108 protein-coding genes, 2 tRNA genes, 2 rRNA genes, 1 other RNA gene, 2 pseudogenes and 1 other annotated feature (2 of these 116 running past the window's edge) are annotated in these 104,829 nt (G+C 31.4%); of the genes and pseudogenes, 21 read left to right on the top strand and 94 right to left on the bottom strand.

Going from position 1 to position 104,829, the window contains the following annotated elements:
- The 3 genes from CA_RS00840 to CA_RS00830 form a co-directional block, all read right to left on the bottom strand.
- Window positions 1-2,477: ribosomal RNA gene (locus CA_RS00840) — 23S ribosomal RNA — on the bottom strand; it reaches 429 nt to the left of the window's first position.
- 180 nt (window positions 2,478-2,657) lie between these two features.
- Window positions 2,658-4,163, bottom strand: a 16S ribosomal RNA gene (locus CA_RS00835).
- Together the 16S and 23S rRNA genes form the textbook arrangement of a ribosomal RNA operon.
- A 436-nt stretch (window positions 4,164-4,599) precedes the next feature.
- Window positions 4,600-5,538 (bottom strand): GNAT family N-acetyltransferase, encoded by a 939-nt coding sequence (locus CA_RS00830; protein WP_010963478.1) that lies wholly within the window; start codon window positions 5,536-5,538, stop codon window positions 4,600-4,602.
- Window positions 5,539-5,786: 248 nt separating this feature from the next.
- On the opposite strand from CA_RS00830, the gene CA_RS00825 reads away from it, so the two are divergent.
- Complete coding sequence (locus CA_RS00825) at window positions 5,787-6,947, top strand: class I SAM-dependent methyltransferase (protein WP_010963477.1); 1,161 nt, start codon at window positions 5,787-5,789, stop codon at window positions 6,945-6,947.
- A 20-nt stretch (window positions 6,948-6,967) separates the two neighbouring features.
- Window positions 6,968-7,633, top strand: coding sequence for a DUF4230 domain-containing protein (locus CA_RS00820; protein ID WP_010963476.1), 666 nt, complete (start codon window positions 6,968-6,970; stop codon window positions 7,631-7,633).
- A 452-nt stretch (window positions 7,634-8,085) separates the two neighbouring features.
- Here the strand turns inward: CA_RS00820 and CA_RS00810 are convergent, their stop codons facing one another.
- Both CA_RS00810 and CA_RS00805 read right to left on the bottom strand, forming a co-directional pair.
- On the bottom strand, window positions 8,086-8,253 hold the full coding sequence (locus tag CA_RS00810) for a hypothetical protein (protein WP_013913504.1): 168 nt from the start codon (window positions 8,251-8,253) through the stop codon (window positions 8,086-8,088).
- A gap of 151 nt (window positions 8,254-8,404) precedes the next feature.
- Window positions 8,405-9,091 (bottom strand): hydrolase, encoded by a 687-nt coding sequence (locus CA_RS00805; protein ID WP_010963474.1) that lies wholly within the window; start codon window positions 9,089-9,091, stop codon window positions 8,405-8,407.
- A gap of 489 nt (window positions 9,092-9,580) precedes the next feature.
- Between CA_RS00805 and CA_RS00800 the strand changes: the two genes are divergently transcribed.
- Window positions 9,581-10,537, top strand: coding sequence for an ABC transporter ATP-binding protein (locus CA_RS00800; protein ID WP_010963473.1), 957 nt, complete (start codon window positions 9,581-9,583; stop codon window positions 10,535-10,537).
- The gene (locus tag CA_RS00795) at window positions 10,518-11,705 is read left to right on the top strand and encodes an ABC transporter permease (RefSeq protein ID WP_010963472.1); all 1,188 of its coding nucleotides are present in this window, start codon (window positions 10,518-10,520) and stop codon (window positions 11,703-11,705) included. The genes CA_RS00800 and CA_RS00795 overlap by 20 nt, the downstream gene beginning before the upstream one ends.
- A gap of 33 nt (window positions 11,706-11,738) precedes the next feature.
- Here the strand turns inward: CA_RS00795 and CA_RS00790 are convergent, their stop codons facing one another.
- Together CA_RS00790 and sfsA are read right to left on the bottom strand one after the other, a co-directional pair.
- Window positions 11,739-12,263: an NAD(+) diphosphatase gene (locus CA_RS00790; protein ID WP_010963471.1), complete on the bottom strand. Its 525-nt coding sequence runs from the start codon at window positions 12,261-12,263 to the stop codon at window positions 11,739-11,741.
- A 56-nt stretch (window positions 12,264-12,319) separates the two neighbouring features.
- The gene (gene sfsA, locus CA_RS00785; RefSeq protein WP_010963470.1) at window positions 12,320-13,012 is read right to left on the bottom strand and encodes a DNA/RNA nuclease SfsA; all 693 of its coding nucleotides are present in this window, start codon (window positions 13,010-13,012) and stop codon (window positions 12,320-12,322) included.
- A gap of 408 nt (window positions 13,013-13,420) precedes the next feature.
- Between sfsA and CA_RS00780 the strand changes: the two genes are divergently transcribed.
- Complete coding sequence (locus CA_RS00780; RefSeq protein ID WP_010963469.1) at window positions 13,421-13,591, top strand: hypothetical protein; 171 nt, start codon at window positions 13,421-13,423, stop codon at window positions 13,589-13,591.
- Between the two features lie 81 nt (window positions 13,592-13,672).
- Here CA_RS00780 and CA_RS00770 read toward each other — a convergent pair whose 3' ends face one another.
- Genes CA_RS00770 through CA_RS00755 form a run of 4 tightly spaced genes read right to left on the bottom strand, consistent with a single transcriptional unit; the run spans window position 13,673 to window position 17,915 of the window.
- Window positions 13,673-14,512: an efflux RND transporter periplasmic adaptor subunit gene (locus CA_RS00770; RefSeq protein WP_010963467.1), complete on the bottom strand. Its 840-nt coding sequence runs from the start codon at window positions 14,510-14,512 to the stop codon at window positions 13,673-13,675.
- 28 nt (window positions 14,513-14,540) lie between these two features.
- On the bottom strand, window positions 14,541-15,758 hold the full coding sequence (locus tag CA_RS00765; protein ID WP_010963466.1) for an ABC transporter permease: 1,218 nt from the start codon (window positions 15,756-15,758) through the stop codon (window positions 14,541-14,543).
- Between the two features lie 23 nt (window positions 15,759-15,781).
- Window positions 15,782-16,996: an ABC transporter permease gene (locus CA_RS00760; RefSeq protein WP_010963465.1), complete on the bottom strand. Its 1,215-nt coding sequence runs from the start codon at window positions 16,994-16,996 to the stop codon at window positions 15,782-15,784.
- Window positions 16,977-17,915, bottom strand: coding sequence for an ABC transporter ATP-binding protein (locus CA_RS00755; RefSeq protein WP_010963464.1), 939 nt, complete (start codon window positions 17,913-17,915; stop codon window positions 16,977-16,979). The genes CA_RS00760 and CA_RS00755 overlap by 20 nt, the downstream gene beginning before the upstream one ends.
- Window positions 17,916-18,325: 410 nt before the next feature.
- Here CA_RS00755 and CA_RS00750 point away from each other — a divergent pair, with 410 nt between their 5' ends.
- From CA_RS00750 to ytaF, 8 genes are all read left to right on the top strand, one after another.
- A complete protein-coding gene (locus tag CA_RS00750) occupies window positions 18,326-18,973 on the top strand; it encodes a hypothetical protein (protein WP_013913503.1) in 648 nt (215 codons plus the stop codon).
- Between the two features lie 122 nt (window positions 18,974-19,095).
- Complete coding sequence (locus CA_RS00740) at window positions 19,096-19,590, top strand: hypothetical protein (protein WP_014518812.1); 495 nt, start codon at window positions 19,096-19,098, stop codon at window positions 19,588-19,590.
- Between the two features lie 363 nt (window positions 19,591-19,953).
- A complete protein-coding gene (locus CA_RS00735; protein WP_010963460.1) occupies window positions 19,954-20,205 on the top strand; it encodes a hypothetical protein in 252 nt (83 codons plus the stop codon).
- A gap of 82 nt (window positions 20,206-20,287) precedes the next feature.
- Entirely contained in the window at window positions 20,288-20,794 is a 507-nt protein-coding gene (locus CA_RS00730) for a hypothetical protein (RefSeq protein ID WP_010963459.1), read from the top strand.
- A gap of 297 nt (window positions 20,795-21,091) precedes the next feature.
- Window positions 21,092-21,490 carry a hypothetical protein gene (locus tag CA_RS00725; RefSeq protein ID WP_010963458.1) on the top strand — a complete coding sequence of 133 codons (399 nt, stop codon included), beginning with the start codon at window positions 21,092-21,094 and terminating at the stop codon, window positions 21,488-21,490.
- Window positions 21,491-21,641: 151 nt separating this feature from the next.
- A complete protein-coding gene (locus CA_RS00720; protein WP_158306554.1) occupies window positions 21,642-21,788 on the top strand; it encodes a hypothetical protein in 147 nt (48 codons plus the stop codon).
- A gap of 46 nt (window positions 21,789-21,834) precedes the next feature.
- Entirely contained in the window at window positions 21,835-21,957 is a 123-nt protein-coding gene (locus CA_RS20310; protein ID WP_275541675.1) for a hypothetical protein, read from the top strand.
- A gap of 121 nt (window positions 21,958-22,078) precedes the next feature.
- Window positions 22,079-22,681, top strand: coding sequence for a sporulation membrane protein YtaF (gene ytaF, locus CA_RS00715; protein WP_010963457.1), 603 nt, complete (start codon window positions 22,079-22,081; stop codon window positions 22,679-22,681).
- 49 nt (window positions 22,682-22,730) lie between these two features.
- Here ytaF and CA_RS00710 read toward each other — a convergent pair whose 3' ends face one another.
- From CA_RS00710 to CA_RS00680, 7 genes are all read right to left on the bottom strand, one after another.
- Window positions 22,731-22,985, bottom strand: coding sequence for a pro-sigmaK processing inhibitor BofA family protein (locus CA_RS00710; RefSeq protein WP_014518810.1), 255 nt, complete (start codon window positions 22,983-22,985; stop codon window positions 22,731-22,733).
- A gap of 25 nt (window positions 22,986-23,010) precedes the next feature.
- Window positions 23,011-23,271 (bottom strand): YaaL family protein, encoded by a 261-nt coding sequence (locus tag CA_RS00705; protein WP_010963455.1) that lies wholly within the window; start codon window positions 23,269-23,271, stop codon window positions 23,011-23,013.
- A 60-nt stretch (window positions 23,272-23,331) separates the two neighbouring features.
- Window positions 23,332-23,928, bottom strand: a complete 597-nt coding sequence (gene recR / locus CA_RS00700) for a recombination mediator RecR (RefSeq protein ID WP_010963454.1) — start codon at window positions 23,926-23,928, stop codon at window positions 23,332-23,334.
- Window positions 23,929-24,020: 92 nt separating this feature from the next.
- Window positions 24,021-24,359: a YbaB/EbfC family nucleoid-associated protein gene (locus tag CA_RS00695; RefSeq protein WP_010963453.1), complete on the bottom strand. Its 339-nt coding sequence runs from the start codon at window positions 24,357-24,359 to the stop codon at window positions 24,021-24,023.
- Window positions 24,360-24,457: 98 nt separating this feature from the next.
- Window positions 24,458-26,086: a DNA polymerase III subunit gamma/tau gene (gene dnaX / locus CA_RS00690; RefSeq protein WP_010963452.1), complete on the bottom strand. Its 1,629-nt coding sequence runs from the start codon at window positions 26,084-26,086 to the stop codon at window positions 24,458-24,460.
- A 122-nt stretch (window positions 26,087-26,208) separates the two neighbouring features.
- An RNA gene (gene ffs, locus CA_RS00685) (signal recognition particle sRNA large type) lies at window positions 26,209-26,474 on the bottom strand.
- Window positions 26,475-26,485: 11 nt separating this feature from the next.
- Window positions 26,486-26,575: transfer RNA gene (locus tag CA_RS00680), tRNA-Ser, on the bottom strand.
- A gap of 605 nt (window positions 26,576-27,180) precedes the next feature.
- Here CA_RS00680 and CA_RS00675 point away from each other — a divergent pair.
- Window positions 27,181-27,645: a hypothetical protein gene (locus tag CA_RS00675; RefSeq protein ID WP_010963451.1), complete on the top strand. Its 465-nt coding sequence runs from the start codon at window positions 27,181-27,183 to the stop codon at window positions 27,643-27,645.
- Between the two features lie 79 nt (window positions 27,646-27,724).
- On the opposite strand, the gene CA_RS00670 is transcribed toward CA_RS00675, so the two are convergent.
- The 31 genes from CA_RS00670 to CA_RS00520 form a co-directional block, all read right to left on the bottom strand.
- Window positions 27,725-27,816: transfer RNA gene (locus CA_RS00670), tRNA-Ser, on the bottom strand.
- A gap of 38 nt (window positions 27,817-27,854) precedes the next feature.
- Window positions 27,855-28,298: a nucleoside deaminase gene (locus CA_RS00665; protein WP_010963450.1), complete on the bottom strand. Its 444-nt coding sequence runs from the start codon at window positions 28,296-28,298 to the stop codon at window positions 27,855-27,857.
- Window positions 28,299-28,481: 183 nt separating this feature from the next.
- Complete coding sequence (locus tag CA_RS00660) at window positions 28,482-28,862, bottom strand: response regulator (protein WP_010963449.1); 381 nt, start codon at window positions 28,860-28,862, stop codon at window positions 28,482-28,484.
- Between the two features lie 157 nt (window positions 28,863-29,019).
- Window positions 29,020-29,832, bottom strand: coding sequence for a CheR family methyltransferase (locus CA_RS00655; RefSeq protein ID WP_010963448.1), 813 nt, complete (start codon window positions 29,830-29,832; stop codon window positions 29,020-29,022).
- Window positions 29,832-31,499 carry a methyl-accepting chemotaxis protein gene (locus tag CA_RS00650; protein ID WP_010963447.1) on the bottom strand — a complete coding sequence of 556 codons (1,668 nt, stop codon included), beginning with the start codon at window positions 31,497-31,499 and terminating at the stop codon, window positions 29,832-29,834. Before CA_RS00650 ends, CA_RS00655 begins: the two co-directional genes overlap by 1 nt.
- Complete coding sequence (locus tag CA_RS00645) at window positions 31,500-32,006, bottom strand: chemotaxis protein CheW (RefSeq protein ID WP_010963446.1); 507 nt, start codon at window positions 32,004-32,006, stop codon at window positions 31,500-31,502.
- Between the two features lie 53 nt (window positions 32,007-32,059).
- Window positions 32,060-34,009: a chemotaxis protein CheA gene (locus CA_RS00640; RefSeq protein ID WP_010963445.1), complete on the bottom strand. Its 1,950-nt coding sequence runs from the start codon at window positions 34,007-34,009 to the stop codon at window positions 32,060-32,062.
- A 22-nt stretch (window positions 34,010-34,031) separates the two neighbouring features.
- A complete protein-coding gene (locus tag CA_RS00635; protein WP_010963444.1) occupies window positions 34,032-34,397 on the bottom strand; it encodes a response regulator in 366 nt (121 codons plus the stop codon).
- Between the two features lie 229 nt (window positions 34,398-34,626).
- A complete protein-coding gene (cooS, locus tag CA_RS00630; RefSeq protein WP_010963443.1) occupies window positions 34,627-36,516 on the bottom strand; it encodes an anaerobic carbon-monoxide dehydrogenase catalytic subunit in 1,890 nt (629 codons plus the stop codon).
- Between the two features lie 84 nt (window positions 36,517-36,600).
- Window positions 36,601-37,014 (bottom strand): Rrf2 family transcriptional regulator, encoded by a 414-nt coding sequence (locus CA_RS00625; RefSeq protein ID WP_010963442.1) that lies wholly within the window; start codon window positions 37,012-37,014, stop codon window positions 36,601-36,603.
- A gap of 79 nt (window positions 37,015-37,093) precedes the next feature.
- Window positions 37,094-37,621: a metal-dependent hydrolase gene (locus CA_RS00620; RefSeq protein ID WP_010963441.1), complete on the bottom strand. Its 528-nt coding sequence runs from the start codon at window positions 37,619-37,621 to the stop codon at window positions 37,094-37,096.
- Between the two features lie 29 nt (window positions 37,622-37,650).
- Complete coding sequence (locus CA_RS00615) at window positions 37,651-38,412, bottom strand: DeoR/GlpR family DNA-binding transcription regulator (RefSeq protein WP_010963440.1); 762 nt, start codon at window positions 38,410-38,412, stop codon at window positions 37,651-37,653.
- Between the two features lie 126 nt (window positions 38,413-38,538).
- Complete coding sequence (locus CA_RS00610; RefSeq protein WP_010963439.1) at window positions 38,539-39,276, bottom strand: amino acid ABC transporter ATP-binding protein; 738 nt, start codon at window positions 39,274-39,276, stop codon at window positions 38,539-38,541.
- Window positions 39,273-40,742 (bottom strand): amino acid ABC transporter substrate-binding protein/permease, encoded by a 1,470-nt coding sequence (locus tag CA_RS20395; protein ID WP_014518808.1) that lies wholly within the window; start codon window positions 40,740-40,742, stop codon window positions 39,273-39,275. Before CA_RS20395 ends, CA_RS00610 begins: the two co-directional genes overlap by 4 nt.
- Before the next feature lie 391 nt (window positions 40,743-41,133).
- Window positions 41,134-42,702, bottom strand: coding sequence for a sulfate adenylyltransferase subunit 1 (locus tag CA_RS00600; protein ID WP_010963437.1), 1,569 nt, complete (start codon window positions 42,700-42,702; stop codon window positions 41,134-41,136).
- Between the two features lie 13 nt (window positions 42,703-42,715).
- Window positions 42,716-43,516, bottom strand: a complete 801-nt coding sequence (gene cysD, locus CA_RS00595) for a sulfate adenylyltransferase subunit CysD (RefSeq protein ID WP_010963436.1) — start codon at window positions 43,514-43,516, stop codon at window positions 42,716-42,718.
- A 12-nt stretch (window positions 43,517-43,528) separates the two neighbouring features.
- Window positions 43,529-44,326 (bottom strand): ABC transporter permease, encoded by a 798-nt coding sequence (locus tag CA_RS00590; protein WP_010963435.1) that lies wholly within the window; start codon window positions 44,324-44,326, stop codon window positions 43,529-43,531.
- Complete coding sequence (locus tag CA_RS00585; protein WP_010963434.1) at window positions 44,238-45,077, bottom strand: ABC transporter ATP-binding protein; 840 nt, start codon at window positions 45,075-45,077, stop codon at window positions 44,238-44,240. Before CA_RS00585 ends, CA_RS00590 begins: the two co-directional genes overlap by 89 nt.
- 36 nt (window positions 45,078-45,113) lie before the next feature.
- Window positions 45,114-46,220 carry an aliphatic sulfonate ABC transporter substrate-binding protein gene (locus CA_RS00580; protein WP_010963433.1) on the bottom strand — a complete coding sequence of 369 codons (1,107 nt, stop codon included), beginning with the start codon at window positions 46,218-46,220 and terminating at the stop codon, window positions 45,114-45,116.
- Window positions 46,162-46,476: a 4Fe-4S dicluster domain-containing protein gene (locus CA_RS00575; protein ID WP_010963432.1), complete on the bottom strand. Its 315-nt coding sequence runs from the start codon at window positions 46,474-46,476 to the stop codon at window positions 46,162-46,164. Before CA_RS00575 ends, CA_RS00580 begins: the two co-directional genes overlap by 59 nt.
- Window positions 46,466-48,145, bottom strand: coding sequence for an adenylyl-sulfate reductase subunit alpha (locus CA_RS00570; RefSeq protein ID WP_010963431.1), 1,680 nt, complete (start codon window positions 48,143-48,145; stop codon window positions 46,466-46,468). Before CA_RS00570 ends, CA_RS00575 begins: the two co-directional genes overlap by 11 nt.
- Before the next feature lie 10 nt (window positions 48,146-48,155).
- Window positions 48,156-48,758, bottom strand: a complete 603-nt coding sequence (gene cysC, locus CA_RS00565) for an adenylyl-sulfate kinase (RefSeq protein ID WP_010963430.1) — start codon at window positions 48,756-48,758, stop codon at window positions 48,156-48,158.
- 9 nt (window positions 48,759-48,767) lie between these two features.
- On the bottom strand, window positions 48,768-49,997 hold the full coding sequence (locus CA_RS00560; RefSeq protein ID WP_010963429.1) for an O-acetylhomoserine aminocarboxypropyltransferase/cysteine synthase family protein: 1,230 nt from the start codon (window positions 49,995-49,997) through the stop codon (window positions 48,768-48,770).
- Between the two features lie 359 nt (window positions 49,998-50,356).
- Entirely contained in the window at window positions 50,357-51,751 is a 1,395-nt protein-coding gene (locus CA_RS00555; protein ID WP_010963428.1) for a methyl-accepting chemotaxis protein, read from the bottom strand.
- A gap of 484 nt (window positions 51,752-52,235) precedes the next feature.
- Window positions 52,236-53,198 (bottom strand): porphobilinogen synthase, encoded by a 963-nt coding sequence (gene hemB / locus CA_RS00550; protein WP_010963427.1) that lies wholly within the window; start codon window positions 53,196-53,198, stop codon window positions 52,236-52,238.
- Between the two features lie 17 nt (window positions 53,199-53,215).
- The gene (gene hemL, locus CA_RS00545; protein WP_010963426.1) at window positions 53,216-54,484 is read right to left on the bottom strand and encodes a glutamate-1-semialdehyde 2,1-aminomutase; all 1,269 of its coding nucleotides are present in this window, start codon (window positions 54,482-54,484) and stop codon (window positions 53,216-53,218) included.
- Window positions 54,474-55,946 (bottom strand): uroporphyrinogen-III C-methyltransferase, encoded by a 1,473-nt coding sequence (gene cobA, locus CA_RS00540; RefSeq protein WP_010963425.1) that lies wholly within the window; start codon window positions 55,944-55,946, stop codon window positions 54,474-54,476. Before cobA ends, hemL begins: the two co-directional genes overlap by 11 nt.
- Window positions 55,946-56,821: a hydroxymethylbilane synthase gene (gene hemC / locus CA_RS00535; RefSeq protein ID WP_010963424.1), complete on the bottom strand. Its 876-nt coding sequence runs from the start codon at window positions 56,819-56,821 to the stop codon at window positions 55,946-55,948. Before hemC ends, cobA begins: the two co-directional genes overlap by 1 nt.
- An 8-nt stretch (window positions 56,822-56,829) precedes the next feature.
- Window positions 56,830-57,477: an NAD(P)-dependent oxidoreductase gene (locus CA_RS00530; RefSeq protein ID WP_010963423.1), complete on the bottom strand. Its 648-nt coding sequence runs from the start codon at window positions 57,475-57,477 to the stop codon at window positions 56,830-56,832.
- On the bottom strand, window positions 57,441-58,631 hold the full coding sequence (hemA, locus tag CA_RS00525; RefSeq protein WP_010963422.1) for a glutamyl-tRNA reductase: 1,191 nt from the start codon (window positions 58,629-58,631) through the stop codon (window positions 57,441-57,443). Before hemA ends, CA_RS00530 begins: the two co-directional genes overlap by 37 nt.
- 176 nt (window positions 58,632-58,807) lie before the next feature.
- Window positions 58,808-60,358 (bottom strand): nitrite/sulfite reductase, encoded by a 1,551-nt coding sequence (locus CA_RS00520; RefSeq protein WP_010963421.1) that lies wholly within the window; start codon window positions 60,356-60,358, stop codon window positions 58,808-58,810.
- Window positions 60,359-60,500: 142 nt separating this feature from the next.
- On the opposite strand from CA_RS00520, the gene CA_RS00515 reads away from it, so the two are divergent.
- Window positions 60,501-61,373 (top strand): LysR substrate-binding domain-containing protein, encoded by an 873-nt coding sequence (locus CA_RS00515; RefSeq protein WP_010963420.1) that lies wholly within the window; start codon window positions 60,501-60,503, stop codon window positions 61,371-61,373.
- Here CA_RS00515 and CA_RS00510 read toward each other — a convergent pair.
- The 6 genes from CA_RS00510 to CA_RS00485 all read right to left on the bottom strand — a co-directional run bounded on the left by CA_RS00510 (window position 61,368) and on the right by CA_RS00485 (window position 67,547).
- Window positions 61,368-61,826 carry a DUF441 domain-containing protein gene (locus CA_RS00510; RefSeq protein WP_010963419.1) on the bottom strand — a complete coding sequence of 153 codons (459 nt, stop codon included), beginning with the start codon at window positions 61,824-61,826 and terminating at the stop codon, window positions 61,368-61,370. The two genes, CA_RS00515 and CA_RS00510, sit on opposite strands and share 6 nt — an antisense overlap.
- Window positions 61,827-62,094: 268 nt before the next feature.
- Complete coding sequence (ilvC, locus tag CA_RS00505) at window positions 62,095-63,108, bottom strand: ketol-acid reductoisomerase (protein WP_010963418.1); 1,014 nt, start codon at window positions 63,106-63,108, stop codon at window positions 62,095-62,097.
- 195 nt (window positions 63,109-63,303) lie between these two features.
- Window positions 63,304-63,502, bottom strand: a binding site (T-box leader).
- Between the two features lie 278 nt (window positions 63,503-63,780).
- The gene (locus CA_RS00500; protein WP_010963417.1) at window positions 63,781-64,662 is read right to left on the bottom strand and encodes a polysaccharide deacetylase family protein; all 882 of its coding nucleotides are present in this window, start codon (window positions 64,660-64,662) and stop codon (window positions 63,781-63,783) included.
- Window positions 64,663-65,104: 442 nt separating this feature from the next.
- The gene (locus CA_RS00495; RefSeq protein WP_010963416.1) at window positions 65,105-66,061 is read right to left on the bottom strand and encodes a 2-hydroxyacid dehydrogenase; all 957 of its coding nucleotides are present in this window, start codon (window positions 66,059-66,061) and stop codon (window positions 65,105-65,107) included.
- A 33-nt stretch (window positions 66,062-66,094) separates the two neighbouring features.
- The gene (gene msrA / locus CA_RS00490) at window positions 66,095-66,583 is read right to left on the bottom strand and encodes a peptide-methionine (S)-S-oxide reductase MsrA (protein ID WP_010963415.1); all 489 of its coding nucleotides are present in this window, start codon (window positions 66,581-66,583) and stop codon (window positions 66,095-66,097) included.
- A gap of 85 nt (window positions 66,584-66,668) precedes the next feature.
- A complete protein-coding gene (locus CA_RS00485) occupies window positions 66,669-67,547 on the bottom strand; it encodes a cation diffusion facilitator family transporter (RefSeq protein ID WP_010963414.1) in 879 nt (292 codons plus the stop codon).
- Between the two features lie 101 nt (window positions 67,548-67,648).
- On the opposite strand from CA_RS00485, the gene CA_RS00480 reads away from it, so the two are divergent.
- Window positions 67,649-68,728: a lactonase family protein gene (locus CA_RS00480; protein ID WP_010963413.1), complete on the top strand. Its 1,080-nt coding sequence runs from the start codon at window positions 67,649-67,651 to the stop codon at window positions 68,726-68,728.
- Between the two features lie 5 nt (window positions 68,729-68,733).
- On the opposite strand, the gene CA_RS00475 is transcribed toward CA_RS00480, so the two are convergent.
- From CA_RS00475 to CA_RS00440, 8 genes are all read right to left on the bottom strand, one after another.
- A complete protein-coding gene (locus CA_RS00475) occupies window positions 68,734-68,913 on the bottom strand; it encodes a hypothetical protein (RefSeq protein ID WP_010963412.1) in 180 nt (59 codons plus the stop codon).
- A 63-nt stretch (window positions 68,914-68,976) separates the two neighbouring features.
- Complete coding sequence (locus CA_RS00470) at window positions 68,977-69,453, bottom strand: NUDIX hydrolase (RefSeq protein WP_010963411.1); 477 nt, start codon at window positions 69,451-69,453, stop codon at window positions 68,977-68,979.
- Window positions 69,454-69,732: 279 nt separating this feature from the next.
- Window positions 69,733-70,332: a type II toxin-antitoxin system PemK/MazF family toxin gene (locus CA_RS00465; protein WP_010963410.1), complete on the bottom strand. Its 600-nt coding sequence runs from the start codon at window positions 70,330-70,332 to the stop codon at window positions 69,733-69,735.
- 341 nt (window positions 70,333-70,673) lie between these two features.
- Complete coding sequence (locus CA_RS00460) at window positions 70,674-72,734, bottom strand: lanthionine synthetase LanC family protein (RefSeq protein WP_010963409.1); 2,061 nt, start codon at window positions 72,732-72,734, stop codon at window positions 70,674-70,676.
- 88 nt (window positions 72,735-72,822) lie between these two features.
- Complete coding sequence (locus tag CA_RS00455) at window positions 72,823-73,548, bottom strand: LytR/AlgR family response regulator transcription factor (protein ID WP_010963408.1); 726 nt, start codon at window positions 73,546-73,548, stop codon at window positions 72,823-72,825.
- Window positions 73,541-74,884: a sensor histidine kinase gene (locus CA_RS00450; protein ID WP_010963407.1), complete on the bottom strand. Its 1,344-nt coding sequence runs from the start codon at window positions 74,882-74,884 to the stop codon at window positions 73,541-73,543. The genes CA_RS00455 and CA_RS00450 overlap by 8 nt, the downstream gene beginning before the upstream one ends.
- Before the next feature lie 126 nt (window positions 74,885-75,010).
- A complete protein-coding gene (locus tag CA_RS00445) occupies window positions 75,011-75,175 on the bottom strand; it encodes a cyclic lactone autoinducer peptide (RefSeq protein ID WP_010963406.1) in 165 nt (54 codons plus the stop codon).
- Window positions 75,144-75,773 (bottom strand): accessory gene regulator ArgB-like protein, encoded by a 630-nt coding sequence (locus CA_RS00440; protein WP_010963405.1) that lies wholly within the window; start codon window positions 75,771-75,773, stop codon window positions 75,144-75,146. Before CA_RS00440 ends, CA_RS00445 begins: the two co-directional genes overlap by 32 nt.
- Before the next feature lie 230 nt (window positions 75,774-76,003).
- Between CA_RS00440 and CA_RS00435 the strand changes: the two genes are divergently transcribed.
- Window positions 76,004-76,735: a CPBP family intramembrane glutamic endopeptidase gene (locus CA_RS00435; RefSeq protein WP_010963404.1), complete on the top strand. Its 732-nt coding sequence runs from the start codon at window positions 76,004-76,006 to the stop codon at window positions 76,733-76,735.
- On the opposite strand, the gene CA_RS00430 is transcribed toward CA_RS00435, so the two are convergent.
- Entirely contained in the window at window positions 76,713-77,624 is a 912-nt protein-coding gene (locus tag CA_RS00430; RefSeq protein WP_010963403.1) for a DMT family transporter, read from the bottom strand. The genes CA_RS00435 and CA_RS00430 overlap by 23 nt on opposite strands.
- 133 nt (window positions 77,625-77,757) lie before the next feature.
- Here CA_RS00430 and CA_RS00425 point away from each other — a divergent pair, with 133 nt between their 5' ends.
- The gene (locus CA_RS00425; protein WP_010963402.1) at window positions 77,758-78,105 is read left to right on the top strand and encodes a four-helix bundle copper-binding protein; all 348 of its coding nucleotides are present in this window, start codon (window positions 77,758-77,760) and stop codon (window positions 78,103-78,105) included.
- Here the strand turns inward: CA_RS00425 and CA_RS00420 are convergent.
- From CA_RS00420 to CA_RS00410, 3 genes and pseudogenes are all read right to left on the bottom strand, one after another.
- Window positions 78,053-79,084: pseudogene (locus tag CA_RS00420) on the bottom strand (MFS transporter); the annotation flags it as partial. The gene CA_RS00425 and the pseudogene CA_RS00420 overlap by 53 nt on opposite strands.
- A gap of 12 nt (window positions 79,085-79,096) precedes the next feature.
- Window positions 79,097-79,270 carry a hypothetical protein gene (locus tag CA_RS00415; RefSeq protein ID WP_013913501.1) on the bottom strand — a complete coding sequence of 58 codons (174 nt, stop codon included), beginning with the start codon at window positions 79,268-79,270 and terminating at the stop codon, window positions 79,097-79,099.
- Between the two features lie 130 nt (window positions 79,271-79,400).
- Window positions 79,401-80,213: a pentapeptide repeat-containing protein gene (locus tag CA_RS00410; RefSeq protein WP_010963401.1), complete on the bottom strand. Its 813-nt coding sequence runs from the start codon at window positions 80,211-80,213 to the stop codon at window positions 79,401-79,403.
- Between the two features lie 267 nt (window positions 80,214-80,480).
- Here CA_RS00410 and CA_RS00405 point away from each other — a divergent pair, with 267 nt between their 5' ends.
- The gene (locus CA_RS00405; RefSeq protein ID WP_010963400.1) at window positions 80,481-80,714 is read left to right on the top strand and encodes a DUF2249 domain-containing protein; all 234 of its coding nucleotides are present in this window, start codon (window positions 80,481-80,483) and stop codon (window positions 80,712-80,714) included.
- Between the two features lie 47 nt (window positions 80,715-80,761).
- Here the strand turns inward: CA_RS00405 and ric are convergent, their stop codons facing one another.
- Window positions 80,762-81,481 carry an iron-sulfur cluster repair di-iron protein gene (ric, locus tag CA_RS00400; RefSeq protein WP_010963399.1) on the bottom strand — a complete coding sequence of 240 codons (720 nt, stop codon included), beginning with the start codon at window positions 81,479-81,481 and terminating at the stop codon, window positions 80,762-80,764.
- A 197-nt stretch (window positions 81,482-81,678) separates the two neighbouring features.
- Between ric and CA_RS00395 the strand changes: the two genes are divergently transcribed.
- Window positions 81,679-82,647, top strand: a complete 969-nt coding sequence (locus CA_RS00395; RefSeq protein ID WP_010963398.1) for a PdaC/SigV domain-containing protein — start codon at window positions 81,679-81,681, stop codon at window positions 82,645-82,647.
- A gap of 59 nt (window positions 82,648-82,706) precedes the next feature.
- Here CA_RS00395 and CA_RS00390 read toward each other — a convergent pair whose 3' ends face one another.
- The 16 genes and pseudogenes from CA_RS00390 to CA_RS20440 form a co-directional block, all read right to left on the bottom strand.
- A complete protein-coding gene (locus CA_RS00390) occupies window positions 82,707-83,096 on the bottom strand; it encodes a bacteriohemerythrin (RefSeq protein WP_010963397.1) in 390 nt (129 codons plus the stop codon).
- Window positions 83,097-83,289: 193 nt separating this feature from the next.
- Complete coding sequence (locus CA_RS00385; RefSeq protein ID WP_010963396.1) at window positions 83,290-84,489, bottom strand: ABC transporter permease; 1,200 nt, start codon at window positions 84,487-84,489, stop codon at window positions 83,290-83,292.
- A 15-nt stretch (window positions 84,490-84,504) separates the two neighbouring features.
- A complete protein-coding gene (locus tag CA_RS00380) occupies window positions 84,505-85,203 on the bottom strand; it encodes an FtsX-like permease family protein (RefSeq protein WP_010963395.1) in 699 nt (232 codons plus the stop codon).
- 3 nt (window positions 85,204-85,206) lie between these two features.
- A complete protein-coding gene (locus CA_RS00375) occupies window positions 85,207-85,980 on the bottom strand; it encodes an ABC transporter ATP-binding protein (RefSeq protein WP_010963394.1) in 774 nt (257 codons plus the stop codon).
- A gap of 122 nt (window positions 85,981-86,102) precedes the next feature.
- Window positions 86,103-86,483: a phage holin, LLH family gene (locus CA_RS00370; RefSeq protein ID WP_010963393.1), complete on the bottom strand. Its 381-nt coding sequence runs from the start codon at window positions 86,481-86,483 to the stop codon at window positions 86,103-86,105.
- 142 nt (window positions 86,484-86,625) lie between these two features.
- The gene (locus CA_RS00365; RefSeq protein WP_010963392.1) at window positions 86,626-86,892 is read right to left on the bottom strand and encodes a hypothetical protein; all 267 of its coding nucleotides are present in this window, start codon (window positions 86,890-86,892) and stop codon (window positions 86,626-86,628) included.
- Between the two features lie 14 nt (window positions 86,893-86,906).
- Window positions 86,907-91,844, bottom strand: a complete 4,938-nt coding sequence (locus tag CA_RS00360) for a phage tail spike protein (protein WP_010963391.1) — start codon at window positions 91,842-91,844, stop codon at window positions 86,907-86,909.
- Entirely contained in the window at window positions 91,845-92,540 is a 696-nt protein-coding gene (locus CA_RS00355) for a distal tail protein Dit (RefSeq protein ID WP_010963390.1), read from the bottom strand.
- A gap of 2 nt (window positions 92,541-92,542) precedes the next feature.
- On the bottom strand, window positions 92,543-95,026 hold the full coding sequence (locus CA_RS00350; RefSeq protein WP_010963389.1) for a phage tail protein: 2,484 nt from the start codon (window positions 95,024-95,026) through the stop codon (window positions 92,543-92,545).
- A 63-nt stretch (window positions 95,027-95,089) separates the two neighbouring features.
- Entirely contained in the window at window positions 95,090-95,698 is a 609-nt protein-coding gene (locus CA_RS00345; RefSeq protein WP_010963388.1) for a hypothetical protein, read from the bottom strand.
- Window positions 95,699-95,851: 153 nt separating this feature from the next.
- The gene (locus CA_RS00340) at window positions 95,852-96,124 is read right to left on the bottom strand and encodes a hypothetical protein (RefSeq protein WP_010963387.1); all 273 of its coding nucleotides are present in this window, start codon (window positions 96,122-96,124) and stop codon (window positions 95,852-95,854) included.
- A 20-nt stretch (window positions 96,125-96,144) separates the two neighbouring features.
- Entirely contained in the window at window positions 96,145-96,477 is a 333-nt protein-coding gene (locus CA_RS00335) for a hypothetical protein (protein ID WP_010963386.1), read from the bottom strand.
- 21 nt (window positions 96,478-96,498) lie between these two features.
- On the bottom strand, window positions 96,499-97,380 hold the full coding sequence (locus tag CA_RS00330; protein WP_010963385.1) for a SwmB domain-containing protein: 882 nt from the start codon (window positions 97,378-97,380) through the stop codon (window positions 96,499-96,501).
- Entirely contained in the window at window positions 97,377-97,811 is a 435-nt protein-coding gene (locus tag CA_RS00325) for a hypothetical protein (RefSeq protein ID WP_014518801.1), read from the bottom strand. Before CA_RS00325 ends, CA_RS00330 begins: the two co-directional genes overlap by 4 nt.
- Before the next feature lie 306 nt (window positions 97,812-98,117).
- Window positions 98,118-98,708 (bottom strand): DUF1062 domain-containing protein, encoded by a 591-nt coding sequence (locus tag CA_RS00320; protein ID WP_010963383.1) that lies wholly within the window; start codon window positions 98,706-98,708, stop codon window positions 98,118-98,120.
- A gap of 201 nt (window positions 98,709-98,909) precedes the next feature.
- A pseudogene (locus CA_RS20440) lies at window positions 98,910-99,032 on the bottom strand (hypothetical protein); the annotation flags it as partial.
- A gap of 429 nt (window positions 99,033-99,461) precedes the next feature.
- Here CA_RS20440 and CA_RS00310 point away from each other — a divergent pair.
- A complete protein-coding gene (locus CA_RS00310; RefSeq protein WP_241393146.1) occupies window positions 99,462-99,878 on the top strand; it encodes a hypothetical protein in 417 nt (138 codons plus the stop codon).
- A gap of 91 nt (window positions 99,879-99,969) precedes the next feature.
- Here the strand turns inward: CA_RS00310 and CA_RS00305 are convergent, their stop codons facing one another.
- The 10 genes from CA_RS00305 to CA_RS00265 all read right to left on the bottom strand — a co-directional run.
- Complete coding sequence (locus CA_RS00305; RefSeq protein WP_010963381.1) at window positions 99,970-100,431, bottom strand: hypothetical protein; 462 nt, start codon at window positions 100,429-100,431, stop codon at window positions 99,970-99,972.
- 207 nt (window positions 100,432-100,638) lie between these two features.
- Window positions 100,639-100,839: a hypothetical protein gene (locus CA_RS00300; RefSeq protein WP_010963380.1), complete on the bottom strand. Its 201-nt coding sequence runs from the start codon at window positions 100,837-100,839 to the stop codon at window positions 100,639-100,641.
- Window positions 100,836-101,159 carry a hypothetical protein gene (locus CA_RS00295; protein ID WP_010963379.1) on the bottom strand — a complete coding sequence of 108 codons (324 nt, stop codon included), beginning with the start codon at window positions 101,157-101,159 and terminating at the stop codon, window positions 100,836-100,838. The genes CA_RS00300 and CA_RS00295 overlap by 4 nt, the downstream gene beginning before the upstream one ends.
- Before the next feature lie 174 nt (window positions 101,160-101,333).
- Window positions 101,334-101,909 carry a hypothetical protein gene (locus tag CA_RS00290; RefSeq protein WP_010963378.1) on the bottom strand — a complete coding sequence of 192 codons (576 nt, stop codon included), beginning with the start codon at window positions 101,907-101,909 and terminating at the stop codon, window positions 101,334-101,336.
- Between the two features lie 25 nt (window positions 101,910-101,934).
- Complete coding sequence (locus tag CA_RS00285; protein ID WP_010963377.1) at window positions 101,935-102,471, bottom strand: hypothetical protein; 537 nt, start codon at window positions 102,469-102,471, stop codon at window positions 101,935-101,937.
- A 30-nt stretch (window positions 102,472-102,501) separates the two neighbouring features.
- A complete protein-coding gene (locus CA_RS00280) occupies window positions 102,502-102,813 on the bottom strand; it encodes a WXG100 family type VII secretion target (protein ID WP_010963376.1) in 312 nt (103 codons plus the stop codon).
- A 24-nt stretch (window positions 102,814-102,837) separates the two neighbouring features.
- On the bottom strand, window positions 102,838-103,164 hold the full coding sequence (locus CA_RS00275) for a hypothetical protein (RefSeq protein ID WP_010963375.1): 327 nt from the start codon (window positions 103,162-103,164) through the stop codon (window positions 102,838-102,840).
- A 25-nt stretch (window positions 103,165-103,189) separates the two neighbouring features.
- The gene (locus CA_RS00270) at window positions 103,190-104,524 is read right to left on the bottom strand and encodes a tetratricopeptide repeat protein (protein ID WP_010963374.1); all 1,335 of its coding nucleotides are present in this window, start codon (window positions 104,522-104,524) and stop codon (window positions 103,190-103,192) included.
- Complete coding sequence (locus CA_RS20305; protein WP_275541676.1) at window positions 104,511-104,639, bottom strand: hypothetical protein; 129 nt, start codon at window positions 104,637-104,639, stop codon at window positions 104,511-104,513. Before CA_RS20305 ends, CA_RS00270 begins: the two co-directional genes overlap by 14 nt.
- A gap of 118 nt (window positions 104,640-104,757) precedes the next feature.
- Window positions 104,758-104,829: the final stretch of a hypothetical protein gene (locus tag CA_RS00265; RefSeq protein WP_010963373.1), read on the bottom strand. It continues 204 nt past the right edge of the window; 72 of the gene's 276 nt are visible here — the last part of the coding sequence; its start codon lies off the right edge, out of view; the stop codon is at window positions 104,758-104,760.

Below are 104,829 nucleotides of genomic sequence, written 5' to 3'. Positions count from 1 at the left end.
TTGGGGGAGATCAGCCTGTTATCCCCGAGGTAGCTTTTATCCGTTGAGCGATGACCCTCCCACGAGGTGTCACCGGATCACTAAGCCCGACTTTCGTCTCTGCTCCACTTGTTTGTGTCGCAGTCAGGCTCCCTTCTGCCTTTGCACTCTACGCGCGGTTTCCAACCGCGCTGAGGGAACCTTTGGGCGCCTCCGTTACTTTTTAGGAGGCGACCGCCCCAGTCAAACTGCCCTCCTAGCTATGTCCCGTGACCAGTTTCATGGCCTCCGGTTAGAACCCCAGTACTGTCAGGGTGGTATCCCAAAGACGACTCCACAATCCCTGACGGAACTGCTTCCAAGTCTCCCACCTATTCTGTACAGACAATACCGAGATTCAATGCTAAGATACAGTAAAGCTCTACGGGGTCTTTCCGTCCAATCGCGGGTAGCAAGCATCTTCACTTGCACTACAATTTCGCCGGATTTGCTGTTGAGACAGTGCCCAAATCATTACGCCATTCGTGCGGGTCGGAACTTACCCGACAAGGAATTTCGCTACCTTAGGACCGTTATAGTTACGGCCGCCGTTTACTGGGGCTTAAGTTCATGCCTTCGCTTGCGCTAAGCATTCCCCTTAACCTTCCAGCACCGGGCAGGCGTCAGCTCCTATACTTCAGCTTTCGCTTTAGCAGAAACCTGTGTTTTTGATAAACAGTTGCTTGGGCCTATTCTCTGCGACCTACTCTCGTAGGCACCCCTTCTCCCGAAGTTACGGGGTCAATTTGCCGAGTTCCTTAACAGCAATTCTTCCGATGGTCTTAGGATTCTCTCCTCACCTACCTGTGTCGGTTTGCGGTACGGGCACAGAGCTCCTGGATAGAGACTTTTCTTGGCAGCATGAAATCAGATATTTCGGTAGTAAACTACCTCACCATTACACCCCAGACTTAACGAAAGACGGATTTTCCTATCTTTCATCCTCAGTGCTTAGACGTACTTCCAATAACGTACGCATATCCTATCCTCCTGCGTCATCCCATTTCTCATAACGTTACTCTGCGGTATCGGAATATCAACCGATTGTCCATCACCTACGCCTTTCGGCCTCGGTTTAGGTCCCGACTTACCCTGGGCGGACGAACCTTCCCCAGGAAACCTTAGGTTTTCGACCACTAAGATTCTCACTTAGTTCTCGCTACTTATGCCAGCATACTCTCTCCTGTACAGTCCACCGCTCCTTTCGGTACGACTTCAGCCCATACAGGATGCTCCTCTACCACTTGTACGAAGTACAAGTTCACAGCTTCGGTGTTAGATTTTAGCCCCGGACATTTTCGGCGCAGGATCTCTTGACTAGTGAGCTATTACGCACTCTTTTAATGTATGGCTGCTTCTGAGCCAACATCCTAGTTGTCTTAGAAATCCCACATCCTTTACCACTTAATCTATACTTTGGGACCTTAGCTGGTGATCTGGGCTGTTTCCCTTTTGACTACGGATCTTATCATTCGCAGTCTGACTACCATGATTCAAGTATCCAGCATTCGGAGTTTGATAAAGTTCGGTAACTGTTGTCAGCCCCTACCTCATTCAGTGCTCTACCTCCGGTACTCATTCATGGCGCTAGCCCTAAAGCTATTTCGAGGAGAACCAGCTATATCCGAGTTCGATTGGAATTTCTCCCCTATCCACAGCTCATCCCATGGTTTTTCAACACCATTGTGGTTCGGGCCTCCACGGAATTTTACTTCCGCTTCACCCTGGCCATGGATAGGTCACCCGGTTTCGGGTCTACAGCATGCAACTATACGCCCTATTCAGACTTGGTTTCCCTTCGGCTGCGCACCTTAAGTGCTTAACCTTGCTGCATACCGTAACTCGCTGGCTCGTTCTACAAAAAGCACATCATCACACATTAACGTGTTTTGATCGGTTGTGGACACACGGTTTCAGGTTCTATTTCACTCCCCTCCTGGGGTTCTTTTCACCTTTCCCTCACGGTACTTCTTCACTATCGGTCACTAGGTAGTATTTAGCCTTGGGAGGTGGTCCTCCCAGCTTCCCACAAGGTTTCACGTGTCTCGTGGTACTCTGGTACAAATCGGGCTTTTTTCTCTTTTTACCTACAGGACTATTACCTTCTATGGTTTAACTTTCCAGAAATCTTCGGTTAAGATATAAAGCCTTAATGATCTGACCGCAACCCCGGAAACAAGTTTCCGGTTTGGGCTCTTTCCGTTTCGCTCGCCGCTACTAAGGAAATCGATTTTTCTTTCTCTTCCTCCAGGTACTTAGATGTTTCAGTTCCCCGGGTTTACCTCTATATACCTATGAATTCAGTATACAGTTCATGGGGTTACCCATGAGAGTTTCCTCATTCGGAAATCTTCGGTTCACAGGCTATTTGCGCCTACCCGAAGCTTATCGCAGCTTATCACGTCCTTCATCGGCTCCTAGTGCCAAGGCATTCACCATGCGCCCTTTGTAGCTTGACCTTAAGTAAATATATTTAAATTCAAACAACAAAGAATTAACTTTGCCTTGCTTTAGAGTATTACTCTATATTGATTACTATGCAATTTTCAAAGTACAAATTTAGAGAGAATTAAACTCTCAAAATTAAACAGAGAACAAAGAACCTTCATGGAAATTACATTTCCATGTCGACTCCTTAGAAAGGAGGTGATCCAGCCGCAGGTTCTCCTACGGCTACCTTGTTACGACTTCACCCCAATTATCAACCCCACCTTCGACCGCTGGTTCCAAAAGGTTACCTCACGGGCTTCGGGTGTTGCCGACTCTCATGGTGTGACGGGCGGTGTGTACAAGACCCGGGAACGTATTCACCGCGACATTCTGATTCGCGATTACTAGCAACTCCGGCTTCATGTAGGCGAGTTTCAGCCTACAATCCGAACTGGGATGGGGTTTTGAGTTTTGCTCCACCTTGCGATATTGCATCTTTTTGTCCCCACCATTGTAGCACGTGTGTAGCCCTAGACATAAGGGGCATGATGATTTGACGTCATCCCCACCTTCCTCCCGGTTAACCCGGGCAGTCTCACTAGAGTGCTCAACTAAATGTTAGCAACTAATGATAAGGGTTGCGCTCGTTGCGGGACTTAACCCAACATCTCACGACACGAGCTGACGACAACCATGCACCACCTGTCATCCTGTCCCCGAAGGGACTTCATCCATTACGGACTAATTCAGGAGATGTCAAGTCTAGGTAAGGTTCTTCGCGTTGCTTCGAATTAAACCACATGCTCCGCTGCTTGTGCGGGTCCCCGTCAATTCCTTTGAGTTTTAATCTTGCGACCGTACTTCCCAGGCGGAATACTTATTGTGTTAACTGCGGCACAGAAGGAGTCGATACCTCCTACACCTAGTATTCATCGTTTACGGCGTGGACTACCAGGGTATCTAATCCTGTTTGCTCCCCACGCTTTCATGCCTCAGCGTCAGTTACAGTCCAGAAGGCCGCCTTCGCCACTGGTATTCTTCCTAATCTCTACGCATTTCACCGCTACACTAGGAATTCTGCCTTCCTCTCCTGCACTCCAGACATCCAGTTTGAAATGCAGCCCCCAAGTTAAGCCCGGGGATTTCACATCTCACTTAAATATCCGCCTACACATCCTTTACGCCCAGTAAATCCGGACAACGCTTGCCACCTACGTATTACCGCGGCTGCTGGCACGTAGTTAGCCGTGGCTTCCTCCTATGGTACCGTCATTATCGTCCCATAAGACAGAGTTTTACGATCCGAAGACCTTCATCACTCACGCGGCGTTGCTGCATCAGGGTTTCCCCCATTGTGCAATATTCCCCACTGCTGCCTCCCGTAGGAGTCTGGACCGTGTCTCAGTTCCAATGTGGCCGATCACCCTCTCAGGTCGGCTACGCATCGAAGCCTTGGTGAGCCGTTACCTCACCAACAAGCTAATGCGCCGCGGGTCCATCTCATAGCGAATAAATCCTTTGGCTCAAGAATCATGCGATTCTCGAGTATTATGCGGTATTAATCTTCCTTTCGAAAGGCTATTCCCCACTATGAGGTAGGTTACCCACGTGTTACTCACCCGTCCGCCGCTGGGAACCGAAGTTCCCCGCTCGACTTGCATGTGTTAAGCACGCCGCCAGCGTTCGTCCTGAGCCAGGATCAAACTCTCAATTTAAAAGTTTGATATAATACAGATGCTAGTCTGTATTCCTTTAGCTCATCGCTAAATTTATTTAAATAGAATAAATTCTATTCAAAAGAATTGCTGGTTCTTTAATTCTCTGTTTAATTTTCAAAGTTCAATTATCCGCTGCACTAGACAGCTTATACATAATATCATCATCATTTAACTTTGTCAACATCTTTTATTTAATATTTTAAAAATGTTTAATACTGTAAGAAACAAGTTCTCGGTGACGACATGTAATATAGTACTACTTTTTTTAAAACAGTTTCTTAGTCTTATATCTTATTATTACAAATTATCTTTGTTTAATTAGCCTTTCTTTACGTTTACTACATTTAAACTCTACTGATACTCAAGGCTAAGTTTATATTGAAATTCTCTAAATCATTAAATTTTTCTTCTTATAGTATACCTATATACCCCTTTAATTGTTATTGGTTTTATAAAAGGTTATATGATCTTGCCATCTTCCATTTATAAATAGATAGTTTTTATTTATTCCTAATTTTTCAAAACCACATCCAATTAAAACATTTTGTGATCTCAAATTATCTACTAGTGCAGATGCTTCTATTCTATGCAAATTCATAACATTAAAAGCGTATGCTTCTGCAACTCTAAGTGCATCCTTCATATACCCTTTTCCTTGATAGTCTTTATCAATAGAATATCCTATTATTGCACTTTTAAATACTCCATATATTGTACCGGATATTTGAATCTTACCTATTAACTTAGCGTCCTTATAAATTCCAAAATTAGTACCTTCACCATTTATAAATTGCTTATAATTCTCTATAAGCATCTGTTTTTGTGCTTCAAACGTATAAAAACTTTCTTCTCTCTCGGGTTCAAAAGGCTTTAGGTGCTCTTTATTTTTAATATAATATTGAAGCATATTCTCAGCATCCTCTGGCGTCAATACTTTTAGTGTTATACTTTTACCATATAGCTTAAAAACATTTATTCTATCACTATTATAGTTCTTATAATCCATTCCAAATAAAAACTCATCTTTAAGTACATTTTTTTCAATAATACTTTTATTAATAATTCCCTCAAAAGCAAATCCTAATTCAACAAACGGCTGTGTGCTTACTTCCTCGTCTACAATTATATTTACCTTATTGATATCATTACTTTTAAATAGGAACTCCATGAAAACAGATAAGATCTCTTTAATGTATGTATTTATACTTTTACCTTGCTTATATATCTTCATTCTAAACATACAGAATCTATTATCTTTGTTTAAATCCACTATAAATATTCTTCCTATTGTTATACCGTATTTATCAGTTATAAGGTATTCCCTCTCCACACCATTTACTTTTTCAATTTTTGTATATTTGCCTTTTAGCATATGACCTTCACCCAATTTTCACTAATATTTTTAAAATTTCTAACTCTATTATGCAACAAACGCACATTTTAAATTATATCATATACATACATAATATGATAAAATATAATTACATTTTTATTATAGGATTTCTAAATGAATAATTAACTTAATTTTGTAACATATTTGATATATGAAAACCAAAGTGAATCTTATATAAATAACATCAATTTAAATATTTAACCACATTTCAAGGACGGTGCTAAAATATGAATAAGAAGAATTTATCTAAATTAACTTTAATATTATCTGGAATAAAAAATAGATTTCTAGAGAATGAGGCTATTTTTAAAGAAATTACTATAACATACACTTCAGGACTTAAGCATTTTACAGGAAAGGCTGTTTACAGTAACGATAATAAACTCGCTTTTAATTTTAATGGTAAAACCGATTTATTCACTATAGATTCTTTAATTGAAGCCATAATTAATAATTGTGTGTCTTATGATTCTTTAGAACTTATTTATAGCGAACGTGGAACAAATGTACTTGTTACCGCTGATGATAAAAACGTTAATATAAAAAACATCAATATAATAGAAAAGTCTAGTGAGAAAGATAAAACTTCAACCTTATTAAATAGAAATTACCTTATAAAAATCGGCCCAGCAAATGATTTATTAAAAGCCATAGATATAATGACAAAGGACAATAAGGTGAAAAACGACAAAATAAGAAAGTACAATCAAATAGATCACTTTATTGAGTTAATAGACTCCACATTGGATTCAATATCTAGAAATAAACATATTACCATACTAGACTGTGGCTGCGGAAAATCGTACTTGACCTTTGCTCTTAATTACTATCTTACAGAAGTAAAAAAAGTAAAGTGTAGTTTTATAGGCATTGATATATCTGAAGCTGTAATCCAAAAATCAAAATCTATAGCCCAAACACTCGGGTATAGAAATATGGATTTTTACGCTATGGATATACATGACTATAAACCAGATAGAAAGATTAACATGGTTATTTCTCTTCACGCATGTGATACTGCTACAGATATGGCTTTAGCTCTTGGCATAAGGTTAGAAAGTGATGCTATTATTGCTGTACCTTGCTGTCACAAGGAGATGTTATCTCAATATAGTTATGAACCATTTAAAGATATATTAAAGCATGGTATTTTCAAAGCAAGATTTGCAGATGTGTTAACAGACGGAATGAGAAGTCTTATGTTAGAGGCAAAGGGGTATGATGTAACTCCAGTAGAATACATATCTCCTCTTGAAACACCTAAGAACTTACTTATTAGAGCCATAAAAAAGACTGATTCAAATGAAGAAGCAATGGACTCATATATGAAATTAATGGCTGATTTAAACGTATATCCAGCATTATATGATTTTCTTCAAACCTACTAATTAAGAAATGAGGTATTAAATTGAAAATAAAAGTACAAAAGAAAACTTTCTTTATAATAATGTTCTTATGTATACTAATTGGTTTCTTTGCTGCTTATAAGGTTTTTAATAAAATGTCTACATCCCAGTCTAAACCTTGGGTAGTTGCAGATGCAGACGACATTTCTAAAAAATTTATAAGTAAGGAAACCTTAATAAAAAAAATAGAACAAAAACAAAAGCTTATAACAACAGAGGCACAGATAAGTGAAAAAGTAACTATTGATAATAGCTGGGGAAATCTTGATATCTTTAAGAAGCTACAAAATATATCTTTTACTGGTACAGGCACTTATTCCATTGACTTATCTAATTTAAAAAATGAGAATATAAGTATAGACAACAAAAGTAGAATAATAACTCTTAATGTTTCAACCCCACAAATAGAATCTATAAATATTGATGATAGTAAAACACAATATCAAACCGATAACGGTCTTTTTAGATTTGGCGAAATAAAATTAACTACTGAAGAGCATGAAGCTATTATGCAAAATGTAAAAAAAGATATGAGCACTAAAATGCTAGAAGATACGTATTATAATAAAGCTCTTTCAAACTCAAAAAAATCTATAAAGAACATATTAAATTCTATACTAGACAATAGCGGTGTTAAATATTATCTGAACATAAAATTCAAAAAATAAAAAAATAAAGGCTGTTATTATCCCTAAAATAACAGCTTTTATTTTATATTAAACTCCCTAAATTAAACCCTAAAAAACTTGCTTTAACCTTGTCATCCATATATGTTATATTTCCGCCGACAAAGTTAAAGCGCCCTTCCAATGTAAGACCCCTTTTACATTGGAAACCTGTAAGAGCCTCTAAGAAATATGCTTTTGTTTTTACCACCCACATAATAAAAACCTTAACATATAACATTGAACTCCTACTAATTAAATAACTTTAGAATCCCCTAGCATTTAAAACAATTACTTTGTGCAATCATTCTTGATTACGTTTACATTATATCATCTTCATAATTTTTCATCAATCTTAATATCTAGCGATTTTTTGCTATTTTAGCCTATTATATCATTTTATTTTTTATTACCACGTTATGATAACGTTTTATTGCTATTTTTCTTGTTGTGCCCTATGTATTAATATAAATAATTGATTCAGTTTCTCTACAATACTTTGTAACTATACACTGTCCTAAGTTTCTTGGACACTTCTTACACATACAGTCATTAACTTCTCCATTACATGCTTTGTTCTTAAATTCATCACAATGTTTGCAATTATTTCCTTCAGCTATCATGCTCTTCACCTCTTATTTTTACGTAAATATAGTCAATTTCAATGGGTTTCTTCAAAAGTGAATTGATTCCTTCTATATATAATTACTAAAAAATAACCTAAGTTCATACTTTTGAAGCCCCATACCTTAGAATATATAAAGTTTTATACTTCTACTCAAATTTCTTTCTATAGCTGTTCATTGTATCTCCAAATATTTTTCCAGTTGTTGGTGGAGTATACGTTATAGCATTTGCTCCAGCCTCTATAGTCTCAATTATAGATGCTTCATTATTACCTCCTGTTGCTATTATGGGAATGCTAGGGAACTTTTCTCTTATACTTCTTACTATATGAGAGGTTCTTTTAGCACCTGATACATTTAATATTGTAGCTCCAGAATCAATCCTTGCTTGAACATCTTCATATTCAGAAACAACAGTAACAATTATAGGAATATCTATGGTCTCTCTAACTTCTCTAATAATGTCATTGGGTGTAGGACTATTAACTACAACGCCCATAGCCCCTTTAAATTCAGCATCTAAAGCTAAATTTACAACTCTCTTGCCCATTGTTAGGCCACCACCCACACCGCAAAATACAGGAACATCAGCTGCAAGCACAATAGCCGCAGTTATAACTGGTTGGGGAGTAAAGGGATAGACTGCAATTACAGCATCTGCATTAGTGTTTCTTATTACTGCAACGTCTGTTGAAAAAACAAAAGATTTAAGTCTTTTGCCAAAAACCCTTATACCTGTGGCGTTTCTAATAACCTCTGGCAGTTCAATCATATGGCTTCTAAGTGTTCCTTTTACTTCAGGTACAATTTTCTTATTCTTATCGTTATTAGTCATAGTTTTTTCTTTCCCCCTTCTTTATATAAATATTTAGATATATTGCCTACTTCATTGCTAAGCCGAAGCTTAATATATTTATTAAGTTATTTAATTATAGTTATTTTTCATATAATTTTCAATATCAAATTTCAAAATTATGGATATTTATATATATTAATTTTTTATTAAGTATATTTGAATAATTTTAATCGTTAGAATTATTAATGTAGCTGTATTTTCAAATAACTTTTTATAAAAAGCCTTATTTACAACATTTTACCCACATATGCATTTTTTTAAAGTACATTTTTACTAAATGTTAAAAGTTTTTTTTACTAATTTGCATCTTTTGTTACACATTGACATTTTATGCATTTCAAGTTACTATTTTAATAGTAATAGTTTAATTATTTATATAAACTTTATACTGTAAAAAAATCCTTTTCAATATTTAAAGGTAAATTAATTTATTAATAATAAGCAAATCAATATAAAGGAGGATAACTCATGTCAAACGTACTTGAGGTAACAGACTTATACAAGAAGCTGGGTAATAAAGAAATAATTAAAGGTATAAGTTTCTCTATAAAAGAAGGAGAAATCTTAGGCTTTTTAGGCCGTAATGGAGCAGGTAAAACTACTACAATTAAAATGCTCGTAGGGCTAATCACTCCAGATAAAGGTTCTGTAATGATTTCAGGCCACGATATAACTAAGGAAGCAGAAGAAGCTCTTTCTTGTGTAGGTGCTGTTGTGGAAAACCCAGAATTATACAGCTACCTTACAGGAAGACAAAATTTAGAACAGGTAGCTAGATTCTACAAAGATATAACTAAAGAAGATATCGAAAAAATAGGTAATACAGTTGGATTAAGTGGAAGACTTGATGAAAAGGTAAAAAAATACTCTTTAGGTATGAAACAGCGTTTAGGCCTTGCTGAAGCATTAATCAGCAAACCAAAGCTTTTAATACTAGACGAACCTACAAATGGTCTTGATCCTACCGGAATAATCGAGTTCAGAAACCTTTTGAAAAAACAAGCAAAAGAAAACAAAATGGCTATTTTTGTTTCATCACATATCCTTTCAGAAATAGAACAACTTTGTGACAGAGTTGCTTTTATAGATGGAGGAATAATAAAATCCTTTGAAACATTAAAAGGAACTAACAAAGATCACAAAACTGAATCTTTTGAAAATGTTGTTATAATGACAAAAGAAAAAGATAAATGTACCGAAGCATTAAAAGAAATTTCATTTATTATCGACTTTAAACTAGCAGATGAAAGTAATGGTATTTACACTTTCGAAGCAAAAGCAAAACTGGATTCTGTTCCTGATATCACTTCAAGCTTAGCAGAGAAGAAGATTAGAATTGAACAAATCTATAAGAGACAACAGAATCTTGAAGATAGATATATTGAACTTGTAAATGGAGGAAAAAATGATGTGGAATCTCATTAAAAACGAATTTATTAAGTTAAGGTATAAAAGAAAATACATTATATGCACAATTGTATTTGCACTAATATGTATTGGTTTTTGTGCTGTTTATGTGAAAATGCAGAAGGCAAGTACACCTGATGCTGCAATTCAATATTATAAAGATGCAAAATCATCATTACAATCAAAGGAAAAAAATATTAAGGATGCAACCTTAAAACAGCAATATGACCAACAAATATCTCAATTGGATGAGCAAATAAAACAGTATCAACAAAGCAAAAATCAAGGTAACTCAAATTGGAAAAAACAATTAAAAAACACTATAGATTCTCTTAAAGATGAGAAGAATCAGGCTGCTGATATTACCGAAAACACTGCAAAGGAATCATACAATAAGCAAATAGTATTTTATCAGTACCTTTTAAATCATAATATAAAGCCTCAAGACAACAATAGCTTATCAACATTTCAGCTTTTGCAATCATTATTAAAGCTTATAGGCTACATACTAATTCCTATTATTATAGCAATTTTCTCTGCTGATATTGTATCTGGAGAATATACACCTCCTACAATTAAAGTTCTTTTATCAAAACCAGCTAGCAGAGCAAAAATATTGGCTTCAAAGTTTATAGCTTCTGCTATATCATGTATTGCTATAATACTTTTAATAGAACTTATAACCTACTTAATAACCGGTATAGCTTACGGCTTCGATAATCCTAGCTACCCAGTACTTGTAGGAACTAAATATATGAATTCTGGAATTAAACTTACACAGGACAGCACAGGACTTATACCTATTTTAGGAAGTTCATACGTAATTCCTCTTTGGCAATTCTTAATAGAAATGTTCTTATTCCAGATACTATTTATTATAGGTTGCTGTTCTTTCTTCTTACTATTATCAGTTGTTTTAAGAAGCAGCGTTTTATCTATGACATTAAGTATAATGATAGTAATAGCTTTAAATATAATTTCTCAAATATCAGCTTTGCATGTTATTATGCCATTCTTGTTTACTAACTATGGTTCGCCTTACGATATACTTACAAATAGTATACCTTCAACTTCAGGGCTTACCTTCACAACAGCTATATTTGGAGTTATATACTTAATTATCTTTACTATACTATGTTACGGAATAGCTAATTATTCATTCAAGAAAAAAGATATGACTGTATAATAAAAATAGGGATATTACCTTAATGGTAATTCCCTATTTTTCTTTATGTAAATACTTCTCTTCGTTATATCCTATTCTCTTAAATACCTTCTTAACTACATCCTTGCCTACTTTGTCTTCATTCATTTCTTGAAGAACATCTCTCATATTTACCCAGTAAGCCTCATCTACCTCTTGCGATTTGGTTATTTCCCCGGATACATACCTAACCATAAAGGTAAGCATTATTAATTCTTTAGGTTTGAAATAGTAACTTCCCAGGTATTCGGGTTTCTCTACAATTATACCTACCTCCTCTTTAACCTCTCTAACTACAGTTTCCTCAACTGTTTCACCATTAGCTACATAACCAGAAACTAATATTTTTGAGTCTTTAAATGTGTACTCCTGTTTTAACAACAAAATTTCCTGTCCTTTTATAACTGCTACTAGCACGCATGGTTTAGGTACATCAAAGAACATAATTTTGTCTTTTTGGCAATAAGGCACATCTCCCTCATCATAGCTGTACTTTTTTTCAAGCTTTTTCCCACATATAGGGCAATACTCGTACTTCATAATAAATCCTCCATCAATGCTTTAATAAACCAATTATAATTTATTATTATGAAATTTTAAAGAACTATCTTAACACTCTTTGTAAGAGTTATACTTTTTTCATCAACAGAACACTCGTAAGCCATCACATCTACACCATTTATTGCTGCATATCTAAGTGCTTCTCCAAACATTTTGTCCATCTCATCATGTGGTCTGAACTCACTTATATTATCCATTTGCATAAGAAATAATACACCTGCCCCATATCCGCTTTTTTTGGCCTCAACAAGTTCTTTTAAATGCTTTGCTCCTCTTTCAGTTGGTGCATCTGGAAATCTAGCAACTCCTTTATCCTCAAGTGTTACTCCCTTAACCTCCAGGAAATAAACCTCTCCCTCATCATTTTCCAATCTAAAATCAAATCTGCTGTTTTTAAAGGTCTTTTCTTTCATTATAATATTATATTTAGCTAAGCTCTCCACTTTCTTATTGTAAAGCGCCTCATAAACAACTTTATTAGGAATTTGAGAATCTATATTTATAAATTTTTCTCCCTTATATGCTCCAATTAAATCATATTTAGTTTTTCTATTTGGATTATTTTCCTCTCGCAGTACCACAGTACAATTTGGAAGTAATATTTCCCTGCATCTTCCGGTATTGGGTACATGAACCATCATTTCTTCGCCTTCTAATTCTATATATGCTTGAAATCTATTTGGCCTTTTTACAAATTTGGCAAGTTTCGTCATATTATCTATCTTCAATTACATTTTCCTCCTTATAATAATCCACAGATTTTAATATTAAATTTATATTATAACCCACTATAAATTTATGTTATCCACATTTTTGCCTACTTATGAACATTTAGCTGTTGATAACTATATGTTTTTTCAACAGTACCTCCCAAACAACCTATTTTTATACGTTAATTGACATTAAACATGTGCATAAGTTATCCACAATATCAACACCACAATATATTGACATTTAAGTACTTTATTTATACAACATATGCACTCATTTGTAAACTGCTACTCATAATTATTGTTAATAACTTTAATTTATACACAAAGCACCCCTTACTATCATTTTCCAATAATTTTTTGTATAAATTAAAAGAACTTAGGTTAAATTAATTAAGAATGAATCCTACAAAGGAGGAGTTTATCTTGGACAATAACAAATACAGGCAAAGGGATAGAGACAAATCCAATGCAGAATTAAGAAAAATGTTCCCTAAATCAGGTGATGACATAGGAATAATCGATGGTGAAAAAATCGGTTCAAGGAGCAATGGTAAGAAATTTACAAAGCGCTCTAAATTGTCACATAACAACTAATCCTTATCTTATATGCGTTTTATACTACAAAAAAACAAACTGCTTTAAAATAAATTTAATTTTAAAACAGTTTGTTTTTATTTATTTTCTACTTATACTTAAATCAACTGATGATTCTGGCAACAATTTTCCATCATTATCATCAACAGAAATCTCAACCGGAATGTAAGAATCATCATCATCTGAATTCGAATTTGAACTTATAGAAGACGAAGCTCCATTAGTACTTGTAACTACGCTTTTACCTACATAAGTTACCTTTCCCTTATAACTTTTACCTGAATATGACTGTGTAGATATAGTTACATTTTGACCTTCCTTTATATCATTTATACTCTCTTGAGGTACTTTTGCCATAACCTGAAGATTCTTTAAATCTTCCAGAGTAACAATTTTCTCTTGTGAATTTAGTATATCTCCCTTTGAGTATCCAATGCTAGTAACTGCCGCATCATCCATATCACATATTATCGAGCTTCCATTAACATAAGTTTTATTTAATTTGCTTTTTATAGAAGTAATCTCATCATTATATCCATCAATCGTCTTCTGTTCCATATCCTTTTGATCTTGATCTGTCATTTTATCCTTTTTTATATTTTCAGCATCAATTTCATTCTGTATTTTATCTATATTTGAATTGTAATCACTCAAATCTAAATCTACTAATTTATCATTCTTTCTAACTTCTTGTCCTAATTTAACATCAACACCTGTTACTCCTATAGAAACTGTTTCCGGCAATCCAAGTGATATACTTTCTATATTTTTAGATTTTACGGTTCCAGTTACCTGTATTGCATTAGCATCCTTCTTACCATTTGCCTTACCATTAGTTGATGCACTACTCCCCCCACATCCTACTGATAATGATGTAGCACATACAAGAACGGCTGCAATAGCCAATTTACTCTTATTCATAACTAAAATTCCTCTCTTCCAATTTTATTTATACTAACATATCTTTTCTTGTAAACCTAATATGAGCAATTATATAACACACAGCTCCAGTAATCACATTAACTAATACTCCAAGTCCCACTGAAATATCAGGATTCCTTATTTGTGATGTCATATCTCCACTTAAGAGAAATCCCGGAGAACTATAAGTATTTATTAAATAAGGTGCTATTTTTCTAAATGGTACATCACCGGCACTACTACCATCTCCAGCCATTATCTTAAGCACTATAAAACTCATAATAACTGCAATAATTATTCCTGAGGTCATAGATACCGTATTGCTATTAACTAATACCGATATAAGAATACATATACTTGTAAATGCCAATATAAAAAGTATTTCAAGCCCAAACATCTCAAGCATGACCTTCCACTGAGGTTCTACATAAGTGCTTCCAATAATAGCCTTTACATCATGCCAATTCCCCGCAAGCACTTTATCTGCATTAAATTGATATTTAGTACCAAGACTTACAGGTGCATTAATGCTTCCAAAACCTATTACAATTCCAAGTATTATAAGCGATATTAATTCAGAAAAAACTATGGCTATTATACTCGCAATAGATGCCGCCATAAATTTAGAAAATAATATCTTCCCTCTAGAAAAAGGCTTGGTCAAGAGCATCTTCATAGTAGGTGGACTGCATTCTCCCGAAACAACATCAAGAACTATTACACATATTATAACAGGTAGAATTATAAGAGAAACGTATGATACCATTTTTATGAATACATCTAAAGCCTTTTCATTATAATCATCTGCTGCATCAGGCACACTATTTTTAAGTGCATATTTTTTAGATAGTATTTGTGCATTCACTTGCTCTATTTTGGTATCATCTGAAACTATATCTGGCAGCTTTTTCTTCTTTTCATCGTCACTTATCTGATATTTTATTCTATCCTTCCAATTAAGCTTATCCAAATCTTCTGCTCGATAAGCTTCTTGTATCTCATTTTTGTATTGAGCAATATTCTCCTTAACTCTTTTTTGTGTATCTGCATCTAAGTATGCCATTTCCTCTTTATATACAGATATATACTTTTCATTTTGTACTATAGTTTGAACTGGTGTCTTATGAGATTCTTTATACTGAACCAGTGAAAAAAATAATATTATAGCTATAAACACTATACTCACAACTAAAACTTTTCGTCTTTTAAATATTTTTTGGAGCTCATTTGTTATAAGTCTATACAAATTATCCCCTCCTCTCTTAAAATTTAAGCAAGCATATCTTTTTTAGAAAACACAAAGGTTGAAATTCCCATGCATACTACCGTATAAACAATAAACACCACTATGCCCATGCCCACAGTTATCCCAGGATTGTTTGCCCTTTTAGCCATATCACCCATTAAAAGTACATCCGTAGACGAATAGGTCATTATAAGAAATGGTGTTATAGCTGACAATGCCTTAGGTATAGCTCCTTCTAGTGTCATTAAACCTATTATTGACATAACAACTCCTAACCCTACATTTATTCCTATTGTTATAGCTGAGTTCTTTATTAGTACAGAAATTAAAAAACATATAGAAACGCAGCCTAATATAAATAGTAAATCCAATAATGCAAGATACAATAGATACTTACCCTCTGTTATAAGATAAGATGATCCAAGTATTGGTGAAACACCAACATTATGATTGGAAAGAATAACAGAAGAATCATATTGGTACATTCTACCTACAGCAATTGGTTGCGATAAATTTGGGAAACCATTCATAAACGATAAAATTAAATATGTTATTACTTGAGGGATTCCTATGATAAATATATTTCCAACTAATATTGCAATAAATTTAGAAAAAAGTATTTTTGCCCTAGACGCAGGTTTTGCTAAAAGCATTTTTATAGTAGCAGGAGAATATTCCGAACTTACTATATCTGACGTTGCCACTGCAATTATAATAAATACCACTAAAATCTGCATAAATGCCTTTGAACTAAGAAAAGAATCCATTGCAAGATCTCCAGTTTTATCATATGGATTTAAATTATTATCTCTGTAATATTCATCCTTCATGACACTTATACTTGCATCTTCAGTATCTTCATTCTTCCCTTTGCCTTTATCTTTTATATATTCATATTTTTTTTGTATCAGTTCTTTATTAAGCCTTAAATGCCAATCTAAGTCTTTGCTTGCATCTTCCTTTTTTTTATCCTTTATATCTTTCTCATCTTGCTTAATGTATTGTTTTATCTTTTTCTTCTGCTCGGCATTAATCCCTGGGCTATTTAATTGCTTTTTTTCAGTTTTTATTTCTAGTTTATCCATTGCTATTCTCTGTTTTGGTTCATAGTACTTCTTTTCACTTGAATATTGGACAATAGAATAAGCTAAGAATAAAGCAAAAAAGACTATAAAGGTTATCCAAAACTTTTTCTTTTTTATTATTTTATAAAGCTCATTACTTATTAGAGGCCACATCTTTCTCCTCCTCCCCTTCTACTATCTGCATAAATCTATCTTCAAGGGTCTTGTGCTCTTTATAAAATTCAATAACTTCAACGCTATTTTTCATAAGCTCTGCTATTACCTTCGGAGACGTACCGTATTGTATAGCTGCTGAAATCTTGTCCTCATTATTTTTAACCTCATATACAAATGGCAGCTTTGACAATGTTTCCATAGCTAAATTAATATTACTAGTTGCTATTCCAAAGTTCTCCTTAGTTCCCTTGCCTTCGCTTTCCTTTGTACTCTCAACAGACTTTATTTCTCCTCCATTTATAAATGCAACAGTATCACATACCTGCTGTATTTCTGCAAGTATATGTGAGGAAATAAAAACTGCAGACTTATTTTCCTCAGCCATAAGCCTTACTATTCTTCTAAAATCCATTATTCCAACAGGATCAAGTCCATTTGTAGGCTCATCTAGAATCAGAAGCTTAGGTCTTACTAAAAGTGCTTGACCTAACCCAAGTCTCTGTTTCATTCCAAGTGAGTATTTTTTTACCTTATCATTAATTCTATCTTTAAGACCTATTATCTCTGCTACCTCATCTATTCTTTCCTTGCTAACACTTCCATACATTTTTGCGTATTGAATAAGATTTTCTCTTCCAGTTAAAAAACCATACATATCAGGATTTTCAACTATACATCCCACATTACTAAGAGCTTTCTCTTTTTCTTTTTGAATATCATGTCCCATTATTTTTATACTACCAGAATTAGGCTTTATAAGTCCCACCAACATTCTTATAGTGGTAGTTTTACCAGCGCCATTAGGTCCAAGGAATCCAAAAATTTGCCCTTCTTCTACAGAGAAGCTAATTCCCTTTATTATTTCTCTCTTCCCAATGTGCTTCTTTACGTCTTTAACCTCAAGGACTACTCCCATGCTTTAACCTCCTTATTTCTTATACATGAAATATCACTTCATCAACCAAAATATATAATAAACCATAAAGATAAAGTAATATTTACTTATTTCTTAATTTTTCCTTAATTTCAATAAATAAAGCTATTGTTATATATATAATATAACAATAGCTTTATTATTACAATAGCATCTTAGTTAAAATTTTTTAATGAATAATTTTTACGGATATAAGTGATGTTTCAATGGCTATAAAAATTGTTGAACCAACAACTGATATTTCTTTCCCTCTACTTCTTAAAAAATTATTCTAATTACAAATATACAACCAACAATCCATATTATTACAAAATTATCTATATAAATTATCCAATAAGCTCCATAAAGCGAGAATTACCCTTGCAAATGCTGATAAAAATTTAGCAAGTGCAATGGGATTAACTTGTGCTAGTATATTATATAGAGGTAATGATGACGAGAATATAGATGAAACATTAAAAGAAACTGATAAAACTTTAAAGGAAGCTGACAATCTTTTAAAGGAACTAGATAACGAGGAAAAAATAGAAAAAAATGCTTGGTGGAATAAGCCTGCAAAGGAAGATATCTTTGATAAAATAGAGTACTGGGTTACCGGAAAAAAGCCTAGAGTTAGAACTCAAGGTGAAGAAGTAATTGATGCACAGTTAACAGAAATGGCTTTTAGTAACCAAAATGCTGTAGCTGAACTTCAAAATGAGCTTGAAACAGGAGCTAGAGGTCTCGCTAGCATGGATAGAATAAATGAAGTTATGGAAAATAGCGAAGAGAGGCCTGTAGTTGTTAATATAGGAAAGAGTAATTGTTCGAGTAAAGCTGTTAATAATAATCTTAAAGTAACATCCAATATAATTAATAAAAACGGATTAAATATTGATGAATTTAATAAATTGCGTTTAACTAATCCTAGTGAATTGTCACCAAAACAAATAGAAACAATGAAAGCCATTAGAGATGCAATACCTAAAATTGACAAGAATACATTTATTCAAAAAACTATTCCTAAAAGTGATATTGAAGGTTATTTGTCAAATTGGTAATTACGTAGCAAAGTATGGTAATGTGTCACACATCAAAAATTATAATGATGTTGTTGAATCATCAAGACTAGATTATGTTACTGCAGATAAAAATAGGCCCTATCCAAAAAGTGCTAATACATATGGATATATTAAATTTAAAACAAAGGCAACAGTGGATATTAAATAATAGAGTAACACCCGTTAAAGGTAGTGAATTACATAAAGTTATAAAAAGATTGGAGAACAATAGATTAATGATAAGAAATGGATATTATTGCATATATAATAATATTGAATATGAAATAAATAGTGATCTAGATGGCAACACTTTAATAATTACGGAAGACAAAACTAAGATAGATTCATCATTTATAGATGAATATAATAGTGGAGTATATAGCAAAAATGTTGATAAAAAACAAATTGAAGAACTTTATAAAATTCATACATTGGGCAAAATAGAAAACTTGGAAGTTAATGTAGAAAATGAATTAGAAGATTGTTATATAGTTGGTACAAGCAGCTTAGAGATTGCAAAAAAATTAGGATTAGAACGTTGTGATAAATACTATCATCAAGGTAAGGTATTAAAAAAAGATATAGTAATTACTGAAGAAAAAACAAAAATCAAATAATTATTCTTATATTAATTCATTGTGTAAAAATTATATAATACTTAAGTAAATTCTGGAACCAGAACCTAGGGGCACCGCTAGCATAAATAGAATAAATGAGGTTATTGAAAATATCGAAGATATATCTATGTGATACGGGTGCGTGCCTATATCCACTGGAACTTGTAATATGTCAGAATAACAAGTTTAAGGAATAAAATACCATGTATTTAATAAAGAACTTATTTTGTAAGATGATGTAAGTCAGTTTAATCCATACTATGATATAGTACAATCTTGGAATAGGCTAAGTAATGGAAGCTATGAGCAAAATGATATTCACTTATAAAATCATGAGTTGTTTAAATCAAAGGAGGTAGTAAAATGGCGTCATTTCTGTTACTAATTAAAGACTTTGAAGATGATGCTAGAGTAGTATATAAATTTGGTCCTAATGAGAAAGTGATGGGAAAGATAGAGCTTACTAAGAAAACAAAGATGTTTAACGAACTGGAATCTGTTCAAGATTCATTACAATCACCACAATTTTATTTTAATAGGGCAGCCCAACGATTAGCTAGATGTTTCATCAAAGAAGAGGGCAACTTTCCTAATAAAACAACATTTGAATCTTAGTAAAATGAATTAATTTAAATATAGAGTTCATATAGTGTTCTGTGATAATCGTGAGCGAAGTAGCTAAAATACAGTGGGAAAAATGAATATTTATGATGTTGTAAAAATATTAAAAGACGAAGACTACAATAAGGAATTAATTGTTACTAAAGATGAATTAAAAGAAAAAATGTCCTATCCAGAAGATGATTACTATAAAATAGAAAAAGGTAATGGTAAGTGGTTTTTTTACCACATAAATAATGAGAGAAGAAAAGAGATAAAACTGTTAGGTGAATATAATAATGAAGAGGAAGCATGTCTACATTTTTTGTTAAATAGATTAGAGTCGTATTATTTAGATAAATATATTTTATCAGCCAAAAGAGATGTATCAAACGAAGAAGATTTAGAATTAGCGTTAAATAAAATAGGAATTGACAAATCGTATATAAGTTATACTAGTAAAAAATATAATTCTATTTGTATTTTTCAAGATAGTCATGGGTGGCACACTGAGTATATAGACGGCTCCGGAAACGAATATTTAAAAACTATTGGTCAAACAAAATCAAGATGTATCCCAATTGCATTAAAAAAGGATACCTAAAAAAAACATTAAGTGTAGACCATATTTTGTACTTCCTGGGTAGTAAATGATATACAGCTTAATTAAAAGATACAAGTTTATTACCAATATAATCTTTATCACCTGTGTTTAATGTATGAAAGACTAAGAGAATTATCGATGGTGAAATAGTATAATCGATAATTAATAATAATGATTTTGTAAATATTACATTCTTAAAGTAAGGAGTAATTAGATATAGATATTAAAACGAAAACAATAAATGCAGTAAATAATAATGAATTTATTTATTTATTAGAAGGAACAGGATCATATAAAGTGGAGTTACACCAATGGGTTGGTGCACATGTTCCAACAGATGTCGGAAGCATTTTAGCAAAAGGAATATATGAAATATATAAAGAAAATCCGAGTGTTAAAATTGATAAATTATTAGAAGAAACGCTGTTAAAAATGATGGATGGAGGTATAGTTGATATATACTGTGCATTATCAACTATCTATTCTCAATTAATAGAGGAATCATTTGGCTCAGCACCATTTAGAATTAATAAAGCTAAAATACTTAGTAAGCTTAAAAATTCATTAATATCCAATAAGGCTGATTTAAAGAGTTATTTCGAATGGGAGGGTATGGGAAAACCAGAAGGTATGTGGTCTGAAGTATTAAGAATAAACATACTTTGTGAAAAGCATTGGAATTTATCAATAATATAGATAAGTAAAATACTTCTGATAAAATAAATTACTATAAAAACAGTATATGAAATAAATCTTACTAAAAATGATCTAATAAGATTTGATATATTAACAGAAGATCTTGAAGAAAATAATACCTACTAACATGATATATTGGAGGAAATAATTTATGAAAAAGGCTTTACAATTATTAGAGGAGATTTTTATTGATTCGAATACAAATGAAGAAGTAATAGGCGTTACTATTGTTATAGATGGCGATATAAAAAAAATACTTGACACAATTATGAAGAAAATGCCCAATTATTCAGGATGAATTAGTTAATTCTGAAACTGAAGAAAAAGTTATAGGCATAAGAATAATGATTAAAGGCAATTTTAAGAAAAAGCTTGATGCTCAAAAAGATCCTAATTCATCATATGCTAATGAAATAGGAAAAATAGTGACTACTGGTATTACAAAAATTATTAATGAGCTAAAATAACTATTAATTCATTGAAATATACTCCCCTCATTAAATAGACTTAAGCTTTATACCTCTTACAGGTAACACCTTATAAGCATATTGAGTATAATATTACGAAGCACTATCTTATGAGGTGGTTATGAATATTCTTGAAATAGTATTATTCGCAATTATAATCAACATTGATAACTTTATTGTTGGTGTTGCGTATGGAATACGAAAAGTAAAAATAACATTTTTAATTAACTTTGTAATAGCTTTTATGTCTTTTCTTTTAACATTGATTTCTATGGTTCTGGGGAAGTTTCTGTACTACTTTCTACCAAAATCCATTTCAAATATATTTGGAAGCTTAATTCTATCGATAATGGGTTTATACTATATAATAAGCTTTTTCGTAAAAAGAATTAAAATCAAGAAAGGAAACCCTGGTGATCAAAAGAGTATTTTAGATAATCCTGAAAAAGCTGATGTGGACAATTCAGGACAAATTGACATAAAAGAATCTATAACTTTGGGTCTTGCACTATCACTAAACAACATAGGTATTGGAGCAGGTGCAAGCATGTTAGGTATTAATATGTATGAAGCTGCAATATCCATATTCGTTTTTAGCATAATCTCTATTCCTCTCGGTTACACCGTTGGAAGCAAATATTTTTATAAATTATTTGGAGATTACGGCGAACTTATCTCTGGAATAGTAATTATTCTCCTGGCTATGTATCAGCTATTTCTTTAAAAAGACAAAGCCAAATAGGTACAATGTACCCATTTGGCTTTTTTATTCCTTACATAATGAACTTTAATATAACCAAGAATATAACTCCTGGAATTCCGAAAATCCCGGCTATAAGCGCAGTAACTATATTTATACCAATACTTATTCCTATGTATTTTCCAAAAATATTTAACGCAAATAGCATTATTGCTCCTATTACGCCATTTATAATTAACTTTACAAGCATCTTAATTGGCCATTCTAGAAGTTTAACTACAACAAATATTACAATTATGGCCACAAGAAAGTATCCTATATAATCCAAAATACCCCCACCCCTCATAAATTTACTAAGAGCTCATTTTTTTATTAAAATCATATCTATTGACCTTTACGTTTAATTTTCTAGCCTTTGTCAAAAGATACATATACTTAGCTCTCGCAGCAGCCTCTTTGTATATAGCATAATCTATTAAGTTAGGTTCATTACCTACATTTTGAAAATAATTCATGCAATTCTGCATTTCTCTCCTTGCCTGCTCTATTTCAAGAATGAGACTTTGTACATCAACTTGGAAGCCGCTGCCTTTATCTGACATATTCTTTTTCATATAAAAAACCTCCCAATTTATGTCTCATTAAATTATAGCCATAAATTGGGAATTATATTCCTATATTTCTCTTCTTCCTTCAAGCGCTTTAGCTAGAGTCACCTCATCTGCATACTCAAGGTCTCCTCCAACCGGAATACCATGAGCTATTCTAGTAACTTTAACTCCAAGCGGTTTTAAGATTTTTGATATATACATAGCTGTAGCCTCTCCATCTACATTAGGATTGGTTGCAACAATAACTTCCTTAACTTTTCCATTCATCCTACTAACAAGTTCTCTAAGTTTTATAGAATCTGGACCTTTTCCAAGCATTGGAGATATTACTCCATGAAGAACATGGTAAACACCATTGAATTCTCTTACCTTTTCCATAGATATTATATCCTTTGGCTCTTCAACAACACAAACAAGACTCTTATCTCTGTTAGGATTAGAACAAATTGCACACGGATCAGTATCTGTATAATTACCACAAACAGAACAGTATTTTATAGTTCCTCTTGCCTTTTTTAGTGCATCTGCAAAACCTTCAACCTCTTCCTTTGGTAGATTTAAAACATGCATTGTAAGCCTTTGTGCTGTTTTATATCCGACACCTGGCAGTTTTGCAAATTCTTCTATTAATTTCTCAATTGCCACAGGATAGAATTCCATGTGTATTCACCTCGTCTATTATAAAATCATATAAGGGCTTTATGAATAAAAAAGCCCAAATACACTTCATATCTTGATATATAATTTTAATTTTATAAGCCAGGTATATTTAATCCACCTGTTAACTTCTTCATTTCTCCTGATGTCTCTTCCTCAGCCTTTTTAAGAGCTTCATTACATGCACTTAAAATTAAATCTTGAAGCATTTCAACATCATCTGGATCTACAACTTCTGGTTTTATCTTTATTTCAGTTATTTCTTTTTTGCCTGAAACAGTTGCGCTTACCGCACCGCCTCCAACTGTTGCTGTAAATTCTTTGTTTTCAATTTCTTTTTGCATATCTTCCATTTGCTTTTGGAATTTTTGAGCTTGCTTTATAAGGTTATTCATATTTCCTCCGCCCATTCCTGGGAATCCACCTTTTGCCATAATAAAAACCTCCTATATGAATCAAATTATTTTTCTTTTTATAGAGTTTTAATTTCTAACGTTTCAACTCCGTACATAATATTTTATCATTTCCTAAATCATTCATCAATAATATGAAGCTCTTCTTCACCAAAAGTTTTCTTTAGTATATCCTCTGTGCTACCTTGATTAGTTGTACCATCACCCTTTTCAAGAGAATATATAACTCTAACTCTTCCATGAAGCATATCTTGTAGAACCTCTTCGACTTTTTTATTATTTTGTGGTTTTTCAAGGTGCTGCTTACTGAAATTATACTCTTTTGTGAATCTTACCTCAATAACTCCGTCTTTACAGGAGAACGGAACTCCATTACTTAAATGAACTCCCATGACCATATTTCTTCTTGATTTAAACATTTCTATTACATCTCGCCATATCTTTCTAACATCATCAAGACTTATATTTAAATCACTTGAAAATTCCTCTTCAGGTTTCGCCTCGTCATGTTCCTCTGCTTTATTTACAGTAAGCCTTGGAACCTTCTGACTACTTGAAGGCTTTTGTTTCGCTTCTACCTTTTGAACCGATATCTTTCCTTCTCTAATAATTGTTTCTAGCTTATTTATCCTTGCCAGTAATATTTCACTTGAAGTATCGTATTCTATTTTGCACATTTTAATTATAGCCATTTCCATGTAAATTCTTGAATTCATGCTTTTCCTAGCTTTTTCTTCGGCCTCCTGAAGTATATTTATATCCCTCATAGTTTCTTCTATTCTGATCTTAGAAGACTGCTCTTTAAGGGTTTTTAAGTTTTCTTCAGACATATCTATAACTTCTTCTGGCTTTTTACTTACCTTCACTACCATAAGATTTCTAACATGTGCTATGAAATCTTTCATGAATACTGTAATTTCTTTTCCCTGAAGAATAATTTTATCTACTATTTTTATAGAACCTTCTATATCCTTATTAATAACATGGTCCATTAGGTCAAATATATACTCATTAGTTACAATGCCAAGCATTTGAAGAACCTTTTCATAATCTACTTTACCATTTCCTTCTGCTATAGCTTGGTCTAATATACTAACAGCATCTCTTAAAGCACCATCTGACATTCTTGCTATGACACCTAGACTTCTATCATCTGCAAAAACACCTTTTTCATTTACAATTTCCCGTAACCTTCCTATCATACTTTCTCTTTTTATTCTTTTAAAATCAAATCTTTGACATCTAGAAAGTATAGTTACTGGAAGCTTTTGCGGATCTGTGGTTGCCAGTATAAAAACCACATTTTGAGGGGGCTCTTCAAGGGTTTTAAGAAAAGCATTAACAGCTCCTTGAGAAAGCATGTGTACCTCATCTATTATGTAGACTTTAAATTTCGACTCATGTGGAGGATATTGCACGTCATCAATAATATTCCTTATATCATCTACACTGTTATTTGAAGCCGCATCGAGTTCTGTAACATCTATTGCAATTCCAGCATTTATTTTTTTGCACATCTCACACTCATTACATGGTTCACCATCTTGAGGATTGAGACAATTTACTGCCTTTGACAGAATCTTAGCTGTGGTAGTCTTTCCCGTTCCTCTTGTACCACACATGAGATATGCATGTGCTATTCTATTGTTTTTTACTTGATTCTTAAGGGTCGTTGTGACATGTTCCTGACCAACAACCTCACCAAATGTCTTAGGTCTCCATTCCCTGTACAATGCAGTATATGCCAAAAAAACACCTTCTTTATATAGATTTTAAAATCCCCATTAGACTTAGTTTTACATAACTATATCTTACTACAAAAAAAGATGCCTAGCAAAGCATCTTTGTAAATTCTTTATAATTTTTAAAGCTGTGCACCTTGAATCGACAATAATCTATGAGTGTTACTCACCTGGTCAACTCAAATCAGATTTATCCACGGCACACGGAAGATTTCACTTACCGCTGCTTCCTTCCGGACCTGACGGAGTTCATGAATTTCCGTTGCGTGGGACCCAATTCTCAACATTGACCAAGATGAGGCAAACCCCACAAATTATAGCCTCAAACAAGGAATTCAACCCTGCTACAGCGGATTGCAGGTACAAGGCACCGCTAACTCCCCGTCTAGCACAGCAAAGATTAAATGGCGGAGAAAGAGGGATTCGAACCCTCGGTAGAGTTTCCCCTACACACGCGTTCCAGGCGTGCTCCTTAAACCACTCGGACATCTCTCCATATTATTTATAATTAATTTGTGTGTTATTAGTCTAACACAGCAATCATATTATACTATTAGTTATGAACAATTTCAACTACTTTAGAGAAAAAAAAATTAAGATACTTTTTCAATCTTAAAGAAATTTTACATGTTATTCAACGTTTTTACATACAGGAAAGGTATAGTAGTGATAAAACTTAAATTCTATATAAATACTTTTCCCCATATATCTCAATACCATCTCTCTATAAAAACACCCTAATTTTGACCATAAATTTCATATATCCCTTACTATACCTTACATATTTATAATAACATGTTTTAATATAATATTCAACATTTTTTTAATTTTTGTTCTTTTTTTTGTTGTTTTTATTACATTTTTTTGAAATACTTTAGAATATTCATTTCAGCATATGACTCTATACAACTATTTTAGACATTTTTTGCTGTTATTTATTGCTATTAATCCCAATAAAAATACTGCTCTTTTAATTAATCCACTTAAAATATTGGGAATTATTATAAATTATACTTATTGCTTATTTAGGTTACTATTTATTAATATGAGAACACTACTATTGATTTATCAATAAATAAAATTATAAAAGGAGGCTGAAAATGTCATATATAGTTGATTTTAAAAATATTTCTACCGTGGGTTTAGATTCCTCACCTGTGGTAAATTCACTTGCTGGTTTACGTGCTAATGAAGCCCGTTATTTTATGAATAAATACAAACATAAGTTTACAGTTGTACCTGTCACCGAAAGCAATGATACTATTAATTATGTAAATCAAATTTTAAAAAAAGAACGTAATATTGAATTTTCAGCTAAACCCCTAGAGACGTCGCATTTTCAAATAGAAAATATCAAATTTGCCTACATCTTTTACGAAAATGGTCTCGTGGTGAACGTTATGTATACAGTTGATAATCCTAAAAAACGAGCTGTTGGTTTTAAACTATCTGAGGGCATGGAAATACCAAAAGAGTTAGAAGGCAACTTCAAATTTGCTAGACAAAAATCTAAATTAGCTGGAACAGTTCGCGGCTCGTTTTTTGTAATTAAAGGCATTTATTAAAATAAGAGGCTCTAAATATAGTTTTAATATGTAAATACTAAAAAGGGACTCTAGCACAAACTGCTAAAGTCCCTAACTTTGGCGGAGAGAGAGGGATTTGAACCCTCGGTACGGGTTAAACCGTACACATGATTTCGAGTCATGCACGATAGACCACTCCGACATCTCTCCATAACACTAAAACATTATACTAAACTTAGTTATAAAAATCAAACGCGTCTAGCTTTGAAAAAGCCTTTTAGAATATCGCTGCATTCATTAGAATATAGCCATTCTACTTCTGTATGATATCTTAAATAATCATTTTCAGTTATATTCACTACAGAACCACAGGCTCCTGATATTGGATCAAAAGTGCCTACGTATACCTTACTAATTCTACTTTGGCATATACAAGCTGCACACATAGGGCACGGCTCTAAGGTAACATACATCTCACATCCATTAAGTCTCCAATTATTTAAATATTTTGCCGCTCTTTCAATTGCAATAATCTCCGCGTGTGCTGATGGATTCTTAAGGCTTTCTTTAAGATTATGCGAAGTTGCTATAATCTTATTGTCCTTCACAATAACAGCTCCAACAGGCACTTCTCCTTCTTTTTTTGCAAGCTTAGCTTCCTTTATTGCTTCATTTAAAAATTCATTTTTCATTTTCCAACATCACCACAAGCTTATTTTTCTTGTATTAAGGGTTTTATAGTTAAACTTAATTTGTACATATTTCAAAATGAAAATCTTAACAGTATATATGTATATAACTATAACTGTTCCCTTATTAATTATAAAATCTAATCTCTCTATTAATCAAGTTAACTATAAAACCCTAATTTATAGTTAATGCTCAAAAACTTGATTATTTAATACCTTTTCTATTATTTCGACTAGTTCAGTTCCTTCAAACGGCTTGGCAATAAAATATTTTGCACCTAATTCAACCGACCTTTTAACAGCATCTTCTTGTGCCATACTAGTTATAACTACCACCTTAGCCTCTGGATTATAATTTAAAATATCATTTAAAGCTTTAAATCCATCCATCTTATCCATTGAAACATCCATTGTAACAATCTCCGGCTTCAATTCTTTAAATTGATTAATTGCGTTAGGTCCACCTTCAACTTCTCCAACCACCTCGAAGCCATCATTTTCAAGTAAATTCTTGACAGTCCTGCGAGCAAGTGCAGAATCATCAATGATAAGTACTGTTTTTTTCATAACCTCAATCTCCTTTTTAATTCAATACCTTTTAATCACCATAATTACAATTTTTAAACTAATTTTATATTGTTAGCATATACTATAATGTATTTTTTTTCAACATACTTTTTTATAATACAATAGAGCACTGCAAAATTTGCAATGCTCTATTGTATTATTTTCTATATACAGCTGGCATAACATACTTATATCCTATATCTTCTATATCAATCCCCTCGGAATGTCCTATAAATAAATATCCACCCTTTTCAGTATTATCATAGAATTTTTTTATTAATCTCTTCTTAGTATATTTATCAAAATACATCATAACATTTCTACAGAATATAACATGAAACTTTTTCTTGAACGGAAACACTTCTTCCATAAGATTAAATCTTCTATAAATTATATTATCCTTAATCTCCTTTCTCACCTCAAAGTTATTACTGTCTATTTTTTTGAAATAATTAATCTTCCAATTAATCATAACGTCTTGTATTTCTTTAGCACTATATACACCTCTTACAGCTTTATTAAGAACCTTACAGGATATATCTGTTGCTAAAACTTGTCTTTCCCAAAGGGAATCGTCTCTCATAAAAAATTCATCTAATATCATAGCAATTGTATATGCTTCTTCTCCAGAAGAACATGCAGCACACCATATTCTAAGATCATTATCCTTAATTGTACTTTTAAGATAAGGAAGAACTTCATCTCTAAAATAATAAAAATGTTCAGGCTCTCTCATAAAAAATGTATGATTTATAGTTATAATATCAAGAAATATCCTTACACATTCCCCTGTCCTATCATTCAATATTCTATGATAGCCCTCTTCAAAACTATTTGCTTTTATGATATTTAAAAATTTATCAAATTTGTTTGCAAATATATGTCTGTCGCTACTTTTTAAGTTGATTCCAAAGTTCCTCCTTATATAATCAGAAATCTCCTTAAATTGTGTTTCGTTTAGAATTCTCATTAATATTTTCCAAAGTCGCTTCCGTACATATCCATATTAGACATTTCATATGTTTTTGAGCCACCTTTAGTTGCTGCATGCTCCATTCCATAGTTTTCGCCATAATTAAATCCACCTTTTCCTTTTAGCTTAAACTTTGAAATTTCATTCTTAAGAAGACTAGCTTGGCTTGCAAGTTCTTCACTAGCTGCTGCTGTTTCCTCTGAAGTTGCTGAATTATCTTGAACAACGCTAGATACTTGTACTATTCCCTTATTTATTTGATCAATTGCGATTGCTTGCTCATTAGATGAACTTGCTATGTTATCCAGTAATTGTGCTGATTTAGATATTCCTTGAACTATTTCATCAAGTGCAGCTGCTGTTTCTTTAGCAAACTCAGTTCCAGTTTCTACTTTTCTAATGGAGTTTTCTATCATTTCTGTTGTTTCTCTTGCTGCATTAGCTGATTTAGCTGCTAAATTTCTAACCTCTTCTGCAACAACTGCAAAGCCCTTTCCATATTGGCCAGCTCTTGCTGCCTCAACTGCTGCGTTTAATGAAAGAATATTTGTCTGGAAAGCAATGTCATCTATAACTTTTATTATTTTTGATATATTCTTTGATGCAGCATTTATATCATCCATGCTATTTAACATTTGCTTCATTTGATTATTGCCTTTTTCAGCATTACTTTTAACTTCATTACCAAGTTCACTAGCTTCAGTTGCATTATTAGCATTTACCTTTGTTTGTGAAGCTATTTCTTCCATTGATGAAGTCAATTCTTCTACAGCACTAGCTTGATCTGAAGAACCTTGAGAAAGCATTATACTTGAATCAGATACTTGCTTAGAACCAATAGCGACCTGATCTGCAGCCGTATTCATGCTGGACATAACTAGGTTAAGGTTAGAAACCATTTTATTAAAGGTATTCATAAGAACCCCAATTTCATCTTTTCTGTCAGTTTTAAGCTCAACATCTAATTCACCATCTGCTATTTTTTCAGATACCTCAGTTATCTTTTTCATAGGATTTCCTATTGAACGAGATGTTAAAACAGCCATAGCTACACCAAGTCCAGCCCCTAAAATCACAAGAATGATTGTTTCAATAATTGATGTCTTGGCTGTTGCAGAATTTTGATCTGTGGACTCTTTAGCTAATTCTTTTTTCATATCTGTAACATTTTTTATAGAAGTTGCAAGTTTATCATGTGCTACTGTAAGCTGATTTCTAACTATAGCCATAGCTTCTACATTTTTATTTTGTTTGCTTAATTCCATTGCCTGCTGAGCATATTGTACATATTCTTTCTTAGCATCCTTTATTTCACTTAAAATAGTCTTTCCATCTGCAGTTAAAATAGTTTGCGAAAATGATTCCAATACTTTATCAAAATCGCTACTTGCTGCATTAAAATCACTTGAAAACTTATCCATTTTATCCATTTGAGTTTCTATTACAACATCTCTAACTCTTGCACGCATAGTTCCAAAATCATTTGATATTGAAACCAATTCTCCTGTAGGTACTAACATTTTCTCGTAGGTCTCCGTGTTTGAATTATTAACCTTATTTAAATTCAAAATTCCAAAAACACCTGAAACTGCAGAAATAAATATTATAACAACAAAACCAACTAAAATTTTGGAACTAATCTTCATATCATCATACCATCTCATCTATTTATCCTCCCTAATTTTGTTTTTTGGTCCCAGTTTATTTATTTCCTCAGAGCTAATTAATTTTCCACAGTCTAATATAAAATTCATACCATCGTGGGTTTTTCCAATGGCTTTGATATATCCATTTTTATCCTTACTTATCTCTGGAGGATCCATTATCTCATTCTCGCTTATTTTCAATACCTCCAGAACCTTATCAACTATAATGCCAATCAACATGTCCTGAACATCTATTATTACTATACATGTTCTATCATTATACTCCTTGAAAATTTTATTAAATCTAAGTCTTATATCGATTACAGGTATAACCTTTCCTCTAAGGTTAATAACTCCCATTATATATTGAGGCAATTCAGGGATCTCACTAATAGGGCTTATTCCTATTATTTCAATTACATGTTTAATTTCTATACCATACTGCTCTCCGTCAGTAATAAAAATTAAAAACTTGCCATTTTGTGTGTCTTCCTCATTTATAATGTTCCCCTCGAATTCAGACATTTCTCCATCTCCTCTCCACTAAAAATCAAGCTGAATTTTTTATAATGAAATGCTTATACCTTCTTTAAGGAAGCATTTATAAACTCACCAACATCTAATATTAAACTTATATTTCCATCTCCTAGTAAGGTACATCCTGATAGTCCTTTTACGTTATTATTATTTTTTATATACTCAGGAAGTGATTTTATTACAACCTGCTGCTGTCCAACAATTTCATCTGCGAAAATACAGGTCATTTTGTTGTTCTTTTCAACCATTATGAGTATTCCATCTGAGATATTCTTTACTGATGTTTTGAGATTATAAGTTTCATGAATTCTTATTACAGGATAACACCTTCCTCTTATAGTAATCATCTCGCTGCCATCCATATTAGATAGTATTTTACTTGAATCAGGTTTAAAAAATTCCTTTATATCTAATGTAGGTATGGTGTAATAGGATTTACCAACTTTAACATTTATACCATCTATTATTGCTAAAGTAAGAGGTATTTTAAGGATTATAGTAGTTCCCTTACCTTCTGAACTACTTACATTTATCCTTCCTCCCATATCTCCGATGTTTCTGGAGACAACATCCATTCCAACTCCCCTTCCACTAAATTCTGTAACTTCATTATTGGTGGAAAATCCTGGTTCTAATATAAGGCTACATGTCTTTTCATCAGAAACAATTTCGTTTTCTCCTATCAAGCCTTTTTCTTTAGCCTTTTGTAAAATCTTATTTTTATCGAGTCCACCACCGTCATCTTTAATTCTTATGACTACATCACTACCTAAGTTTTTTGCTTCCAAGACTACTAAACCTTTTTCAGTTTTTCCACATCTCTTCCTCTGCTCTCTATCTTCTATTCCGTGATCTATCGAATTACGCACTAAGTGCATTAAAGGATCCGCTATGTGCTCAATTATATTTTTATCTACCTCAGTTTCTTCTCCTATAAGCTTAAGTTCCACATCTTTATCAAGTTTTTTGCTCATGTCTCTTACAATTCTTTTCATTTTTGCAAACACATTTGCTAGGGGAACCATTCTTATATCCATTACTGTGTCTTGAAGTTCTTTTATAACTTTATGCAGTTGTGTAGCCGCCTTACTAAAATTAGTAATTTCAAGTCCTCTTAAGTCTGGATTTTGAATAACCATAGCCTCTGTAATAACAAGTTCACCAAGTAAATCCATGAGCTTATCCACTTTATTTACATTAACATTTATCACGCTTGGGGCACTGCTGGTTATGTTCTCCTTCTTTTCCTCTTTCACTGGAATTTTATTAATATCTCTATTTTTATCTTTTTCTGTTATAGAAACGTATTCATTTTCTGTTATTTCAGAAATTTTAAAATTTTCTAAAAGCACTATGGCTTCAAAAACCTTATTAATTTCTTCTCTCGATTTATCTGATTTTAGAAACACCTTAAATCCAGATTCCTTTATTGTATTGCAGGTATCGTCATCTTCTAAAATATTCTCCGGAAAATAACAGATGTCATTTGAAATCGTTTTTAAAGTTTCAACAGCTGTATATGCCCTTATATTTTCCATACCGCAATCCTTCTGGAAAAATACAATACCTTTATAAAATTCCTGCTTTTTCAATGAATCAAAGAATTTTTTATTATTAGCAATTAATTCACTAGGGTCTCCATTAGCCTCCTCTTTATTTTTAATTTTATCTAGTTCCTTCTTTATAAAATCAACATTATCTAAGATCAAATCTGAAATATTTGAACATCTTACACTTTGGCTTTTTTCTTCCCTTATAAAATAGAAAATATCCTCTAGGGAATGAGACAATTCCGCAATACCATTAAAACTCATCATAGCAGATGAGCCTTTAACGGTATGAACTATTCTGAAAATTTTATTGATTACTTCATCCGTGTAACACTTTTCTTCTTCATTTTGAAGTATTATATTTTCCAGATCATCTACCATTCCTGAAGTCTCAATCATATACGTCTCTAACATTGAATCATTTAAAGATTCCTGTGACATTAAATCACCACCTAACAAAGTTTTAGACAGCTAACACCTTATTAATAGTTTCAATCAATTGTTCTTGTTTAAAAGGTTTTACAATAAATGATTTTGCTCCACTTATTATAGCCCTCTTAACCATACTTTCCTGGCCCATAGCCGTTATCATTACAACTTTTGCTTTTGGATCATATTTAAGTATAGCTTTTAAAGCCTCAATTCCATCCATACCATCCATAGTAATATCCATAGTGACTATTGACGGATTATGCTCTTTGTATTTTGCAAGCCCAATAATCCCATTTTCAGCTTCATCAACAACTTCAAAACCATTGGCTTCAAGCATCATTTTAAGCGTCCTTCTTATAAAAGCTGCATCATCAACAATTAGAACTTTTTCTCCCACGCTAATGCCTCCTTATGATTGCTTTATATAAACATACAAAATTGTACATTATAATATATTTTTTGACTTTTTCAAACAAATAATTGAACATTATTATAATTATCGAATGATATACTTAGTTGTTTACATATATTTTATTGTATCTTTTTCTTTTTTCGCCAATTTATTTAATGCTATAAAAAAAAGTAAAGAGCCAACTTTATCGTTAGCTCTTTAACTTATTGAAAATCTAATTAAGCCCTAATTTTTCTCTTCTATCAATAATTTCCCTCTCAAGCTTATCTGCTGCTTTTATTACATCTTCTTCTATTATAAGCTTACCTCCTGTAATATCAGTAAGATCCTCTTTTAGAAGCTTAGAAACAACAGCACTTCCATCTATAAATGGTGAAATTGCAAGATGAAGAGGAAGTCCTAATGAAAGTCCAAAAGCTCCATCAGCTAATGCTTGTTCTTCTAACCATTGTGGTGCAGAAAGTACTAGAGGAAGTTGTGGTATATCTATTCCTAAGTATTCAGCAAGTTCTGTAGCAACAATCTCAAGTCTTCCTATAGCAAGGCATGGTCCAAAATTAAGTACTGGGGGAATACCAAGAGATTTACATACTTCTTTTAGACTATCTCCTGCAAGATCAGCTGCTGAAGGAGACATAAGCCCTACATTTTCAAGTCCACCACTGGAGCATCCTGCTGAAAGAACTATTATATTCCTTTTTATAAGTTCTTTTGTAAGTTCTACTGTAAATACATCATGACCTTTTGCTGTAAGGTTAGAACATCCTACTACTCCAGCAACACCTTTGATTTTGCCAGATGCAATCAAATCTACAAGTGGCTTCCAAGTGCCTCCAAGAAAATCTTTAAGAGATTTTTCACTGACTCCAGTTACAACATCATCATATCCATGATCTTTAGGTATATTAATTGTTACATCTTTTCTTCTATTTTCATAACTCTTAAGAGCTTCTTCTATTATACTATCAGTTATATTTTCTCTCTCTTCATAACTATACTTTATAAAATCAGCATTTTTCTTTTTAGCAACATCATCAACACAAATCATTTTAACTTCAAATTCTTCGGCAATAGGTTCTATACCTGGAAGAGTACAGTTAAACTCTGACATAATAAGGTCTATTCCACCTGTTGCAATTAAAGCTTCACTTGTAAAGTTATTTCCTGCATGACCTGAAAATACTTCCTTATAATGTTCTCCTCTTAGTTGAAGATCTTGACCAACACATGTACATCCCACTAATTTAAATCCTTTAGCTCCTATAGCCTGAGCTTTCTTAGTAATATCTTCATCTATTAATCTTTCTTGAAGATGTTCTATTACTGAATGTTGATGTCCTGTTATCATTATATTTATATAATCCGGATCTACTACCTTGAAACCAACATTTGCCTGTCTTATTACTGGTTCACCAAGTATAACATCATTTAATAAGTTAGTTAAAGTAAGACCATATAGTCCTGTTGATATTCCAAGAGTAAGACAATTTACAGTCATATCTACAGGATCACTATTTAAATTTGTTGAAGTTTTTACTATAGCATCAAATACTTCTGATTTTGCTCCTCCTGGAAGTATATTAAGTTCCTGCCATTTTTTTAATCTTGGTGCATATGCTATTTCGCTTACTAATTCTGCTTTTTCAAATCTTGGTTTATATAAATCAGAAAGTACTCTATCTGCTATCATAACTGCTTTTTTGTGATCATCTTTTTCATCTATTTTAAACATATTTGCTAGCTTATTAAGAGTATACATTCCTTTTATAGGCTTCTTGTTTTCTCCTAAAGCCTTTAAGTTTCTAGCAGTAGTCTCCACAACGTGAACATAGCATGCTGTTCCTGCTGCAACTGCTCTTAAAAAGTTTCTAGCTACTATAGTGTCAGCATCTGCACCACAAATACCTCTTGGTGACTTTGGTGTTATTCTACATGGTCCATTAGCACAAAGCTTACAACAGACACCATCTTTACCAAACTTACATTTATTCTTTTGACTTTCCACTCTATGTTCTGACGTTTCAACATTATTTAACCCACATATAAAATCACGAAGAGTTTTGTCTGCATCATCGCAAACATGACAATTTTGACATTCACTCATTATAAAATCCTCCTTAAAGTATACCTTTTAGGTATAGTTTATGTTTTATAGAAAGGGACTTTTTATAAATTAAGTCCCTGATTATTACCGCTTTCCATCTTTCAAATCTTCAAAATTTATCTTTTCAAGGTTTTTAATTAAGTCACTTCTAACTAAAGAGAGAGCATTATGTATTTCACAAATACCTGTACGCTTTGCATTACAATAAGACGAATCTGTTAAGCACCTATTGACACATATGGGTCCATCTATCGCTTCTATTACCTCTCTTAGATTAATATCCTTCGGGTACTTATTTAACGCATAACCACCCTTTACACCCCTATAAGATTTTACAATGCCACTTTTTATAAGTTTCCTTAAAAGTTTAAGTAAAAATCTTAGAGGTAACTTTTCATGTTCTGCAATAGTTGCTGCATCTATCTTTTGTTCATACCCAAGCTTAGATAGGTATAGCACAACTCTCATACTATAGTCTGCTTCTTGTGTTATTCTCATATCCTTCTCCTGTTCAAAAGTATACCTAAATAGTACAGTTTTAATATACTACTTATGGTTACCCTTGTCAATAGTTTTTCTATAATTGCCCATTTTTTATAAAGTTTCTTAACTTTCCTCTTTTAATAAGTTTTATAAAATAGTACATTATAATAACAAAGCCTATTATTTCCGAAGAAAAGTAAACTGGATCTGATAACAGTCTTAAAATTCCCTCATTAAGCCAATGTCCTTCAGGTCTTGTAGGAAATGTAGCGCCTAAGAATGGCCAAAATAATATTCTTCCGTATAGCCACATACTATCAAGAATAAGGTGAATAGCGCTACCTATTCCAAGCATCAAAATCCCATTTTTTTTGTGTCTTAATTGCCTGTATAATCCAATGCAAAGCAGTACAGCTGAAAACAACAGTGTATGCCCGAATATTCTGCTATTATGAAATACATTTCTGAAAAAAAATGCTCCTATAGGTTTATCAATAAGATCCGGAAGTATAGAGCCAACAAGCAAAAATCTATAATCAATATCTTTTTTCTTTGATAAGACAGTATTTTCACATATCTTTACGGCTCCAGTTGTTAATCCTAAGTGTCCAAAAAATATCATACTTTACCCCTCTTTAGCTTCATATTTTTCTATATAATATCTACATCATTCTTCTTCATTATCCCCAGTATTTGCTCACTTGGAACCTTATCAGTTATGATAACATCTATATCTTCAAAATGTGCGAATTTATATGTTCCTCCAAAATAAAATTTGCTATTATCCATAACTAGATATACTACTTTACTATTTCTCATTATAGCCTTCTTAGTATTTCCGTCCTCTACTTCGAAGGTAGTGACACTATTATCATATAAATCAACACCACAGCTTCCTATAAATGCCTTATTAAATTTATAATTAGATATAACATCTATAGTCATTGAGCATGCATAACCGTTCAAATCTTTAGAGAGAACACCTCCTGTAGATATTACCTTTATATTATTTTCCATGTTTAATACAGAGATTATATCTATCATGTTGGTAATAACCGTTACCTTCTTATCACTTTTAGATAGAAATTCAGCTAACATTATATTGGTAGTTGATATATCCAAAAATATTGTCTCATCATCCTCTATTAAATCAAATGCCTTCTTTGCTATTATTAACTTTTCTTTCACATTCGCATTTCTTCTATCACTTATTTTATTGTAGTGAGCAGTCTTTCTTATGGGTATTGCTCCACCATATGTTCTTTTTAGGAAATTATTATTCTCCAAGTATCTAAGATCTTTCCTTATGCAGTCCTCTGTAACATTGAATTTTGAGCTCAAATCTTTTACAATTACTTTTCCTTCTCTGTTTAAAATGTTGAGAATAGTATCGTATCTTTCTCTTGCAAACAAATTTAAATACCTCCATTACTATCGATAAAATAAATTATACCATACTGACGCTATATAACAAAACACCCTTAAAATAAGCTTTCTCGCCAATTATAAAGGTGTTTTAAGTTACCAACAATTTTTTATCTATAATACTTTATTTAAAAAATCTTTTGTTCTATCTTGAGTTGGATTTTTAAATATATCATCTGGTGTTCCTTGTTCAACGATATATCCATCAGCCATAAATATAACTCTGTCTGCTACTTCTCTTGCAAAGCCCATCTCATGAGTAACAACAACCATTGTCATTCCTTCTTTTGCAAGATCCTTCATTACTCCAAGAACCTCTCCAACCATCTCAGGGTCTAAGGCTGAAGTAGGCTCGTCAAAAAGCATTATATCTGGATTCATAGCAAGAGCTCTAGCTATAGCAACTCTCTGTTTTTGACCTCCTGAAAGCTTATCTGGATAAGTATTTGCCTTATCATTAAGACCAACCTTATCAAGAAGCTTGAATGCTGTCTTTTCAGCTTCTTCTTTTGACATTTTATTTAACTCTATTGGTGCAAAGGTTATATTTTTTAAAACGCTTAAGTGCGGGAATAGGTTAAAATGCTGAAACACCATTCCTACGTTCTCTCTTAATTTATCTATGTTAATATTTTTATCTGATATATCTTTTCCATCAATCATTAACTGTCCTGCTGTTATTTCTTCAAGTCTATTCATACATCTTAAAAGAGTACTTTTTCCTGAACCTGAAGGTCCTATTATACATACAACCTCACTTCTATCAATTGTAAGATTTATTTCTTTTAATACTTCATTAGAACCATAGCTCTTTTTTAATTCTTTAACTTCTATTGCTAAATCCTTACTCATATTTTAACATACCTCTCAATCTTCCTTGATAAGATAGATAATAACTTGATTACTATAAAGTACATAATCGCAACTATTAACCATATCTGGAACGCCTTAAAGGTAGCTCCTATTATTATCTGTCCTGTGTTAGTTAATTCCTGTATTCCTATAACAGATAATATTGACGTATCTTTAAGCGAAATTATAAACTGATTTACAATTGAAGGTATCATTACCTTTACTGCTTGTGGAAATACTATTTTAAGCATAGCAGTTCTATATGGTATACCCAAACTTCTTGCCGCTTCCATCTGCCCTTGATTTATTGAAAGTATACCACCTCTAAAGATCTCAGACATATAGGCTCCCGCATTTAAGCTTACCGCTATAATTCCTGCAACTACAGGATTTATTTTAAGACCTGAAAGTCCTGGTATTCCGAAGAATATGAAAAATGCTTGTACTAAAAGAGGTGTTCCTCTTATTATATCTACAAACCATCTTGCAAGTGTATTAAGTACTTTGCTGGTGCTTATACTGAAGAATCCAAATATAGCTCCAATGAAAAGTGCAATGATCATTGCTATAACTGTAATAAATAATGTCATACCAAGACCCTTTAAAAGCTGTGGTGCATACTGCTTAACTAAGTTATCTTGTTCTGGCTTAAAAGCTTTAGCATTCTTTGAATCTTTACCAGTCTTTATATATTTACTAATAATCTTATCATACTCGCCATCTGCTTTTATTTTCTTAAGACCATCATTAAACTTCTTTAAAAGTTCTTTATTAGTACCCTTCTTAACTGCAAATCCGTAAGGAGAAGTTGTAATTTTCTCATCTCCAACTATTTTCAAGCCTGAATTTTTATCTATTGATATTTTATAAGCTATTACAGGATAATCTTCAAGAGTTATATCTGCATTACCATTCATAACTGCTTGAAACATTGAAGGACTATCATCGAAGTATTTTAATGTTAATCCGTATTTTTCCTTGTTTGCTTCTGCATAAGCAGCTCCAGCTGTTCCCTTTTTAAGTGCAGCCGTCTTTCCTTTTATGTCATTTATTGTTTTAACGCTTTTATTATCTGATTTAGCAACTACACATAGACCGGAATCGTAATACGAGTTTGAAAAGTCTAAAGTTTTCTTTCTTTCATCATTTATGCTCATTCCAGAAACAGAACCATCAACTTGATTGGATTGAAGTGCTGGTATTATACCATTGAAATTCATAGGTTTTAAGTCATAAGTAAAGTTCTCTTTTTTAGCTATGGCACTCAAAATATCTATATCTATTCCTTGGTAGTCACTTCCTGTCCTAAATTCGAATGGAGCATATGTTGCATCTGTTGCTATTGTATATTTTTTACTTGAAGTCTTGCTTTTATCACTATTACTGTTACTATTTTCACACCCCGTTAATAATATTGCAAAACACATCATTATAGCTAAAACTAATACTAAAAATTTCTTTTTCAAATTGACCCCCCCAAAAGTTATATTCACTAATTTATTGTAGGTTTTATTATATATAGCTAAGCCTTTAATTTACGTATACATCGAGACTTTTTCAATTTAATTCTTATTAAATACATAAATTAGGTTTAACTTTAAAACCAATATATCATCTCAAATAAAAAAGTTAATGTATAAACTCATTAACTTCTCAAATTGGTTTTTGTTGTAATTTTCACGTCAAAATTCAAGTTAATTACTGATTTTAAAAAATAGCAACATTATTATTCGCCAATTATCAACATAGTAATATTATATTAATTAATATATTAATTGTCAACCAAAACGTTGCATAGTGCTTTCTGAAATCTTGCAAAAATAATGGCTAGCATCTATTTAATGCTAGCCATTATTGTTAAATTATACCTAGAATATTATCACTTATTTTACCATCTTTATCTACAGTAATTTCTATATACTCATCAGACTTTTCTTTATTTGCTACTATAACTATTATTCCATTCTCTCTTAGAATCTCTGCTGCTATTCCGCTTTCATCTGAAGCCAAATAATATGCCCTTTGTCCTAAATCAAAAAGCTTTCTCTCTAGCTTTAATGCAAACTGCACGGTTACTTCTTTGTTTTCTCCATTTATTACAATCATCTTTCCGTAACTACCGAACTTTTTTTCTCTCTCTTCTTTTGTAACAAGGCTTCTTATCTCTTTATTATCTCTATATGTCTCTAACCCTTTTAGTATAATTCCACCGCCACTTGTATTATAGTTATCTATAATTACAAATCTGCCAAGTGCTTCGTTATCATTAAAGGCATCAAAGCATATTGGCTTCTTTGACTTTATAACAATTTCAGCAACATCATTTTTATTTATATGATCTGCACCTGTTATTTCTTCAAGAGTAGCTGCATCTATTACCTTTTTTATTTCTTCAACTTCAGCTTCTATCTCCTGAGTTGCAATTTTAAGTTTATATTTCTTTCCCTTTTCTAATGGTTCTTTTCCCATCCAAAATACATTTGCATTAAAAGCATTTGAGACAGTTACACCATCATTCTTATGGCATATTATTTCTCCCCTTTTGTTGTAGAACTCATCCTCTACTGTTATACCTACCGACATTTTTGCAGACACCTGCTTCTTCTTGTCCTTTTCTTGCCAAAACTCCACAGATTTAACCTTTGTTGTTTTGCCTGAAGGATAGAATACTATTTCATCTCCTTCTTTAAGAGTTCCAGATTCTATTCTTCCTGCTATAATTCTTCTATTATCAAATTTATATATATCTTGAATAGGGAATCTTAAAGCCTTATTTTCAATCCCCTTCTCCTTATCTACGCTATCCATAGTATCTAAAATACTCTTTCCTTTATACCACGGCATTTTTTCAGATTTTTTTGCCACGTTATCTCCAAGAAAAGCTGATATAGGAATATATGCCTCTGGGTATATGTTTAAGTTAGCTAAAAAGCTATTAAATTGTGTAACTATTTCATTATATCTTTCTTCTGAATAGTCCACTAAATCCATTTTATTTACAGCTACATATACCTTTTTTATACCTAATAGTGATAATATATATCCATGCCTCTTGGACTGCTCCTGTATTCCTTCTTTGGCATCTACTACTAATATTGCTGCCTCTGCGCTTGCCGCTCCAGATATCATGTTTTTAAGAAATTCCTTATGACCTGGAGCATCAATTATGACATAATCTCTTTTCTTTGTGAAAAACTGAATCATAGTTATATCTATTGTTATTCCTTGCCTCTGCTCTTCTTCAAATGCATCTAGTAAAAAAGCATATTCAAATTTCTTTCCTTCCTCTGCTGAAATCTTTTTAACCTTTTCTATAGCTCCATCTGGAAGTGAATTTGTATCATAAAGAAGTCTTCCTATTAAAGTAGACTTACCATGATCTACATGTCCAACAAATACTACATTTAAATTTTCTCTTGAACTCATAATCTCCCGCCTCCTACATATATCCGTGTTTTCTAAGTTTCTCAAGTGCGTGTGGATCTGCTTTATCTTGTGCTCTTCCACTTCTTTCTGTCTCATTTGTATTTTTAAGTTCTTCAATTATCTCATCAAGCGTTGAAGCATTTGAATCTATTGGTGATGTACATGGCGCACATCCAAGACTTCTATATCTCTTTCCATTTTTAGAAAAATACAAACTAACTACTGGAATATTCTCTCTTCTTATGTACTCCCATATATCAAGTTCAGTCCAACCTAGAAGGGGATGTACCCTTATATGGTTTCCTTTCTTAAATTCCGTTTTAAATTGATCCCATAATTCTGGTGGTTGATCTGTATAATCCCATTCTGAATCCGAGTTTCTCTCACTAAATACTCTTTCCTTTGATCTAGAACCCTCTTCATCTCTTCTTACTCCAACTATAAGTCCTTCAAATTTATATTTATCAACTACTTGTTGAAGCCCATCGGTTTTTAAAGCCTTACAGCACTCAAGTCTTCCTTTATGAGGTCCCATACCAGCATTAAGTGCATCCCAATTTGTATTAACAATTAAATTCAAATCATATTTCTTAGCTACTTCATCTCTAAATTTAATCATCTCTGGAATTTTATGCGTAGTATCCACATGTATAAGTGGAAAAGGGCAATTTCCAAAGAAAGCTTTCTCTGCAAGCCAAAGCATTACTGTAGAGTCCTTTCCTATAGACCACAACATGCCAAGCTTTCCAAAATGCTTATAAGCCTCTCTTAAAATATAAATACTTTCTGCTTCTAATCTGTCTAAATGATCCATTTAAAATCCTCCTTAATTTTTCTTTTCAAGACCACATTTATATCTAATATTTTTTTCAACTTTTTCAAATAACAATTTGTCAAATATAAGGCCAAAAGCAATGATAATAATCATAACTGCCATAACTTGGCTTATATCACCCAATTCCCTACCTGCCGTCAAAACCTGCCCTAAACCTTTTGTTGCTGAAAGCATTTCACCAGCCATTAATGCTCTCCAGGCAAATGACCACCCTTGCCTCATACCTGATATAATTTCAGGAAGTGCTGATGGAATTACAACATCGAAATAAAGATTTTTTCCTCTTGCTCCCATGGTCCTAGCAGCTTTAACATATATGGGATTCACATTTTTTACTCCTGATATTGTAGATATTGCTATGGAAAATAATGACCCAACAACTGTGACAAATATTATTGATCTTTCATCTATTCCATACCAAAGTATTGCAAATGGTATCCAGCAAACACTCGGAAGGGTTTGAAGTCCAAGCATAAGGGGAGTCAAATTTTCATCTACATATTTGTACTTAATACACACTAGTGCCAATGCTATTCCTATAAATAGAGCTATTATATAACCTATAACAAGTCTTGTTAGACTAGCTCCTGTAGCTATAAAAAGCGTATTATCCTTAACAAGATAAGCAAGAGCATTATACACTTCCCCTGGAGAAGGGAAGGTATATGCTTTCCAAACACCTAATATATCTACAAAAACTTTATAAATTAGCTCCCAAATCGCTATCAGAATTATATAAAACAGAACTCTTCTGAAAATTCCAGTCACTGTCGTACTCCGTTTTTGCAACCTTTTCCACCTCCTCTTTAAGGTCACGCATTACTTCACGAGCAACATATGATAAATCAACACTTTGCGCTTCCCTAGGCCTTGCTAGCTTTATTTCAAATATATTTTTTATTCTGCCTGGGTTTGCCGCCATCACAACCACTCTATCAGCCAAAAGCACTGCTTCTTCCACATTATGAGTTACAAATACTATTGTTTTCTTTGTTTCCCACCATATATTCTGAAGTTCAAGCTGGAGTATGCTTTTTGTTTGGCTGTCAAGAGCCGAAAAAGGCTCATCCATCAAAAGAACTTCTGAATCTAAAGTTAGCGCACGAGCAAGAGCCACTCTTTGTCTCATTCCACCTGAAAGTTCGTGTACATATGAGTTTTGAAACTTAGTGAGGTGAACCATTTTAAGGTATTTAAGTGCTTTTTCTCGTCTCTCTTCTTTTGGCACATCTTTTATTTTCATGCCAAATTCAACATTGTCTATTACCTTAAGCCAGGGGAAAAGTGCGGATTCTTGAAACATAAACGCTCTATCAGGACCAGGAGCTTTTATCTCCATATTATTTAAATATACAATCCCTTTAGTTGGTTTCTCTAGACCTGCAATTATATTAAGCAAGGTAGATTTCCCACATCCTGATGGGCCAAGTAAACATATAAACTCTCCCTTTTTTATAGAAAGATTTACTTCATCTAAAGTGTGTACTTTCTTTTCTTTTGATATAAAGTCCTTACTTACACCTTTTATTTCTATTCCCAAATCCTCATCCTCCTTGATCACAAAATAATTAATTTTTTACTTTATTTCGGCTTTTCCACTCTCTTTAAGCGCCCTATTTAAAAAGCTCAAATTGAACATATCCTTAAGATCTGCTTTACTCTTTATAAAACCTGCCTTAAAAGACCAATTAGCCATATCTAAAACTGCATCTTTTTCAGGATTATTTGTAACCTTTATTCTTTCAAAGGATGAATCCAATATCTTTTTAGACAAGCCTTTTCCAGTTATTTCTTTAAGTTGTCTATTTATAGCCTTTTCAGAATTATCTCTATTGCTATTTACTTTATTAGTTTCCTCTACAAGATTTTTAACAAATTTCTCTACTATATCAGGATGAGCTTTTACAAATTCTTTTCTTGCAACAACAATAGCTGTTGGATATTGTCCTTTTCTCCATATATCCTCATAGTTAAGTACAACCTTTGCCTTAACTTCATTTACAAGCCTAGTGCCCCATGGCTCTGGAACTAAAGCTGCATCTATTGAACCCTTACCCAAAAGCGTTTTTATATCTGAATTCTCTGCTTCAACAATTTCAACGTTTCCTCCCTTAGCTCTATCCTTAAGTCCATTTTCATAAAGAAGAATTCTGAGAGTTAAATCTTGAGTATTTCCATACTGCGGTATAGCAACTCTTTTATTCTTTAAATCTTTTACACTCTTTATGTCTGCACCTTTTTTTGAAACAAGTATTGCTCCTGCATCTGCTGCTCCTGCTATAACTTGTATATCTCCATTTGACTTTGTATATGCATTTATAGCTGGTCCTGGTCCAATGTATCCTATATCTACTTCCCCTGCCAGTAAAGATTCAACTTCGGCTGACCCAGCGCTGAACTTTTCCCATTTTATTTTAGTATTGCTTCCAAGTGCCTTTTGAAGTGAACCATCGTCTCGTTGAAGCAGTGCCTGTGAATGTGTTATATTACCAAAATAAGCTATTTTAACTTGTGACAGCTTTTCACTTTTTGTTTCACATCCTGATAAAATACCTATAGTAAAGATAATGGTACTTAACAAGACACCGATCTTTATTTTTTTCACTTCACTTCCCTCTCCCTTATTAATATTTATTTGATTCCTTCCTACTAGTCGTAATAATCTTTTCCTTGCCATCCTCATTAATCATATGCCACTCAAGTTCTTCACCTTTTTCACTTACATACATGTAGGAACCATTACCACCTATATCAGCACCCAAAAAATACTTTATAGCTTTAAATTTGCATTCTTTAAGACATGCAGTACATCCCCAACAGTCTTTAGGATATTTTATATATGCCTTACCATCATTATTTTTATCTATTAAGCTTCCAGGGCATATGTTTATACACTTTTGACATCCTACACATTTGTTTAGATCTATTTTAATGCTCATAAATCTCATTCCTTCCAACAAGATTTCTGTATAATATGTTTACTTTACCTTCCTTATATATAGAGTTTACATACTTAAGAAAATTTTCATCATCTCTAGCCGTATAGCTTTCGTTTTCCTCATAGCATTTCCATCTGGTTTCACGTCTTGCCTTAAGATGAGCAATAACAACCTTTGCTACATAAAGCCTATCTATAAGCTCAAAAATAAACAAAAGCTCATGTGAACCCTTAGCTTTAAGCTTATATGAAAGTTTTAAAAGCTCCTCTATTCTTTTCTCTGCTATATTAAGCTTTTCTTCAGTATACCTATAATGCTGAGATATACCTCCCGCGTATTCGTCCATAACCTTCTGCATTGCTTCTTCTATTTGTTCAATCTTAAAATCACTTTTTCCATCAAAGAAATCTTTTATTCTATGTATTATTTCATCTATTTCATCATCAGTAATTGTATTTAAATGCTTATTTGAAATGTACTCTATTGCATTTTCAGCAGCAATCTCACCTTCTGCAAAACACCCTGTAACATATTTTTTAGGACTTCCACCAGAAACATCTCCAGCAGCATAAAGCCCATCTAAAGTTGTTTTTCTTCTAGTATCAACCCAATATCCACTTGCCCCATGTCCTCCAACTATATAAGGTTCTGTACCTTCTATTTCTATATTTTGCTTTGAAGGATTTATATCTCTATCAAACCACTTCAAAGCTTGCGCTGGTGCCATATTTAAATAGGCTTTAAATAAATCTTGAACCTGACTTTCTTCAATTCCTTCAGTTTTTAAATAGCACGGACCATTACCATTTAAATTTTCCATAATAGTGCTATAGAGTCTGTTTATTGTTGTAGGCTTTCCATACCTTGTAACATATTTCTCGCCAAATGCATTAACCTGAGGAGTTTTTATTCCCTGTGCTATAGTTCCTGTTGGGGCTATAGTATCCTTGCATCTTAGTGCTATAAACCTCATCTCAAATGTAGTCATTTCTGCCCCTGCTCTTATTCCCATAGCGTATCCTGCGCCTGTATTAAAAGGTGAATACCACATTTTGTGCCTTGAGAACCCTGGATTATTAGGCTTGTATATACCTGCCGCTCCACCTGTTGCACATATAACTGCCTTTGCATAAATAATGTAAACCTTAGCTTCCTTAACTGAAAACCCAAAGGCTCCTATAACTTTTCCATCTCTAACAATGTAGTCAACTATGTTAACACCATTTAAAACTTCTATATTTTCTTTTTTCTTTAAAGCATCCACTAAAATTGGTTTTATATTTTCTCCATTTATTTTTATACTTCTTTTTCCTCTTGATACATACTCTCCAGCTTCATTTTTAAGTATAGTTAACCCCATTTTCTCTACTTTTTCTGTTACCCTATTAAGCCTTTTAGCCGCTGTATATATTAAGTCTTCCCTGACAACCTCATTGAATTCCTTTTTAACATAGTCAACAAAAGATTCAGGAGTTTCATTTTTAGTTATATATGCATTTAAAGCATTTACACCTGCCGCAAGACATCCACTTCTCTTTATGTTGAATTTTTCTACGATTAATATATGAATACTAGGTTTATTTGCAGCACTTATTGCGGCAAAACATCCTGCTGTTCCTCCCCCAACTATAAGAAGGTCTGTTTTTAAAATATCATGTGATAATTCCATACCCTGCCTCCTATAAAATTTTATGTTGTTTTAGATATTCAATTATATTGTCAACGCATTTTTCTTCAGTATCCTTATACGTTTCAACCGTAATTTCTGGCTTTTCTGGTTTTTCATAAGGTGAATCGATGCCAGTAAAATTTTTGATCTCACCATTTCTAGCTTTTTTATATATGCCTTTTGGGTCTCGTTTCTCACAGACTTCAATAGGACAATCTATATATACCTCTACAAAATCTTTCCCTAAAAGCTTTCTTGCATTATTTCTATCCTCTATGAATGGAGAAATAAATGTTGTTATTGTTATGATTCCTGCATCAGCAAACAGTTTTGCAACTTCTGATACTCTTCTTATATTTTCAGTTCTGTCTTCACTTTTAAAGCCAAGATCAGAATTAAGACCATATCTTAAATTGTCTCCATCCAATAAATATGTCAAGTACCCCATTTCATAAAGCTTCTTTTCAAGTGCAGATGCAACCGTTGACTTACCTGAACCTGAAAGTCCAGTAAACCATAAAACTGCACCCTTCTGTTTTAACATTTTTTCTCTATTCTGTCTTTTTATTTTAGTTTCCTGCCACACTACATTTGTACTTTTTTTATTATTCATACTCTCACCTCAAATTGCTTCCAGCGCTCTATCTATATCTTCTAATATATCTTCGATATCCTCTATTCCTACTGATAGCCTAAGAAGATCATCATACACCGCCATCTTTTCTCTTTCTTCCTCTGTATTATTAATGCAAATTGTAGATGCTGGATGTATTATAATTGTTTTGCAGTCACCTATATTAGTAGTATCTAGTATAAGCTTTAATTTAGCTAAAAACTTGTATGCATTTTCCTTTGTTCCAAGTCTAAAGGTAAGTATTCCTGAAGCTCCATCTGCATAATATTTTGTTGCCAAATCATAGTACTTTGAGCTTTTAAGATTAGGATAGTTAACATTTGTTACCTTGTCACTTTTCTCTAAATACGATGCTATTTTCATTGCATTTTCACAGTGCTTTTTCATCCTTAAAGATAAAGTCTCAATTCCTGTTAGTGACAAAAATGCATTAAAAGGTGACATTGATGCACCAATATCAAGTCCTGAGGTACTTTTTAGCTTGGCAGTGAATGCTAATTTATCATACTTTTCAGCATACTTTTGAAAATTTTCATATCTATGATTTTTATACTTTTCACTGCCACAATCAACAATCATTCCGCCTATAGCATTTGATGTACCATTGATATACTTTGACGTTGAATGAATTATAACGTCTGCTCCGTATTTTGAAGGATTTATTAGATATGGCGTCGATATTGTAGAATCCACCATGAAAATTATCCCTTTTTCCTTGCATACTCTTCCCACTGACTCAATATCCAAAATATCTAATTTAGGATTGCCTATAGTTTCTGTATAAACAAGCTTTGTATTTTCGTTTATATTATTTAAAAGTGTCTTTTTGCTTATGTCTTCTAAAAATATTACCTTAACTCCAATATTCTGTAAGTTTGAAATTAGAGTATAGGTACCCCCATAAAGTCCTGTTGAAGCAATAATTTCGTCCCCGGGATGAACTATATTGGTTATTGCCATATATATAGCACTCATACCCGAAGCTGCCGAAGTTGCAGTAAGTCCTCCTTCAATGCTTGCCATTCTTCTTTCGAACTCCAGTACTGTTGGGTTTGAAAATCTACTGTATACATAACCAGGAAACTTTCCTTTAAATACATTCTCTAGCTCCTGAGGTGAACTATGCGCATATGCATTTGACATATATATCGGAACATTAGTTGCTCCTGTATTTTCTAAATTATAGTTTCCATGAATAAGTTTTGTTGAAAATTTCATACCTCTACGCCCCTTGTTATCTTATTATTTAACGCTTTTTGCATGTCATATAAAACATATTACTTTACTATGTAATGATGTAAAGTTCATCTCTGTATGTCAACTGAATACCAATTGCATAAGCATGTACTTTATTTCCCAATAATTAAGGTTTCGCGCCTATATAATATTAAAAAAACTTCTCTTAAAACTTTTGATCATTTTAGTTAAAATAGGGTAAAAACTTAATTTTCACCCTATTTTAACCACTTAATTCCTACTATATTAATATGAATATTATGTTTTAATTTACATTAAATTTATCACTTTACTATGGAAATGTCAATAATTTTTAGCACATCTATAATTATTTTTATAATTTATTCATTTTTAAGTAATTTATTAAGCCTTTCTACTAGAACCAATTGCCCTTGGGATATGGCTGTTAATTCCTTCATGTCCATGATTGTGTCTTTCAAATCTTCTGTTAACATATTTGAACATAGTAATATATCCTTAGGGATTTCCTCTATGGATTTATATACCTTTCTTTCATCATCTATAATATCCTTAACTCGAAAGAAAATATAATCCACATCATATAAAACTTCAAACAATTTATTAAAATTACTTACATATTTATTTTTATCTATTTCAAGTATATCTATTTCATAAGAGTTAGTGCTATTAATTTCTTTTACTAAACACTTACCATTATATATGGCATCTTCAAATTTATCTTGTAGCTTGTCTATTATTTCCCTTATATTGTTCACGGAATTATATGATTTTTCTGTAAATAACCTTATTTTATCTGATATAATGCTAAATTCTTTTATCTCTTTGCTAACTTTCATAGATTGAGCATATGCTCTAGAAACTAAAGTATTAATATTCTTATATGAATCTTCAATGATTCTATAAACTTCACCAGGTGTCTCAAATCCTTCTTTACTACTATTTTTTACTCGATTTTCGTTCTCATCTCTTTGACTCTTTAATAGTATATTTTTTATAATATTATCTAATTGATTTCCAAAATCCACAACTTTATTTAAAATAACCCCTAGTTCATCCTTTCTACTCATCTTGTATTCCATATCTACAGCCTCACTCTGGAAAATTCTATCAATAACATTTAATATCTTATTTAACATACCATGTATGTCATAAAACACAAAGCTCGCAATTAAAGTAATTACAAAAAAGGCTATTAAAACTGTAACTATAGAAAACTCTAGATACTTATCTATAAGTTTATTTTCCTCTATGTATTCTTGATTTATGTTTTCATCCATAAGTCTGTCTAATGAATCTATAATATCTGCTCTTATATCCTTATTTTTATTTAATTGAGCTTTTAGCTCATATTGATTATCATTGTCACCATAATTTTGTATCTTCGTAAGCACTGAGTTGTATTCATTTATACCTGTACCTATTTTGTTTATTAATCCCTTATAATTATCCAAATGCTTTACTTTATCTATTCTTCTATCCAGTTCAACTTTACTATATTCATGTGTGTTTCTATCGTAAACATATTGAACAATGTAATCTTGTGATATTCCTAAATCATCCTTCAATGAATTTATTACTTTCTCATTATAGCAATAAACCGAATTTATATCTCCACGCTTCTTTGAATACTCTGCTCTTATCTCTATCATGAATAAAACCACTATAACTATTAATAGTACATTTATCAATAACAAACTTAACAACTTAGACCTAATTGTAAAATTTCTAATAAAGCCCATACTATCTCTCCTCATTCCCTTTATACTCCTTAACATCAAATACAATTACATATATATATACTGTCATATTTTTATTAATGCCCATTAATATATTATATATGTTTTTTTGTAATATTAAATGTTTTTTTGTCGTTTTGTGGATATTTATTTTCATATAAAGGGTAAACTCTTTATTTGATTAACTCCAATGTTATAATTTGTAATTATTTTTAGCTTTTAATTATATTAATATTATACTTTTCTTTAGAATTCATATTTATATATACTATTGATCTACATTGTATTATATTTTAGAGAGTATTCATTAATATCTATATACTCGAACTTATTTACATTAAACATTTTTTATGAATTATATATCTTACCAATTAAAATAGATAAATTCTCCGCAAAATACCCCCATGCTAAATTCATAGCATGGGGGTATCCCTTATTAATTACTTCTAAACATATTAACTATAGTTGACGCTTTTGTAAAAATATAACTATGCACATGTATCTACTTTAACCACTTTGAAGCTTCCAATGCGTAATAAGTTATAATCATATCAGCACCAGCTCTTTTAATTGATAATAAAGATTCAAGTGCTATAGCCTTTTCATCTATCCAGCCCATTTTGGCTCCAGCCTTTATCATTGAATATTCACCACTAACGCTGTATGCAGCAACTGGAACATCAAATCTATTTTTAGCAGTTCTTAATATATCAAGGTACGCTAGTGCAGGCTTGACCATTATTACATCAGCGCCTTCTTCAATATCATCTTCAATCTCAAGCATAGCCTCTCTTGCATTTGCAGGGTCCATTTGATAGCTCTTTCTATCTCCAAATTTAGGTGCAGAATCCGCAGCATCTCTGAACGGACCATAGAACGCAGAACAATATTTAGCACTATATGCCATTATAGATACATTCTTATATCCGTTTTCATCAAGAGTAGTCCTAATTTCTTCAATTCTACCATCCATCATGTCTGACGGTGCAATCATGTCAGCTCCCGCCTTTGCATGAGAGAGTGCGATTTTTCCTATATATTTTAGAGTTTCATCATTATCAACATATCCATCATGAATAATTCCGCAATGTCCATGGCTTGTATATTCACACATACATACATCTGTTATTATAAATAGATCTTTATCAATTTCTCTTATTTTTCTTATTGCCTTTTGAATTATTCCATTCTCATCAAAAGCAGAAGAACCAATTTCATCCTTATAATCTGGTATTCCAAATAAAATTATACCTTTAACACCTGCATCATTAATTTCAGAAATAACCTCTGGTAGCCTGTCTAAAGAATAATGATAATTATTAGGCAGTGATGGTATTTCCTTTTTTATATTTATCCCTTCTACCACAAAAAGCGGATAAATAAAGTCATTAGGGCTTAATGTAGTCTCTCTTACCATATCCCTTATATAGCTATTCTTTCTTAATCTTCTATGTCTTCTAAACATGGTAACCCTCCTTAAAATTATAATTTTTTCATAACGTCTAAAAATCTTTCTATGTCTTCTTCTGTATGTTTTACTCCTAAAAACATTGCTTCAAATTGAGAAGGTGGAACATAAATACCGCTTGTTATCATATGCTCTGCAAACCTTGCAAACATTTTTGTATCTGATGCTTTTGCATCGCTATAGCTTTTAACTTCCTTAGCCTTATTAAAGAATATAGTCATCATATTCACACATCTGTTTACAACCAAAGGTATTCCTTTTTCTTTTGATATTTCTAATATCCCAGCTTCAAGCTTACTTCCTAGCTTATCCATATAGGTGTAATACTCAGGATTTTCGTGAAGCTGTCTAAGAGACGCATATCCTGCTGCCATAACAACTGGATTTCCAGACATGGTTCCAGCCTGATATACAGGTCCAAGAGGAGATAACTGCTTCATTATTTCTTTCTTTCCACCGTACGCTCCACATGGGAATCCACCTCCCATTATCTTTGCAAAAGTTATAAGATCCGGAGTTACACCATATAAACTTTGAGCACCTTTATAAGCAACTCTAAAGCCTGACATAACTTCATCAAATATCAATATACTTTGATTTTCTGTACATAGCTCTCTAAGCTTTACTAAAAATTCTTTTTTTGCTGGTATAACTCCCATATTACCTGCAACTGGCTCAATTATTACCGCTGCTATTTCATCCTTATACTTATTAAATAACACCTCAACACTTTCTACGTTGTTATACTCAGCTATAAGTGTATTCTCTATGCTTCCCTTTGGAACTCCAGGTGATCCAGGTATATTTTGCGTTAATACACCTGAGCCTGCCTCTACTAGAAAGCCATCAAAATGACCATGATAGCAACCTGCAAATTTTATTATCTTATCTCTTTTAGTATAGCCTCTTGCAAGCTTTACTGCACTCATAGTAGCTTCTGTACCAGAATTAACCATCCTAATCATCTCTACATTATCTACTGTAGTACATATATACTTAGCAAGCTTAAGTTCCAAGCTTGTAGGTGCTCCAAAGCCTACACCCTCATCTAAAACTTCTTTTACCTCATTCAAAACCTTTTGATTTTTATGTCCTAAAATCATAGGCCCCCATGCTTCTATAAAATCAATATATTCTTTTCCTTCTTCATCAAACAAATGCGAGTCCTTACCACTTTTTATTATAGGAGGATCAATATTTAAATCCATATACGCTCTTACAGGACTATTTACTCCTCCTGGCATATACTCTTTTGATTCCTCAAAAATTTCTTTATTTGTCACTGTTCAAACACTCCCTAATTATTGCATCTACACTGCATTCACTGCATGTAGAATATTCTGCATTTATTTTTCCAAGCTCTCTTCCTGTTATAGGTCCTATGGCGATTATACTCTTTTTCTTTATGTTCTTTTCTCCAAAAAGAGCTATCATATTTTTTACCGTTGATGGACTTGTAAAAACAATTGTATCAGCATTTTCAAAAGCAGCCTTATCATAAAGCTTTCCAGGAACTGTTCTGTATATAAAACACTCGTCAACACTTAACCCTAAGCTTACAAGTTGTTCCTTTATATACTTTCTAGAATTTTCACTCCTGGGGATAAATATCTTATCATCCTTCTTTAAATAGCCTCTAATCTCATCAAAAAGACCTTCTCCATTGTGTTTTCTAGATACTATCTCTGGAACAATTCCTCTTTTCTTTAGCGCTTCTTTTGTAGCATTTCCTATAACTGCAAACTTGGCCCTTACTTTTCTTACATCATAATCCTTTGAAGCAAGATAATCAAATAAGACCTCCACAGCATTTACACTGGTCAAGATTATATAATCATACTCTGAAATTTTATTAATGTATTCTTCTAAATTTGAGGCTGTATTTTCTATTTCTATAGAATGTACTTCTGTTACTTCTGCTCCAAGGTCAAGAAGCTCTTCTCTCATAGTTTTGCTTTGATTTTTAGATCTTGTTATACATATATTTCTGCCAAAAAGAGGCTTTTTCTCATACCAATTTAGCTGCTGATTGAAACCAACAACTTTTCCTACTACTATTATACAAGGTGAAGTCATATTAGCATTATCACATTTTTCTTTTATATCACTAAGATTTCCTATAACCTTTTTCTGAAGACTAGTAGTTCCCCTCATTACAACAGCGCAGGGCATTTTTGAATCCATTCCATTTTCTATTAGCTTTCTAGTTATATCGTTAAGCTGCCTATATCCCATTAAAAATATCAGTGTCCCATCAATTTTAGCCGCTGCACTAAAATTTATAGAATCGTCATTGGCTGTTTTTGCCGTAAATACATGAAAGCTTCTTGCTATGCCCCTGTGCGTTACAGGAATTCCAGCATAATTTAAAACAGCTACGGGAGAAGTAACCCCTGAAATCACTTCAAATTCTATATTCTCTTTTAAAAGACTTAGTCCCTCTTCCCCTCCTCTTCCAAAAATATATGGGTCTCCTCCTTTTATTCTACCAACAATATGTCCTTCTTTAGCTAGCTTTATTATCATTTCATTTATCTCATCTTGGGTTTTATAATGACACCCAGGCTCTTTTCCACAATAATAAATCTCACACTTTTCATTCAAATATTTAAGTATTCCCTGTCCTACAAGTCTATCATAAAGCACAGCTGTGCATTCTTTCATTTTTCTTATTGCCTTTAAGGTTATAAGCTCTTCCTCTCCAGGTCCTGCTCCTATTATATAAACCTTACCAGATCTTTTCATTACTTATCCTCCAAAATTTTTTCTGCAAGTGTTTTCCCTAAACTCATATAGTCCTCTATATTCCCACTCACATCTTTTTTTACCCTTCTTCCATCAATTTCGTAAAATCCCAATACATTCATTTGCCCATTAACTATTTCAGCATAAGCTCCAATTGTAGAATGGCAGTCCCCATTTAAAGTTCTCATGAAGCTTCTTTCTGCTTCAACACACATTCTGCTATTCTTATTATCTAACTTTCTAAATAAATCTCTATTCTTGTTTTCCTTCTTTATCTCTACTCCAAGAGCTCCCTGTCCAACAGCTGGAATCATTTCCTCTACAGAAAAATAATCTGTAATTATATTCTCCATATTAAGTCTCTTAAGTCCTGCCGCTGCAAGTATTATTCCATCAAGCTTTTCTTCTCCCATTTTTCTTATTCTGGTTTGAACATTTCCTCTTATGGGTACAACCTTTATATCATCTCTTAACATTTTAAGCTGAGCTGCTCTTCTGTTACTACTAGTTCCAATAACCGCTCCATTTTTTAAGTCCTTAAAATGAGTCCCGTCTCTAGATACAAAGACATCCCTTACATCAACCCTTAAGGTGACTGCCGCTATTTCAAACATATCTGGAACCTCAAAAGGAACATCCTTCATACTATGAACTGCTGCATCCGCTTTATCCTCTAAGAGAATTCTTTCTATATCCTTTATAAAAAGTCCTTTTCCCCCTATGTCCGCTAGTGACTTATCTAGGATTTTATCTCCAAGTGTTTCCATCAGTAGCTTTTCAGAGGAAATGCCATATTTATCTTTTAATACATTAATTATTAGTTCTGTCTGCACCTGAGCAAGCTTGCTCTTTCTAGTTGCTATTGTAAGCTTCATTATATAATTCACTCCCCGTTCAATTCTCTATAAAACATCTGAAGCACTATATCCGCTTTTCTTTTCTTATAAAAAAAATAAAAGTCATCTGAACAAACAAAGTTCATAATTTCTTTTTTTCTACTTCCCTTAATTTTATTTCTTATGTTTGCTGTATATTCTGAAAAATCCTCATATCTTTTAATAAATGTCATCGCTTTATCCAAAACATACTTTGAAGTTTTAGGACTTTTATATCTGGATTTAATAGAAAGCGAAAACATTTTTGAATCATTTTGATACGGTACAATATATAGTCCCTTTTCAGGCTCACCACAGTCCATATACATTTTATTTATATAATCGCAATCCTGCCTTATTTTATCATTTAACTTAAAATTATTTGTTGCTATTATAATTATATGGTAATGCTTAAGATAATCTCTTAAATACTCTCCTTTTATCAGTTTTATATTAGGAAATCCACTAAGCATATTGAACTCTTCCTTGAATTCCTTTGAAACTATAGTAATTAAACAGCCCATTTTAATAAAGTTTCTTACCTTTATAAGAGCTGCATTTCCTCCCCCTATAACTAGAATTTTTAACTTAGGAGAGACAAGCGCTATAAATAAATTTTCTACTTCTGAAATATCCTTCTTAATATCCTTAGGCAATCTTCTCCACGCCCTTTCAATTGCTCCTCTTTAAGCACTTCTATTGCTCTATTTATATATACATTTGACGTGCTTTTTATGAGCATATTTACAAGCATATCATTATCCTTTGTAGCTTTTTTATTCTTAAAGGTTTCATATCTTCTTTTATTTACGCTTTCACCATACAGCTTCAATTTTATAATATCAGGAACTATTTCCTGAACCTTTTGCCAATCATAGAACTCTACAATATACTTGGACATTATATGTCTATTGGCCATCATTATTTCTTTTCTCTTTTTTCTGTTATTATTATCTATCATGCTTATCTGATCTATGTCATATATATCTATATTATTTCTACCATAAACAGTCTCTTCAACATCTCTCGGTACTGCCAAATCGAAAATAGTGAATTTCCTGTAAGGAAGCTCTTTCTCCCATATTACAGGATGAGGTGCTGACGTACAGGAAATCATACACTCTACATCATCATAGTAACTATTCTTTTCATTAAAGGAAAGGACCTTTATTCTTTTATCTTTTATACTTACAGCTGCTTTATTTCTAACAACAATATATAACACATCAAAATCACTTGATAATATATATTTGCATACTAGAGAACCTACATCTCCAAAGCCAAAAACCATAAATCTTCTTAAGTTTTCCTGTCTTGCCTTATTAACAGCTATCGATGCAGATGAAACAGGTATTCTATTAAGCATAGATATACTTCTAAATTCTTTACCACAGGTAATAACTAACTGGAACAGCTTCTTTAGTTCACTACCTGAAGTTTTATTTTTAAGCGCAGTATCATATGCAGCTTTTATCTGCCCTAATATCTGATCTTCTCCTAAGATAAGAGAATCAAAGCCACATGCCACTTCCATTAGATGATTAATTGCCTCATCACCTTTACAATAGAAAAAATTCTCTAAAAAATTTATGTTCCATCCCATCTTTGAAAAAATCTCTTCTATAATTTGTTTCCTATTCTTCTCACTATTAAAATATATCTCAATTCGATTGCATGTACTTAATATGACAACTTCATTGCATACCTCCTTTAAAAGTACATCCTTATCTCCTATTCTTTTCTCTATTATTGAAAATTTTTCTCTTATTTCAACTTTTAAATCTCTTTTCAATGCTAAAAGTTGTATCATAAATCTCCGCAATAAAACATTTTAAAGCGGCTTCCCTCCCCGCCTTTATATATTTCAGTATAATTATACTAAACCTATCTACATTATATACTTTGAAAAGTCAATAAACAACAAATATAATGTGCTTATACATGCAATGTAGGGAAATCTATATTAATGATTTCCCTACATTATTATCAAACTAAATACTTATTTACAATACTTTTCAATTTCTCATCGTTACTTTCTACCCAATTATAAAACTCCTCGCCGCTTTCATGCACAATCTTTGCAATATCATATAAAAGGTAAGGAACTTCTTCCTTTAAAACATCTCCATAATAATCTCCAAGCCTTGTAGCTCCACTTTTTAATTTTCCTTTAAGATATAGCTCAAATACATCCTTAACCTCTTCAGAAACCCTCTTCTTCTTTCCACAAAAACCTATGCCGCTTATTTCATGGCAACTACATGAATTAGGACATCCTGATATATGAACTGCCGGAAGAACATCATACTCAAATTTCATCTTTTTAAAGTAATCTATTATATTTCTTAATGTAGCTTGGCTTTCTAGAAGCCCTATTTGGCAGGTTGGTACTCCTATGCATGCTGTAGAGTACTCAAGCCTTGTATTTCCGCCTATATGTTCTGTAATTTCAAGAATCCTTTCAGCCTCATTACCATTTAAATTCCTTATATAGAATCCCTCTGACATTGAAAGCCTTATCTCCACATCTTCAATATTGCTGGTTTCTTTTAATATATCCTCTAAATCCTTAATAGAAAGCTGTCCACCAACTGGATGAACATACACACTATATAATCCATTTTGCTTCTGACTAATTAGTCTTTTATTCTTAACAGTAGTTTCTATTCCATGCTTTGTATATGCTTTTTTATCTATTTCTAAATCAAGTTTTTCTTCACTCTTTACCTCAGATAAATATTTACTATAACACCTTATAAACTCTTCTTCTCCCATTCTTTCTAGTATGTATCTTATACGAGCTTTTGCCTTATTCTTGTAATCTCCCTCATTAATAAATAGCCTTGTCATAGCTTCAACGTGATAAAGAACATCCTTTGGCTCTGCAAGTTCTATAAAAGTAGCTGCAACCTTAGGATTTCTTCCAAGTCCTCCCCCTATGAATACCTTAAAATATTCATGTTCATTTTCTTTAATCGCCAAAAATCCTAAATCTGCTATAGTTGCATGTCCTATATCATCAGCATTATTTGAAAATGCTACCTTTAACTTTCTTGGGAATTTGTAAGTATATATTTTTTTCAAGAAGTGCTTTCCCACAGCTTCTGCATAAGGTGAAACATCAAAAGCTTCATTCTTATCTACTCCACTTAAAGGAGAAATTGCAACATTTCTTGGAAAGTTTCCTCCTGCTCCTCTTGAATATAATCCGTTTCTTATTCCTTCTTCCATTATATCGCAAACAGTATCAATTGAAATTCCATGAAGTTGAATAGCTTGACGTGTTGTAAGATGAACTGAATCGAGTTCATACCTTCTTGCAAAGTCACGAATAAGTTCAAGGTCCTTTCTTGATGCTATTCCAGAAGGTATTCTAAGTCTTATCATGAATTCTTTTCCGCTTCTATGGGCATATACTCCCATTCCACCTGATGCTCCTTTAAAATCAACTTTACTTACCTTTCCATCTAAAAAATCATGTCCAAGCTTTCTAAATTCCTCAATTTCACCTAGTAAAATTTCATTTAATTCTTTCATCTATACCTCTCCTGACTTATTTTCACTATTTCAATTTTTCATTGTAGTAATATTGTAACTATAGTATACTTTATTACAACCAATAAGTATAATATATATTATTTATTATACCTATCACAATTTCTTATGGGTGGTGAGATTTTTGGTAGAAGAATTAAAAACGTTTATTGCTGTAGTAGATAACAAAAGCTTTACTAAGGCAGCAAACTCAATCAATATATCACAACCAGGTGTAAGCCTCCACATCGCCAATTTAGAAAAATATTTTGGTACAAAGCTGATAGAACGTTCCAATAAACAAAGAACTATATTAATCACAAGTACTGGTAAAATTCTTTATAAACGTGCAAAACAAATACTCTCGCTTTTAAACGAAACAAAAGAAGAATTGAATAACTATACATACTCTCCCTCAGGTACATTAAAGCTGGGTTCAAGTATGACTATAGGCGAGTTTATTCTTCCTAAAATATTAGGAGATTTCATAAAAGAATATCCAAATGTTAAGATTGAGGTAACAATAGAAAACACTAAACATATATATGACAAATTTAAGAACTACGATATTGATGTAGCTTTAATTGAGGGAAACGTTCCTTTAGAAAACTATATGTTAAAAAATTTTTATAAAGATACTATGGTGGTTGTTTCTCACTCTTCTTTCAAATATGATAAAAACATAGAATTAAACAAATTCCTATCTAATCAGACCTGGATACATAGGGAAGAAGGATCTGGAACAGGAGAAAATCTAAATACTTTTTTAAATATTGAAAACATCTATCCTAAAAACATAATAATTTTAGGAAGTAACTATGCAATTAAACAAGCTGTAAAAAACAATTTAGGAATAACCTTTATTTCATCACTTGTAGTTAAAGATGATGTTAAAAATAAGGATTTAAAGATAATTCCAACAAAAACTGAATATCATAGATACTTCTCATATCTCTGCCATAAAAACAATTTATCTAAAGTAGCTGAACTTTTTATTCAAAAACTAAATGACTTATGATTTCTTTACCATCTTTACTAACAATGCTAAAATCCCCGAGGTTATAAGTGGTCCTACCGGAACTCCCCCTAGAAAGGCTGCTGCTGCAACGGAACCTAAAATAAGAGAAGGCATAACGTCACTGTGACCTTGGACTGTAAGATATCTAAGTCCAACTCCACTTAAATATGTTGTTAAAAAGGATAATACTAATGCTGTTATTCCAACAAATGAAACTAAATTGTTTTTTATATCTATAGCCTTTACATTTCCTTGAGCTATAGGTATAAGTATAGCTGCTGTAAGTAAAACTAATCCCCAAAACATTCCTTTATCATTCAAATAAGGAAAGATATATTTATCTAACCCTAAAAGCTTTAAAATTAATAATGCAGCCACAGAAATAGCTACAGATGTAGCTTTACCTACTATTGATATACCGAGTATTACTACTAAAATTATGTTTGATTCCAATTTACATCATTCCATAACAAGATTACATTAATTATTATTCAAATTTTTTTAATATATTCCGAGTTATCCACAGCATTAAATATTTTTTAATACTTATCCACATTATCCACAAGTAGCTGTCAATAACTATTTTTATTAGGAAAATAAAGGACTGTTTAAAAATGATTTTCTACCATTTTTAAACAGTCCTTTTCATAGCAAGTACAATATGTAAAGTTGCCCCAATTACCTTTAATTATATTGCACTAAAAGCCCCCTATATTATTTACTATTCGTTTGAAGGATTTTCATTAATCCAACTCATCATACCTCTAAGTCTCTTACCAACCTTCTCTATTTCTCTATCTGCCTCTATTCTTCTTCTAGCATTAAATGCTGGTCTTCCTGTCTGATTTTCAAGCAACCAATTTTTTGCAAATGTTCCATCTTGAATTTCAGTAAGTACCTTCTTCATTTCTGCTCTTACGTTATCGTTTATAAGTCTATTCCCTACAACATAATCTCCGTATTCTGCAGTATCACTAATTGAATATCTCATTTTAGCCATTCCGCCTTCATACATTAAATCAACTATCATCTTCATTTCGTGAAAACACTCAAAATATGCATTTTCAGCTGAATATCCAGCTTCTCTTAATGTATCATATCCTGCATTTATTAATGCACATATTCCTCCGCAAAGTACTGCTTGTTCACCAAATAAATCAGTTTCAGTTTCTATTTTGAAGGTAGTGTTCATAACTCCTCCTTTAGTTCCACCAATTCCTTTACCATAAGCTAATGCTATTTCTTTACCTTTTCCAGTATAATCTTGGTGTACTGCATAAAGACAAGGAACTCCTCCACCCTCTGTATATTGCCTTCTAACTATATGTCCTGGTCCCTTTGGTGCTATCATAAGTACATCTACATTTTTAGGTGGTACTATTTGATTGTAATGTATGTTGAAACCATGAGCAAAAAATAGTGCATCACCTTCATCTAGATTATCTTTTATGCTTGCTTCATATATTTGTTTTTGTTTCTCATCTGGTAAAAGTATCATTACAACCTGAGCCTGCTTTACGGCATCTGCAACTTCATAAACTTCAAACCCATAATCCTCTGCAACTTTCCATGATTTACTTCCATCATATAGTCCAACTATTACATTGAGACCACTTTCCTTTAAGTTTAAAGCATGGGCATGTCCTTGACTTCCAAAACCTATAATTGCTATTTTCTTATCCTTTAAATAATTTAAATCTGCATCCTCATCATAATAAACTTTTAATTCTTCCATAACACTTTTCCTCCTAAAAAATATTGTTTATAATAATTTTTAATATTATCTTATTTAAATATTCAATTGAATAAAAATTATGACAATTGAAATTTTATGAATATTTTGTATAATAAATCTGTAGAAATCCGTGGGTGCTATTCAATTAAGAATATTTAGAAATTTATTTATATAAAAAAACGGCCAAAATTCCCTGCTTGGGGCGAGAATTTTTGGTCGCGCGGTACCACCCAAATTTTTTACTTAAATAATAACGGTTCAAACCGGAAAAAGCCTACTGAAATTCAACTTTCGACTCAAAGGCTACCTTCAATAGCTATATTTATGAGTTCCCACCAGTATCTCACTCTCTAAAAAATAATCACTATTTACTCTTCCTCATCATTGTCTTTGTAATTACTATTTATTTTTAAAAATTACTGCACTAACATTTACTGTATGTGACGATAATAATACCTAATTGATGTAATGTCAATAGTTTTTTTGTTTTTTTAATAAAAATTCTATTTAAACGTTGTATCTATAACAATTTGTCACTGTATTTACCCTTTTTTAATAAATTACAAATTATATTCTTACCCTAATTATAATAAAATAGTTTCATAATATTGAAATTTATGTAATGTACTTATGGCAAAAATGGGCAGCCTTCAAAAACTACCCATGCTTATGTTATTTTAAAGTGCCAAATTCGTATCCTTGAACTTTCAAATAATCTATTATACTTGGAAGTGCCTTCGCTGTTTCTTCTTTTCCATAAGTATCATGCATTAAAATAACTAATTTATTCTTTCCATAAGAGGTTTTCTTAACATTTTGAATCAATTGTTCTGCCACCTTAGGTTTTCCTTCTGCATCATAATCATAACAATTCCAATCTATATCTACTAGTCCTCTTTGATTAAATATCTGCTCAAGTTGATTTAGATTAGCATCTCTAGTGTGTATTCTTGTGATTCTGCCACCAGGTATTCGCAGTATTCTAGTATTAAATTCTTGTCCCAAAACACTTTTTAGAGCAAAGTTTGTAGCATCGATTTGAGAAATAAATGTTTCTATATTTGTTTTGTTATTAGGAAATAGTTCATTAGGATTATGATCATATGTATGATTACCTATAGAATCACCATCATAGAACATTCTTCTAACAAGTTCCTGTGACTCATTGCTTAATTGTATATTAGAACCTATCAAAAAGAAAGTTGCATTTACATTTTCTCTCTCTAATGTATCTAATATTTTGGGTGTAACAGTTGTGGATGGTCCATCGTCAAATGTTAAATATGCTATCTTTTTCCCATCATTCTTATAAACCTGTTCAGTTAACGTTCCTGAATTTCCTCTACGGTTTTCTAGATTAGCCATAGCTTCACGAGCACTTGTTACTATCATATAACTTTTTTGAAAATCCTTAGCGCTATATACCTGATTGTCATCTACATTCTTTTTACCTTGCAACTTAAATACTGCTGCTATCACTGCACTTAATAAAACAATTAATGCTATAACTACTATAAATACACTTTTTAATTTTCTTTTTTGTTTGCTTCTCATTAATGATTCTCCTTGAAATCTTGCTTATTTATTTTTTTATGCAAATTTCCACCCCATATTTAATTAACCAGTAGATCTTACTGTTATTAGAAATCTCAACCCTAAATTTGAATGAAGCTTTATGATTGCTTCATTCCCCTATATCTTGTCCATAATGGCAGTCTACCTAAGGATTTATTATTAACAGCCGCTGCCATATAAGTTCTATTCTTCTAAGCTTTAGAATAACCCTCAAGCACTCTCGTTAAACCTTTCTCTTGTAGTCCAATAAATCATACATAACTGGTCATTGATAAAGACATTATGCATATCTTTTCTTTTGTAAATATATTTACTACATGTACCTTGATGTCCTACAATAAGCTTTATATTACAAGGAATATTATTTATTATAAGATTTTGCCGTTTGAGTATTGTCAGCGTACATCATATGAATGCTTATTTAATATTTCACAATATTTTGAGGGGTCCCATCAAGCCACTTAACTATATTTTCGAAGGTTATGTGCGCTCTTCTTACCATGGCTTCTTTTGTTGCAAAACCAACATGCGGTAACACAACTGTATTAGGTGCTTTAAGAAGCCTATACCCTAAATCAAGAGGAGGTTCTTTATCAAACACATCAATTCCAGCTCCAGCAATAGTTCCATTTTCCAATGCTTCTGCCAAAGCCTCATTATCAACAATTGGCCCTCTTGCTACATTTATTAATATTGCTGTTTTCTTCATTAGCTTAATTTTCTCTTTACTTATCATTCCTATTGTTTCTTGTGTTTGAGGAACATGGACAGAAATCACATCACTTTTAGCTAACAACTCATCTAATGTCACATAATTAACTCCAATTACTTCCAGTTCTTCTTTCTTACTTCTGCTATATGCTATAACCTTACAGCCAAAAGCTTTTGCAATCCTACAAACTGAAGCACCTATTAATCCTGTGCCTATTACTCCAAAGGTTTTACCACTTAAATCACTTTGAGAAAAGCCATTTTTTGTTTTTCCTTCCCTTGTTACTTTATCCAAAGGAACTATATTTCTTAATACAGAAAAAACAAGTCCAAAAGTTAATTCAGTAACTGATTCAGTGCTATATCCTGAAGCATTTGAAACCACTACTTCTTTATTATTAAGAGCACTCAATTCAACATGATCAACTCCTGTAAAAGCTATAGACATCATTTTTAATTTACTATCAGAATTTATTACCTCTGCCTTAAGTGGCATATTTGCAAGCACTATTACCTCTGAATCCTTTACTCTTTCTTTTAATACATTTGTATCTGTACTTTTTTCATTATAGATTACAATTTCATGTCCTCTATCTGTAATTGTTTTTGCAATACTTCTAATTTCTTCTTCAGAAATTCCAAGTGGTTCAATAACTGAAATTCTCATACAAACGCCTCCATTTAATCGCAAAAATATTTATTAATGCTTTTTTAACAATTCCTTTGGTATATGACAATATCCATTAGGATTCTTATCAAGATATTTTTGATGATATTCTTCTGCATCATAAAAATTCTTTAAAGGCAATATTTCTGTAACAATTGGAGCATCATATTTCTCTTGTTCTTTATCTTTAGACTCTAATATGACTTTAAGGTCTTCTTCATCTACATAGTAAATTCCTGTACGATATTGTGTTCCTTCATCGTGTCCCTGTCTATTCTTCAATGTTGGATCTACTACCTTCCAGTAAGCATCTATTAGTTTCTCAAGTTTTAATTGTTTTTCGTCATATTCTATATAGCAAGCCTCTGCATATCCTGTACTATCTGTACATACATCTTCATATGTTGGATCTTCAGTATTCCCATTTGCATAACCTACCTTTGTATTTAAGACTCCATCAATTGTATTGAAGTATGCCTCAACTCCCCAAAAGCATCCTCCTGCAAATATTATTTTTTTCATATTAAATCACTCCCATTTTTATATATTTATAAAACTAATTCAATTTCTCATATAAATCAAAGCCTAATATCTCTCGATTTATACACTACAACTCATCTATATTTGGTTCTACGTGAATAATTGCATTCCTTATATTAAACTCTTCTTTAAGAATTTTTTCTACAGCTTCCGTAATCTCATGACTCTCCCTAACACTCAAACCAGGGTCAACTAATATAATGGCATCTAATAAAATACTATTTCCATGTACCCTTGCCCTAATATCTTTAATATCACTTACGCCATCTATATCCTTTATAATTTTAGTTATATTTTCAAGTTTTTCTGGATCAAACGCATCTGTAAGATTATTTACCGCTTCACGGAAAATTCCAAAACCAGTCTTACATATAATTATTCCAACTAAAACTGCTGTTATTGAATCCATCCATGGGAATCCGAATTGAGATGCAAATATCCCAAATGCAGAACCAAAACCAACCATTGAATCTGAAAGATTATCTTTTGAAGAAACCATAAGTGCCGAACTGTGAATTTTATCAGCTACAGACCTATTATAACGATATAATGTATACACAACACTGGCACAAATCAACGATACAATAGCTGCTTTAATATCAGGCTTTTCATTTCTTAGAAATATAGTATTTTTAACTCCATTGTACACAACATCGACTCCAACTGCAATCATTATTAACGATGCTAGAAGTGATGATATAGTTTCCGCCCTCAAATGCCCATATGTATGCTCTTTATCTGCTGGTTTTCTCGCTATTTTTAGCCCTACAATAATTGCAATAGCCGCAATTATGTCAGTAGAACTATTAATTCCATCTGCTTTAAGTGCTTCTGACTTAAAAAAATAGCCCATAAAAAACTTAAAGATTGAAAGTACTACATATATAATTAAACTGATACGGACACCTCTCTCTGCAATTTTAAGATTCTTATAGTTATCCTCCATAAATATTTTCCTTTCTTTTTTTACTTTTATTATTATGTTCACCCTAACTAAAAATAATTAGTGTATTTATGGTATAATTACAATAAAAAGGAGGTATTGATATGTCCAATTATGAAAAGGTTTATATAGGCACTTATACTAATGGAGAAAGCAGAGGCATTTATAGTTTTAACATTATTTCAGACTCTAGAAAAACAACAGCTCCAATATTATCTTGCGAAATAGAAAACCCAACATACCTCACCTTTAATATGAATAATAAAACAGCTTATTCTGTTATTAAGTCAGGCAATTTAGGAGGAGCAGCTTCATTTTATGTAGATGATAGAAATAATCACCTTGAACTCTTAAATTGTAAATTTGGTTACGAGAATCCACCCGAAAGGTTTTCTGGAAAACAACCTTGTTATGTCTCATTAGATAAAACGAATTCATATCTGTTTTCTGTAAATTATCATACATCTAGAGTAGACGTTTTCCCTATAAGAAATGATGGAAGCATTGATACTGTATCTTCATTTGTGATCCATGAAGGCTTTGGTCCTAATAAAGAAAGACAAGAGACTTCTCACGTTCACTGTGCTGTAACAACACCACTTAACGACTTTCTTTGTGTTGTAGATCTAGGAACCGATAAAATAGTACTTTATAGGTTTGACGATGGCATTTTATGTAGATTTAATGAGTTTAAGTTAAAGCCTGGTTGTGGGCCTAGACATATAATCTTTCATCCAAACGGAAAAATTGCATATATAGCTACTGAACTTAGCTCTGAGGTTATAGTCTTAAAGTATTCTCCCCTAGATGGTTCCTTTGAAGAATTGCAGTACGTATCTTGTTTACCTACTGATTACACAGGTAAAAACGGAAGTGCTGCTATCCATATATCAAGGAATTCAAACTATCTTTATGTATCAAATAGAGGTCATAATAGCATTTCCTGCTTTCATGTAGATAATTCAACAGGACTCCTTACTCTAAATTCAAACACTTCCACTTATGGACTTTCTCCTCGTGACTTCGATTTATCATCTTCTGGTAACTTATTGATAGCAGCTAATCAAGATTCAAGTAACCTAACAATTTTTAGTGTTGATCAAGTTAGCGGAAACTTAAGTAAAATAACTTCTGATATATACGTACCAAATCCTGTTTGTGTGAAATTTTATCATGATAAATGATACATTTATCTTTCAGATCTTTTAATAACAATAGCTACATTGTTTTCAGTCGTAGCCTTGTAAAGATAACATGGATTTTGCACGCAAAAAATAAAGGCTTCTGATTGATTAGTGTACTTAACTACACCATAAAGCCCTTTCCATTCGTTATCATCATCTATTCTAACTATATCGCCTGGTTCCATACTGACCTCCAACTTTGTAATAATATCTACAATTACAGTATGGACCTTTTTTATGTAATTAATTCAAATCTCTTCTATGTTAACCCCTAGAAGCATTTTATTTTTAAAAACACAATGATATCTAAATTCGCCTTCTTCCTTAAGCATCTTAGGAAGATATTTAGGTACATTTGCTGCAATTCCAGTATTTTCAGGATTCATTACCCAAGATATCTTTTTCCAATCTAAAATCCCTTCTCGTGTTTTTACTGGTACAGAATAATTATAATTTGCAGGAACCTCTATCAAAAAAAGATACATGCCACCAATATCTTTATCTCCTTCATCCCATGTAACTATGCCTTTAAATTTGGCCTCTTGAAACTTCATTCCTGTCTCTTCATGTATCTCTCTAAGTATGCATTCCATTGGAGTTTCACTATTTTGAAACTTTCCTCCAACACCATTCCAACTTCCCATCCAGCTAGGCTTTTCTCTATTTAAAAGAAGCACTTCATCTTCTCTTTTTATAAAACAAATGGTATACCTAAGTTGATCCATTTTTATCCTCCTGAATCCTAATAACTATATATGCAATAAAATAAATTACTATAAAAAAAACTTTTTTATAAAACAAAAAGATTGGCACTATACCAATCCACAATATGTTATATAATCTCCTGACCTATGTCAAGTAAGTTAGCAAAAATATATGAGAGAGAGTCTCCTAGGCAAATCTAGGTATGTACCTCAATTACTTTAATGATAACATTAAAACTTCATTTTATCAACATATTTTTCATTTTTTATTCTATATTTATGCACATTTCTATAAATATATTACACCTTTATAGAAATTTTTAATTTAGAATTCAATATTTTGTTGACGAAATCACTATTCAGAGTAGCCACATGCCTTCCCAACCTAGCTTTAGATACAACTTTAATTTGCTCACATAAAATTGTTCCCGTTATCTTATTTACTTCGCCATGTACGAGCTTGTAATCCCCAGGTCTTAATTCAATATGAGTTGATATTTTTTTAGGCCTATTAGAAATCGGAACAATTATTGTAGTTGGTCCCTTTTCATTTCCAGTATCGTTTTGTATTATTATTGCAGGTCTTATTTTGTTTTCCTCAGAACCAATATTTTCTCCAAGTTGGCAGGTCCATATCTCTCCACGCTTAGGTATAGTACCATAGCTTGATTCAACATTATTATTAATAGCTATTTTATCATTCGCCCATTTTATGTACTCATAAACTTCCTTAAGATTATATGCTTTTTTCTTGAGATTTTGTATTTGACCATTATTAGATAACTTATCATTATTTAGCTTAACATATAATTTTAACTGCTGCTCAATCTCTTTTTTGGTTTCTTTAATGTAAGCCTGAAGTTCATCATCCCTCATATCCTTGATTCTAGTATTTTTCAAAAATAGTCCTCCTTCCCCCTTCTGCTTTTTTATATGTATATTTTTATTTTTGAAAATTTTCTTTAAATTTATGTGCTAATTTTTATAATTATTACTCAACCCTGTTGTAATTAAAAAATCATAATTTCAAAAAGATTTTAGCGTATATAGTATATATTATACCATAAATAAATCATGTAAAATATTAGCAAGGTACTATTTATAGAATTTTATTTATAATTTTTATAAGTGTAATACAAAAACTTGAATACTTAACTTAAAAATCATTTGTTAAATATCCAAGCTTTTACATTGTCCAAATAAACAAATTTAATATATTATTATAAACAACAATTATATTATTATTCCAACCATAAAATTTTCGGAACAAATTTCTCACTACTTATCCTAATTAAACTATACGCTAGACCAACAACACCATTCATCAACGATATATTTTCATTTGCATAAGTTATTTCTTTATTTATAGTTGGTTTTATTTTCTTTTTAACAAGTTCATTGAATGTCTTTATGCAACTACTATTCAACTTTTCATCACTTAAGATAGCTGCAGTATGCTTCAATACTTCAATGATACCCATATCATCACAACAAGAAAAACTATTGCCAAACCCGTTATTAATAATATACTTACTAATTTGCTGTATTTCCCTGTCTATAGATTCATCTTGAAAATTTATTTTTTTCAAAGTAACTCTCCCCATAAGAGTTATAAGTATTCTTCTATCCCATCTAGCAAAGATATCTTTATATTTCATTCTTTGAATACTGAATAATTCTTTAATCTTTTTTACTAAACTACGTTCACCTGTTAATTCTAATAGTTTTGCAAGGGTAAGTATTATAGCATCATTTAAGTACACGTCATTTAACGCCATTTGTTTAGAACTCATATTCCCTGTTATCTTTTCCATACATATTCTAATTAAATTCATTATAATATCATTGAATTTATTAGAATCCTTATCTTTATATATTGATACTAAAACACATGATACCCCACATAAACCATTTGTTATATCTATATCCTTGCTTTTTTGAACTAATATGTAAAGAGCTCTTATACCGTTTTCAATAGATGCTTCTAAGTAATTACTACGCGTAACACTATATATCTTCCACATAGCGTATATCTCACCTGATATACCTTTAAAGGCACCTATATTAATATCGTCATTATTGTTTAAATTATTAATATGATTTATAGAATCTTGAATAGCTTCTATAGCTATTGCTTTATAGTAATCCTTGCCAGTAACAAGTCCTAAATACGCAAAAAACAAAGCTACTCCACTACTTCCGTCCATAAGGTCGCTACTTAGTGGAGATAATGAATAACCTTGATTGTTTCCGTCTCTAGTAGTGCTTATCCATGTCCTACTCGTGACAAAATCCTTAACACCAATAATTCCACGCTTAATCATATGTTCTCCCAAGTCATTAGCTATACTTATAAAATAGTTTTTATCTATTGTCTCCTTCCTTTCACTAATGCAGAAGTTTACTTTTCTCCTTGCAATTTTAACGCCTATAAACCTTATATCTATAAAATATAATTGTCTTTTTAAATCTTCTTCATTAAGCCCATATATATTTGTAATAACCGCTGATAATTTAAGTATATCTTCTTTAAATATAACCTTCATAACTTCTATTAATTCCAATTTATTATACATAATCATATTATAAATATACTCAAACCCGCATTTTATATGATATATCTCTTCTTCTGTTATAGACTTTTTACTTTCTGGTAAGAATTCTATATTGTATACAGAATACTTTACTAATTTTTCCGCTACTTCATTTGCAGAAAAATTAAAGCTTGGTACGTCATTTGTTGAATAAAACGCATCCTTAACCTCATCTAATATCGGACAATCTTCCATATCTATTATGTTCTTACTTTTAATTTTACTGCATCTTAGTACATATAGTATTAATAAAAGTTCCCCTGATTTAAAGTAATAATCAAAAATTTCTCTTTTACCTATAGAATTGATGGGTTTTATGTATTCAGAAAAACTACATCCTTCAGCATATAATATCTTTTTAACATATAAACTATGTTCTTTATCTACTTTTTGGTTGATCCATCTTATGAACTTGTTTATTATTTCCTCATCTTTTGATATATAAGATTGAAACACAACTTTTTCATTATCGGTAAAAGTTACTATAGCCCTTTCCTCCTTTTCATAATATTTTATTTCTTTGATTGCTACTTTATCTTCTGTGTTCAGTAAATTACTTCTTATAATTGAGTAATTTTCTCTTATGAGTCTTTTTACTTTTAGTATGGAAGTGAGCCGTCTACTATTACCACTTAAACTTATAAAATCTCCAACTGTTTCTATACTTTTTAATTCCATAGCTATTCCATTTTTTCTCCTTCCCAACATAATTACCATAATATGAATATATCATAAATATGTGATAGCTAATTATTTTTGTAATATTCGTTGGATTTTATGTAATGTAATGCTTGTTTTATTTAATAAGTCCCTTTAACATCCTAGTTGATATGAGACATTCTTCTCCATTAATCATATAAATACGCCTTTTATTTATGTTAATTTCCTTAATATTCTTCTTATTTACTATATACGATTTATGACATCGATAAAAAGAGTCGTCCAATTCACCCTCTATATCCTTCATTTTTGCATAAAATTCTATTTGCCTATTTACAGAATGTAGAACAACTTTATGTATTGTAAAAGAAGTTTCGAAAAAAAGAATCTTTTGAAATTCTATATTTATAATTCTATCATCAGCTTTTATAGTAAAGATTTTTTGAAGATCTGTTGTTTTTGCTGAATATTTTCTTTGTGCATCCACTATACACTGGTATATCCTATCTCCTATATTTTTATAATTATCTTTTATTATATAATCCATAGCCTCTACTTTATACAGAAACGTCAAATAACTCATTTCTGCATGTGTTGTAACAAATACAATAAATCCCCTTGGATCATATTTTCTTATTTCAGCAGCTAGCTGTATCCCATTTATAGAAGCATTCAAATCTATATCTAAAAAATATAAACCGCTAACACTATTTTTAATGACATAGTTTATAATATCATCTGGATTTTCTGTTACTACAGATATCTTCATATCCAAGTTTTCCATTATTATAAAATTATCTATTATCTTTCTAAAGTTCTCCTTTTGTTCCTTATTATCTTCGCATACAAATACTTCAAGCATTAAAAACACCTTCTTCGATCTTGTTTTTTATATCAATAATTTGCTTAAACTGATTGTCCTCTATAACTGTATCCAACATAACATTAGGGTACTTCCCTATAATATCTTTTAAATTACTAAGCCCAATCCCTCTGTTGTCACCTTTTGTAGAAAATCCTCTTTTATAAATCTTGTATATTGGTGGAATTTCCTCATTATAATTATTTATTATCACTATCATGACAGATTTATCTTTGTTTATTACGGCAACCTTCATGGATGGCCTGTCACATTTTTCTGAAGCTTCAATAGCATTATCCAATAAAATTCCTATTACTCTGCTTAAATCTATAATTTCCATGTTAAAACTCTTTATGCTTTCTGCTACATCAATATATACATCTATTCCAGTTTCCTGAGCTCTTATTATTTTTGCTGAGAACATCCCCTTAATTTCAGGCACCTCTATATTTTGAAGCAAGCCTATTTTAAAGTTATTTGACTTCATAGCCTTACTAAGTGGCATAATTTTATCATCGAAAAATCTCTCTAAACCTTCTAAATCTCTATTTTGTATATACCCTGCCATTGACAACAATATATTTATGTAATCATGCCTAAACCCTCTCATATCTTTATGAAGTTTTTCAAGTTTATTTGTATATTCCTGTAAACTCTGAAATTCATTTTCTTTACTTTTTAGTTCCATTTCCTTAATAATACCTCTTAAAATTGTACGAATTACTATTATTAGCAATATCGCATACGAAAAAAATAATACTATTCCTTTTATTCTCATTGTATTACTATTTACCACAGAATTATTAGGAGCAAAAACTACATTGGTATTATAAAATACAAAAAGCATCAATATAAGAGTTCCAGCTGCAACAACACCTATTGTTCCTTTCAAGTGTCCATTGTAAGCTTTAAATTTATCCCTTACAAATTTTTTAATGGTTCTACTTGTAACATATGTTCCAATAAACTCAATGCAAAAAGTAATCCAGTGTATTGAAACATCATTTTTTATAACCGATTGATTCACTAAAAATACATAATTATACAGAACACTTAAAAAATAATCCCATACAATAATTATAAGGCATCCAGCTACAGGTAGAGATATACTTAAAACCACATCTGATGTCTGTAAATACATAAATATACAAGGTATTATTAGATAAGCCATAACCGTAACCTGTTGCCAACCAAGCATTAAAAATATTAACGAAATAATTTCAGTTATCACTATCATACCTACAAGCCTTTTCCATTTAATTCTGCATGAATACAGGCTAAAAATTGATACGTATAAATTCATTATAATTCCAACTAATTCTACATACTGCATCATATTTGATACGATTCCCCTTTTTTGTAATACTATATCTCTTAAATTATACTATAATTTCAATAAATAAAAAACAATGGTTATAATTTAAATTTAATTATAACCATTGTTTTTTATTTATTTATTGTTTTATTTGTCAATATTCTCCTTAAGTAGCTCTTCAGGCATTTTAGGTTCGTACAATGTTACCAATACACACTTTCCATTTGCCTGTTCTCCAATTTTCATTGAAGCTTTACCAAGTCCTTTGATAAACTTATCGTTAACTTTGTTTAATTGTTCTTTCAAATTCATAATAATTCTTGTACCTCCTTCCTAATACCTTATATGTTATTGGCAATATACTTATAATTTCAAAATAACTTGATAAACTAATACATGTTTTTATTAATTCATCTGGTATTATTAAAGTTATTGCCATTAAAAGCATTCCCATAAGTACAGCCTGTTTTTTTAGCTTGTCCCTCAGTTTAGCTCCAACTAAAGGATGAGCCTCTGTATCTCCAGGCGCATATCTAAATAGAAGTAGGTTTACGATTATAAAAGACGCCAGAACCATATAATTATTAAATAATAAATATTTACTTAAATATGCTCCTAATACAAACATTAAAAGGGACATCACTGTACAAACTATGCTATTCTTTGCATGTAGTCCAAATGCATTTGATCTTAGGAATCCAAATGCAGCAAGCATTATAATAGTTTCTTTTATAAGCCCAAAATAGTACGATACTAAAAATAAAATTGCAAGCTTAGATATATTTATAAAAATTATCTCTACTCCTAATTTTAATTTTATTAACTCTATACCCTCCATTTTTAGATGCTTGTTCAATTTCAAAGAAACAACTTCTGCTAACTTTTCCATAACACTTGATTTTCCTTTCATATCCCTTACCTTTAATTTAATTATACGACCTTAACCTTATACTAACTAAAATATATACTATATTGCTTATAATAAATAACAAATGTATTACAATTAGCCTTTTTCTGTAACAAGTGTTAATTTTATTGTAATAAGCGACTGTATTTTTCTCTGGAAATTTGTTGTTTGTAAAGTACTCATTATTATGATATATTTTGGTAAGAATTATTAATATATAGGTGGAGTTTGTAATGAAAAAATCTGATTTGTTTTTTATATTTATATCTTTAGCTTTTACTGTAATTTTTCTCAATTGTACAAGCAATTCTTTAAAGGGCATTGGACTTGAACTGCTTTTTTTATCTATTGGTCTAATAACAATTTTTATTTTAAACAAGAAAAAACTATTGATACCAATCAATTTAAAAAACATTAATTGTTCAATAGTCCTATATACTGTTGTATTAAGTTTACTTGCATCTCTTTTGACAGCCTATGTAGTCTGTACTTTCTCCTATTTTAATTTAAACTATTTATTTCAAAAAAGCGCCTCTTACAAAATCACGCTTTTGAGCATATTTACTACTATTATTATAAGTCCTATATGTGAAGAAATGTTATTTAGAGCTGCTATTTTAGGTATACTTATACGAAAAATACCAGTACATTTATCAATTTTTATTCAATGTATTATTTTTGCATTTTTGCATGGTTTAAGTTTTAAAACTGTTACCTTTTATACTGCTCTTATAGGTGGATTTATTCTAGGATATGTTTTTTACTATACAAAATCAATACTTTCATCTATCCTATGCCACTCAATTTATAATTTCATGAGTATCTTTGCAGGTATTTTATCCTTTAAAATTTCTAATACTTCTACCTTAATACTCTGCTTGCTTCTATGTTCAATTAGTATATATCTCACTGTATATTGTATTACGAAGATAAAAACTTTATCTAAACAGCCTTTTTCTCAATGATTTGTTTTTTTGATGTTTTTGTAAGCTTAATTTGAGCAACTAACATACCTAAGAGCATTAATCCGCATCCAATTAGGTTTTTCGCACCCATTCTTTCACCTAAAATTATAGCTCCACCAAGCGCTCCAAAAACAGATTCCATGCTCATTATTATAGCGGCATGAGAAGGCTTGGCATTTTTTTGACCGATAATTTGAAGAGTATATGCAATTCCAACTGATCCTAGTCCTCCATAAAGAATAGGAATTGCTGCTCCATATAATGCATTAAAAGTTATCTTCTCTGTAAATAATGCTATAATTAAACTAACTGCACCACAGGTTACATACTGAAAAAATGCTAACCTATAACAATTTGCCTTTTTACTGAAATGATCTATTATAAATATTTGAACCGCAAAGAAAAAAGCTCCTGAAAGTTCAAGCGTTTCACCATATCCAACAGAAAAGCTTCCCGTATTACATAAAAGATAGAGTCCAACTAGGGCAAATAAAACTCCTATCCATGAATTTATGCCCATATGATGTTTTAAAAATATGCCTATTATAGGTACAATTACAATGTATAACCCAGTTATAAAACCAGCCTTTCCTACCGTTGTATACATAAGTCCAATTTGTTGAAGCGTTGTTCCTAAAAAATTAACCATTCCACATATAATTCCACCAACAAGAGCTGCTCTTGCATATTTACTGTTTTCTTCTATTTTATCTTCCTTAAAAAACAGCATTACTGGAACTATACAAATTGCACCTAGTATAAACCTTATACCATTAAACGTAAATGGTCCTACATACTTCATACCAACACTTTGAGCAGTAAAAGCTAATCCCCATATGAGTGCAGTAATTAGTAAAATTATATTTGACTTAATAGTTTTGGATTTCATCCTGTCACCTCACTAATTTTTAAATAATATTATATCATATATAATATTTAAAAATTTCTCTTTAAGAATAAAAACATCCTAATAACGCAGACTAATATTTGTAATAATTAAAAACTATAGAGGAGTGTTTAAAATGGGTGTTGCAACTATGGTAACAGATAAATATCAAAAATGTATTGATGCATGTAATCGATGTTCTCAGGCCTGTTATGAATGTTTCAAAGCTTGTTTAAATGAACCTGATGTTAATGCTAGAAGAACTTGTATAAGCATTTTGTTTGAATGTGCTCAAATGTGTCAAATGTCATCAGCTCTTATGTCTATGGATGCCCAATTTGCAATAGATCACTGTAAACTTTGTTCAGTAATTTGTGATAAATGTGCTCAAGAGTGCTCTATGTTTCAAGATCCCCATTGCCAAAAATGTGCTAATGAATGTCGTACATGTTCCAATGAATGCAGAATGATGTCAGGTATGTAATCAATACTGCTTCTAATTTTACATCTAAAATCTTAATCATTGTAAAATAAATAATATTTAAACCAACTGCTAAAATGACAAGTATGCCGCACATAAAAAATGCTATTCTAAGTGAATGGTTAGCAGCTTTACCTATAACTAAATTAACAACTGCTGATATAATGTCAATAATCACAGCATAGGCTGAAAGAACAGTTGCCCTATTTCCTAGGCTTACTGACTTACTTTCAATTTCTGTTGCTACAGGAAGTATAATGGATTCACTAAAACTAATAATTACAATAAGTAAAATGCTAAAAAAAGCACTTTTTATTTCCACTAAGAAGATACAACTAATTGCTATAGAAAATAACATAAACGTAAGTGTCTTGCCTTTTCCAAATTTTCTAGTAAGCTTATATGCCTGTGATGAAATCATTGAAACAATCTGAATAACTACAAGTATTAACCCATAATACTTAATATCTATATTTACTCTCTTATATTGAAGTTGATTTAAAAACACTGTAATTGAATGACAAACCTCTGATTCTAAAGCCACAGAAATTAGAAATATTAAAATTTGGGGGCTTTTAATTACAAACATCAATACTCTTTTAATACTCTCTTTGCCCCTTTTTTCACATGTCACATCTTTCAAAAATAATGCTACAATAACTGAAATCCCATATGGAAATATTGTAGCTAATACTAATAAATCCATAGATATTTTAATTATAAATGTAGACATTACTGTAGCTATAAGATACCCTACTACAGAAAACGAATTATATAAGCTAAATGCCTTCTCAGAATCTTTCTCTTCAACCGAATTGTATAATAGTGCAATATCACATCCTGAAACTCCTGAAATTGATATTGCAAGTAAAATTCTCTCAAGCAAAAATAAATTAAAAGAATGTGCCCTATAAAAAACTATCTTTGAAATAAAATTTACTAAAAGCGAGATAAATAGAGTTTTTTTGTAACCGAATTTATCAGCAAACCACCCCTATGGTACTTCAAGTATAATCATTAATACCATGTTTATAGCTTCGATTACAAATATATCATATACACTTAATCCCCTATTTTCACGATAGATAGTTGCAATTGGTCCATAAAAAACAAGCCCCTGTAGCACCGCAATAATAGCTAAAAGCATAAAATTTCTATTCTTATTCATTATTTATATACCTCCAAAATATGCACAACAAAAAAGCCTAACAAAAGGCTATAAAACTTTTTATACATATTTTTTTATCAAGGCATATAAATTAAAATCATTTTCATGCTCCTTTACATTTTACATTTAATTACTTTGCCCAGTAACTTGGACGAGTTATTCTTTTAGGAAGCCTTGTATTAGAATCTCCCTTAGTGGTATTTATCTGGGCTTGAGTAACAAATATACTTTTTTCTAAATTTGCTCCGCTAATATCTGCATCTCTCATATCTGCACCAATTAAATCAGCGTAACTTAAATCCGCACCTCTCATATTTGCTGCAATAAGTAGGGCCCCTCTAAGATCTGCTCCCCTAAGATTAGCCTTTTTAAGATTAGCGCCAAAATAATCTACCCTCTTTTTCTTTCTTGAGTTATTTCCACTTTTGGTACGTATAAGCTCGCTGGTATTTTTAAGCACAAGGTTAACCTTATTTCTATGAGCTTCTATATCAAGTTTTAATAATTCATCAGCCTTCAAAAGAGTACGTTTTTCTGTTTCTTCTATAAGTAATTCTATACTCTTTTTATCCTGGTCCTTATTTAGTTTAAATACTTCTGTAAGATACCACAACATTTCATGAAGTTGTCTCATAATAATAAAAGCTTCAAACATTTTATCAGCATATTTAGTGTTATCGCTCCAACTTTGCCCTTCAAATGTAACCTGTGCTACCTTTTGTCCTGCTCCAAGGCAATCGTAAGCTGTACACCCTTTAAGCCCCTTATCCCTAAGACTTTTGTGTACTATGCATGAAAAGTCCGATTGCAAATTCAAACAAGGCCTACCTGCTTCTTTATCTTCTGGAAAGCCTTCTGACGCAGAAAAATATAAAGCTGTGCAGCATAGTCCAAAACATTTTTTACAATCTGCCTTTAGTTCTTCATTATATTTATCAATCATATTTGTTTACCTCATATATTTAGTGTTATTTTTAAATTATATCACAAAAGAAGTACACTATTATTTTAATGCTTCCTTCATCCTTGTACTCTTCATTTATTACAAAATCATCCTTAATCTCTTTCTTAAGCATATGACATACCCCAACACAACATTATCAATTTTCCCTCACACCTATTTACAAAAAATAATATTCATATATAAAATAATGCAATTAAGCAAACAATATCTTAAATAATAAATTAGATATGAAAGGATGATCTCTAAATGTCTGAATTCACAGCAAGTGTAGATGTGCGAAAATATCCCCCTAGAGATAAGCATGCAGTAATATTTGATACATTGGGTAAGCTTAAATCTGGAGAGGCAATGGAACTTATAAATGACCATGATCCAAAACCACTATACTATGAACTTTCAGCAGAACACGAGGAAAAATTTGAATGGGAATACCTCCAAAACGGCCCAGAACTCTGGAGGGTATCTATTAAAAGGAAATAAATCATAAAAAGACGCTAGAGTATGATAAATACTTTTGCGCCTTCTTATTACTTATGCTTCTTTGATTCACTAACAAGCCTTGGAAACATAATATTATTTTCAAGATGTATGTGTCTAAAGGTATCATCCTCTACATCCTCTAAAAGTTTATATGCTGCTTTATAGCTGTTGCAGGCATCTTCAGGAAGCTCATAATTCTTAGTAACCTCCCTAAGCTCCTTTAGTATTGAGCCTGCACCTTCATGTTCCTCTTCTAATTCTATAATCTTTTCTACAGCATTACTTAAAGTCTCATTATTTCCCGTTCTTTCGTATTCCTGTATGAGCGGAAATACTATTTCCTCCTCTTTTATCAAATGCTGTTCTAATTCCATTTTTAAGCTATGCAGAAGCTTATGCACCTTAGCCAATTCAGAATGTTTTGCTCCATGCACTCTAAGTATTTTAGTTGTAAGCTCGCTTAAGCGCGGCAGCGTTTCATTTAAATATGCGTGATGTGTGTTTATAACGTGTTCTATTAATTTTGAATATGGTTCAGTTGCCCAATCTCTATCCTTTACTTCCTCCATTATATATTTATTATAATCCTCATTTATTTCATCTATTATTTCTTGTCCATTAAGCCCTTGTTCCTTTATTGCCTCTTCAAGTACTCTATCTCCTCCACAGCAAAAATCTATTTTATATCTTTTAAGTATTTCAATAGCTCTTGGAAACTTAACTACTATATCCCCAATCTTTTGATTTACATTAAATACATTTTGCATTTTTTACCTCCAGTTAATTTATTCTTTATTGATAATTTACCCGAATTCAAGCTATTAATTCTATAATTAAAGTTAAATTTTGAAGTTTCTTTAAATTATATGTATTTTTTTAAATCCCCATTGAATTTTAGATCACAACGGATGTATAATTTATCATGCAATAGTACTTAAATCCATAATCGGAGGTTTTATAAATTATGAATAAAAAAATATTATTAACAACATTAATCGGTGCCAGTATTTTTATTATGGCAGGTTGCAGCAATAGCCAAAGCAATGATCAATCAAAAACACCTTCAAAACAATCAAAGGTAAGTACAGCTAAAGCTCCAAATACTAGTACAGCAAAAGATCCAAAGCAATCAGAAAACATAAATTCATCAAGTGAAAATAATACTAAAAGTACTAGCAAAACTACAAATAGCAATACTCCAAATAATAAAGCTACTTCAAGTACTCCAGCTCCAACAAATAAACCTAGTAGTATGTACAGCATAGCTCAAAATACCTATACAATTGCTAACATAAAAATTAATTATCCGCAGATATCTAATTTAGGCGATAATAACAAACAATTAGCAATAAATAATTTAATTAAAGATTCTGTGATAAACGGCTTTAATTTAACGCAAGCAATTAAAACTAAAACTCTACCAAATTATAATGAACCTATAGAAAACTTAACTTTAAACGTTAATTACACTGTAGAATTACAGAACTCAAATATATTAAGTATTAGATATTTAGGATCTTCTAATATGAAAGGCAGTGCTCATCCTAATAATGAATTGTATACTACAAACATAGATATAAATAATGCAAAAACAATGAACTTGCAAGGAATGTTTTCAATAAATCAAACACTTATAAATACTTTTAGAAAAGGAGCTTATATTCCTTATAACAGTTCTATTGATTCGCAAACCATATCTAAAGAGATAAGTACTTATAATGATAGCTATTTACAAACAGCATTTGAAAAATCAGATAATCCAATTGGTCAAGAAAATCCTTCAAGTGCCTTTAGTTATCTGACAAAGGATGGTCTTGTTATTAGTATCGGTATAACTCATGCTGCTGGGGATCATGCTGAGCTAAAAATACCTTATAGCAGTATAAAATCAATTGTAAAAACGGACAATAAAGCATTAAATGGCTTATTTTAAATTCTTTTAGTATAAAATAAGTGCTGCCTTTATTAACTTTAAGGCAGCACTTACTATACTTAATCTATATATTCTCTATCCTTTTCTAATATATGTTCTTTGATCCAAGTAACAACAAAATCCAGCATTTCTTGTATATATTTATCTTGATCATAGTCAATTTCTTTAATATTAAAACTTTCAACCTTTTTTATAAATGAATCGTGTTCAAGCTTATGGGTAAACAACTTCTTATACCCTATACTTGCAAGGTAATCTTCTTCCTCTGAAAAATGGAATTCAGCATACTCCTTTAATTCTACTATTATATCCATTATTTTGTCGTACTTGTCCACATAAAACTCATTTTTTAAAAGCTCATATCCTTTATTAGCTATTTCAAAAAGTTTTCTGTGCTCATTGTCAATTTTATCAATCCCTAACTCAAATTCGTCCTTCCATACAAACATAAATAATTCTCCCTCCAAAATGACTTATCTTTAGTTGTGTTTTATTTTAAGATCTGTATTACTTCCTATCTATTATTATCTTACTTTTTGAGAAAAAGTTAACCGTAATATTTGTTACAATTTTGGATGAAATCTATTTATAATTATGTACTATTCCTAAAATGTAAATACCTTGTTTTATTAAATTATCTTCTTAAGGTAATTCTGAAATAATTCTTTTATAATATACATTTGTATATAATTTACACATAACAAGATGTATTATAAAAAAAGCAATTGACGTAGTTATTATGATTGGATTTTCTAAACCACTATGTATATGTGAATTGAAAACATAATAGCTAAAGGGAATATTGATTATAACCGCATATATAAATGGTATAAAATATGTCATAAGTATTTTTTGTTTTACTATTCTTTTTATCTCTATTTCATCTATTCCAATCTTATAAAGGCTGAAATATCTCATTTGATCATCTTTATATTCCATCATCAATTTATAATGAATCATTATAAAAACAGAAAAATATAAAAGAACACATATGTATATAAGGTTAAAAATTAAAAAATTACAACTCTTTAAGCTCGTGTTATATGCCTCTACTTTTGAACTTATTTTATAAAAAGCATCTTCCTTACTTCTATTATTCCCTTTTAGTAATCTTTTCCTTACTTCATTTACTATAGGATTAGAGTTTCTCCAGCTAGCAAAATTATATAAGTGCAATGTACCCTTAAACACATAATCCGTTCCATTTAATGCAATCCAGTTGTAATCATCTTCATTAACTAAAATTATATTATTTGATATGCAATTTATTTGACCAAACAATGGTTTAATAATTGTATCTTGAACCTTAAACTTTCTTACTCCATCATCAGAGTTAATATCAATACTAGGAATTCTTATATTAATGTCCTCCCTCTTATATCCGTCATTTATATCATAAGGATGAACATATATAAATAAATTCGGTTTGACTCTATAATTGGTTTTTAATGTTCTATTTACATCATTAACAGAAAAAACTGTAAAAACTCTATTCCTTAAAAATTTAACAGTATTGCTTCGTGTTATACTATTATTATTCTTATGCACAATTGATGCAACTTCATTATCATCTAATGGTTTAAGGCCATCCTTTATATCTCCATATGCCATATGAAATGGATGATAAGTATAAGCATATTTAATGGAACTAGGATAATTAATAAAACTAAGTGCTGAAAAAAACATTACTACAAAAATCAACCATGAACTTACCAAAAACACCTTTTTATTTTTACCATAATAATATTTCATATCTGAAAATAAAAAAATATTTCTAATGTACTTCTTATAATTCCTGCCTTCAAAGCATCCAATTAAAGCTTCTCCATTAAAAAATATCAATGTTGATCCTACTGTTCAAATTAATAAACCCATTAGACCAATATTGTCATTATTTTCATAAAAAAAAGCAACTAGAATAAGTCCTGCAATTGTTATAACTAGCCCTATAAAAATAAATTTAATACTATAACGTCCTGTACTTTCAGTTTTTTCAGTATGCTTTATCTTTGCGTATATAGTACTTTTAACCATACTATAACAGTTAACAATTAAAGAAATAATAAATAATATTAATTCACATACAGTTACCATTTCATATGACACTACAGAAACAGTAACATTAATATTAGAAATTCCTATTATACTATGTATAAAACCTAAAAAAAATAATGATAAAATTGTTCCAAACATTAGACCAGCTACTAATGAAACTGCATGCAGTACTAAATTTTCTATTATGACGCTTTTTCTAACCTCGTTTTCTGTCATACCTATTGATAACAAAATGCCATAATCCTTTTGCCTTGCCTTCATAAATACACTTTGGGAATATGGAATAAACATACCTGCAAACATTACTATGAAGAAAGTTGGAGCATATATATTGCTTGATATCATCGGATCAACTATGGAAGAATTCATGAACTGCTTATTTAAAACTATTGATATAAAACTATATAAAACAGCAATTGCTGCCACATTGCATAATATAAATAGTCTATATTTTTTAGCATCTTTTTTAAACATTTTATATGCAATTTCACTAAAGGTCATATTCTATTTTTCCTCCCTTAAACTTTCTTTGACAGTATTCAAATCCTCAAGAGTTTTCATAATACAGCTAAAAAACTTAGTCTTATCCCCCTGCTTTCTAATTTCCTTAATTATTGAACCATCCTTAAGAAACACTACTCTATCACAGTAACTTGCAGAATAGGCATCATGTGTTACCATTAGTATACTTGCGTTGTATTCACTATTCATAACTTCAAAGTACGATAGAACCTTTTTAGATGATCTTGAATCAAGATTACCTGTTGGCTCATCAGCAAATATTATTTTGGGGTTATTTACAATAGCTCTACAAATAGCTGCTCTTTGCTTTTGTCCACCTGATATTTCATAAGGATATTTGTCCATTATCTCTCCCATATCAAACCTTTTTGCAAGCTCCATCACCGTATTTCCATCCATAATTTCATATTTCTTATCTAAAATTAAGGGAACCATAATATTTTCTTTTACAGTTAAGCTGTTTAGGAGATTGAAATCTTGAAACACCATACCGATATTATTTCTTCTGAACAAGGACAATTCGTTCTTCTTCATTTTACATATATTATTATTCCAAATACTTATTTCTCCTTCATCGCATTTATCTATTCCTGATGCTACATTCAATAAGGTGGTTTTGCCACTTCCTGAGCTTCCCATAATTCCTACAAACTCATTGTCTTTTATACTTAAGTTTATATTTTTTAACACCATAGTATTGATTTTTTTGTTTGAAGCATATTTCTTATATACATTTTTTATTTCTAATACATTCATATCCTAAATCCTCTTTAATCTTATAAATATTTCAATACCTATTATAACATTTCCTTGTGCCTTAATTAATTCTGTTACCTTAATACAAAATAGCAGAATGAAAAATATTCATCCTGCTATTTTTAGTGATTATTAATGTTCATATGTCCTACCGTAGCTTTTATTATATTGCAAATATCCTCCTGTGAAATTTGAATACCTACCTTCTGTAACTGTTCACTCACATACTGAAGAGTTTTATTCTGCTTATCTAAAGAATTCCACTTTTCTTCCACCATTTCTTTGGCTAACTGCTCTGTCCTATAAACACCATCCACTACAATTTGTCTTGCCTTTTCATAATTTTGTTCTCCCAAAAGCTTCTGTGCTTTTTTTTCTTCTATTTCCTTAAGCTCTATAAGCTGTTTACTATGTGCTTTATATTGTTTAGCTATATATCCACCAATACTAATAATAACAATATAAAAAATATACGCAATAATTTCATTTACACTTATATCCATCTCTATCTCCTCCAATTTTAATATAAAAAAAGAACCATGGTTTGCCATAGTCCTATTACCTTAACATTTAAAAAACTCTTTTCATCAAAACCTTAATTTATTGTTATTTTTCTGCAATTCTTTCACACTTGAAATTTATACTCTAACTACTAGAAACTACTTTATAATTATTTTGCTGCTGCTTCATCATTATTTCTTTTGTATTTACATCAATTATGAAACTAGTATGGTTTTGGATAACCAAATTATCCTTTGGCTTTATTGTAAAATCTGTTATCTGAGACATGTCATCTTTAAATTTACCAAAGAAATTCATGTCTTGTATTCCTGTCGCTAAACTTATAATTTCACCTGAACTTTTAGAATAAAATATGGTCATATTATCTTCATTTTCTTTTATCGTAGCCATGTACATTCCTCCAATCACGCTACTACTGTATAATTAACTTCCAAATTTATTAATATAGGTTCATTCCAATTACTCTCATGACAAACAAAGCAGCTTCCATTTATGCCAAACCAATCATCATGCTGTTCTGATACAAAACAACAAAAACTCTTAAGCATAAATCCATCCGAGTAATTAACTATATTTGCAGGATTTACATTTACACTGTAATTTTTCCCTACAAACTCTGCTGGTAAATGTATTATCGCAAGAGGCACCTTGTCTGACAACACAACTTTCCCGCTGTATAATAAATAATGGTATTCTGAATTATTATTTACTACTGGTAATTCAGGCACACTAAAATTCATTCCTGTATTTGTTTCTGCATATCTATTCCACACACTAGTAATATCTATTGAATGCCCACTACTAGCCTCAAAATATTCCCCACCATCTAAAGCACTTGACCAAGCAGAATACCATGTAACGCCATCTTCCGAAACTTCTGTTCTTGTTCCATGATAGGTTCTATCACCATAAAAATGAAAAATTTTAAGGGTTTGAATATCATTGTAATTTTGCCCTAAATCCACAATCACATAAGATAACCCAGAAGAATGTACCTTTGCAGAATCTTTATCAAGATTTCCATCTGTTAATGAAGTTAAATTGCTTCCCATTGATCCCCAAGCATTTTTCCCTTGAGCCACATTTTGACCAGATGAATTGATAGCTTGTATTTCAACCCAATCGTTAGTATTATCTATATTAGAACCATTGAGCCAATCTCTTATATACCTTATATTCCTATGTGTTTTAGCTTCACTATCAAATATATTTGTCCAACTATTACCATCTTGGCTAACTGCAATACTACTTCTATACACTCTAGAATCATCCCATATGTGCTTTACATTTATATTATTTACCTCTTCAATTACTCCCAAATCCACTTGAAAATACTGATTAGAACCATCTGTAGCTACTCCAAAGTTATAGCTCTCATCCTCTCTGTCAAGAACAACATTGTATTCATCATCTGAACTTAATCTTGTTCCTGTATAACTAGTATCTTTTTGATATGCTACATTTGTTCCCGCCGCATTGTATGCAGCAATATTTACCCATTCCATAGTACCTGTATTTGAAGTACTTCCACTACCATAAGCTCTTATATACCTTATACCCTTTAATGTGCTATGGTGTTTTATTCCTCCAGCAGATATTGTTGTATAGTTCCCTTGATTATCAGAAGTTTTCATACTTCCTCCAGTTAAATCAAACTTAAGAGAATCATCTTGGCTTGATAAAACACCAGTCTTAATTACGTTAGCATCTAACGTTCCTGTAGTTACAAAATCGGCATTAATCTTCCCATCTTTCGTAATAGCTGTGGCATATGGTCCATTGTATCCTGTAGAACTATACCCCAATCCATTTACATTCCATCTCCATATTTTCTGAGCTGCATTTACATCATTATTATCCATAATAAGTAGCTCACTATTACGTTTTAGAACGTATCCTCCTAGTGCTGAATTTATCGTAGTTGTAGCATCTTCTATGGACTTTTGCATTGCTGATTTATCATTGTTGTAGATTGTATTTATAAAATTTTTATAGTCATTATAATTATCATCGATTTTCTTTTGAGTATCTTCTGGAGCTGGTGTCCAGTCGGTTGCTTTGTTGCCTTTTTCTAGTTTTGGATTCAGTATATCTATATATGTGCCATTAGTAATATTTATATTATTAATATCAAGAGCCCTTATATATTGATCTCCAACCTGTGTTGTATAAGTTGCATATGCTTTAAAAACTCCATTTCCTCTATCTTGTATACTTGCTTGAATTGGATGATGTCCATTATTAGTAAAAAAGGTTATGCTGAAGCTATTAAATATCCCATCAGTTTTGAATAAGAAACTTTCTGTATACTGTTTTCCTTCAATTATGTTTGTAGTCTTATCTTGTAATATTTCATCCGTTGAATTTAGTCCTAATCTCCAAAAATTATCTGATTGCTTTACACCTATAAGCCCACTTGGGTACGTGTGTAAGTTATCAGTTGATCCTACAATCAAATTTACACCGTTATTTTCCAACTCATCTAAATTTTCTTTTACTTTCTTAACTATTAACTGTAACAATTCATTTTTAGCATTATAATAACTTATAAAATTACTTTTAAATGTATTGCTATCAATATCGGAAGTAACCGTAATATCTGATATTAGTGGAGTTACATACATTTCTAGTGCAGCATAACTATTATCGTAATTAGCTTTATCTATCTCATAATGATCTGCTTGAGCATCAATATAACTTTTTTCTGACTGTATAGCAAACCAAGTTTGGTTTAAATTCTGTTTTTCAATTGGCGATAACTTGTTATCCTGTGACATATTATCTATGGCATTTATTGCATTTGTAGCATTTATACTTGCATTATTTGCTGTACTTAATGCATTATCCACATCTTTTTGAGTTTTATCTATTTGACTTTGAGTATCTTCCGGCGCTGGCGTCCAGTCAGTTGCTTTGTTTCCTACTTCTAACTTAAAATTAGTTAACCAAAGTTCACCAATATCGGTGATAATATACAAACAGGGTTGATCTCCTTTTTCCTTTGGTTTAAACGTAACAGTAAACTTTGTCCACTTATCTGATAGTTGAAACTCTTGTTCCTCAAGACACCAATTAGTACCATCCCCATTTACAAATGCAACTAATAACTCTTTGTTTTCAGTTGATTTACCCATAAATGACAAAGTATACTCCTTGTCTGTATCAAATAACTGAGTATAGTAAGAATAAAATATATTACGAATTACACTCCAGGAAACATCATTCTGCTTATCAATATAAATTACAGAACCATAAACATCATCATTTACAATTTTTAAAACTGTTTTTTGATTAGTTCCTGTTTCTAAAAACCAATAATTTGTGTCCTTAAAGTTACTAGTATTTCTTAATAAATTTCTTCCACCAACCTGTATATTCTTAGCGTAGCTATCATCAGTATATTTATTAAGCTTCTGAAAATCCCCCTCAGCATATGAGGTTCCAGGCGCTTTACTTCTTTGACAGGTTAGAATTTCTCCTGTATCCCCTTGGCACCACAAATCTCCAATATCATAAGGAGGTATTGGTTGCGCTACAAAAACTCTTCTTTTAGAATCTGCTGTATCTCCAGCCTTTTGTGCTTTACTTAGCGCTTCTGTTACATCAATATCAGTGATTTTAAGCCATTGATATTCTTTGTCTACTAACGCAAACCTGTAAGCATATCCTGTATCAATATCATAATATAGATCCCCTAAATGATTATTTTTTGTATTGTCATCTTTCCAAGCACTTGAAGGTTCATTAGCTAAACTAGGCTCCCCTTTATAAAACCAAGTGTCAATTACACCATCCAATTGAGCCTGCATATTAGCTTTATCCGTTTTATAAACACCATTCATAAATTCTACTAATTTTGTATCATCAGTATACCTACTTGCTAGCTCCCAATCCGAAGCATCATACGTCGCTCCGGAGAGTTTAGAATTTATACATATTAAAATATCCCCTTCTTTTCCTTGAGACCATAAATCACCTTGATCATAAGGCGGATTTGGCTGAGCTACAAAAACTCTTCTTTTAGAATCTGCTATATCTTGAGCCTTTGAAGCCTTTTCATATGCATCTATAGCATTCTGGCTTTTTATTTCATCCCAATTTCCTGTAGAACCATTAAATCTATACAACTGTTTTGTATCTGTTTTATACCACATATCACCATTGTGTGCTAAATTGCTTTCAGTACTCCAAATCTTAGGATCCTTATCCTGATAATAGCTTTCTATCTTACTATCAAGTTGAATTGTTACATCGTCATTAACTTTATTTATCATAGATTGGGTATCACTAATTGAATTACTTAAATCACCAAACATATCTGATAAGGTCTTTTTAAAATCTCCAAGTTCAACCTCTTCTATCCTATTAGTTAAAACATTCTTTTTTATCCTTATAACCTCAGCCTTTAAATCAATGCCAAGCCTTGAATGTTTTACAGTTACTGTATCTCCCATGTATACACTTTCAAGTACTTTATAATTTTTATACTCTTCTGTTTTAGTAAGCTCAATAAAGTCAACTGTGTAATTAATTGTTGGTTTATCTACGGTTTGAATATATGCCTCAGCTGCTTCCTTTAATTTAGCTTCATCATCTATATCTGAGAATTCAACTTCACGTACGATAGGATTATGATAATTATTTATAAGCGGTGAATCTACATACTTTTCTAAAAGTAGCAAATCATCTTTTCCCAATGGCATAATCCTAGTAACCACATCATCCATGTCCAAGGTTTCCTCTATACCCACAATATTTTTGCCATACCGTACAGTTACCCCTCTATCTTCCCCTCTATTGTTTAAATACTTAATGATAAAATTATCTCTTTCTAATTCTCCACCATAATTACTAAGAATACTTCCTGAGCCGTCTCCATCTGAACTATCACTAGACATTATTGCTTCAACAACATTTTTTCTTACATAACTAGCTGATGCATTTGAAGAAACATCACCCGTTACTTTAAAGGGATGTGGAAATTGAGTATTATTAAGTATTAAATCTACAGCTCCAACACCGGTTGTATTTACTATACTTACCTCTTCAATAAAATTATCTAGAAGATCATAAAATATGTGTCTTGCATTTACAGTTACACCTTCTAAATTTTTTTCTTTATGATAAATCCTAAATAGCTGTCCATCGGCTTTTATAATATTTTTTTCTACAAGATACTGCCACTTACCTCTATCATCTATTGGATACTCAAGAGTTAACTCGTAGCTATCATTTAATTTTTCCTCTATAAAACAAGACTTGCAGTCGCTTAAAACCACAAGTCCATTATTCTTAAAATTTTCTTCTTTTAATGCTGTCTTTCCATCATATAAACAAATCAATTAAATCCACCTCCAATTAGGTGTTACTTCCAATTTATCAACATTACCTATCCAATCTAGGGTATTTTCACCAAGCTTCAACTTAGGGAATTCCCCACCCATCTGATTATTGCACAAAGCAGTGTCTTTATAACAATCCATAAGCTTAGAATCTATAGTTATATAATCCACAACATTAGTTAAAGTTACTGTATTATCATTTATATTTAATGTTATATTTCCAGTTCCATATACTTTAATTATTGGATTAGCCTCAAAGCTTCCTAAATTACTTATACTCCCCTTCGATATAAGTGTTATTATTTGTGGATTCACCTCATACTTAAATGGCTTACATTGAAAATTCACCTGGAAGCTTCCCAAAATTTCAGTTTCCTGGGAAATATCTATCTGCTCTATAACTCTTCCCTCATATTTCTTATCAGGCTGATTTGAAAATATTAAATCTCCCATACCACTACTTAACCAAGCTCTTATTTTATCTAGTATATTAGGGAGATTATCATCTATAACATTACATTTCACAGATACGACAATATCCTTATAAGTTCCATCATCCTCCACCAAACTTCCGTTAAGTCCTGGAACCTCTGTAAGTGTTACATTTCTCTCAGGCAGAGGCATTGATGGTCTTTCTTCAACATATACTCCAAAATCTTTATAACTATCTTTACCTAAAAAATTAAAAGAAAACATAACTATCTCCCTCCTTTTGCTGCTTTACTTTTCTGCATATAAAAGTTAAGTTTATTAGCCAAAGCTTCAATATCATAATCATTTGCAATACTAAGATTTTCAACATGTAATAAAGCATTGTACTTATCACCACCGGTTGAAAAAGGATTTGATGTATTACCAGCTACTGCTAGATTCATTCTTCCCATAGTAGAAAAATTCATATTAACAAGTCCTTTTGCTGCATCGACTATATTGCTTTTATTCTTTCCAATGCTTGTTACCATCTTGCTTGCCATACCATTTAAGGAATTTACTACTCCACCTGTGTTTTCTTCAACTCCTTCAGCGACTCCAGCAGGAATAAACAAACCTACTTCTTCTTTAAATACTCTGCTTGGTGAATGTATTCCAAGCACATTTTTTGCAACATTTAGAGCTTTACCAGCTAAATCCTTAAGGCTGTTAAATAAATTTTCTCCTGCTGATTTAATACCGCCAATGATACCGTTTATAATTTCACTTCCTAATTGAAGCCAACTTACATTCTTAATAGCATTCCATATAGCACTAATTATTTGCGGAATTGCTGCTATTAATTGAGGTATAGCCTTAACTATTCCTTGTACAATTGCCACAAGTATTTTAAGTCCCATTTCAATAATTTGTGGAAGATGCTGTGAAAGTGTGTTAATCATTGTGATTGTCACTTGTATAATTGAGTTAATTATCTGTGGAAGATTATTAGTGATTCCTTGTACTAATGCTAAGATTATCCTAAGTCCTGCCATGATAATTGTAGGTAGATTTTGAATAATCGATTGCAAAATAGTCTGAATAAGTTTTATTACTCCTGGTAATATCTTAGGAAGATTCACCGCTAACCCATTAACTAAAGCTGTTATAATTGAAGCTGCTGCATGTATTAAAGCTGGCGCATTTGCTGTAAGAACTTTTATAAAATTGTTTAATAAAGTTGTACCTGCCGCCATGATTTGTGGTAATTGTGCAATTAATTTTGCAGTAAACTGTTGTATCATCTTCGGCCCTTTTGCTATTAGTTGTTTTGAAATAGAATCCAACTTTTTGCCAGACTGCATTTGAAGCACACCTAAGCCAACAAGTACTGCTGCCAATAATGCTGCGGGTCCCACTGCTTTTAGTCCTAATTTAACCAATCCTGTTAAACCTGAAGTCATTTTTTTACCTAAAAGCTTAAATACAGGTGTGACTTTTTTACTAATGCCAACAATATTAGATACAAATTTCTTACTAATATTAGCTAATGGTGATATAATCTTTTTACTCATATTGCCCATTTTAGATGTGACTTTACTCATTGTACCTGTAATACCAGACATACTAATTTTTAAATCACTGTTAACCTTTTTAATATTTTTGCTTAGTCCTTCTGGAAGTTTATCGAACACACCATTCATACTTTTTCTTATAGCAGATGCTGCATTTTTAACCTTAAGATTGATTTTATCCATTGCATACAGTGATATTATTTGCAAACTTTCAATTGCCGATTGAAGTTTTTTTATTCCACTTGAATTTCCAACCTTACCACCTAGTATTTTAATTGAATTTGCAAATTTCTGTATTGCTGTTTCACCGTTCTTGTAGCTTATTATAAGAGCTTTCATTTCGTTTTTATTTTTAACCGCTAAAGCTAAAAATTTATTCATCCCATCTAAGGTAGGTTTAATCCCCACTGCTATTAACGCAAAAGCCACTGCTGCTTTTTGAGTTGCTGGTGTTATTTTTCCCATACTTAAAACAAGACTATTAACTTGCTTTAAAAAATTGGTTAGAGTTTTCATCATCCCATTTAACATCTCACTGTTAACACTTACCAAATTATTCTTTAATATTTTTAATTGCCCTGAAAATGTATTTCCAGCAGCTTCGGCGCTTCCACCATATTGTTTCTCCAATTGTTTTAAAATTATATTTTGTGCTCCTGCTATATTTCCCGCTTGCTGCATAGAACTTATCTGATCTTTTTGAGAAGCTGTAAATTTCACTCCTACACTTTCTAGTTCACTTATTCCTTCAATTGGATTATTCAAAGCCTTACCAAGTTCAAGTGCTGAAGTTTTGGTATCCTTACCTAGTGCTTGAGACATATCATTTACACTTTTAAGTGCTTGTGGAAAAACACTTTTGCCTATATTGCTAAATGTCAGCAATAGATTTTCTGTAGCAATATTAGTATTTTCACTAAAAGCTGTTATTCTTCCTTCACCTTCTGCCAGCTCCATAAGCTGTCTTTTAGTCATTCCACTAGCCTCTCCAGTGTTTTTTAGTATAGAATTCATTTGTGAAAGTGCATTATCACCTTCAATTACATCGTTCAAAATATTTTTTAAACCTATTCCTTCAATCAGCTGATTTCTAAGATTTAATACGTTATCTATAATTTTCTCAAAACCTTTATCAAGCTTACTTATCATTGTTGAAACAGCTGTATCTTCTAACAACACACTACTTAATAACCCCATATTGTCCCTCCTCTCTGACATTTTATAAACAAAAAAGAGCTCGTACAAGCTCTTTTTATATGTCTATTTAATTTTCTTTTCTGGACACAAGAAACATAAATCATCCCATATGCTTTTATCCAAAATCATACCTCTTTCCTGTTCATCCTCTTTAAATTTCAATATTATTTTTCTTGAATCTGTAGTCTTTACCTCTGTTTTTATTGGCGTCGAAGTAGTCTTCTTTCTACTACCTATTATTGCTCCTGTATTACCATCTAGAAGTTCTCCTATTATCGCCCCTCCAATAGACGAACCTCCACCTCTAATTTCTCCACCTGAAACTATTGTATCTCTATGATATTCGCCACTTATAGAAAAGTTTAATATATTTCTTTTTAAAATAAGTACTTTGAAATTATTTTCTTTATCATAAAGACAAATACCGTTGCTTCTATTTTCAAAAAATAGCTTACTACTAAGCTCTGTTTTGTATCCTCCATAATACTCTATTTTTCTTAACCCTTTAGGAATCATTATTTTTTCTAGTTTTTCATCTTCAGCACTACTTTTACTATTATCTGGTAAGAAATATCCTATGATGAAGATTGCACCAATAACTATTAACGCCTTCCATTTAAGAACTGCTATAAGAGCTATTGCAATTACTAACGCAATAATAATATAACCCATACCAAACCTCCCGTACAAAGTTTGTTTTAAATATACAACTTTTAACAAGGTTTGGCAAGATAGATTATTTTTCATTTTTATCAAATATCTATATATTATTTTTTCTAACTTCCTCTATCAAACTCTACAGCACTTAACTCCAAATATTGGCATTCACCTTTTCCAAGCAGCTATAATCCTCTCAGCTTTATTTATTATATCTTCCTTCTCATGCTTTACTTCTCTTGTTGATTCCTTAGTTTGAATAGCTTTATCTCTAAACTCCTCAAAGGTTTCAAAGTTCTTTTCCGTCATAAATAACCTGTTTAAATTCCACATTTCAAATAGCTTTTCATCTAACTGCTTTTCATATGCCTTTTCAATAAGTTTAATTCCTAGTAACATATCTAATTCCATTACAAATGGATTATACCTACTTAAGAGCACATCTAGGAAGTCCGCCTCATCTACTTGGAGGCTAAGGATAAAAAATCATTAAACCCTTCCTTAGAGAATACTTCCTTTATCATACTTATTGTTTCTTTTGGTGCTTGTTCACTAATCTCTTGTGGCGTTTTACCACTTAAATCTGCAAGAAATTTGTAGGTTTCCTGCTCTGCATTTGAAATATTCTCTATAAAGAGCATAATCATATCTATTTCAAGCTCTTTCTCTGCTTTCTTTCTTTCTTTAGGCGTACCTGTAATATTTGCTGCAAGTCTCTTCAATTCATCTTTTATATTCATCTTCTTTAAAATTCTGCTTAAGCTAAATAAATCACTTGTTTTTAAATTTCTCATACTTTTTCCCCCTAACTTATATTAGTTATTTATTACATTTGTAACTGCAACATCCTCTAGTACTACACCATTTTCAGATTTAACCTGCTTGCTTGTATCTGCTGGTTTTGCATATGAAATTGTAACACTTTGACCACTTGTTGGTGCTGTTGTTAATGTTATTTCTATTGTTTTTGCATCATTTCCTTTTTTGATTGCTGTAATAGCATCTGCCTTATCCGCAACTGTTACTGTAAAACCATCTTTATATAATGTTTCATTTACTATATCGCTCATTGTAAGAACTATATTTCCTGAACTTACTGCTGCACTACTTAAGGTAAATGCATCACTTGTAATCTTAGGGTAATAAATTTTGTATGGTAATGCATCAGGATTTGCTGGATCTGCATGTGCTGTAAATGTAACTGCTACTGTATTATCCTTACTATCCTGTGTTTTAAGCTGCAAACCATCTAAACATAACGCATTTTCAATTAAAATTATTATTGGCTTTGAGCTTCCTGAAAGTGTTCCAACTAAAGCTAAATTCTTTATATAATCAGAATCATCTATTTGAATTTTTCCGCTTATAACATCATAATTATCATCTGCTGTTCTATCTATATTTGCTGTAAGTGCTGATGCTAAAATTTCCTCTGTCATTTCTATAAATGTACATTTTAAAGTTGTTGTTACGCTGTCCACTAACTCTAATCCTTTAGCATTTGCAGCCTTTACTCCATCAACCTTTATTTGTCTCATTTTTGTTTTTACATCAAACTCATTTCCACCTGAAGTAGCTCCAACTAAAGCTTGATCTGGTAATCCAAAGTTTTTATAAATTGCTCCTGAATCAATTAATAAGTGCTCCATTGTTTTATTTGTAAATCCATTTGTATTAATATTATTTGTATTTATCATTTTATATCCTTCCTCTCATATACTTTAATTAAAAATCTAAGTTCTCGACGCTGAGTGATTTCATCAATATCTTGAAGCTCCAACCTATTTGTTGTATCCTTGTATATAATGTTTGCATCAGTGTCTGTAAGATCCAATCTATATGTCTTATCCTTATTTATTTGAATAAACATATTATCTGTCTTTATTATCCTAGTATTTAAACCATTCATAATAGCCTGTACTAGTTTATCTGTAATGTTTTCAATTTCCTCTATCTTTTCACTTTTGTTATCCCAAATATCTATATACAGCTCATTAAGACTACTGTACTCATTATTAGCCTTAACCTTAGGGAAACTAATTTCTGCATAGGGATACACTTTTTCTTTTCCTCCTGGATAATGCTCATAATATGAATCAACAATTGGACTAACAATTTCATATATCACTTTGTATAACTCCAACATTTTATTTATATCACCTCCTTTCAATTTTTTAGTTATTTAAGTTTCTTTTCTATATAACCAAAATAATTTTTTGTAAAATAAAAGCTTCGTTTTAAATAAGTATTAATTTCTATACTCACTTAAAACAAAGCTAATTTAAAATATTCTCACGCGTTTAAATATTTTTCTATGATGTAATTGTAGCACATGTTTTCTTATAATTGTCTCGTCTATATATTAGAATTACATAGTAAAAACCTTATATAATTCTTTTATTTTTAAGGTATCTAATTGCCCTAAGTCCTTAATCTACAACGCTAAAGCAAATGCCACTTCACTCCAATCTAAACTATCAATAATCACTATAACTTCCGTTCTTAGCCTGCATTTCTTCAGATTAATCTCAGTATCCCCTCGAATTAAGCCTTTAGTTATGAGGCTTTCAAATGAACTTTGAGACAAATTTAGCTTTTCCCTAATCAAAGCAGCTACCTTAAGCTGAGATGGATAAGTACTTTTTATATGCAATTCTACAGGAATACGGAAGTTAATATCTTCCCCTATTATCTTATACTTTGTGTATCCAAGTTCCACTCCATTTTTACGTATTAACTCCAAATTAACAGCATATCTCTCAGCAAGCTCTTTATCGTTGTTATGGAATGCCTCTAATAATTTAGGCTCAATACTTTTAGGCTTAACACGTGTATATATAGTCATATTCCAAGTAGAATTACAATTTGAACATTTATATATTAACCATACATCTAGGTATTTACGTTGAGCATTTATTCGAAACATACCAGAACAAATGAATTCTGTTTTTTTACCACACTTCTTACAATGCTTAATCACAGGTGGCAAAGATAGATACTGTATATTCCAGTCTATCCTTTTCATAAAAATTACTCCTTCCTATTAAAATCTAATAGGAAAAATAACAGGTGGATTGTCACAAATATTTTTCATCATATTACCCCCTAAGTAAATATTTTATATTCAAATAGTATCATCTAAGTACATAAAACTAAACCTTACATATATTTAATAACTAAAAATGAGCCAATGCAGTAATAAAACTGTATTGACTCATATATAATATTAATCACTATTTTTCTGTTCTCTTATTATCCTTTGTATACTTTTCAAGGATAAAAAATATTTCTTTGCTAAGCTCTCTTTACTGTAACCTGTAAGATAATCATCATAAATCTGATCATTTCGTTTTTTTAATTCATCACAGGTAGAGGTTCTTTCTCACCATTTCTTTTTATTTTCTGCTTTTCTTGGAATGTAGATAAACTCACCATCTACATATTCCTGCACCTTCTCAAGCAGATAATCCGGTATTATATTAATTGCTTTTTTATAGCTCATTTTACTCTCCTAAAAACTTTATTTTTATTAGGAATAGCAAAGGCTATATTTAGATTTTAACTTTCTACTGCAACAGCCTTTGCTATGCAGTCATAAAGATTGGATTTAGCATGAGCTTTTATTCCTCCTATTATATGTTTTTGTAAAATTATAACATTCACCTATTTTCTTGTCAATGATAAAGCATCTTATCCTAAAGATATGTGTTTTTCTGACTATCTTTCCCACTAAAATTAATTAATGTATAATTATTACAAGGAGTTGATAGTGTTGAAAATGAATCGAGTTTTTATTATCTTTATTTTTGTACTTCTAGCGGTAGGATGTTCAAATGTAGTTAAGAATACTGAGGGAAGTACTCTATTAGTAGAAAAACAATCTACTATAAAAGGTAAATATGAATATTGCAATAACATCAAAGATGAAAAGGAGGTTCAAAATATAAAGAAGATTATAAACAGTATTAATTGGAAAGATGCAAAAGTAAGTATGGTATATCCTCCTCAGTATAAGTTTTATTTCGAGGCTATTAAAGAAAAAAAGCCTTCAGAAGATATAAGTTATGATATGTGGATAAGTCCAAGGAAGGATAAAATAGAGCTTGTTCGTGAGCCTGAAGGAAATTATATTAATTTAAATGAGAAAACATCTAAACTATTATTTAAGTTACTTACAGGTGATAATCTAAATTAGATACTTACTGAAATACATAAATTTTATTTATCATCCAATATGTATAAAACAAAGGTACTAAAAATTTTATAGCACTTTTGTCTTAATATAATTACCTAAGCCCATTTAATTTAAAGTTTTCCTTAAGTTTATCACAAAACTCAAAAAACTTCTTTGGCAACTGAATAAAATGCTGATTTTGAGCAAAGCTCTTCATTGTATCTACAAAGTCTGAAAAGGTTTCTGTGCTTCTTGGATTTGAGATTATATCTCTAGGTACAGGATGCTTATTTAAATCCTCCATTATTTTAATTACTTCTCTAACAAAGTCTGACATATCACCTTCTGGAGTATTAAAATCTTTAAATTCAGCGAAAGTGTCATCAAAAGCTTTTTTTGCTCTCTGAGCTGTCGTCATATTCTTGCTAGCATCTGAAATATTTATATTATCCTTAGTTGATGCATTTTCTATTGTATCTTTAATTTTAGTATCCTTTGTACTGTTTTTATTTTGAATTTCCTCATTCTTAATAAGCTTATTCATATTTGCGTATTTTGTCTCTATATTAATCATAAAAAACTCCTACCTTCTAAGTAATATATTAACATTATCGTTTTTTATTAACAAAATATTACCCTATAGTTTGTTGATTTTATACTTTAATCATATTTGAAAGGGAAGTCTTCTATTAACTTTTCTCAAAATATACATCTCTCCATAATTATATTAATACGTAGAAGTTACCTTTATTTCTTCTTTTTTAATTTTTATTTTTAACCACTATCCTCTTACAAGCAAAATAAATCTACAATCAAAATTTATATCCATATGTGTAAATATACTCAAATCAATATGAAATTTATCAATTGTTTCTTTATTAGGATTCAATAAAATCTTTATTTGCCTTCCTCTTTTTAATTTTATTTGCACAAACTGTCTTATTTCATCATAGCCTTTTCCATATGGAGACGGTATAATCACATCTGTACTTTTATTGACTTTATTTCTTCATATTTTATTATTCTTTTTTTTACCCATCCCTTATACTCAAGTTCATCTTTACGTAAAGTTATATCATACTTACAACTTGAGAATATATTTAAACACGGCCAAATTATAAATAATGATATCAGTACTGTTAATTCTAAAACAATAGGATGTCCATTGCGTCTAGGTTCAATAATTCCTTCTATACTCATGCATGTACAAATTATAATTAAAGCAGTTATAAAAATTGTAATCAAAATAAATCTAACAAAGAAAACAGGTTTTTCTTCTACATATCTTACTTCTTTCTTCAATTTTATTTTTCTCCCTCTAATTTTCTCTCTGCGACTTTAATATCTTCTTCCATTTTCTTTAAAAATTCATGTGTATGCTCCGAATCCTTTTTTCCTTTAGCTCCTCTACTTTTATGCACTAGAATTAATCCCACTGTAAATCAACTTACAGCGGGATTAATTTAATTTAAATAATTATTTAGTTCCATCACTCTTTAATGAAGTCTTCCCATCTCCGAATGAAACTTTTATATAGCCATCTTCTTCATTTCCCCATATGTACTGATTATCATCATTACCATTTGCATTATAGCCCTTCTCTATAACTGTACCTTCCGTTCCAAATATAGCTTTTACATCATCATAAGTTTGATTTGATTGTATTTTATCATATTGTTCATGTGTTACTTTTGTAGTATCCTTGTCAAGTCTCTCTTCCTTTACATTGCTAGCTTTTCCGTCATTATACACAATGTCTATCTCGCCTCCTTCAGAGTCTCTCCATGTATATAATATATCTGATTCCTTATTACCTTCTCCTAAAATCTTTTTGGCTTCATTATAAGTCATTCCTATTTTAACTTTTTTGAAATCATCATAAGTATACTTATCTTTTTTTATACTTTCATCTTTTTTGGTTCTTTTAGCACTTGTACTCTTTGTATTTTTTGTACTAACTGATTTTTTATTAGCAGAATCACATCCCGCTAATGTCACTACCGTAACCACACCTAAAATTGCTACTATTATTTTTATTCTATTCTTTTTCATTTGTATCCCTTCCTTGTGACTTTTATTATTTAAGTCCTCCTCCAGATTTAAAGGATGCATAGCCTCTTACAAATGAAACTTTTATATATCCGCTCTTTTTATTTCCCCATATGTATGTATTATCATTTCCCGCGCCTGAATCTGTTACCTCTGTTATTGTTCCTTCTCCACCTAATAATTCTTTTACATCTTCGTATTTCTGCTTTCCATCGATTTTATCATATTCTGCTTTTGTAACCTTTACTGTATTATCATCAAGGTTTGTTTCGATTTTTGTAGTCGCTTTTTTATCTGTTCCATAGCTTACTTGTATTTCTGATGAATCTTTGTTTGTCCATTTGTATATTTTAATTCCATAATCTGATGAACTTAGCTTTCCTTTTCCTAATATATCCTCTGTCTGTTTATATGTCATTCCTGTTTTTACTTTTGAGAATTTTTCATAAGTATAATCTTGACTTGAAGTAAGTTTCCCTATAGATTTCATGTTACAGCCTGTTAATCCTACTATAATAGTTACCCCTAATGCTGCTGCTAATATTTTCAACTTATTCTTTTTCATTTGTATTTCTCCTATACTATTAATATTTATCTACGCTTCTTTTGCAAATTCTGTCTTCAACTCATTATCCAGCTTTGTAAATTCTTTAGCTGTTTCTTGTAATTCTTTTATAAGTTCACCAATCATATTACAGTGTCTTTGCATACCTTCTTTAAAATTAGGAAACTGAGCGTTCACAAAAGCCTCTTTTGCTGCTCCCTTCCACTCTGTTCCTTCCAATGCCTTTAATCCACTTTCCAATTCTTTAAGTAAATTTTCTAAGGTTGTCTTACAATTTTTATACTCATTTATGGCACTTTGCAGCGTTTCCATATTTATTTTGATATCATAATTTGCGCTCATAGTTTGTCCCCTCTATCTAATCTATCATCTTCTATATACTGTAGAACCATTCAAATTTTCACTTTGTGCAATTCTTTTATCTGCGTCTTCAAAGTCACTAACTATTTGTTTTACATCATTAGTACTATTCTTCAAACTTTCTATTTGACTGTTTAAGTCATTAACACATTTATTAATTTTTTCAGTCAATGTTGACACTGCACTGCACTTTAAATCGTCTCCAACATTTTTAGCCACTGTTTTCAATTTACTGTTTGCAGTTTCTTCGTCATTTACAATTTTATTCAATGCAGAAATTGCACTATTTATATTTAAGACATCTATTTTTATTTGATCTGAATTTGTTGCCATACCTTCTCACCTACTAAACGTTATTTTAAGCTAACAACTTACTTAATTCCTCATCTAAATCTATAACCTTTTTAAATGCTTCATTCATTTCTAAAGCCATTTTTAAATCCTGTCTAGCTTCATTTTCTTTTCCAAGTCCTAATCTATTTTTAGCTCTCATAAGATAAACTTCAGCTAAATTCTTGTTTAAATCTAAAATATATTCATAAAGTTCTTCTGCCTCAGCATACTTTTCTTCATCTCTTAAAGAATTTGCCTTAAGTAAATGGAGCTGATGATCATAAGGATACTTAACTATTAATAAATTGTACTTTCCTACTGCTTCTTCGTATGCTTCTTTTGCTTCCTCTAACTTATTTCCACTTTTCAAGCACAATGCTTTATAATAGTATGAATTTATTCTGTATGGATTTTCTTCATCGGATTTCTCTATTATAGTTTCATAAAGCTTAAATGCTTCTTCGTACTCTTTATTTAACATTAGGAGGCTTGCTTTTGAAAAATAAGATTCCATTTCTTCTGGTGCTATTTCTATCATATAATCATAAACTTTTTTAGCCTCTTCTATCTTTTGCAATAAAATTAATAATGAAGCTTTTTTAGATAGATATAGAATATTCTTATCATCTATTTCAATTCCAGAATTTATGCAGTTTAAAGCCTTCTCTAAATCCTTTTCCTTTTCATACAAAAGACACTTATCAAATTCCAACAGTTCTCTTTTACCTAGTATTTCTTCTGCCGATTTTAAGGTTTCAAAAGCTTGTTCTACTTTGTTTGTTTCTCCAAGTAGTACTGCTTTAAAGTGATATGCACCTTCATTATCTGCTTGAATTCTTAAAATTCCATCATAACAATTTATAGCATCTTCATATCTTCTCATGTCAATTAATATTTCTGCTTTTTTCATCATAGCTTCTACGCTTTTATTGTCTATTATTATTACTCTGTCTAACCACTTTATGGCATCTTCTCTTTCTCCTGTAGCTTCCATACATTGTGCCATATTGTAATATATTGCTTCATTTTTTATTCCAAAGTACATTGCTTTATTGTAAAGCTCTACAGCAGCTTTTACATCATTTTTATAGTAGAAGAAAATATTTCCCTTTTCAAAGTAGGCTTCTCCTTCATTCGGATCTTTTATAAGCACATTATCAATGGTCTCTATTGCCTTATCAACTTGCTCTAAGGCAAGATTAACTAAAGCTTTATTATAATATGCATCCTTAAAGTTTGGATCTGCTTCTATTGCTCTATTAAAATATTTTAACGCTTCATCGCCTTGCTTTTTTTGTATGAATATTATTCCTCTTTTATTTAGTTCCTCTGCTTTTGACATTACCTTATCTTCGATCATTTTGTCCTCCCTTATTGAAACCTATTTTATCCTTTATTTTTTCTATTTCTACATCATATATAGCAAATAATATGAAAACCCTGCTAAAAGTAACTGCTACTATATATGTAATCATAATAATTATTCTCCAAATGTCTCTTTGTGATGAAGACTATAACTACAATTAATTTACAAATTCATAAAATCCGATTCTTTTTATTTAAAATTTTCACTTAATATTACAATAAACATACCTACGTATTTTCATCGCTTGCAACATAATTTCCTATTATCCTAATAGCTATAATCATCAAAAATGATGCTGG

Source organism: Clostridium acetobutylicum ATCC 824, assembly GCF_000008765.1.
Lineage (GTDB): Bacteria > Bacillota > Clostridia > Clostridiales > Clostridiaceae > Clostridium_S > Clostridium_S acetobutylicum.
Note: the sequence above shows the minus strand (reverse complement) of the source record. Positions and strands in the feature narration are given on the sequence as shown.

Bases quoted from the DNA above. Each gene is read 5' to 3' on its own strand.
- CA_RS00830 (WP_010963478.1), bottom strand. From the start codon at position 5,538: ATGCTAAAAGGCAAATATACAAAAATTGAAAAAGTAAATGGTGTGGAG.
- CA_RS00825 (WP_010963477.1), top strand. From the start codon at position 5,787: ATGAATAAGAAGAATTTATCTAAATTAACTTTAATATTATCTGGAATA.
- CA_RS00810 (WP_013913504.1), bottom strand. From the start codon at position 8,253: ATGATAGCTGAAGGAAATAATTGCAAACATTGTGATGAATTTAAGAAC.
- CA_RS00805 (WP_010963474.1), bottom strand. From the start codon at position 9,091: ATGACTAATAACGATAAGAATAAGAAAATTGTACCTGAAGTAAAAGGA.
- CA_RS00800 (WP_010963473.1), top strand. From the start codon at position 9,581: ATGTCAAACGTACTTGAGGTAACAGACTTATACAAGAAGCTGGGTAAT.
- CA_RS00795 (WP_010963472.1), top strand. From the start codon at position 10,518: ATGATGTGGAATCTCATTAAAAACGAATTTATTAAGTTAAGGTATAAA.
- CA_RS00790 (WP_010963471.1), bottom strand. From the start codon at position 12,263: ATGAAGTACGAGTATTGCCCTATATGTGGGAAAAAGCTTGAAAAAAAG.
- CA_RS00770 (WP_010963467.1), bottom strand. From the start codon at position 14,512: ATGAATAAGAGTAAATTGGCTATTGCAGCCGTTCTTGTATGTGCTACA.
- CA_RS00760 (WP_010963465.1), bottom strand. From the start codon at position 16,996: ATGTGGCCTCTAATAAGTAATGAGCTTTATAAAATAATAAAAAAGAAA.
- CA_RS00755 (WP_010963464.1), bottom strand. From the start codon at position 17,915: ATGGGAGTAGTCCTTGAGGTTAAAGACGTAAAGAAGCACATTGGGAAG.
- CA_RS00750 (WP_013913503.1), top strand. From the start codon at position 18,326: ATGGGATTAACTTGTGCTAGTATATTATATAGAGGTAATGATGACGAG.
- CA_RS00740 (WP_014518812.1), top strand. From the start codon at position 19,096: ATGGATATATTAAATTTAAAACAAAGGCAACAGTGGATATTAAATAAT.
- CA_RS00735 (WP_010963460.1), top strand. From the start codon at position 19,954: ATGGCGTCATTTCTGTTACTAATTAAAGACTTTGAAGATGATGCTAGA.
- CA_RS00730 (WP_010963459.1), top strand. From the start codon at position 20,288: ATGAATATTTATGATGTTGTAAAAATATTAAAAGACGAAGACTACAAT.
- CA_RS00720 (WP_158306554.1), top strand. From the start codon at position 21,642: ATGAAAAAGGCTTTACAATTATTAGAGGAGATTTTTATTGATTCGAAT.
- CA_RS20310 (WP_275541675.1), top strand. From the start codon at position 21,835: ATGATTAAAGGCAATTTTAAGAAAAAGCTTGATGCTCAAAAAGATCCT.
- ytaF (WP_010963457.1), top strand. From the start codon at position 22,079: ATGAATATTCTTGAAATAGTATTATTCGCAATTATAATCAACATTGAT.
- CA_RS00705 (WP_010963455.1), bottom strand. From the start codon at position 23,271: ATGAAAAAGAATATGTCAGATAAAGGCAGCGGCTTCCAAGTTGATGTA.
- recR (WP_010963454.1), bottom strand. From the start codon at position 23,928: ATGGAATTCTATCCTGTGGCAATTGAGAAATTAATAGAAGAATTTGCA.
- CA_RS00695 (WP_010963453.1), bottom strand. From the start codon at position 24,359: ATGGCAAAAGGTGGATTCCCAGGAATGGGCGGAGGAAATATGAATAAC.
- CA_RS00675 (WP_010963451.1), top strand. From the start codon at position 27,181: ATGTCATATATAGTTGATTTTAAAAATATTTCTACCGTGGGTTTAGAT.
- CA_RS00665 (WP_010963450.1), bottom strand. From the start codon at position 28,298: ATGAAAAATGAATTTTTAAATGAAGCAATAAAGGAAGCTAAGCTTGCA.
- CA_RS00660 (WP_010963449.1), bottom strand. From the start codon at position 28,862: ATGAAAAAAACAGTACTTATCATTGATGATTCTGCACTTGCTCGCAGG.
- CA_RS00655 (WP_010963448.1), bottom strand. From the start codon at position 29,832: ATGAGAATTCTAAACGAAACACAATTTAAGGAGATTTCTGATTATATA.
- CA_RS00650 (WP_010963447.1), bottom strand. From the start codon at position 31,499: ATGAGATGGTATGATGATATGAAGATTAGTTCCAAAATTTTAGTTGGT.
- CA_RS00645 (WP_010963446.1), bottom strand. From the start codon at position 32,006: ATGTCTGAATTCGAGGGGAACATTATAAATGAGGAAGACACACAAAAT.
- CA_RS00640 (WP_010963445.1), bottom strand. From the start codon at position 34,009: ATGTCACAGGAATCTTTAAATGATTCAATGTTAGAGACGTATATGATT.
- cooS (WP_010963443.1), bottom strand. From the start codon at position 36,516: ATGAGTGAATGTCAAAATTGTCATGTTTGCGATGATGCAGACAAAACT.
- CA_RS00625 (WP_010963442.1), bottom strand. From the start codon at position 37,014: ATGAGAATAACACAAGAAGCAGACTATAGTATGAGAGTTGTGCTATAC.
- CA_RS00620 (WP_010963441.1), bottom strand. From the start codon at position 37,621: ATGATATTTTTTGGACACTTAGGATTAACAACTGGAGCCGTAAAGATA.
- CA_RS00610 (WP_010963439.1), bottom strand. From the start codon at position 39,276: ATGAGTAAGGATTTAGCAATAGAAGTTAAAGAATTAAAAAAGAGCTAT.
- CA_RS00600 (WP_010963437.1), bottom strand. From the start codon at position 42,702: ATGAGTTCAAGAGAAAATTTAAATGTAGTATTTGTTGGACATGTAGAT.
- cysD (WP_010963436.1), bottom strand. From the start codon at position 43,516: ATGGATCATTTAGACAGATTAGAAGCAGAAAGTATTTATATTTTAAGA.
- CA_RS00580 (WP_010963433.1), bottom strand. From the start codon at position 46,220: ATGAGGATGGCAAGGAAAAGATTATTACGACTAGTAGGAAGGAATCAA.
- CA_RS00575 (WP_010963432.1), bottom strand. From the start codon at position 46,476: ATGAGCATTAAAATAGATCTAAACAAATGTGTAGGATGTCAAAAGTGT.
- CA_RS00570 (WP_010963431.1), bottom strand. From the start codon at position 48,145: ATGGAATTATCACATGATATTTTAAAAACAGACCTTCTTATAGTTGGG.
- cysC (WP_010963430.1), bottom strand. From the start codon at position 48,758: ATGAATAATAAAAAAAGTACAAATGTAGTGTGGCAGGAAACTAAAATA.
- CA_RS00560 (WP_010963429.1), bottom strand. From the start codon at position 49,997: ATGAAATTTTCAACAAAACTTATTCATGGAAACTATAATTTAGAAAAT.
- CA_RS00555 (WP_010963428.1), bottom strand. From the start codon at position 51,751: ATGAGGAGAGATAGTATGGGCTTTATTAGAAATTTTACAATTAGGTCT.
- hemB (WP_010963427.1), bottom strand. From the start codon at position 53,198: ATGTTTAGAAGACATAGAAGATTAAGAAAGAATAGCTATATAAGGGAT.
- cobA (WP_010963425.1), bottom strand. From the start codon at position 55,946: ATGAAAAGATCTGGTAAGGTTTATATAATAGGAGCAGGACCTGGAGAG.
- hemC (WP_010963424.1), bottom strand. From the start codon at position 56,821: ATGAAGCTTACAATAGCAACTAGAAAGAGCAAGCTTGCTCAGGTGCAG.
- hemA (WP_010963422.1), bottom strand. From the start codon at position 58,631: ATGATACAACTTTTAGCATTGAAAAGAGATTTAAAAGTTGAAATAAGA.
- CA_RS00520 (WP_010963421.1), bottom strand. From the start codon at position 60,358: ATGAAAGAATTAAATGAAATTTTACTAGGTGAAATTGAGGAATTTAGA.
- ilvC (WP_010963418.1), bottom strand. From the start codon at position 63,108: ATGGAAGAATTAAAAGTTTATTATGATGAGGATGCAGATTTAAATTAT.
- CA_RS00500 (WP_010963417.1), bottom strand. From the start codon at position 64,662: ATGAGAAGCAAACAAAAAAGAAAATTAAAAAGTGTATTTATAGTAGTT.
- CA_RS00495 (WP_010963416.1), bottom strand. From the start codon at position 66,061: ATGAGAATTTCAGTTATTGAACCACTTGGAATTTCTGAAGAAGAAATT.
- msrA (WP_010963415.1), bottom strand. From the start codon at position 66,583: ATGAAAAAAATAATATTTGCAGGAGGATGCTTTTGGGGAGTTGAGGCA.
- CA_RS00485 (WP_010963414.1), bottom strand. From the start codon at position 67,547: ATGGAGGATAACTATAAGAATCTTAAAATTGCAGAGAGAGGTGTCCGT.
- CA_RS00480 (WP_010963413.1), top strand. From the start codon at position 67,649: ATGTCCAATTATGAAAAGGTTTATATAGGCACTTATACTAATGGAGAA.
- CA_RS00475 (WP_010963412.1), bottom strand. From the start codon at position 68,913: ATGGAACCAGGCGATATAGTTAGAATAGATGATGATAACGAATGGAAA.
- CA_RS00470 (WP_010963411.1), bottom strand. From the start codon at position 69,453: ATGGATCAACTTAGGTATACCATTTGTTTTATAAAAAGAGAAGATGAA.
- CA_RS00460 (WP_010963409.1), bottom strand. From the start codon at position 72,734: ATGTTGGGAAGGAGAAAAAATGGAATAGCTATGGAATTAAAAAGTATA.
- CA_RS00455 (WP_010963408.1), bottom strand. From the start codon at position 73,548: ATGCTTGAAGTATTTGTATGCGAAGATAATAAGGAACAAAAGGAGAAC.
- CA_RS00450 (WP_010963407.1), bottom strand. From the start codon at position 74,884: ATGATGCAGTATGTAGAATTAGTTGGAATTATAATGAATTTATACGTA.
- CA_RS00445 (WP_010963406.1), bottom strand. From the start codon at position 75,175: ATGAATTTGAAAGAACAATTAAACAAAGTTAACGATAAGTTTATCAAA.
- CA_RS00440 (WP_010963405.1), bottom strand. From the start codon at position 75,773: ATGAAAGGAAAATCAAGTGTTATGGAAAAGTTAGCAGAAGTTGTTTCT.
- CA_RS00435 (WP_010963404.1), top strand. From the start codon at position 76,004: ATGAAAAAATCTGATTTGTTTTTTATATTTATATCTTTAGCTTTTACT.
- CA_RS00430 (WP_010963403.1), bottom strand. From the start codon at position 77,624: ATGAAATCCAAAACTATTAAGTCAAATATAATTTTACTAATTACTGCA.
- CA_RS00425 (WP_010963402.1), top strand. From the start codon at position 77,758: ATGGGTGTTGCAACTATGGTAACAGATAAATATCAAAAATGTATTGAT.
- CA_RS00415 (WP_013913501.1), bottom strand. From the start codon at position 79,270: ATGAATAAGAATAGAAATTTTATGCTTTTAGCTATTATTGCGGTGCTA.
- CA_RS00410 (WP_010963401.1), bottom strand. From the start codon at position 80,213: ATGATTGATAAATATAATGAAGAACTAAAGGCAGATTGTAAAAAATGT.
- CA_RS00405 (WP_010963400.1), top strand. From the start codon at position 80,481: ATGTCTGAATTCACAGCAAGTGTAGATGTGCGAAAATATCCCCCTAGA.
- ric (WP_010963399.1), bottom strand. From the start codon at position 81,481: ATGCAAAATGTATTTAATGTAAATCAAAAGATTGGGGATATAGTAGTT.
- CA_RS00395 (WP_010963398.1), top strand. From the start codon at position 81,679: ATGAATAAAAAAATATTATTAACAACATTAATCGGTGCCAGTATTTTT.
- CA_RS00390 (WP_010963397.1), bottom strand. From the start codon at position 83,096: ATGTTTGTATGGAAGGACGAATTTGAGTTAGGGATTGATAAAATTGAC.
- CA_RS00380 (WP_010963395.1), bottom strand. From the start codon at position 85,203: ATGACCTTTAGTGAAATTGCATATAAAATGTTTAAAAAAGATGCTAAA.
- CA_RS00375 (WP_010963394.1), bottom strand. From the start codon at position 85,980: ATGAATGTATTAGAAATAAAAAATGTATATAAGAAATATGCTTCAAAC.
- CA_RS00370 (WP_010963393.1), bottom strand. From the start codon at position 86,483: ATGGATATAAGTGTAAATGAAATTATTGCGTATATTTTTTATATTGTT.
- CA_RS00365 (WP_010963392.1), bottom strand. From the start codon at position 86,892: ATGGCTACGATAAAAGAAAATGAAGATAATATGACCATATTTTATTCT.
- CA_RS00355 (WP_010963390.1), bottom strand. From the start codon at position 92,540: ATGTTTTCTTTTAATTTTTTAGGTAAAGATAGTTATAAAGATTTTGGA.
- CA_RS00350 (WP_010963389.1), bottom strand. From the start codon at position 95,026: ATGGGGTTATTAAGTAGTGTGTTGTTAGAAGATACAGCTGTTTCAACA.
- CA_RS00345 (WP_010963388.1), bottom strand. From the start codon at position 95,698: ATGGGTTATATTATTATTGCGTTAGTAATTGCAATAGCTCTTATAGCA.
- CA_RS00335 (WP_010963386.1), bottom strand. From the start codon at position 96,477: ATGAGAAATTTAAAAACAAGTGATTTATTTAGCTTAAGCAGAATTTTA.
- CA_RS00330 (WP_010963385.1), bottom strand. From the start codon at position 97,380: ATGATAAATACAAATAATATTAATACAAATGGATTTACAAATAAAACA.
- CA_RS00320 (WP_010963383.1), bottom strand. From the start codon at position 98,708: ATGAAAAGGATAGACTGGAATATACAGTATCTATCTTTGCCACCTGTG.
- CA_RS00310 (WP_241393146.1), top strand. From the start codon at position 99,462: ATGAATCGAGTTTTTATTATCTTTATTTTTGTACTTCTAGCGGTAGGA.
- CA_RS00305 (WP_010963381.1), bottom strand. From the start codon at position 100,431: ATGATTAATATAGAGACAAAATACGCAAATATGAATAAGCTTATTAAG.
- CA_RS00290 (WP_010963378.1), bottom strand. From the start codon at position 101,909: ATGAAAAAGAATAGAATAAAAATAATAGTAGCAATTTTAGGTGTGGTT.
- CA_RS00285 (WP_010963377.1), bottom strand. From the start codon at position 102,471: ATGAAAAAGAATAAGTTGAAAATATTAGCAGCAGCATTAGGGGTAACT.
- CA_RS00280 (WP_010963376.1), bottom strand. From the start codon at position 102,813: ATGAGCGCAAATTATGATATCAAAATAAATATGGAAACGCTGCAAAGT.
- CA_RS00275 (WP_010963375.1), bottom strand. From the start codon at position 103,164: ATGGCAACAAATTCAGATCAAATAAAAATAGATGTCTTAAATATAAAT.
- CA_RS00270 (WP_010963374.1), bottom strand. From the start codon at position 104,524: ATGATCGAAGATAAGGTAATGTCAAAAGCAGAGGAACTAAATAAAAGA.
- CA_RS20305 (WP_275541676.1), bottom strand. From the start codon at position 104,639: ATGATTACATATATAGTAGCAGTTACTTTTAGCAGGGTTTTCATATTA.